At 66.5% G+C, this 112,766-nt stretch carries 106 protein-coding genes, 4 pseudogenes and 1 riboswitch (2 of these 111 cut by a window edge); of the genes and pseudogenes, 61 read left to right on the top strand and 49 right to left on the bottom strand.

What is annotated here, in order from left to right; genetic code table 11:
• A protein-coding gene (locus QI450_RS14880) for a DEAD/DEAH box helicase (protein WP_226775280.1) crosses the window boundary here: on the bottom strand, positions 1 to 934 show its beginning. The gene continues 2,555 nt to the left of window position 1, outside the view; 934 of the gene's 3,489 nt are visible here — the first part of the coding sequence; it begins with the start codon at positions 932 to 934; its stop codon lies off the left edge, out of view.
• Between the two features lie 250 nt (positions 935 to 1,184).
• Between QI450_RS14880 and QI450_RS14875 the strand changes: the two genes are divergently transcribed.
• Positions 1,185 to 2,048 (top strand): hypothetical protein, encoded by an 864-nt coding sequence (locus QI450_RS14875; protein ID WP_226775500.1) that lies wholly within the window; start codon positions 1,185 to 1,187, stop codon positions 2,046 to 2,048.
• A gap of 47 nt (positions 2,049 to 2,095) precedes the next feature.
• On the opposite strand, the gene QI450_RS14870 is transcribed toward QI450_RS14875, so the two are convergent.
• Positions 2,096 to 2,629 carry a hypothetical protein gene (locus tag QI450_RS14870; RefSeq protein ID WP_226775281.1) on the bottom strand — a complete coding sequence of 178 codons (534 nt, stop codon included), beginning with the start codon at positions 2,627 to 2,629 and terminating at the stop codon, positions 2,096 to 2,098.
• 186 nt (positions 2,630 to 2,815) lie between these two features.
• Between QI450_RS14870 and QI450_RS14865 the strand changes: the two genes are divergently transcribed.
• Together QI450_RS14865 and QI450_RS14860 are read left to right on the top strand one after the other, a co-directional pair.
• On the top strand, positions 2,816 to 3,316 hold the full coding sequence (locus tag QI450_RS14865) for a sigma-70 family RNA polymerase sigma factor (protein ID WP_226775282.1): 501 nt from the start codon (positions 2,816 to 2,818) through the stop codon (positions 3,314 to 3,316).
• Entirely contained in the window at positions 3,313 to 3,996 is a 684-nt protein-coding gene (locus tag QI450_RS14860; RefSeq protein ID WP_226775283.1) for a zf-HC2 domain-containing protein, read from the top strand. The genes QI450_RS14865 and QI450_RS14860 overlap by 4 nt, the downstream gene beginning before the upstream one ends.
• A gap of 25 nt (positions 3,997 to 4,021) precedes the next feature.
• Here the strand turns inward: QI450_RS14860 and QI450_RS14855 are convergent, their stop codons facing one another.
• Both QI450_RS14855 and trmB read right to left on the bottom strand, forming a co-directional pair.
• Positions 4,022 to 4,810 (bottom strand): DUF1206 domain-containing protein, encoded by a 789-nt coding sequence (locus QI450_RS14855; RefSeq protein WP_226775284.1) that lies wholly within the window; start codon positions 4,808 to 4,810, stop codon positions 4,022 to 4,024.
• A 140-nt stretch (positions 4,811 to 4,950) separates the two neighbouring features.
• Positions 4,951 to 5,874, bottom strand: coding sequence for a tRNA (guanosine(46)-N7)-methyltransferase TrmB (gene trmB, locus QI450_RS14850; RefSeq protein WP_282358913.1), 924 nt, complete (start codon positions 5,872 to 5,874; stop codon positions 4,951 to 4,953).
• Positions 5,875 to 5,968: 94 nt separating this feature from the next.
• Here trmB and QI450_RS14845 point away from each other — a divergent pair, with 94 nt between their 5' ends.
• The gene (locus tag QI450_RS14845) at positions 5,969 to 7,276 is read left to right on the top strand and encodes an MFS transporter (RefSeq protein ID WP_226775501.1); all 1,308 of its coding nucleotides are present in this window, start codon (positions 5,969 to 5,971) and stop codon (positions 7,274 to 7,276) included.
• 103 nt (positions 7,277 to 7,379) lie between these two features.
• Here QI450_RS14845 and QI450_RS14840 read toward each other — a convergent pair whose 3' ends face one another.
• Both QI450_RS14840 and QI450_RS14835 read right to left on the bottom strand, forming a co-directional pair.
• Positions 7,380 to 8,669, bottom strand: a complete 1,290-nt coding sequence (locus tag QI450_RS14840) for an MFS transporter (protein ID WP_226775286.1) — start codon at positions 8,667 to 8,669, stop codon at positions 7,380 to 7,382.
• A gap of 22 nt (positions 8,670 to 8,691) precedes the next feature.
• The gene (locus QI450_RS14835) at positions 8,692 to 9,951 is read right to left on the bottom strand and encodes a M20 family metallopeptidase (protein WP_226775287.1); all 1,260 of its coding nucleotides are present in this window, start codon (positions 9,949 to 9,951) and stop codon (positions 8,692 to 8,694) included.
• Positions 9,952 to 10,101: 150 nt separating this feature from the next.
• On the opposite strand from QI450_RS14835, the gene QI450_RS14830 reads away from it, so the two are divergent.
• Both QI450_RS14830 and QI450_RS14825 read left to right on the top strand, forming a co-directional pair.
• The gene (locus QI450_RS14830) at positions 10,102 to 11,133 is read left to right on the top strand and encodes an Lrp/AsnC family transcriptional regulator (protein WP_226775288.1); all 1,032 of its coding nucleotides are present in this window, start codon (positions 10,102 to 10,104) and stop codon (positions 11,131 to 11,133) included.
• Positions 11,134 to 11,308: 175 nt separating this feature from the next.
• Positions 11,309 to 11,827, top strand: a pseudogene (locus QI450_RS14825) (hypothetical protein); the annotation flags it as partial.
• Between the two features lie 28 nt (positions 11,828 to 11,855).
• Here the strand turns inward: QI450_RS14825 and QI450_RS14820 are convergent.
• Together QI450_RS14820 and QI450_RS14815 are read right to left on the bottom strand one after the other, a co-directional pair.
• The gene (locus QI450_RS14820) at positions 11,856 to 12,515 is read right to left on the bottom strand and encodes a response regulator transcription factor (protein ID WP_226775289.1); all 660 of its coding nucleotides are present in this window, start codon (positions 12,513 to 12,515) and stop codon (positions 11,856 to 11,858) included.
• Complete coding sequence (locus QI450_RS14815) at positions 12,512 to 13,849, bottom strand: sensor histidine kinase (protein ID WP_226775290.1); 1,338 nt, start codon at positions 13,847 to 13,849, stop codon at positions 12,512 to 12,514. Before QI450_RS14815 ends, QI450_RS14820 begins: the two co-directional genes overlap by 4 nt.
• Positions 13,850 to 14,025: 176 nt before the next feature.
• Between QI450_RS14815 and QI450_RS14810 the strand changes: the two genes are divergently transcribed.
• From QI450_RS14810 to QI450_RS14760, 11 genes are all read left to right on the top strand, one after another.
• Positions 14,026 to 15,159, top strand: a complete 1,134-nt coding sequence (locus tag QI450_RS14810; protein ID WP_226775291.1) for an ABC transporter permease — start codon at positions 14,026 to 14,028, stop codon at positions 15,157 to 15,159.
• A gap of 73 nt (positions 15,160 to 15,232) precedes the next feature.
• Complete coding sequence (locus QI450_RS14805; RefSeq protein ID WP_226775292.1) at positions 15,233 to 15,955, top strand: ABC transporter ATP-binding protein; 723 nt, start codon at positions 15,233 to 15,235, stop codon at positions 15,953 to 15,955.
• Positions 15,955 to 16,089: a hypothetical protein gene (locus tag QI450_RS14800; RefSeq protein WP_256446903.1), complete on the top strand. Its 135-nt coding sequence runs from the start codon at positions 15,955 to 15,957 to the stop codon at positions 16,087 to 16,089. The genes QI450_RS14805 and QI450_RS14800 overlap by 1 nt, the downstream gene beginning before the upstream one ends.
• Positions 16,090 to 16,227: 138 nt before the next feature.
• Entirely contained in the window at positions 16,228 to 17,688 is a 1,461-nt protein-coding gene (locus QI450_RS14795; protein ID WP_282468041.1) for an MFS transporter, read from the top strand.
• 152 nt (positions 17,689 to 17,840) lie between these two features.
• Positions 17,841 to 18,509 carry a response regulator transcription factor gene (locus QI450_RS14790; protein ID WP_226775295.1) on the top strand — a complete coding sequence of 223 codons (669 nt, stop codon included), beginning with the start codon at positions 17,841 to 17,843 and terminating at the stop codon, positions 18,507 to 18,509.
• Positions 18,506 to 19,723 (top strand): HAMP domain-containing sensor histidine kinase, encoded by a 1,218-nt coding sequence (locus QI450_RS14785; protein WP_226775296.1) that lies wholly within the window; start codon positions 18,506 to 18,508, stop codon positions 19,721 to 19,723. Before QI450_RS14790 ends, QI450_RS14785 begins: the two co-directional genes overlap by 4 nt.
• Before the next feature lie 130 nt (positions 19,724 to 19,853).
• Positions 19,854 to 20,135, top strand: coding sequence for a hypothetical protein (locus tag QI450_RS14780; protein WP_226775297.1), 282 nt, complete (start codon positions 19,854 to 19,856; stop codon positions 20,133 to 20,135).
• Position 20,136: 1 nt separating this feature from the next.
• Positions 20,137 to 21,093 (top strand): FAD:protein FMN transferase, encoded by a 957-nt coding sequence (locus tag QI450_RS14775; protein WP_226775298.1) that lies wholly within the window; start codon positions 20,137 to 20,139, stop codon positions 21,091 to 21,093.
• Positions 21,086 to 21,643, top strand: a complete 558-nt coding sequence (locus tag QI450_RS14770; protein ID WP_226775299.1) for a ferric reductase-like transmembrane domain-containing protein — start codon at positions 21,086 to 21,088, stop codon at positions 21,641 to 21,643. The genes QI450_RS14775 and QI450_RS14770 overlap by 8 nt, the downstream gene beginning before the upstream one ends.
• Positions 21,640 to 22,893, top strand: coding sequence for an NADH-ubiquinone oxidoreductase-F iron-sulfur binding region domain-containing protein (locus tag QI450_RS14765; RefSeq protein ID WP_226775300.1), 1,254 nt, complete (start codon positions 21,640 to 21,642; stop codon positions 22,891 to 22,893). Before QI450_RS14770 ends, QI450_RS14765 begins: the two co-directional genes overlap by 4 nt.
• Complete coding sequence (locus QI450_RS14760; protein ID WP_226775301.1) at positions 22,890 to 23,132, top strand: ferredoxin; 243 nt, start codon at positions 22,890 to 22,892, stop codon at positions 23,130 to 23,132. The genes QI450_RS14765 and QI450_RS14760 overlap by 4 nt, the downstream gene beginning before the upstream one ends.
• A gap of 29 nt (positions 23,133 to 23,161) precedes the next feature.
• On the opposite strand, the gene QI450_RS14755 is transcribed toward QI450_RS14760, so the two are convergent.
• Positions 23,162 to 23,827 (bottom strand): class I SAM-dependent methyltransferase, encoded by a 666-nt coding sequence (locus QI450_RS14755; RefSeq protein ID WP_226775302.1) that lies wholly within the window; start codon positions 23,825 to 23,827, stop codon positions 23,162 to 23,164.
• Between the two features lie 183 nt (positions 23,828 to 24,010).
• Here QI450_RS14755 and QI450_RS14750 point away from each other — a divergent pair, with 183 nt between their 5' ends.
• Both QI450_RS14750 and QI450_RS14745 read left to right on the top strand, forming a co-directional pair.
• Positions 24,011 to 24,334 (top strand): hypothetical protein, encoded by a 324-nt coding sequence (locus tag QI450_RS14750; protein ID WP_226775303.1) that lies wholly within the window; start codon positions 24,011 to 24,013, stop codon positions 24,332 to 24,334.
• Between the two features lie 289 nt (positions 24,335 to 24,623).
• Positions 24,624 to 26,519, top strand: coding sequence for a DEAD/DEAH box helicase (locus tag QI450_RS14745; RefSeq protein WP_226775304.1), 1,896 nt, complete (start codon positions 24,624 to 24,626; stop codon positions 26,517 to 26,519).
• 114 nt (positions 26,520 to 26,633) lie between these two features.
• Here QI450_RS14745 and QI450_RS14740 read toward each other — a convergent pair whose 3' ends face one another.
• From QI450_RS14740 to QI450_RS14720, 5 genes are all read right to left on the bottom strand, one after another.
• On the bottom strand, positions 26,634 to 27,284 hold the full coding sequence (locus tag QI450_RS14740; RefSeq protein ID WP_226775305.1) for an MBL fold metallo-hydrolase: 651 nt from the start codon (positions 27,282 to 27,284) through the stop codon (positions 26,634 to 26,636).
• Positions 27,285 to 27,304: 20 nt separating this feature from the next.
• Entirely contained in the window at positions 27,305 to 28,315 is a 1,011-nt protein-coding gene (locus QI450_RS14735; protein ID WP_282468040.1) for an aldo/keto reductase, read from the bottom strand.
• Positions 28,316 to 28,470: 155 nt separating this feature from the next.
• Positions 28,471 to 28,878, bottom strand: coding sequence for a multidrug efflux SMR transporter (locus QI450_RS14730; RefSeq protein WP_226775308.1), 408 nt, complete (start codon positions 28,876 to 28,878; stop codon positions 28,471 to 28,473).
• Positions 28,879 to 28,880: 2 nt separating this feature from the next.
• Positions 28,881 to 29,204, bottom strand: coding sequence for an SMR family transporter (locus QI450_RS14725; protein ID WP_226775309.1), 324 nt, complete (start codon positions 29,202 to 29,204; stop codon positions 28,881 to 28,883).
• 9 nt (positions 29,205 to 29,213) lie between these two features.
• A riboswitch (guanidine-III (ykkC-III) riboswitch) is annotated at positions 29,214 to 29,282 on the bottom strand.
• Positions 29,283 to 29,345: 63 nt separating this feature from the next.
• Entirely contained in the window at positions 29,346 to 29,954 is a 609-nt protein-coding gene (locus QI450_RS14720; RefSeq protein WP_226775310.1) for a HutD family protein, read from the bottom strand.
• A gap of 86 nt (positions 29,955 to 30,040) precedes the next feature.
• On the opposite strand from QI450_RS14720, the gene QI450_RS14715 reads away from it, so the two are divergent.
• From QI450_RS14715 to QI450_RS14690, 6 genes and pseudogenes are all read left to right on the top strand, one after another.
• On the top strand, positions 30,041 to 30,637 hold the full coding sequence (locus QI450_RS14715; RefSeq protein WP_226775311.1) for a phosphoribosylanthranilate isomerase: 597 nt from the start codon (positions 30,041 to 30,043) through the stop codon (positions 30,635 to 30,637).
• A 46-nt stretch (positions 30,638 to 30,683) separates the two neighbouring features.
• Positions 30,684 to 30,932, top strand: a pseudogene (locus QI450_RS14710) (LLM class flavin-dependent oxidoreductase); the annotation flags it as partial.
• A 333-nt stretch (positions 30,933 to 31,265) separates the two neighbouring features.
• Positions 31,266 to 32,195 carry a hypothetical protein gene (locus QI450_RS14705; RefSeq protein WP_226775312.1) on the top strand — a complete coding sequence of 310 codons (930 nt, stop codon included), beginning with the start codon at positions 31,266 to 31,268 and terminating at the stop codon, positions 32,193 to 32,195.
• A gap of 341 nt (positions 32,196 to 32,536) precedes the next feature.
• Positions 32,537 to 33,172 carry a hypothetical protein gene (locus tag QI450_RS14700; protein ID WP_226775313.1) on the top strand — a complete coding sequence of 212 codons (636 nt, stop codon included), beginning with the start codon at positions 32,537 to 32,539 and terminating at the stop codon, positions 33,170 to 33,172.
• A 349-nt stretch (positions 33,173 to 33,521) separates the two neighbouring features.
• Complete coding sequence (locus QI450_RS14695; RefSeq protein ID WP_226775314.1) at positions 33,522 to 33,971, top strand: hypothetical protein; 450 nt, start codon at positions 33,522 to 33,524, stop codon at positions 33,969 to 33,971.
• Between the two features lie 76 nt (positions 33,972 to 34,047).
• Positions 34,048 to 34,629 carry a hypothetical protein gene (locus QI450_RS14690; protein ID WP_226775315.1) on the top strand — a complete coding sequence of 194 codons (582 nt, stop codon included), beginning with the start codon at positions 34,048 to 34,050 and terminating at the stop codon, positions 34,627 to 34,629.
• A 368-nt stretch (positions 34,630 to 34,997) separates the two neighbouring features.
• Here the strand turns inward: QI450_RS14690 and QI450_RS14685 are convergent, their stop codons facing one another.
• Positions 34,998 to 35,261: a hypothetical protein gene (locus QI450_RS14685; protein ID WP_226775316.1), complete on the bottom strand. Its 264-nt coding sequence runs from the start codon at positions 35,259 to 35,261 to the stop codon at positions 34,998 to 35,000.
• Complete coding sequence (locus QI450_RS14680; protein ID WP_226775317.1) at positions 35,258 to 35,431, bottom strand: hypothetical protein; 174 nt, start codon at positions 35,429 to 35,431, stop codon at positions 35,258 to 35,260. Before QI450_RS14680 ends, QI450_RS14685 begins: the two co-directional genes overlap by 4 nt.
• Positions 35,432 to 36,045: 614 nt before the next feature.
• On the opposite strand from QI450_RS14680, the gene QI450_RS14675 reads away from it, so the two are divergent.
• On the top strand, positions 36,046 to 36,351 hold the full coding sequence (locus QI450_RS14675) for a hypothetical protein (RefSeq protein ID WP_282468039.1): 306 nt from the start codon (positions 36,046 to 36,048) through the stop codon (positions 36,349 to 36,351).
• A gap of 58 nt (positions 36,352 to 36,409) precedes the next feature.
• Here the strand turns inward: QI450_RS14675 and QI450_RS14670 are convergent, their stop codons facing one another.
• Positions 36,410 to 36,757, bottom strand: coding sequence for a hypothetical protein (locus tag QI450_RS14670; RefSeq protein WP_226775319.1), 348 nt, complete (start codon positions 36,755 to 36,757; stop codon positions 36,410 to 36,412).
• A 170-nt stretch (positions 36,758 to 36,927) separates the two neighbouring features.
• Here QI450_RS14670 and QI450_RS14665 point away from each other — a divergent pair.
• Together QI450_RS14665 and QI450_RS14660 are read left to right on the top strand one after the other, a co-directional pair.
• Positions 36,928 to 37,110 (top strand): annotated as a pseudogene (locus tag QI450_RS14665) (LLM class flavin-dependent oxidoreductase); the annotation flags it as partial.
• A 114-nt stretch (positions 37,111 to 37,224) separates the two neighbouring features.
• Complete coding sequence (locus QI450_RS14660) at positions 37,225 to 37,770, top strand: YceI family protein (RefSeq protein WP_226775320.1); 546 nt, start codon at positions 37,225 to 37,227, stop codon at positions 37,768 to 37,770.
• A 19-nt stretch (positions 37,771 to 37,789) separates the two neighbouring features.
• Here the strand turns inward: QI450_RS14660 and QI450_RS14655 are convergent, their stop codons facing one another.
• Entirely contained in the window at positions 37,790 to 38,185 is a 396-nt protein-coding gene (locus QI450_RS14655) for a hypothetical protein (RefSeq protein WP_226775321.1), read from the bottom strand.
• 179 nt (positions 38,186 to 38,364) lie between these two features.
• On the opposite strand from QI450_RS14655, the gene QI450_RS14650 reads away from it, so the two are divergent.
• Together QI450_RS14650 and QI450_RS14645 are read left to right on the top strand one after the other, a co-directional pair.
• Positions 38,365 to 38,778 (top strand): YccF domain-containing protein, encoded by a 414-nt coding sequence (locus QI450_RS14650; protein WP_226775322.1) that lies wholly within the window; start codon positions 38,365 to 38,367, stop codon positions 38,776 to 38,778.
• A gap of 25 nt (positions 38,779 to 38,803) precedes the next feature.
• Positions 38,804 to 39,316, top strand: coding sequence for an SRPBCC domain-containing protein (locus QI450_RS14645; protein ID WP_226775323.1), 513 nt, complete (start codon positions 38,804 to 38,806; stop codon positions 39,314 to 39,316).
• A gap of 44 nt (positions 39,317 to 39,360) precedes the next feature.
• Here the strand turns inward: QI450_RS14645 and QI450_RS14640 are convergent, their stop codons facing one another.
• The 3 genes from QI450_RS14640 to QI450_RS14630 form a co-directional block, all read right to left on the bottom strand.
• Positions 39,361 to 40,233: a DUF4031 domain-containing protein gene (locus QI450_RS14640; protein ID WP_226775324.1), complete on the bottom strand. Its 873-nt coding sequence runs from the start codon at positions 40,231 to 40,233 to the stop codon at positions 39,361 to 39,363.
• A gap of 25 nt (positions 40,234 to 40,258) precedes the next feature.
• Positions 40,259 to 41,452, bottom strand: a complete 1,194-nt coding sequence (locus QI450_RS14635; RefSeq protein WP_226775325.1) for an AI-2E family transporter — start codon at positions 41,450 to 41,452, stop codon at positions 40,259 to 40,261.
• Positions 41,453 to 41,541: 89 nt separating this feature from the next.
• Entirely contained in the window at positions 41,542 to 42,876 is a 1,335-nt protein-coding gene (locus QI450_RS14630; protein ID WP_226775326.1) for an FAD-binding oxidoreductase, read from the bottom strand.
• 173 nt (positions 42,877 to 43,049) lie between these two features.
• On the opposite strand from QI450_RS14630, the gene QI450_RS14625 reads away from it, so the two are divergent.
• From QI450_RS14625 to QI450_RS14610, 4 genes are all read left to right on the top strand, one after another.
• On the top strand, positions 43,050 to 43,460 hold the full coding sequence (locus QI450_RS14625) for a TOBE domain-containing protein (RefSeq protein WP_226775327.1): 411 nt from the start codon (positions 43,050 to 43,052) through the stop codon (positions 43,458 to 43,460).
• Positions 43,457 to 44,278, top strand: a complete 822-nt coding sequence (gene modA / locus QI450_RS14620; RefSeq protein ID WP_226775328.1) for a molybdate ABC transporter substrate-binding protein — start codon at positions 43,457 to 43,459, stop codon at positions 44,276 to 44,278. Before QI450_RS14625 ends, modA begins: the two co-directional genes overlap by 4 nt.
• A gap of 80 nt (positions 44,279 to 44,358) precedes the next feature.
• Positions 44,359 to 45,147, top strand: coding sequence for an ABC transporter permease (locus QI450_RS14615; protein ID WP_226775329.1), 789 nt, complete (start codon positions 44,359 to 44,361; stop codon positions 45,145 to 45,147).
• Positions 45,144 to 46,232 (top strand): ATP-binding cassette domain-containing protein, encoded by a 1,089-nt coding sequence (locus tag QI450_RS14610; protein WP_226775330.1) that lies wholly within the window; start codon positions 45,144 to 45,146, stop codon positions 46,230 to 46,232. Before QI450_RS14615 ends, QI450_RS14610 begins: the two co-directional genes overlap by 4 nt.
• 54 nt (positions 46,233 to 46,286) lie before the next feature.
• Here the strand turns inward: QI450_RS14610 and QI450_RS14605 are convergent, their stop codons facing one another.
• Positions 46,287 to 46,778 (bottom strand): carboxymuconolactone decarboxylase family protein, encoded by a 492-nt coding sequence (locus QI450_RS14605; protein ID WP_226775331.1) that lies wholly within the window; start codon positions 46,776 to 46,778, stop codon positions 46,287 to 46,289.
• Positions 46,779 to 47,297: 519 nt separating this feature from the next.
• Here QI450_RS14605 and betT point away from each other — a divergent pair.
• The 3 genes from betT to QI450_RS14590 are packed head-to-tail and all read left to right on the top strand — an operon-like array spanning position 47,298 to position 52,522.
• Entirely contained in the window at positions 47,298 to 49,457 is a 2,160-nt protein-coding gene (gene betT, locus QI450_RS14600; RefSeq protein ID WP_226775332.1) for a choline BCCT transporter BetT, read from the top strand.
• Complete coding sequence (locus QI450_RS14595; RefSeq protein WP_226775333.1) at positions 49,454 to 50,941, top strand: aldehyde dehydrogenase family protein; 1,488 nt, start codon at positions 49,454 to 49,456, stop codon at positions 50,939 to 50,941. The genes betT and QI450_RS14595 overlap by 4 nt, the downstream gene beginning before the upstream one ends.
• A gap of 3 nt (positions 50,942 to 50,944) precedes the next feature.
• The gene (locus QI450_RS14590; RefSeq protein ID WP_226775334.1) at positions 50,945 to 52,522 is read left to right on the top strand and encodes a GMC oxidoreductase; all 1,578 of its coding nucleotides are present in this window, start codon (positions 50,945 to 50,947) and stop codon (positions 52,520 to 52,522) included.
• Here QI450_RS14590 and QI450_RS14585 read toward each other — a convergent pair.
• Positions 52,519 to 52,650, bottom strand: coding sequence for a hypothetical protein (locus QI450_RS14585; protein WP_256446904.1), 132 nt, complete (start codon positions 52,648 to 52,650; stop codon positions 52,519 to 52,521). The two genes, QI450_RS14590 and QI450_RS14585, sit on opposite strands and share 4 nt — an antisense overlap.
• A 429-nt stretch (positions 52,651 to 53,079) precedes the next feature.
• On the opposite strand from QI450_RS14585, the gene clpB reads away from it, so the two are divergent.
• Entirely contained in the window at positions 53,080 to 55,749 is a 2,670-nt protein-coding gene (gene clpB, locus QI450_RS14580; RefSeq protein WP_226775335.1) for an ATP-dependent chaperone ClpB, read from the top strand.
• Positions 55,750 to 55,853: 104 nt separating this feature from the next.
• On the opposite strand, the gene QI450_RS14575 is transcribed toward clpB, so the two are convergent.
• Positions 55,854 to 56,723: a septum formation family protein gene (locus QI450_RS14575; RefSeq protein WP_226775336.1), complete on the bottom strand. Its 870-nt coding sequence runs from the start codon at positions 56,721 to 56,723 to the stop codon at positions 55,854 to 55,856.
• A gap of 291 nt (positions 56,724 to 57,014) precedes the next feature.
• Between QI450_RS14575 and QI450_RS14570 the strand changes: the two genes are divergently transcribed.
• Together QI450_RS14570 and QI450_RS14565 are read left to right on the top strand one after the other, a co-directional pair.
• Positions 57,015 to 57,248, top strand: coding sequence for a DUF3073 domain-containing protein (locus tag QI450_RS14570; RefSeq protein WP_226775337.1), 234 nt, complete (start codon positions 57,015 to 57,017; stop codon positions 57,246 to 57,248).
• A 126-nt stretch (positions 57,249 to 57,374) separates the two neighbouring features.
• Positions 57,375 to 58,157, top strand: coding sequence for a VOC family protein (locus QI450_RS14565; RefSeq protein WP_226775338.1), 783 nt, complete (start codon positions 57,375 to 57,377; stop codon positions 58,155 to 58,157).
• Between the two features lie 59 nt (positions 58,158 to 58,216).
• Here the strand turns inward: QI450_RS14565 and purM are convergent, their stop codons facing one another.
• From purM to QI450_RS14530, 7 genes are all read right to left on the bottom strand, one after another.
• Entirely contained in the window at positions 58,217 to 59,389 is a 1,173-nt protein-coding gene (gene purM / locus QI450_RS14560) for a phosphoribosylformylglycinamidine cyclo-ligase (protein WP_226775339.1), read from the bottom strand.
• Complete coding sequence (purF, locus tag QI450_RS14555) at positions 59,386 to 61,080, bottom strand: amidophosphoribosyltransferase (protein ID WP_226775340.1); 1,695 nt, start codon at positions 61,078 to 61,080, stop codon at positions 59,386 to 59,388. Before purF ends, purM begins: the two co-directional genes overlap by 4 nt.
• Positions 61,081 to 61,145: 65 nt before the next feature.
• The gene (locus tag QI450_RS14550) at positions 61,146 to 61,478 is read right to left on the bottom strand and encodes a hypothetical protein (protein ID WP_226775341.1); all 333 of its coding nucleotides are present in this window, start codon (positions 61,476 to 61,478) and stop codon (positions 61,146 to 61,148) included.
• Positions 61,479 to 61,553: 75 nt separating this feature from the next.
• Positions 61,554 to 61,988: a DUF6855 family protein gene (locus QI450_RS14545; protein ID WP_226775342.1), complete on the bottom strand. Its 435-nt coding sequence runs from the start codon at positions 61,986 to 61,988 to the stop codon at positions 61,554 to 61,556.
• Between the two features lie 80 nt (positions 61,989 to 62,068).
• A complete protein-coding gene (bcp, locus tag QI450_RS14540) occupies positions 62,069 to 62,548 on the bottom strand; it encodes a thioredoxin-dependent thiol peroxidase (protein WP_226775343.1) in 480 nt (159 codons plus the stop codon).
• A gap of 176 nt (positions 62,549 to 62,724) precedes the next feature.
• Positions 62,725 to 62,886: a glycine zipper domain-containing protein gene (locus QI450_RS14535; RefSeq protein ID WP_226775344.1), complete on the bottom strand. Its 162-nt coding sequence runs from the start codon at positions 62,884 to 62,886 to the stop codon at positions 62,725 to 62,727.
• 31 nt (positions 62,887 to 62,917) lie between these two features.
• A complete protein-coding gene (locus tag QI450_RS14530; protein ID WP_226775345.1) occupies positions 62,918 to 63,823 on the bottom strand; it encodes a helix-turn-helix transcriptional regulator in 906 nt (301 codons plus the stop codon).
• Positions 63,824 to 63,976: 153 nt separating this feature from the next.
• Here QI450_RS14530 and QI450_RS14525 point away from each other — a divergent pair, with 153 nt between their 5' ends.
• Positions 63,977 to 64,822 (top strand): aldo/keto reductase, encoded by an 846-nt coding sequence (locus tag QI450_RS14525; protein ID WP_226775346.1) that lies wholly within the window; start codon positions 63,977 to 63,979, stop codon positions 64,820 to 64,822.
• Between the two features lie 148 nt (positions 64,823 to 64,970).
• Here QI450_RS14525 and QI450_RS14520 read toward each other — a convergent pair whose 3' ends face one another.
• Together QI450_RS14520 and QI450_RS14515 are read right to left on the bottom strand one after the other, a co-directional pair.
• Complete coding sequence (locus tag QI450_RS14520; RefSeq protein ID WP_282358844.1) at positions 64,971 to 66,344, bottom strand: aspartate aminotransferase family protein; 1,374 nt, start codon at positions 66,342 to 66,344, stop codon at positions 64,971 to 64,973.
• Between the two features lie 28 nt (positions 66,345 to 66,372).
• The gene (locus QI450_RS14515; protein ID WP_226775348.1) at positions 66,373 to 67,860 is read right to left on the bottom strand and encodes a CoA-acylating methylmalonate-semialdehyde dehydrogenase; all 1,488 of its coding nucleotides are present in this window, start codon (positions 67,858 to 67,860) and stop codon (positions 66,373 to 66,375) included.
• Between the two features lie 182 nt (positions 67,861 to 68,042).
• Between QI450_RS14515 and QI450_RS14510 the strand changes: the two genes are divergently transcribed.
• The 5 genes from QI450_RS14510 (at position 68,043) to QI450_RS14490 (ending at position 74,432) form a co-directional block, all read left to right on the top strand.
• Positions 68,043 to 68,960 carry a LysR family transcriptional regulator gene (locus QI450_RS14510; protein ID WP_226775349.1) on the top strand — a complete coding sequence of 306 codons (918 nt, stop codon included), beginning with the start codon at positions 68,043 to 68,045 and terminating at the stop codon, positions 68,958 to 68,960.
• 362 nt (positions 68,961 to 69,322) lie between these two features.
• Positions 69,323 to 70,672 (top strand): MFS transporter, encoded by a 1,350-nt coding sequence (locus QI450_RS14505; protein ID WP_226775350.1) that lies wholly within the window; start codon positions 69,323 to 69,325, stop codon positions 70,670 to 70,672.
• A gap of 48 nt (positions 70,673 to 70,720) precedes the next feature.
• Positions 70,721 to 71,986, top strand: a complete 1,266-nt coding sequence (locus QI450_RS14500) for a M20 family metallo-hydrolase (protein ID WP_226775351.1) — start codon at positions 70,721 to 70,723, stop codon at positions 71,984 to 71,986.
• On the top strand, positions 71,983 to 73,449 hold the full coding sequence (locus QI450_RS14495; RefSeq protein WP_226775352.1) for an amidase: 1,467 nt from the start codon (positions 71,983 to 71,985) through the stop codon (positions 73,447 to 73,449). Before QI450_RS14500 ends, QI450_RS14495 begins: the two co-directional genes overlap by 4 nt.
• Entirely contained in the window at positions 73,449 to 74,432 is a 984-nt protein-coding gene (locus QI450_RS14490) for an aldo/keto reductase (RefSeq protein WP_226775353.1), read from the top strand. The genes QI450_RS14495 and QI450_RS14490 overlap by 1 nt, the downstream gene beginning before the upstream one ends.
• Positions 74,433 to 74,436: 4 nt before the next feature.
• On the opposite strand, the gene QI450_RS14485 is transcribed toward QI450_RS14490, so the two are convergent.
• Complete coding sequence (locus QI450_RS14485) at positions 74,437 to 74,970, bottom strand: DUF488 domain-containing protein (protein WP_226775354.1); 534 nt, start codon at positions 74,968 to 74,970, stop codon at positions 74,437 to 74,439.
• Positions 74,971 to 75,065: 95 nt separating this feature from the next.
• Here QI450_RS14485 and QI450_RS14480 point away from each other — a divergent pair, with 95 nt between their 5' ends.
• Positions 75,066 to 75,713 (top strand): uracil-DNA glycosylase, encoded by a 648-nt coding sequence (locus QI450_RS14480; RefSeq protein WP_226775355.1) that lies wholly within the window; start codon positions 75,066 to 75,068, stop codon positions 75,711 to 75,713.
• A gap of 10 nt (positions 75,714 to 75,723) precedes the next feature.
• Here QI450_RS14480 and QI450_RS14475 read toward each other — a convergent pair whose 3' ends face one another.
• From QI450_RS14475 to QI450_RS14450, 6 genes are all read right to left on the bottom strand, one after another.
• On the bottom strand, positions 75,724 to 76,455 hold the full coding sequence (locus tag QI450_RS14475; protein WP_226775356.1) for an aspartate/glutamate racemase family protein: 732 nt from the start codon (positions 76,453 to 76,455) through the stop codon (positions 75,724 to 75,726).
• Between the two features lie 10 nt (positions 76,456 to 76,465).
• Positions 76,466 to 77,905 carry an amidohydrolase family protein gene (locus tag QI450_RS14470; RefSeq protein WP_282358834.1) on the bottom strand — a complete coding sequence of 480 codons (1,440 nt, stop codon included), beginning with the start codon at positions 77,903 to 77,905 and terminating at the stop codon, positions 76,466 to 76,468.
• A 36-nt stretch (positions 77,906 to 77,941) separates the two neighbouring features.
• Positions 77,942 to 78,766: an aspartate/glutamate racemase family protein gene (locus QI450_RS14465; protein WP_226775358.1), complete on the bottom strand. Its 825-nt coding sequence runs from the start codon at positions 78,764 to 78,766 to the stop codon at positions 77,942 to 77,944.
• Entirely contained in the window at positions 78,763 to 79,446 is a 684-nt protein-coding gene (locus tag QI450_RS14460) for a GntR family transcriptional regulator (RefSeq protein WP_226775359.1), read from the bottom strand. The genes QI450_RS14465 and QI450_RS14460 overlap by 4 nt, the downstream gene beginning before the upstream one ends.
• 68 nt (positions 79,447 to 79,514) lie before the next feature.
• Positions 79,515 to 80,855 carry an MFS transporter gene (locus tag QI450_RS14455; RefSeq protein ID WP_226775360.1) on the bottom strand — a complete coding sequence of 447 codons (1,341 nt, stop codon included), beginning with the start codon at positions 80,853 to 80,855 and terminating at the stop codon, positions 79,515 to 79,517.
• A 423-nt stretch (positions 80,856 to 81,278) separates the two neighbouring features.
• Positions 81,279 to 82,115 (bottom strand): alpha/beta hydrolase, encoded by an 837-nt coding sequence (locus QI450_RS14450; protein WP_226775361.1) that lies wholly within the window; start codon positions 82,113 to 82,115, stop codon positions 81,279 to 81,281.
• A 176-nt stretch (positions 82,116 to 82,291) separates the two neighbouring features.
• Here QI450_RS14450 and QI450_RS14445 point away from each other — a divergent pair, with 176 nt between their 5' ends.
• A complete protein-coding gene (locus QI450_RS14445) occupies positions 82,292 to 82,459 on the top strand; it encodes a hypothetical protein (RefSeq protein ID WP_226775362.1) in 168 nt (55 codons plus the stop codon).
• A 72-nt stretch (positions 82,460 to 82,531) separates the two neighbouring features.
• Here QI450_RS14445 and QI450_RS14440 read toward each other — a convergent pair whose 3' ends face one another.
• Positions 82,532 to 83,434, bottom strand: coding sequence for a serine hydrolase (locus QI450_RS14440; RefSeq protein ID WP_226775363.1), 903 nt, complete (start codon positions 83,432 to 83,434; stop codon positions 82,532 to 82,534).
• Between the two features lie 192 nt (positions 83,435 to 83,626).
• Between QI450_RS14440 and QI450_RS14435 the strand changes: the two genes are divergently transcribed.
• The 4 genes from QI450_RS14435 to QI450_RS14420 all read left to right on the top strand — a co-directional run bounded on the left by QI450_RS14435 (position 83,627) and on the right by QI450_RS14420 (position 92,997).
• On the top strand, positions 83,627 to 84,547 hold the full coding sequence (locus tag QI450_RS14435; RefSeq protein ID WP_226775364.1) for a 2-hydroxyacid dehydrogenase: 921 nt from the start codon (positions 83,627 to 83,629) through the stop codon (positions 84,545 to 84,547).
• A 293-nt stretch (positions 84,548 to 84,840) separates the two neighbouring features.
• Complete coding sequence (locus QI450_RS14430) at positions 84,841 to 85,188, top strand: hypothetical protein (RefSeq protein ID WP_282468038.1); 348 nt, start codon at positions 84,841 to 84,843, stop codon at positions 85,186 to 85,188.
• Positions 85,189 to 85,571: 383 nt separating this feature from the next.
• The gene (locus QI450_RS14425) at positions 85,572 to 91,187 is read left to right on the top strand and encodes an Ig-like domain-containing protein (RefSeq protein WP_282468037.1); all 5,616 of its coding nucleotides are present in this window, start codon (positions 85,572 to 85,574) and stop codon (positions 91,185 to 91,187) included.
• A 100-nt stretch (positions 91,188 to 91,287) separates the two neighbouring features.
• Positions 91,288 to 92,997: a CopD family protein gene (locus QI450_RS14420; RefSeq protein WP_226775368.1), complete on the top strand. Its 1,710-nt coding sequence runs from the start codon at positions 91,288 to 91,290 to the stop codon at positions 92,995 to 92,997.
• Positions 92,998 to 93,262: 265 nt separating this feature from the next.
• Here the strand turns inward: QI450_RS14420 and QI450_RS14415 are convergent, their stop codons facing one another.
• Entirely contained in the window at positions 93,263 to 93,700 is a 438-nt protein-coding gene (locus QI450_RS14415; RefSeq protein ID WP_226775369.1) for a VOC family protein, read from the bottom strand.
• Positions 93,701 to 93,844: 144 nt separating this feature from the next.
• Between QI450_RS14415 and QI450_RS14410 the strand changes: the two genes are divergently transcribed.
• The 3 genes from QI450_RS14410 (at position 93,845) to QI450_RS14400 (ending at position 98,710) form a co-directional block, all read left to right on the top strand.
• Complete coding sequence (locus QI450_RS14410; protein WP_226775370.1) at positions 93,845 to 94,831, top strand: DUF808 domain-containing protein; 987 nt, start codon at positions 93,845 to 93,847, stop codon at positions 94,829 to 94,831.
• A gap of 103 nt (positions 94,832 to 94,934) precedes the next feature.
• On the top strand, positions 94,935 to 96,674 hold the full coding sequence (locus QI450_RS14405) for an ABC transporter ATP-binding protein (RefSeq protein WP_226775371.1): 1,740 nt from the start codon (positions 94,935 to 94,937) through the stop codon (positions 96,672 to 96,674).
• A complete protein-coding gene (locus tag QI450_RS14400) occupies positions 96,671 to 98,710 on the top strand; it encodes an ABC transporter ATP-binding protein (protein ID WP_282468036.1) in 2,040 nt (679 codons plus the stop codon). Before QI450_RS14405 ends, QI450_RS14400 begins: the two co-directional genes overlap by 4 nt.
• A 30-nt stretch (positions 98,711 to 98,740) precedes the next feature.
• Here the strand turns inward: QI450_RS14400 and QI450_RS14395 are convergent, their stop codons facing one another.
• From QI450_RS14395 to QI450_RS14380, 4 genes are all read right to left on the bottom strand, one after another.
• Complete coding sequence (locus tag QI450_RS14395) at positions 98,741 to 99,115, bottom strand: hypothetical protein (RefSeq protein WP_226775372.1); 375 nt, start codon at positions 99,113 to 99,115, stop codon at positions 98,741 to 98,743.
• Between the two features lie 10 nt (positions 99,116 to 99,125).
• Entirely contained in the window at positions 99,126 to 99,710 is a 585-nt protein-coding gene (locus QI450_RS14390) for a hypothetical protein (protein WP_226775373.1), read from the bottom strand.
• Between the two features lie 358 nt (positions 99,711 to 100,068).
• Positions 100,069 to 100,788 (bottom strand): SCO1664 family protein, encoded by a 720-nt coding sequence (locus QI450_RS14385; protein ID WP_226775374.1) that lies wholly within the window; start codon positions 100,786 to 100,788, stop codon positions 100,069 to 100,071.
• The gene (locus QI450_RS14380) at positions 100,785 to 101,450 is read right to left on the bottom strand and encodes a histidine phosphatase family protein (protein ID WP_226775375.1); all 666 of its coding nucleotides are present in this window, start codon (positions 101,448 to 101,450) and stop codon (positions 100,785 to 100,787) included. Before QI450_RS14380 ends, QI450_RS14385 begins: the two co-directional genes overlap by 4 nt.
• A 109-nt stretch (positions 101,451 to 101,559) precedes the next feature.
• Here QI450_RS14380 and QI450_RS14375 point away from each other — a divergent pair, with 109 nt between their 5' ends.
• From QI450_RS14375 to QI450_RS14360, 4 genes and pseudogenes are all read left to right on the top strand, one after another.
• Positions 101,560 to 102,948, top strand: a complete 1,389-nt coding sequence (locus QI450_RS14375) for a sigma 54-interacting transcriptional regulator (protein ID WP_226775376.1) — start codon at positions 101,560 to 101,562, stop codon at positions 102,946 to 102,948.
• A 30-nt stretch (positions 102,949 to 102,978) separates the two neighbouring features.
• Positions 102,979 to 104,982, top strand: coding sequence for a VWA domain-containing protein (locus QI450_RS14370; RefSeq protein ID WP_226775377.1), 2,004 nt, complete (start codon positions 102,979 to 102,981; stop codon positions 104,980 to 104,982).
• A 124-nt stretch (positions 104,983 to 105,106) separates the two neighbouring features.
• Positions 105,107 to 105,766 (top strand): dihydrofolate reductase family protein, encoded by a 660-nt coding sequence (locus tag QI450_RS14365; RefSeq protein WP_226775378.1) that lies wholly within the window; start codon positions 105,107 to 105,109, stop codon positions 105,764 to 105,766.
• A gap of 122 nt (positions 105,767 to 105,888) precedes the next feature.
• Positions 105,889 to 107,262, top strand: a pseudogene (locus QI450_RS14360) (DUF222 domain-containing protein); the annotation flags it as partial.
• Positions 107,263 to 107,276: 14 nt separating this feature from the next.
• On the opposite strand, the gene QI450_RS14355 reads toward QI450_RS14360, so the two are convergent.
• From QI450_RS14355 to QI450_RS14345, 3 genes are read right to left on the bottom strand one after another with little or no spacing between them, the layout of a single operon-like run.
• Positions 107,277 to 109,064, bottom strand: a complete 1,788-nt coding sequence (locus QI450_RS14355; RefSeq protein WP_282468035.1) for a cytochrome b/b6 domain-containing protein — start codon at positions 109,062 to 109,064, stop codon at positions 107,277 to 107,279.
• Positions 109,061 to 110,044, bottom strand: coding sequence for an electron transfer flavoprotein subunit alpha/FixB family protein (locus tag QI450_RS14350; protein WP_226775380.1), 984 nt, complete (start codon positions 110,042 to 110,044; stop codon positions 109,061 to 109,063). The genes QI450_RS14355 and QI450_RS14350 overlap by 4 nt, the downstream gene beginning before the upstream one ends.
• Positions 110,045 to 110,055: 11 nt before the next feature.
• A complete protein-coding gene (locus tag QI450_RS14345; RefSeq protein WP_226775381.1) occupies positions 110,056 to 110,832 on the bottom strand; it encodes an electron transfer flavoprotein subunit beta/FixA family protein in 777 nt (258 codons plus the stop codon).
• A gap of 272 nt (positions 110,833 to 111,104) precedes the next feature.
• Here QI450_RS14345 and QI450_RS14340 point away from each other — a divergent pair, with 272 nt between their 5' ends.
• Both QI450_RS14340 and argE read left to right on the top strand, forming a co-directional pair.
• Entirely contained in the window at positions 111,105 to 111,719 is a 615-nt protein-coding gene (locus tag QI450_RS14340; RefSeq protein WP_226775382.1) for an XRE family transcriptional regulator, read from the top strand.
• A gap of 190 nt (positions 111,720 to 111,909) precedes the next feature.
• Positions 111,910 to 112,766 carry the 5' portion of an acetylornithine deacetylase gene (gene argE / locus QI450_RS14335; protein WP_226775383.1) on the top strand. 388 nt of this gene lie beyond the right edge of the window, so 857 of the gene's 1,245 nt are visible here — the first part of the coding sequence; it begins with the start codon at positions 111,910 to 111,912; its stop codon lies off the right edge, out of view.

Here is a 112,766-nt window from a genome sequence, read left to right as displayed (position 1 = left end):
CCGGTGCCGGCGCCGCGGGTCCGCCGCCGCCGCCGCCGTCGGCCTCGGCCGGGACCGGCCCAGGGCCGAACCGGGTCAGGTTGAGCCCGACGGCGGCGGGCTGCTCCACGAGCCGCACCGGCTCCTGGCCGCGGCTGTGCACCAGCGCGACACCGATCTTCCGGGCCCGGGTGAGCAGGCTCCACAGGTTCTTGCCGGCGTAGGTGTTCAGGCCCAGCCACAGCCCGGTTCCACCATGCTGGCGGTTGGCCTGGGCGGTGTGGGCGGCAAGGAACTCCTGCATCCACTCCACGTGGGCCTCGTTGCATTCGCGCCGGTAGCTCAAGTAGCTCAGGGTGTTCCAGGAGACGTCGCCGCGGATCCACTTCCCCTTCGCGCCCATGATCACGGGGCGGGCTTTGAGCTGGCGCACGCTGCGCAGCGGATCCCGGCGTCCGGTGTAGGAGAAGTGCGGGGCCGGTTCCTCGATCTCGAACTGGAGCGCGAGCGGAATTCCGTTGGTGGACTGGGTGATTCCCGGCTGCGAGATCAGCGGGCTCAGCGCCTGTTCCCAGTCCGGGACCTCGAGCACTGGTGCCTGCCGGGACAGCCGGCTGCCGTCGACGGGGGTCAACAGCTGGACCCGGATCGCCGGGTTGTCCTCGGCCGTGAACAGCAGCGCGGCCACATGCTTGCAGTCCTTACGGACCGGGCAGCTGCACACACCCACGGTGCAGCTCCAGCCGCCCGCCTTCCGGACCAGTTTCGCCGTCGTCGAATAGGGCACATCGGATCCGCCGCGGACCTTGCCGAGCATCAGGCCGGTGGCGGCATCGAAGGAAATACCGGAAACACGGCTCCCCATGGCGTAGGCAAGCCCGGCCGCAAGGGAGCGGTCGTTGATCGCGGGGGTCTGTATTGCCAGGGCCGCACTCTCGTCCGGATGGGATGGCATGTGCGTACTACTTTCAGCAGTTGGTCATCTGATCCATCTTAGCGAGCCTGGCAGGACTCCCCGGACTGCGGCGTCCGGCCAGGTGGATAACCGGCCGGACGCGCACTCGGTTCGGGACACCCAAACTTCGCCGGACGTTCAGCTTCGGCTCAACCGCGCTGCCGGTGGTGCCGCGTACCGTAAAGGGGAACGGAGCGCCACCCGCCTTCAGCAGTGAGGATTTCCCATGAGCAACGGCTTTTCCACCACCATGCCCGCCACCGGTTACGCGACGGTCCTGCCGAAGGCGATCATCAGCGGCAGCGACGCGGACGTCGTTGACGCGAACGTCGAGGTGGTCAACGCCATGTACGCGGAGTTGCTCGATGTCGAGGAAATTGCACCGAACGCACTGCGCAGCTACTACGTCGACTTCTATCTGACGCAGTCGCTGGGCGGCGGGTTCGCCCAGTACGTGTTTACCGCGCCCGAACGCACGGACATTGACGACTACGTCCGGGCCGGGCTGGAAGCCATGGGGGCCGCCGCGCACCTGGACCTCTTTAACCGCACCGCAGCGGCCTTTGACTCCCTCACCGAGGAGGAAAGCGATGCCTACCTTGACGGGGATGCGGATCTGGACGGCGGCACGGACGGTGTTGTACCGGACGGTGTTGTACCGGACGCCGTCCGGGTCCTGGAAGAGCTCGACGGCGACTTCGAAACCCTGCTGGAGACCGAAGACATCATCGCGCTCAACGCCGCCTGGCTTCGCGGCCAGACAGACCTTCTGCTTCTGGCGGATGAAGAACTGGACCAGCACATCGCCGAGCGCGTGTCCCGGGTCCCGAACCTGGCGGAGCGCCAGGCCGAGGCCGCCGAGGACGAACTGCTGGATGCGCCGGAATTCGAGGTAATCATCCGCGAGCTCTGCAAGGTGGCCGGGCATACCCTGCTGAAGATCACCATGGGCGACCCCAATTACGACCACGACGGCCAGACCACCCTGGCATGGCATTTCACCACCGACCAGGGTGAATTCCTGATGCTCGACGATGACCAGGAAGCGGTTATGATCCACCCCGAGACGAAGGAAATTCTGGCTGCCGTTGAGTTCGAAGCCACAGACGACTAAGCCGGAAAGTCCGGCGCCGCGGCCGGCAGTTAACTGCTGTCCGGCAGTTATTGCCCCGCCGTGCCGGTGATCATGTCACCGGAAGGCGCCACGAGGTACCAGACGCTGCCCACCCCCTGCCCCCGGATGTCCCCGGCGGCCAGATCCTTGGCGTAGTAATACACCGGCATCCCGTTGATGGTCAGTTGTTTTTTGCCCTCCGGGGTGGCGATGGTCCCCACGGTGCCGGCAACGCCGTCAACCGCGGGGGCGTCAGCGGTTGCCAGGACCGGCGGCCACGCGGCAATGCAGCCGCCCGTGCAGGTGCTGGTCCCAGAGTCTTTGGCGTCCTTGGTGTAGTAGTAGACGCTGCGGCCCTTGCCGTCAACGACTATCCTGCCCGCGGTGGAATCCGTGACCTTGAGGTCCGGGGTGGACTCCGCCGGTGCTGGGGCGGAAACCGGTACCGGGCTCGCTGCGGAGCCGCCGGACGGCGTAGTGGCGGCCGAGGGCGACGTGGGCGTGGCAGTGCTGCCGGCGCAGCCCGAGAGTAGTGCTGCCAGGGCAAAAGCGGACAGGCCAACGCTGTAGTGCTTTTTCATCTGCTGCTCCTTGACTCAAACCGGCCAACTTGCCAGGCCGGAGCTACCCGTTACGACGGCGCCGGGGGCAGAATGGTTCACAGTAATCCCTGGGCTGCTGCCCGGAACCGGGATGAGTGAACCGTTCCAGGGATCCGCGCGTCCTAGGGTACAAGCGCAGAACCCTACGAGTCCTGGAGGCCCGTCATGCCGCTGGACGAAGAGGTGGTGGCGGCGATTTACCGCGACCACGGGCCGGCCCTCAGGCGCTTTGTCCTCAGCGCCTGCCGGGACCCGCAGGTGGCGGAGGATGTGGTGCAGGAGACCGTGCTGCGGGTCTGGCAGCAGTCTCCGCACATCACGGGAAGCCTGCGCAGCTATTTGTTCCGGACGGCCCGGAACATCATGATCGACAACTACCGCAAGGCCCAGCGCCGTCCCCGCGAGACAACTGACCGCGATCTGGCTGACCTGGCCGGCGGGGAGGAGCGTGTTGACGACCTCCTCAACCGGGTATTGATGGAGGAGGCCCTGATGCGGCTGAGCAACGAGCACCGGGACGTACTCGTGGCCCTCCATTACCGCCGCTTCACCGTCCAGGAGGCATCGAAGAGTTTGAATATCCCGAGCGGAACAGTCAAGTCCCGGGCCTTCTACGCCGTCCGGGCCCTCCGGACGATCCTGGATGAGATGGGGGTGCAGCGGTGAGCGGCTCCGAAATGCACCAGCTGCTCGGGGCCTACCTGCTCGGCGGCCTGGCGCCCGCGGAGGCCCTAACCTTCGAACAGCACCTGGGCGGCTGTGCGGAGTGCCGGCAGGAACTTGACGACTTGGCCAGCCTTCCGGCACTGCTGGACGCGCTTCCGGTGCCCGACGCCGTCGCCCTCGGCGCCGCGGCCACGGCGGGGCGGGAACCGGAGCAGCCGGCTCCCGCCCCGGCCGGCGTACCGCGACGGATGCTCGACGAACTGTCCAGCCGGCGCCGGCAGGCACGACGCCGCTGGACCGCGGCGCTCGCGGCGGCGGCAGCGGCCTGCCTCGCCCTGGGAATCCTCGCTGCGCCGCTGATTAACCCGCCGCCCAAACCGGACGCCAGCTACTCGGTGCAGGCCAGCGACGGACCGCAGATCACCGTAGGGATGGTCAAAAAGACGTGGGGCACCGAGCTTTCCGTCGACGGCCGCAGCCTGCCGCTGGAGGGCACCTTCTCGCTTTGGGTGAAGGACAGCGCCGGCACCGAGGACCGAGCCTGCGCGTGGACGGCCACGCCCAGCGGCAGGGTCCGGATCACCGGTGCCACGCCCGTGCAGCTGGCCAACATCGCCAGCATTGAAATGCGCAACGGGCAGCAACAAACGGTGGCCTTCATAGCCGTGCCGCAGGGATGAGCGGGTGGTCCGGGCGCTTCCGGCCTTACATCTTCGCCAGTTTGGCCCGCACCATCATGAAGATGCCATAACAGATCAGGCCAGCGCCGACGGCGGCCAGCATGTACACACCGAACGGCTGGTCGCGGAGGGCCTTTAGGCCGCCGTCGAGTCCGGTTGACTCCTCTGGGTGGGCCTTCACGGTGGCAATGGTTACCAGCAGGCCCACCAGCAGCAAGGCGATGCCTTTCGCTGCGTAGCCGACGACGCCGAGGATGGTCACCGCCGTCCTTGCCTGCCGCGGGGCCGGGAGGCGGAGGTGCTTGAGGAAGGACTGCCGGAAGCCGCGGATGGCATAGACAATTCCGGCGACTCCGATCCCTGCGCCGACGGCGATCAGCAGCAGATAGCCTCCGGGGGCTTGGATAACGGTCACCGTGAGATCGCTCGTGGACGTGCTGTGGTCCTTGCCTGCGCCGCTGGCGAAGGACAACAGCGTGACGGCGAGTCCGGCGTAGACAACGGCCTGGAGGGCTGCTTTGAGCTTCTTCCCCACCTTTTTCTTCGCCTGCAGGTGCTCAAAGTCGAAGATGGCATCACTGGTTTGCCAGATTGCCAGGGCCACGCAGGCGGCGAAGGAGCTCCACAGCAGCAACGGGCCGGCCGGCTGGCTGCCGAGCTGTTCGACGGCTCCGCTGACGTCAGCCTCGCCCTCACCACCCATGGCGAGCCGGATCGAAACGACGCCGATGAGGAGGTGCAGGATGCCGCTCACGGCAAAACCGGCACGGGCCACCAGTTCCAGCGCACGGGAGTTGGTGATGTTCTCCGCCACGTCCGCGGCGTCCTTGAGTTCTCTCTTGATGGCGGGCCCCTCAACTTGCTTGGTGGTTCTGCCGGACGTGGGTTCGGACCGGTTCGTGCATCTCCCGTTATCGTGCCACGCGGAGGCGGCCGGGAACAGCGGTGTCTGTTCTAGCGGCGCCGGTAGCTGAGGTCGAAGATGAGCCGGCCCGCTTCATGGGCCTTGTTCTCGAAACTCGTCAGGATCCGGCCCTCGAAGCGCGGGGCCCAGCCGCCTGCGTCGTCGGTGCCCTCGTTGGGGCCGGTGTGCTCGGTGCTGACAGGTGCCCGGCCCTCCTTGACCGGCGCCCCGCCCACAAGGGCTTCGACACCGGACTGCCATACCTGCGTGAGCGGGCTCTGCGCCCCGCTGCGCTCGCCGTCGTGCAGGTTCTCAAAGTCGGGGGAGTCAGCCAGGACCTCGCGGACGTGCACGGCGTAGTTGGACCAGTCCGTCGCAATCCGCCAGAGGCCGCCGGGTTTGAGGGACCGTGCTGCCAGCTGAGCGAAGGCCGGCTGGATGAGGCGGCGCTTGTGGTGCCGGGACTTGTGCCAGGGGTCCGGGAAGAAGACCCACAGCTCCGTCACGGAACCGGCCGGCAGCATGGTGGCCAGTACCTCGGGGGCATTAGCCTCCACCACTCGGACATTGCGCAGGCCGCGGCTGTTGATCTTGACCAGCGTGTTGGCCAGGCCCGGGGTGTAGACCTCAACGGCGAGGAAGTCCGTGTCCGGGTTCTCCTCGGCGGCATGGCAGACGGCGTCGCCCAGGCCGGAGCCGATCTCCACGATCAGCGGGGCTGTGCGGCCAAATTCGGTTTCGGCGTCGAAGACGTAGTCCGGGTGCACGGAGGTGTTGGCGATGTGCCGGGGGACATCGATCGCCCACCGGTCGGAATGTTCCTCCCAGGCCGCCTGCCGGCGGCCCTGCAGGCGGGTGCCGCGGCGCACAAAACTGACCGGGCGCCCGCCATACGTGCCGAAGGAGGCTTGGCTGCCGGGGGTTATTGGGCGCGATGGCTGCGGCACTTCGGGGGATTCTGGGGATTCACTCATCCCTTCCAGAATAGTGGAGTTCCGGCGCCCGGCCGGGCTGACGGTCTTGCCGGACCGGGTGTTCCTGACGCCGTTCGTTGGCGGGCCTGCCAGAATGGGGTCCGTGACCGTCCCGAAAAGCTCCCAGGATTCCGCCGCCGGCGGCGACGATGCCGCCGACCGCCGGGCCCTGCTCGTGGACGCCGAAATCGATGACGTTCCCGCGGCGGAGCCCACCCGGGTCGGCAGCCGCCGCACCCTGGCCTATCTGGGCGTGTGCCTGGTCCTGATCGGGCTGAACCTCCGGACCGTCTTCTCCAGCTTCTCCGCGGTGCTTCCCGAGGTGACGGCCGACGCCGGACTGCCGGGCTGGGCCGTCGTCGTCCTTACCACCGTGCCTGTGACGCTGCTGGGCGTGTTCGCGCCGCTCGCTCCGGTCCTGGCCCGCCGCTTCGGGGCCGAGCGGGTGTTGCTCGGCGCCATGGCGGTGCTCACTGCCGGGCTGCTGCTGCGGCCGCTGGAGGCCGGGGGCACCGGGCACCTGCCTGCCTTGCTGGCCGGAACGGCGGCCTGCGGTGCCGCGATCTCGCTGTGCAATGTGCTGCTGCCCGGCTTGGTAAAACGTGACTTCCCGCACCGGCTCGGCCTGATGGGCGGGCTCTACACCACCGCGATCTGCGCCTCCGCTGCCCTTGGCGCAGGGTTCACCTACCCGGTCTTCAGCGCGACGGGCGAATGGACCGCGGCGCTGCGGTTCTGGGCGCTGCCCGCCGGCGTTGTTCTTCTGCTGTTTCTGCCGCTGGCCATCAGGCAGCGTCACGGCCGGCACCAGAGCGCGCACGGCGGCGTGAATGTGTGGCGCTCGGCGGTGGCATGGCAGGTGACCCTCTTTATGGTCCTCCAAGCCATGATGTCCTTCAGCGTTTTCGCCTGGCTGGCCCCTATCCTGCGCGAACGAGGGGTGGACGGCGGCACGGCCGGGGTGATCGTCTCCGTGTCGATCGTGTTGCAGATGCTGGGGTCCCTGTTCGCCCCGGCGCTCGCCACCAGGTTCCGGGACCAGCGCGCGATCAACACCGTCGTGGCGCTGATGACCGGTTGCGGCTTCGCGCTGAGCATTTTCGGCCCGCTTGAACTGATCTGGCTGTGGACCGGGCTGTTGGGCCTGGGCCAGGGCAGCCTGACCGCCGTCGCGCTGACCATGATCATGGTCCGCACCCGGGACGGGCACACCGCAGCGCACCTGTCCGGCATGATGCAGGGTGTGGGCTACGGGGTGGGTTCCACCGGCACCCTGATGGTCGGCCAACTGCACCAGGCCACGGGGTCCTTCGCTGCCGCCGGTGTGCTCTTCCTCGCCGTCGGCTCGCTGGCCGCGGTATTCGGCTACCGTGCCGGGCGGGACCGCTTCATCGGCGGCTGACCTAACCCCTGCCCTCCCCGCACCACACGATGCCCTATCAGTTATGGCTGTTCTGAGCCTTCAGAACAGCCATAACTGATAGAGCAACCGGCGCCGCACCGGGTCAGGCGGTGAGGTCCTTGCCCTTGGTTTCCGGGATGGTGAAGACGAAGGCGGCGGAGATGGCCAGCAGCACCAGGGCGTAGATGTTGAACAGCTGCGGCATCTGCAAGCTCGTGCCCAGCCACTGCTGAAGGTACGGCGCGGTGCCGCCGAACAGGGCCACACAGATCGAGTACGGGACGCCGACGCCGACCGTGCGGATGCTGGTGGGGAACAGCTCCGCGTAGACGGCGGGGACGATTGCCGCGCTCGCGGCGATGAAGATCAGCATCACCGACATGCTTACGGCCAGCTGCCAGGCCGAATCCTTGAGGAGGGCGGTCATCGGAAAGTGCATGATGCCTGCGCCGATCGCGCCGGCCCACAGCACCTTTTTCCGGCCGATCCGGTCCGAGAGCTTGCCCCAGAACGGCAGCGCGGCGATGAAGACGATGTTGCCGATCACGCCGGCCCAGAGCGCTTCGCCGCGGTCGATCTTCAGCGCCGTGGTGGCGTAGCTGGGGGCGACGACACCCCAGATGTAGTAGATCACGGTCAGGCCGACCGTCAGGCCGATGACCTGCAGCGCCTGCTTGCGGTGCCGGACGATCTGCGGCCAGATCGGCGCGCGCTTCTCCGCCAGGGCTTCACCGGCGAAGACGTCCGTCTCGGGCAGCCGGGACCGCATGATCAGCGCGTACAGGCCCATGGCCGCGCCGACCAGGAACGGAATCCGCCAGCCCCAGGCGTTCATCACTTCCGTGCTCATGACCATGTTCAGCACGGCGCCGAGCAGCGTACCGAGCAGAATCCCGACTGTGCCGGAGGTGTAAATCAGGGTGGCCCAGAAGCCGCGGTGTTCCTTCGGCGCCATCTCCGACAGGTAGGTCTGCGACGATGGCAGCTCGCCGCCGTGCGCCAGGCCCTGCACGAGGCGCGCGACCAGGAGCATAAAGGACGCCCACGCGCCGACGGTGGCGAAGGTCGGCGCGACGGCGATCATCAAGCTGCCCACCGAGGCGAGGCCGACTGCGAGGGTCATGGACGCCTTGCGGCCGATCCGGTCACCGATCCAGCCGAACAGGAATCCGCCGAAAGGGCGCGCCACGAAGCCGACGGCGAAAATCGCCAGCGTGGACAGCACGGCCGAGGCGGGATCGGCCTTGCTGAAGAGCTGGCTGGCGATGAACGGCGTGAACGTGGCGTAGATGGCCCAGTCGTACCATTCGACGGCGTTGCCGATGCCGGTGCCGATGATCGTTTTGCGGGTGGAGGTCCGGGGTGCCGTGGGCACGGACGTGGTGGCGGTCATGGTTTCTCCCTCGGGGGTGGGGTTAGGAAAGGGTGGAGGCGGCGGCGGTGTCGCCCGCGCCGGGAAGGCCGGCTGCTGCCAGCGCGGCGAGCCGGCTAACGGCGAGTTCCGCGTAGAGCGCGGCCCCGTCGGCCAGCACGCCGTCGTCGAACGTGGCGTACGGGGAGTGGTTGAACGCGGCGGTGGCGTGGTCGGCGTCGCGGGGAACGGCGCTCAGCCCGATGAACGTGCCGGGGACCTCGGCGAGGACCCTCGAGAAGTCCTCGGAGCCGCTCAGCGGGGTGGCCCAGCGGGCGAGCCTGGAATCGCCGAACAAGCCCTCAATGACGGTCTCCGCGGTGCGGGTCTCGTCCTCGTCGGTGATGGTGAGCGGGTACTCCTGCTGGTAGTCGACGTCCACGTCGAGCCCGTGCGCCGCCGCGATGCCCTTGAGCAGGCGCGGCACGGCCTCCATCATCTTCTGCCGGGATTCCTCGGAGAAGGTCCGGATGGTGGCCTCGATGCGGGCGGTTTCCGGGATGATGTTGCGCTTGGTGCCGGCCTGCAGCACGCCCACCGACAGGACCACGGGATCGAACATGTTGAACTGGCGGGTGACCATGACCTGGAGGGCAGTGACCATTTCGGCGGCCGCGGTGACCGGGTCCTTGGCCGAGTGCGGGGCCGAGCCGTGGCCGCCGGCCCCGAGCACGGTGACCGTCAGGCCGTCCGAGGAGCTGAGCATCACGCCGGGCTTGGTGCAGAACGTGCCGTACCGTTCCAGGGCGGAAAAGACGTGCATGCCGTAGGCCGCGTCCACCCGTCGGCCCGCGGCGTCAAGGACGCCTTCCCGGATCATGTGGCTGGCGCCGTCGAAGCCTTCCTCGCCGGGCTGGAACATCAGCACGACGTCGCCGGCCAGCCGGTGCCGGCGTTCGGCCAAGAGGGTCGCGGCGCCGGTGAGCATGGCGGTGTGCAGGTCGTGGCCGCAGGCGTGCATGGCGCCGTCGATCCTGGAGGTGAAGTCCACGCCGGTTTTTTCCTGCACCGGCAGGCCGTCCATGTCCGCGCGAAGGAGCACGGCCGGGCGGGTGTCCGCGCCGGGAGCCTGTCCGCGCAGGACCGCGGTGACGGACGTCGTGTCCCGGCCGAGCGTGATCTCATAGCCGAGCCCGTCGAGGGCCTGGAGCACCTTCTCCTGGGTGCGGGGCAGCGTCAGCCCGATTTCCGGCTCCCGGTGCAGCTCGTGGCGGAAGCGGGCAAGATCCGCCTGCATTTCGCGGGCGTCTGCGGTGATCGGCACGTGGTCTCCTTTAGGTTCGGTTCGGCCGGGTTCGGCCCGGCGGGGTCTTGGGTCTATTCTGGAGTGACCTGCCTCACAGGGCCATAAAGGCCTGAAAAAATGCAAAATGCACTGCCTATCGCAGGTTTCGTGCATCGCCGGAGGGAAATCATGGAACTCAGCGAGGATGACCTTGCGCTGATCAACGTCCTGCAGATAGCGCCGCGCCTGAGCTGGGCGGATGCGGCGGACGTGCTGGGGGTCCACGCCACCACCCTCGCCGCCCGCTGGGAACGGCTGCGGACCGCCGGCGTCTCCTGGATCACGGCCCACCTGATCGGCGACCCCCACCAGATGTGCCTGGCGTTCGTCGCAGTGGATTGCGAAATGCACCGGCGCCGGGAAGTCACCGCCGAACTCGCCGGGATGCCGGAGATCATCACGGTGGAGGAGGCCGCCAGCAACCGGGACCTCATGCTGACCGTGATCACCTCCTCGCTGGATGACTTCAGCACCAAGGTGGTTTCGCGCTTGAAGGAGATCGACGGTCTGATCAAGTACCAGACCGCACTGTGCACCAGGCTGCACGCCAGCGGCGGCACCTGGCGGCTGAATGTTCTGAGCCGGGCCCAGCAGGCCGCTGTTAAGGCGATGGCCGGCCCGGATGCCCCCGGTGTCGTCCGGGCCGCCGCCAGGGACGATTTGCCGGCCAGCCACCTGGCGCTGCTGCCTTACCTGGCCAAGGACGGGCGGGCGACGGCGGCGGACATTGCCCGAGGGCTGGGCAGGCACCCCGCCACCGTGCAGCGACAGCTGAACCGGGTGCTCGCCAGCGGGATCCTGTCGTTCCGCTGCGAGGTCGCCCAGCGCTTCTCGGCGTTCCCTGTGACCTGCCAGTGGTTCGTCAATGTCCCGGCCGGGCGGCATGAGGAAGCGGCCGCTGAGTTGAAGACGATGCGGAACGTGCGGCTCAGCGCGTCCACCACTGGTCCGACCAACTTTGTGATCATTATGTGGCTGCAGTCCCTGGCGGACGTTATGAGCATCGAGTTGGTCCTGCAGCAAAAAGTGCCCGGGATCGTGCTCGTCGAAAGCGTGGTCATGCTGCGCACCGTGAAGCGCGTGGGCTGGATGCTGAACCCGGATTCCCGGGCGAGCGGCGCCGTCGTCGTTCCTGCCGAGGGGATCGGCGCGGCCGGCTGAACCGGCGGGGTCCCGCCCGCGCGGCGCGGCGCCAGGCTGCGGGCCGTGGCAGGTTGCTGCCCGCGGCGGGCTCCCGCCGGAGACGCCGTTCGCATAAGCTTCATCCCTGAGCCCCGCTGCCAGCCCGCCATCCCGCGAGGAGCGCGCTCCGGAAATGGCCGGAATTTTCCACCGCCGCTACGGCCTGATGGGCGGGCTCTAGACCACCGCGATCTGCGCCTCCGCTGCGCTTGGCGCAGGGTTCACCTACCCGGTCTTCAGCGCGACCGGGAATGGACCGCGGCGCTGCGGTTCTGGGCGCTGCCCGCCGGCGTTGTTCTTCTGCTGTTTGTGCCGCTGGCCATCAGGCAGCCCCACGGCACCCACCACGCTTCGCGCGGCGGCGTCAATGTGTGGCGCTCGGCGGTGGCATGGCAGGTGACCCTCTTTATGGTCCTCCAAGCCATGATGTCCTTCAGCGTTTTCGCTTGGCTGGCCCCGATCCTGCGCGAACGACGGGCACACCGCCGCGCACCTGTCCGGCATGATGCAGGGTGTGGGCTACGGGGTGGGTTCCACCGGCACCCTGATGGTCGGCCAACTGCACCAGGCCACGGGGTCCTTCGCGGCGGCGGGTGTGCTTTTCCTCGCGGTTGGTTCGCTGGCCGCGGTATTCGGCTACCGTGCCGGGCGGGACCGCTTCATCGGCGGCTGACGGACCCGGAAAGAGCGCCGAGGGGGTCCTATCCTTGCTGGCCGGGGGCCCGGATGATTCGGCGCCGGGTTGCTGCCGCGATGGCTGCGGTGCGGTTGTCCACACCCAGTTTGCCGTAGATGTGCACCAGGTGCGTCTTTACGGTTGCCTCCGAGATGAAGCTCTGTTTCGCGATAGCGCGGTTGCTGAGCCCGGTCGCCAGCAATTCCAGCAGTTGGACCTCCCGCTGCGTGAGGACAGCTGTGGGATTGCTGATCCGGTTCATCAGCAGGGCCGCTATTTTGGGAGCCAGGGCAGTCTGTCCGGCGGCGGCAGCCAGCACGGCCTGCCGGATCTGTTCTGGCGGTGCATCCTTGAGCATGTAGCCGCTGGCCCCCGCCTCGACGGCGGCCAGGATGTCCGCATCCGTGTCGTACGTGGTCAGGATCAGGACCGGCGGGGCGGCCTCCAGCAGCTTGATCTGCGAGGTCGCTGTGACTCCGTCCATGCCTGCGCCCATTTGCAGGTCCATCAGCACAACATCCACGCGGTCGCCCAGGGTTTTCAACCGTTTGAGTTCCTTGAGCGCTGCGTCGCCGTCGGCTGCTTCGGCTGCCACCGAGATGCCCTCGAATTCGGTGAGCATGGCCCGCAGCCCCGCCCTGACAACGGGGTGGTCATCGACCAGCAGGATGCGGATCTCGTTCATTGTTGTTCCCTCTCCGGGGCGTCGTCCAGTGGCAGCCGGATGGCCACCACCGTACCCTCCCCGGGGGCTGATTCGATCTCGAGCGAGCCGTTGAGCGCCGTGACCCTTTCCTGAAGTGACCGGATTCCGAAACCGCTTCCATCCGTCCGTTCGTTCATCCGGGCAGCCAACCCGGCGGGGTCGAAGCCGATGCCGTCGTCGTAGATGTCCATGGTGACTTCACTGCCCAGAAACGCGACGGTCACAACTGCGTTGCCCGCTTTCGCGTGGTCCCTGACGTTGGCGAGGCTGGCCTGGGCTGCCCGGAGCAGGGTCACCCGGTACGGCTGCGGCAGCTCCGCGGGGGTCCCGTCGAGCTCGAACCGGCACCGCAGCCCAACGCCCCCGGCCGCGGAGCTGGTCTCCGTGGTGTCGCAGAGCCTGCGAAGGGTTTCCACAAGGGAGGTTTCCTGCAGATGAGGGGACGATAGTCCGCGGACGAAGTTCCGGGCTTCGGCGAGGTTCTCCGAGGCTGTCTGCTGCACCAGCGCGAAACGTGCCGCCGCGGTGGCCGTGTCCCCGGCGGCGAGCGACTTTTCGGCCGCGCGGGCCACCAGCACAATGCTGGAGAGCCCCTGGGCAAGGGTGTCGTGGATTTCCCGGGCCAGCCGCTCGCGTTCGGCCAGGACACCGGCGTCGTGCTGGGTTGCTGCCAGCTCCGCACGGGTCCGGCGGAGTTCATCGGCTGCACGGCGCTGGTTCTCGGCTTCGCGGTACAGGGCACGGTAGGCCAGCCCGGTCACGACCGAAAACGCCGCGCCAAACAGCGGACCAAGGACCACGGCGAGCTGCGGGGCGGGAAGTCCGCTGGCCCCCCACTGGGCCGCAATCACCGCGATCGTCATCAGCGCGATCATCGGCAGCGCCACCGGTCGCGGCAACAGGTGCAAATGCAGGAAGAAGAGCGGGAAAGCCAGCCATGCGAAGTCGGAACTTCCGGCCAGCAGGAGGGCCCACAAAGCGGTGACGATTCCCAGCCACAGGACACCGTAGCGGCGCGGATCGCGCTCTGTGCTGCCGGCGGCGAAGCGCTTTTCCATCATGGTGCCGGTGAGGTAAACCCCGGCCAGAACAAGCGCTGTCCCGGCCAAGGCATACCGCCCGGGGTCCCTCTCATTGGACACCAGGAGCCTCAGGACAGCCACTCCGAGCAGGGCGGCGAAGCCGACGTGCAGGGTGACCCTCAGTACGCGCAGGATCGCAACGGAGGGCGCAGCGTCCAGTCCGCGAAGCGGGTCGCCGGGTCGGCTAAGACCGGTCCCGTTCCGGGCGTGGAGTGGTTCCGTGGCAGGCATTGGATCAGCTTATGCCTGCCCGGCCCGGGCCGGATCAATCAAATGGTTGACCCGGGGCTCAACCATTCTTCGACCGCGGCTCAATCAACTGCACGATGGCGCCGCCGCCTGCCCGCGGGAGAGTGGATCTAGGAGCTTTTCCGGCCACCGCCTCACCCACTGAAAGAAGAACAAACGTGTTTCTTGCCATCCGCGATATCCGCTTCGCCAAGGGCAGGTTTGCCCTGATGGGCGGCGTCGTTGCCCTGATCACCCTGCTGCTCGTTATGCTCTCGGGACTCACAGCCGGGCTGGGCGACCAGTCGACGTCGGCCATTGACAAACTCGGCGCCACCAACGGCGGGGGAGTCGACGCCAAGGCAGTGGACAGCATCGTCTTTGGCGCCCCGGGCACCAACGAGCCCAAGGCCTCCTTCACCGAAAGCGAAGTCACCGCCGCCCAGCTCGACAGCTGGAGAAACCGGGCCGGCGTCCGGAACGCGGAGGCAGTGGGCATCAGCCAGACCCGGTTCCAGGCCGTGGCCGCGGATACCGGGGCGGGTACCGGCACCACCAACGTCGCAGTCTTCGGTGTCTCGCCGGACGCCCGGCTGGCGCCGTCCCGGGTCACCGCGGACACCGTGGTGATCGGCAAAACCGTCGCCAAAGCCCTTTCCATGACAATCGGGGACAGGGCCAGCGTCGGGGGAATCGAACTGACCGTCAGTGCAGTGGTCGAGGACCAGTGGTACTCGCACACCAGCGTCGTCTGGACAGCGCTTCCCGCCTGGTCGAAGCTGGCCCACCTGAGCGACCCGGAGCAGCTCGGAACCGTCGCCGCCGTCACCTACAACGACGGCGCCTCCGTTGACGAGGCAGCCGCGAACGCAGCAGCCCGCACCGTAAGTGCGACACGCACCGGATCCTTCCAGGCACTGGGGTCCTACAAGAGCGAGAACGGCTCCCTGCTTCTGATGCAGGCGTTCCTCTACGGCATCTCCGCCCTGGTCATCGTGGCCTTCCTGACCGTATGGACCGTCCAGCGGACCCGCGACATCGCCGTGCTGAAGGCGATGGGCGGATCAAGTGCCTACATCCTGCGTGACGCCATCACCCAGGCCGCTGTCGTGCTGCTGGCCGGGGCCGGACTCGGCGGCGGGATCGGCATCCTCGGCGGCTTCTTCGCCGCCCAGGCAGCCCCCTTCCTGGTCAACCCCGCAACAACACTCCTGCCCATCCTTGGAATCATCGCCCTCGGCCTTGCCGGAGCGGCGCTGGCGGTCCGCCGCGTCACCAAGGTCGACGCCCTCATCGCCCTCGGCGGGAACTAAAACCTCCCCGGACGCCTGGCCGCGTCCGCAGCGCAGATCCCGGCCCGTGCACATTTTGAAAGGAAACAACACCATGTCCTCTACCTCCAGCTCCCGCACCTCCGAGCGCGGTCCCCTCCACCTCGTCAACGTCAGCCTCGAATACCCGGACGGGGACGGAACCATCAAGGCCCTTGACGCTGTGAACCTCACCGTACAGGCGGGTCAGATGGTCTCCCTCGTCGGTCCGTCAGGTTCCGGCAAATCCAGTCTCCTCGCCGCCGCCGCCACCCTCGTCCGCCCCACCCGTGGCCTCGTGATCATCGACGGAACTGACGCCACCGGGCTCGGCGACAAGGACCTCACCGCGCTGCGTCGGGAGAAGATCGGCATCATCTTCCAGCAACCGAACCTGCTCGCGTCCCTGACGGCCGCCGAACAACTCATCATCGGCGATCACCTGCGCGGAAAGTCCGTCAAAGCCGCCCGTGCGAAAGCCGCGGAACTGCTCGACGTCGTCGGACTCTCCTCGAGTGCGGACAAACGGCCGCACCAGCTCTCCGGCGGCCAGCGCCAGCGGGTCAACATCGCCCGCGCCCTGATGGGCGATCCCAAGGTCCTGCTCGTGGACGAACCCACCGCGGCCCTGGACCACGAACGCAGCGGCTCGATCGTCCGGCTCCTGCGCCGTGTCACCGACGACTTTATGGTCGCCACCGTTATGGTCACCCACGACACCGAATTCGTCCCGCTGACCGACTCGGTCGCCACCATGCGCGACGGCAAGCTCACCGCCCCCGTGCTGACCACCGTCTGATGCCCAGCACCCCGGATGTGACTTTAAACCTGGAAGCGCCGGACGCCGGCTTCACTAAATGGCTGCATTCGCCGTCCGCGGCCGTGACCGCCGCGCTGGCGCTGCGGCAGCGTGAGCCGGGAATCCCGCGCTAGGGCGCGAAGGGCCTGCTGTGGCATGCTTCCCTTAACCTTCTGGCGTTATTCGTTGAAAGCTCCAGCAAACCCCCGGACCGGCACTACCTCAGTTTTGGTTGATGTTTTAGAGCTGCGTCCCTGACCACCGATCAGGCCATGCCCGCACTCCGACCCGCCCGCGTTTCGAGCCTAAATTCAGCAGGCATCTTCGACCGCGACTATTTACTCGTGACCCTGGGTGCCTGCGCCTTGGTGTTCCTGGCCGCTTTCGAATCGCTGGCGGTGACCACGATCATGCCGGTGGTCAGCCGTGAGCTGGATGGGGCTGCCCTCTACGCCCTGGCGTTTGCCGGGCCGTTCGCCACGGGCGTTATTGGCATGGTGGCCGCTGGCAACTGGTCTGACAGGCACGGCCCGGTGGGGCCGCTGTACGCGTCCGTGGCCATGTTTGCGGTTGGGCTGCTGGCCGCCGGAACGGCCGGGAGTATGCCGGCCCTCGTGGCAGGCCGCCTGGTCCAAGGCCTCGGCGGCGGCGCAATTACGGTGGCGCTGTATGTCGTGATCGCCCGGGTTTATCCGCGGGCACTGCACCCGAAGATTTTCGCCGCTTTTTCCGCGGCCTGGGTGATTCCTTCGCTGGTGGGCCCCTTCGCCGCCGGCCTCGTGGCGCAGCTGGCCAGTTGGCACTGGGTCTTCCTGGGCGTAGTGGGGCTTGTGGTTCCGGCCCTGCTCATGATTGTGCCGGCACTGCGCGGACTGCACGGCACGCCCGACGCCGACATCCCGGAAGGCGCACCGCCGGTGGACATGTCCACTGGCGGTGCGCGGAAGGCCTGGGGCTATGGCCGGCTTGCGTGGGCTACCCTCGCGGCGCTCGCCGTCCTCGGCTTGAACCTCTCCGTCCGGCTTCCGGTGGCCGGCGGAGTCGTGGCCGTTGCCGCCGTGGCCGTGGCCCTGATCGCCGTCCGCCCGCTGGTGCCGCAGGGCACTTTGACCGCCCAACGCGGCCTCCCCAGCGTCATCCTCACCCGCGGCTTAGCGGCTGCTTCGTTTTTCGGCGCCGAGGTTTACCTGCCCTACCTGCTGGTGGAGCGATACTCCTTCACACCCACTTTCGCCGGGCTCACCCTGACCGGCGGCGCCGTCGCCTGGGCCGCCGGCTCCGCAGTCCAGGGCCGGCTCGGGGAGCGCCTGGATCACCGCCGAGCAGTCCGAATCGGCGCGGCGTTGGTGCTTGCCGCAATCGCCCTGGTGCTGGTGACCACGGTCCTCGGCTGGCCAGCCGTCGTCGCGATCGCCGCGTGGGTACTCGCCGGAGGCGGCATGGGGCTGATGTACGCCCGCCTCAGCGTGATGACCCTGGGCCTGTCCAGCAAGCAGAACGAGGGCTTCAACAGCTCCGCGATGTCCATTTCCGACTCGCTCGGCGGTGCCCTGTCCCTCGCCACCACGGGAATTGTCTTTTCCGCGTTCACCACGGCGGGCGCGCTGGCGGCCTCCTTTGCCGGCGTCTTCGCGCTTACAGCGGTGATCGCCGCCGCCGTCGTCGTGGTCGCCCCGCGGGTGGCCGCGCCGCAGGCATCGGCGAGGCCCGGCCGGGGGAGGTCGAAGGGTTAGGGCCCGGCGTCCGCCCTTATGTTGCCCGGTTGCCGCGAGCTGGGTGGCCGGGCCAGCCCCGCACGGCACCGCCGCAGGGCACCCCCGCGGGCCAGCCGCGCACGGCACCCCCGCACGGCTCCGGCGCTGGCGCCGGACCTATACTTCAGACCATGACGGTTGGGCCGAGGGTGCTGCTGGTGGAAGACGATTCAAGCCTGGCCGCAATGCTCAGCGAGCTGCTTGCGGGCGAGGGCTACACCGTGGTGCTGGCCCAGGACGGGCAACGCGCCCTGCATGAGGGTCTCAGCCAGGAGTTCGACGTGCTGCTGATGGATCGGGGGCTCCCGGCCATCGAAGGACTGGACGTTCTTGAGCGGCTTCGGGACCGCGGCGTGGATGCCCCTGCACTTATCCTCTCTGCGCTGAGCAATCCTGCGGACCGCGTGGAAGGCCTTGACCGGGGCGCGGAGGATTACCTGGGCAAACCCTTCGACGTCGACGAGCTCCTTGCCCGGCTGCGGTCCCTGCTGCGCCGCCATCCGACGCGGGCCGGCGCCGTCCGGGTCCCGGGCGGCATGCTGGACGTTGACGGCCGCACGGTCACCTCAGCCACCGGAACGGTCATTGTCCTGTCCGAGCGGGAAAGTGAGCTGCTGGCCCAGCTGGCCCGCAGCCCCCGCCAGATCTTCACCCGGGAAGGCCTTGTCAGCGCGGTATTCCCGGATGCCGACGACGACGGCGTCGTGGACACCTACGTGCACTACCTGCGGAAGAAACTGGGCCGGTCCTCGGTGCTGACAGTCCGCGGAGTCGGCTACCGGCTCGGAGAAATCCGTTGAGGTCCCGTGCCAGCACTGACTCGAAGGGCGCGGTGGTGCGGCTCGCCGTTCAGTTCGCTGCGCTTATCGTGGTTCTGCTCGCGCTTATGGGTGGACTTATGCTCTCCGTCGTGGCCGCCGGCGCCGATGAAGCAGACAACCGGAAACTGGTGGGGGCCACCCTGATTGACTCAACCCGGGATGCCCCGCTGGACGTCTTCCTGGCCATCTCCAGCAACGGCCAGCTGAGTGTTTCACGCAACATGCCGGCAGGACTGCCGGACGTCGCTGCCATCTCCCGCGTGAGTGTGGCCGGCGGGAGCGAACGGGGGAAAGTCCAGGTAGCGGGCCGGACCTATGCCGTTTTAACCGCTTTCCACGACGGCAGGGTGGTCCAGGCCGCCGTCGACCAGCGAGAACGGCAGGAGGAGTCGGACCGGCTGATCCTCGCACTGGTGGTTGCCGGAGCGGCCGCCGCGGTCCTCGCCGCAGCCGCTTCCGTATGGATGGCAAGGCGTGCCATGCTTCCGCTGGTGGAGAGTGTGGCACTGCAGCGCCGGTTCATCGCCGACGCCAGCCACGAACTGCGGACTCCGTTGACGTTGCTTAGCACCAGGGCGCAGCTGCTGCGCCGGCGGCTGATGGGCTCCGGTGCGGCTCCGGCACCGCAGGAGATCGCGAAAGGCGTCGAAGGCATCGTCAATGACTCAAAGCTGCTGACAGGGATCCTGGACGACTTGCTGATGGCGGCCGACCCCCGGGGAGCGGCAGACTTCACACCGGTCAACCTTTGTGTCGTCGGGGGCGGCGCCGCAGCCCTTGCCGGCGGGCAGGCAGAGTCACAGTCCCTCCGGCTGGAAACAGAGTTCCCGCAGGAGCCCGTCGTCGTCCGCGGGTCCGCGGTGTCGCTGGGCCGGGTCTTCACCGCGCTCATTTCCAATGCACTGGACCACGCCAGGACCGCAGTCCGCATCAGCGTCAGTACCCGCGGCAGGGACGCAGTGCTTCGGGTCACCGACGACGGAGCCGGCTTTGCCGCCGGGACAGAGGCGCGCGCCTTTGAACGGTTCGCCTCCGCCCGCCCCGAGGCTCCCGCCACCGGGAAGCCGCGCCATTACGGGCTTGGGCTGGCGCTTGTGGCCGAGATTGTCTCGCTGCACCACGGAACCGTGCGCGTAGAGCCGCATCCACCGGAGGGCGGGGCCTCTATTGTGGTCACCCTGCCGCTTGCCTGAGCGCTTCGCCGGCCGCTGACAAGCCGGGAAGACTCAAATCCGGGGGACAGCATTGTCTAAGAAAACACAAAGAATCCGGGAGGACTATTGAGGTAGCGGCATTCTCACCGCGGAATTCTAGGAGCAGGCCATGGACACTCGAAGCAGCGGCAAACGACTGGCCGCCGGCATCACCGTCACCGTCGCGGCGGGCAGCCTTGTGACCGCGGGGATCGCATCGGCTGTCGTCTACGCCGCCACCCCAAGCACGAAGACGGCAGCCACCACCAGCACCGGGTCCACCGGTTCGTCGTCCACCGGGAGCGGCAGTTCGAATAGCAGTAGTGGGCGCCAGATCAAAAGCTACTCCGGAATAACACCCGTGCAGCCGGGCAGCGGCGGAGCCGTCCACGGCAAATCGTCGGGATCCTGAAATGACTGCCAGCGCATCATGGACCGTCTGGGGCCTGGAAGCCGGCGTCACCGTAACCGAACCGGGCGCGCTCACAGCGGCCGCTGGCATTGTCCGGCGGACCCTCGCCGATATTGACGTTGCTTGCAGCCGGTTCAGGCACGATTCGGAACTGGCCAGGCTGGGTCCGCAACTTGCCGCGGGCGCCCAGGTCAGCCCGCTGCTGGCGCTGCTCGTCGAACGCGCCCTCGACGCCGCCCTCTGGACCGAGGGCGACGTTGATCCCACCTTGGGCAGGGACTTGGAAGCCCTGGGCTACGACCGGGACATCGTGAGCGTCAGGCTGTTCCCCCGCGGCGGGCGCGGGACGGCTTCGGGCCCTGCGGGGCATCCCGTTGCCAGGGCGCGCGCAGGATGGACCCGCATTAGCATCGACGGGCGGACTCTGAAAGTCCCTGGCGACATCCGCCTGGACCTTGGCGCCACCGCCAAGGCCATCGCCGCGGATCGGGCGGCCGATCAGGTCTACTCCGAGTTGGGCTGCGGTGTGTTGGCCTGCTTTGGCGGGGACCTGGCCACTGCCGGTCCGGCACCGGACGGCGGGTGGCAGGTGCTCGTCCAGGATGTCAATGACGATCCGGCCCAGCAGTTGAGCCTCGGTGCGGGATCCGCGATGGCCACCTCCAGCACCCAGAAACGACGGTGGCAGCACGCGGGTGCGCAGGTCCACCACATCCTGGATCCGCGCTTCGGCCTCCCCGCCGAAACTGTGTGGCGCTCCGTCACAGTCGCGGCCCCGACGTGCCTGGAGGCCAACGCGTTCAGTACCGCCGGCGTCGTCCGGGGTTTTCGTGCCGTGGACTGGTTCCGGGACCGGGGCATTGCCGGCCGTTTTGTTGACCAGCAAGGACGGATCATCACCACCGGTGGGTGGCCCAGCGAGCAGCCGACGGCGTTGGGAGGCCACCACCGTGGATGAGGCCATGTGGGCTTTTGGGCGGGTGAGCGGCTTTATCTCCCTGGCTTTGTTCACAGCAACGGTATTGCTGGGCATCCTGACCCGTTCGGGCAGGCCGCTGCTGATCCTGCCGCGGTTCTCCGTCACCCTCCTGCACCGCAACTTCGCCGTCCTCGCCTCGGTATTCCTTGGCCTGCACGTGGGGTCGCTGCTGCTGGATTCCTTCGCCAAGCTCAACGTGGTCGATGTGGTTGTCCCGTTCCTCAGTGGCTATCGGCCGTTTTGGCAGGGGCTGGGAACGGTTGCCCTGGACCTCGTGCTTGCCATTGTCATTACGGGGCTGCTCCGCCATCGCATCGGGCAACGAACCTTCAAGGCCGTCCATTTGCTTAGCTACGCAGTCTGGCCCATCGCGCTGGCCCACGCTATCGGCAACGGCACCGACGGGACCGGCGCGTGGTTCCTGATTCTGGCCACAGCGTCGGTGGCGGCTGTCGGCGGCGCCGTAATCTGGCGGCTTTCCGCCGTCTTCCTCGAAACGTCCAAAGCCCGTCAAGGAGGCCTGCCATGACCCCGCCCAACACCTCGCTTGCCGAAGCTCTCCGGCCCCAGGCGCCGGTGGGGACCTACCGGCTCTTCGCCGCCGGGGCGCACGCTGGACTGCAGGACCATCTCGAGGCCTTTGGGCCACTGGATATTGAAGCGATCGGACCGGACTTTATCCGTGTGCTGGAAGCCTCCGGGCTGACCGGGCGGGGCGGTGCTTCGTTCGCCTCCTGGCGCAAGATGGCGGTGACTGCGGAATCCCGCTCGGCCGGAATCCTGCCGGCGCGTCCGGTGGTGATTGCCAACGGAGCCGAGGGCGAACCCCTCAGTTTCAAGGACCGGACGCTGCTGGCCAATGCCCCGCACCTGGTGATTGACGGCTTGCTGGTGGCCAACCGCGCAGTGGCAGGCTCGCAGATGTACCTCTACGCAGCGTCAGGGAGCCTCGATGAGGCGGCACCTGCGATTGCCGAGCGGCCGGCAGCACGCCGGATCCGGTTGGTTCAGGCACCGGAGGCTTTCATCGCCGGGGAAGCCAGCGCCGCGGTCAATGCCATTGCCACCGGTGCCGCCCGTCCGCTGGACAAGCGGCGCCGGCTGGCCGAATCCGGGCTCAAAGGCCGCCCCACCCTGGTTCTGAATGTCGAGACGCTGGCCCACATCGGTCTCATCGCCCGCTATGGTGCCGATTGGTTCCGCAGCGCAGGGTCACCGGCGGACCCCGGCACCCGCCTCGTCACGGTCTCCGGACCGGGGCCGGCACAAGTGCAGGAGGTTGCCGGAAACGCTGCCCTCGGCGTGATCCTTCGCGACGCCGGAATTGACGCCCGTTCCCTCTCCGCCGTGTTGGTCGGCGGATATCACGGCCGTTGGGTCAGGCCGCTGGACTACCGGATATCGCCCGCCGGCCCGGACGGGCAGACGGTGCGCCCCGGGGCCGGCGTGATCCATGCGCTGCCCGCGGACCAGTGCGGGCTGGCGGCCACGGCACGGATCCTTAGCTATTTGGCGGGGGAATCCGCCCAACAATGCGGACCGTGTATGTTTGGCCTTCCCGCCATGGCCGGCGTCCTGAACCGGATTGCCTCCGGTGAACCCAACCCGCGGCTGACCGGGGAGCTGAACCGGCTCGGCAAACTCGTCTCCGGCCGAGGTGCCTGCCATCATCCCGACGGCACCGTCCAACTGGTCAGCAGCGCATTGGACATCTTTGCCGACGATGTCAAGGCCCATCTCACCGGCCGTTGCCTGCGGCAGGGCGGACGTGCGGCATGAGCGACTCGCTGCATATCGATTGGACCAAATGCGACGGCCGCGGGCTGTGCACCGAGCTGCTGCCGGCGTTGCTGGCCCGCGACGATTGGGGCTACCCGGTGCCGCGGCGGAGCCGGTCCGGCAACCGCACCGACGTCCCTGTCAGCGCGGGAAGCCTGGAAGCCGCGCGGGACGCCGTCCAGCTGTGTCCCAAGCTGGCCTTGTCGCTCGTGCACGAGCGAAACAACAAGCGGGCTTAGACCCTGAACCGCCGTGTACGTCCGCCTGCCTAACGGGCTGCCAGCCGGGTGGCGCGCAGTACGGCGTCGGTCAGCGCGGCTGCCTCGCCGTCAGGCCCGGTGGCACTGCGATGGCGGGTGTCGACGACGTCGAGCTGCCATTCCGGCGCCGCAATCCCCAACTCGCGGGCCAGGTCTTCGGCGGTATAGAACCGTTCCGGTGAGTGGTCGTGGTGTTGGCTCCACGGCGGCAACCCGTCCGGGTGGTGGCCAACAATAAGCAGCGTCCCTCCGGTACGCACTGCTGCGGCCGCCAGCTGCAGCGCCTGCTGCCAGGGCATCACGGTGGAATGCAGGAACTGGGCCGTCACCAGATCAAAGAGCTCGGTGGGCACCCAGGTGCTGAGGTCCTGCCGGAGCCAGGTGATGCTCCCGCTTTGGCCGCGTTCCCGCGCATGGGCACCGGCCCGTTCCAAGGCGACAGCGGAGACGTCGACGCCGGACACTTCCCAGCCGCGGCTGGCGAGCCAAATGGCGTCCGCGCCCTCGCCGCAGCCCAGGTCCAGAGCCGTTCCGGGCGGAAGGGCAGCGGCTTCGGCGATGAGTTGCGGGTTCGGCTGCCCGCTCCAGATCCTGTCCCTGCTGCGGTACCGCTCGTCCCACATCTGGGCGGCGCCGCTGTTGTCGGTGTGCTCGGGATGATTGTGCTCTGCCATTGCTGTCCTCGCCGCTCGTGTGTTCCTTCCCACATCATGGCAGGGGAAGGCAGCCGGGGACACCGGTAAAGCGGAGCTGCCGAAATATTGACACACAAAAATCACGGCCCGGAAACGCTCGCGAAACGTCGGCGGGGGACTCTGGAGCCGGACCTAGGAACAAGATCCGGGAGGGAACGGGCAATGACTGCAGGGGGTGCGCGGCAGGTTCATTCGTGCGCGGAGCTGTCGGTGGGGGACCGGATTGAGGCGTGGCACAACGGGAAACTCTTCCATCGGGGTGAGGTAATCCGGACGGTGGCGGCCATGGACTTGTTCTGGATCCTGGACGAGCGGACCGGAGCCCGCAAGCTGATCGACACGGAGGCGCTGCTGGTCCTGCGGGCGGAGGCGGCGAACATTCCGGCCGCCGCGCAGCTACCGGCCCGGCCGCCCTCGCACATCCCGCTGTTCCTGGCCCCGGGGTGCTCAGCTGGGGCAGGAAACGGCTCTGGCCTTGCCGGATGATAGACTAGGTGAACTTGATGTGCAGTGATGCCCACTTTGGTCTTGAATGATCGGTCCGGTTCATCAACCGGTTCCCCTGCCGGATTCCTTTCGGTTTTCGTTCAGGGAGTGGGTTTTTTCATGTGAGAGGCACATCCTGCGTCGATGAACGCGTTCTATTTGGTCCCGGCCGCCGGCTTACCCAGCAGCTGGCCGGTTGATCACCTGACTTTTCTTCGGCGAACCCCTGAGCCAACCGGCGCCGGGGGCCGATATCCGCACGGATACCGCCTGAAAGACTTTGAAACCTATGACTACATTTGCTGCCCTCGGCACGCCCAAAGCGCTGGCCGACACCCTGACCGCCCAGGGGATCGTGGAACCGTTCCCCATCCAGGTCAAGACGCTGCCGGACACCCTGGCCGGACGCGACGTCCTGGGCCGCGGCCGAACCGGCTCCGGAAAAACCATTGCCTTTGCCATCCCGCTTGTAGCACGACTCGCTGAGCGGGAAGCGAAGCACTTCCGCAAGCCCGGCCGCCCGATGGGCCTGGTCCTGGCCCCGACCCGCGAACTGGCCACCCAGCTGAATGCCACGATCGAGCCGATGGCCAAGGCCATGGGACTGAACACCACAGTGATCTACGGCGGTATCTCCCAGGCCCGCCAGGAAAAGGCACTGCGCGCCGGCGTCGACATCGTCATCGCCTGCCCGGGCCGCCTGGAGGACCTGATCCGCCAACGCATCCTGACCCTCGAGGGCGTCGAGATTACCGTCCTCGATGAGGCCGACCACATGGCCGACCTCGGCTTCCTCCCGGTGGTCAAGAAGCTGATGGACATGACCCCCAGCCAGGGCCAGCGCATGCTGTTCTCCGCCACCCTGGACAACGGCGTGGACAAGATCGTCCAGCGGTACCTGTCCAACCCGCTGACCCACGCCGTGGATGAGTCACAGGCCGCGGTCACCACCATGGAGCACCACGTGCTGGTGGTCAACGACCAGACCGTCAAGAAGCAGCTGATTGTTGAGCTTGCCTCGGGTTCCGGCCGCCGGGTGCTCTTCCTGCGCACCAAGCACCACGCCCGCAAGCTTGCCAAGACCCTGACCGACGCCGGTATCCCCGCCGTCGACCTGCACGGCAACCTCTCGCAGAATGCCCGTGACCGCAACCTGGCCGAGTTCTCCTCCGGCGAGGTCCGCGTCCTGGTCGCCACCGATGTCGCAGCCCGCGGCGTCCACGTCGACGACGTCGAGCTGGTCATCCACGTGGATCCGCCCACGGAGCACAAGGCTTACCTGCACCGCTCGGGCCGTACCGCCCGCGCCGGTTCCGACGGCACAGTGGTCACGCTGACCCTGCCGGAGCAGCAGTCCGACGTCAAGAAGCTGATGAAGGCTGCCGGCGTCGACGTCAACTTCGAGCGCGTCACCGCCAACTCCCCGTTGGTTGCCGAGCTGGTGGGCGACATGGCCGACAAGATTGATCCGCGCACCCGCGCCGCGCTGCTGGCTGCCAAGTCCAACCAGGGCGGCGGCAGTTCCACCGGTGCCAACGCCGAGCGTAAGCGCGCCCGCCGCACTACCCAGGCGGCACCCACCGCCGGTGGCCGTGGTGGCCGCGGCGGCCGCGGACGCGTTGGAACTGAAGCTCCCCGCACCGATCTTCCCCGGGCCGAGCGCCGCGCCGTGGCCTACGAAGGCCAGGCTGCTGCGCGTAACGCCGCAGATCGTGTGATCGAGCGGAACGAGGACCGGATGGATGCCGAGCGTGCAGAACGCCGCAGCGCCCGGGCCCGCTCCACCTCATACGGCGCGCACCGTAACGATGTTCCCGCTGCAGGTGGCCGCGCTGCGGCCGGCCGCGGTTCGGACGGACGGGCCGCCGAAGGACGCAGCGACGCCCGGGGCGCTTCGGCTCCCCGCAGCGGCGCACCCCGCAGCGGCGCACCCCGCACGGGTGCTGCCGCTGGCGGCCAGCGCGGCGGGCGTCCGGCTACGGGCCAGCGGGCAGCCGCCGGCGCCAAGCCCGCTGGAAGCAAGACCGGAGCGAACTCGGCTGTTTGGTCTTCGAACACCGGTGGCACCTCGGGCGGGTCCTACGCGGGCGGCGGCAACGGCAGGTCCAGCGAAGGCCGTCCGGCACGCAGCGGCGGACCCCGCCGGGCGTCCGCTCCGGCGTCGAACGAACGCCGCAGCCGCTAAGCCCCAGCCGCTCCCTGACCTCGCAAGCCCGGTCAGGGAACCCGGCGGTCGTGGGCCCACGTAACTGCTGTTGAGAAGATTCAAAAGGGCAGTTACGGAGCACTCGATGAAGTCTTACCAGCCGCGGGCGCGCCAGTCCTTTAGGTGCGGGCGTTCCGCACCCAGGGTGGTGGGTTTCCCGTGGCCGGGGTGCACGACGGTCTCATCCGGATACACATCGAACAGGCGTGCGCTGACGTCGTCGATCAGCTGGGCGAACCGGACGGGATCCTTCTGAGTGTTGCCTACCCCGCCGGGGAACAGCGAATCTCCGGAGAAGATGTGCGCCGGACCGTCCGGATCCTGGTAGACCAGCGCGATCGAACCGGGGGTGTGCCCGCGCAGGTGCACCGCTGTCACATCAAAGCCGTCGAAGTTCCCGATGTTCCCGTGATCGAGCGGCACGTCCACCGGAACGGGGAGTGCGGCGGCGTCATCCGTCCCGGCGGCCGTCTTGGCGCCGGTGGCCGCTACCAGGCCCGGGAGCGCTCGGACGTGGTCCCAGTGCTGGTGGGTGGTGGCAATCAGCGCCAGCTTCGGCGTGGCGGAGGTATCCGCGGCGGCGTCGGTGAGTAGGCCCTGGATGGCAGCCAGATCATCGGCCGCATCGATCAGGAGCTGCGCGCCGGAGTCCTTGCTGGTGAGCAGATATACGTTGTTGTCCATCTCGCTGACCGAAATCCGGCGGATGGTGATGTCCCGTAACGAGTGAATAAGCGTGTCCATGGGGTTAGTCTACGGATCGGCTATTCGCGGCCCTCGGACACCCAGCTGGGGTCCGCCGAGCGGGAGCCGACGACGGCGTCCGCGGCGGCGTCGAGTTTCTCGAGGTGGGCTGCGGTGAAGTCGAGCGTCAGCGCGCCGAGGTTTTCGTCGATCCGCGCCGCCCTGCGGGTGCCGGGGATGGGGACCACCGGCAGTCCAAGCTTTCGGCCCTGCGTGAGCAGCCAGGCCAGAGCCACCTGGGCAGGAGTTGCGGGCTGGCCGGCAGCGGCAAGCTCGGCCGCGACAGACTGTACGGCGGCCACCACGCCCTGATTGGCGTCCAGGGCCGTCGCGGCGAACCGGGGAATCTTGCGGCGGAAGTCGTTGGTTCCCAGTTTCGAGCCGTCTACGGTGCCGGTGAGGAATCCCCGGCCCAGCGGGGAATAGGGCACAAAACCCACACCAAGTTCGGCCGCCGTGGGGACAACGTGGCGTTCCACATCGCGGCTCCAGATGGACCACTCGCTCTGGACTGCAGCGATCGGGTGGATACTGACGGCCTCACGAAGTTCCTCGGCCGTCACCTCGGACAGGCCGAGATGCCGCACTTTGCCGGCCTGCACCAGCCCCGCCATGGCCTCCACGGTTTCCGCAATCGGAACGCGGAGGTCACGGCGGTGCATGTAGTACAGGTCGATGGTGTCGGTGCCGAGGCGCTGGAGGCTGTGGTCCACGGACTGCCGAACGTAAGCTGCGTCGCCGCGGATATCGGAGTAGCCGGCTGCCGGGTTCCCTACGAGTCCGAATTTGGTGGCCAGTTGCACCTCATGGCGGCGTTCCCTGAGGAGCCTGCTGATCAGTTCCTCGTTGCTGCCTGCACCGTAGATGTCCGCCGTGTCGATGAAGCTGACGCCGGCATCCACTGCATGGTGCAGAGTGGCCAGGGCCTCGGCGGGGTCCACGTCGCCGTAGACCGGAGTCAGGGCCATGCCGCCAAACCCGAGGAGGCTGACCACCAGTCCGTCGCCGAGTTGGACTGTCGCTGCATTCATCTTTGGACTCCTTTTCGCTGCCGGAATTGCCGTCCCAGCCAAGAACCGCACTCGAGGCAAGAGTATTCCGGGCGGCGGCGCCAGAGTCTCCCCACCCTTTGAACGCTGTGTGGCCGGTCCGACGGCGCGTCGCCGGGACACGCCGTCGTTCTGGCTCAAACGCGGGGAGATCCGGCAGCGGATTGCGGCTGCTGTGGCGCCGGCAGCAGCTTCAGTCCGGCCGCGCAGCCCACAATCCCTGCGATAAACAGCAGTTTCAGCGGGCTCGCAGGCTCGACGCCGGTGGCCATCGCCCAGCCGACCGTCAGCGCCGCGCCGATCCCCACCCAGACGGCATAGGCCGTACCGAGCGGGATGCTTTTCACCGCCAGCCCCAACCCCACCATGCTCAGGGTCGCGCTCAACGCGAACACGAGGGTGGGCAGCGGACGGGTGAAGCCGTCGGACTGCCCCAGGGCTGTGGCCCAAACGGCCTCCAGCACAGCAGAGGCCAGCAGGATGAGCCAGGACAGGGTGGATGTGGGCGCCTTGGCCGGCAGTTTCGGCGTACGTTTCGCGGCCATTGTCACACCACCAGCTTCAGGCCGGCGACGCAGGCGACGATTCCGCCGAGCAACAGGATCCGTCCCCGGGTCGCTGGCTCAACTTTGGTGATCATCGCGTAGGCGGAGGTCAGCACCACACCGACCCCCACCCAGACTGCGTAAGCAGTGCCGGTCGGGATGGACTGCATGGCGACCGCGAGGCCGCCGGTACTGGCCAAGACGGAGATGAGGAAGACCACGGCCGGCGCAATCCGGCGGCGGCCGGAGGCCTGCGTTGTCCGGTGCAGGGCCGCAGCCCAGACGGCTTCCAGGGATCCGGACAGTACGAGTATTAACCACGCCATAACAGCTCCTGTGGCCAGTCTTGTCGCGTGCCGGGTACTGATCCGTCGTCCGGAGGCCGCAAAGAAGTCGGCCTTGGTTCCAGCCTAGCAATGCCCCCGCGGTGCGGCGAACGTACGCTCTTCCGACGGGGTTCGGGATGGCTAGTCGGTGACGGCGTCGATGGAGACCACGGCCAGGAAGCCGCGGCCCAGGATCTCGGGGGACGCGGTGTCCGAACCCACGACGGCGTCATAGCGGTCCAGCGCCTGCGGCTCGGTGACTTGCTCGGCGTCGGCTGGGCCACCGGGCGCGACGGCCGCCTGGCCTTGGAGCAGGATGCCCAGCTGGCCCTCGAACACCGGGTGTGCCCGTTTTTTGGAGAGTTCGATGATGGAGGTGAAGCCCTTGAAGGCTCCCCGGCGGGTGATGACGTTCAGGTCGCGGATGTCGCCCGTTGGCAGTGCCCCGGCCGCGGCGGCGTCGCCGGAGAACCGGAAGGGGCGGTATTTCTCCAGCGGGTGTTCGGCGCCGTCGACGGTCAGGAGCAACAGCTCCCCCTCGATTACGGTCAGAACGCGGTCCATGCCGGTGAACGCCGAGAACTCGCCCGCCTTGGCTACCTCGGCGATGCTGACCCGCCAGTCCCAGCCGGCACCTGCGGCGTTGTCCTGCGGAACGCCGGACGAAGGACGGCGCGCCACTTCGCGGGTCACCCCGCCGCCGTTGGGCCAGGGGTGGGCTTTCAACTCGGCATAACGGATGATCTCCATCCCTTCACCTTAGCGAGGCTCCGCCGCCCGTGCGGTCTTGGTAACGTCAGAGGCAGAAAACTCAGGCACACTGCAGAAGGAGCCGAATGTTCGTCAAGGTATGCGGGCTCAGCACCCCGGAGTCGGTGAGGACCGCGGTGCAAGCCGGCGCGGACGCCGTCGGTTTTGTCCTGACCCGCAGCCCCAGGGAAGTGACACCGGCGCAGGCGCGGGAACTCCTGGCCCACGTCCCGGCCGGGCTCCCCGCCGTCGGTGTTTTCCGGCACGAAACCGTGGCGGACGCCGTCGCCGCAGCCCAGGCAGCCGGGCTGGACTGGGTCCAGCTCCACGGCGACCGCACCCCGGCAGACGTGCGCACCGTGCACGACGCCGGACTCAAGTTGATCCGGGCCGTCACCATGTCCGCCGCGGCGGAGGCGTTCGCGGACTGGGGCGAGGACCTGCTCCTGATCGACGCCGCCGTCCCCGGCTCCGGCGAGGCTTGGGACTACGCCTCGGTCCGCGCCAAGGGGCTGGCCGGGCGCAACTGGCTCCTGGCCGGCGGGCTGGATCCCGCCAACGTCGCCGGCGCGGCCTCGCAGGCAGATGCCTGGGGGGTGGACGTCTCCTCCGGCGTCGAATCTTCCCGCGGGGCGAAGGACCTGGCCAAAATCCGGGACTTCGTGACGGCGGCGAAGCCCTGACCGCTGCCGCAGGAATGCCGCCGGTCCGCACCGTGTTGCCCCTGACATGAAGCGCATCGGATTTTTGTCCTTCGGACACTGGGGCCCCGGCGAGGGCTCCCGCACCCGGACCGCCCGCGACGCCCTGCTGCAGGGCATCGAACTGGCCGTTGCCGCGGAGGAACTGGGCGTGGACGGCGCGTACTTCCGGGTGCACCACTTCGCCCGGCAGCAGGCGTCCCCGTTCCCGCTGCTGGCCGCTGTCGCCGCCCGGACCAGCCGGATCGAAATGGGCACCGGCGTGATTGACATGCGCTAGCACATATACGCCTAGCCTGCGCATTGCAGGATCACGGTCTAGTTAGTGATCATGGGGACCGAACAATGGGACATGCCTCGGTTGATCTTGGGCCTCAGGTATTCTATTGGCAGGCATTGGGGATGGCCACTGGGAATCTCTGCGGGTAATTTTCGGAGGGTGATGAGCGCGGATATTCACAGTCGATTCTTGGACTCTCGTGGTCAGGGGCTCGGTCCGGATTTGTGCTTTATGTGCGGAGCTCACATCCCGGAGGGGTCCGATCAACGAACCGTCGAGCACGTCTTTCCGAAGTGGCTTCTGAGGGAGCTCGATCTCTGGGATGGCTCCGTGACCCAGATCGACGGACGCCGACTGATGTACCGGAGACTGACTGTACCGTGTTGCTTGACCTGCAATGGCATAGATCTCAGCCCTGTTGAGGAACGGGTTAAGGCTGCGTTTAGCGAGGGATTCGACGCCTTCAAGCAGCTTGACCGTCGTGATCTCTTCATATGGTTGGGGAAGATCTATTACGGACTCGTCTACCGTGAGAGCTTTCAACCGAGATACGTGCGCGAGCAGAATGGGGAACGCCTCGTGCCAGAAGAGCACCTTCGGAGCATCGCGTTCCACCACTTCCTCCTCCAGACTGCGGCCGGTCTCGTTAGATGGGAGCCAGAGTTCCCGGGCCCCGCCAGCTTCCACTTCTTCGAATGCCTCGATCACGAGGATCCGCTACGTCGATTCGATTATATGGACGACCTTCTCCTTCCGATCCTCGGTCTCCGCATGGGGACGATAGCCGTGGTGTGCGTTCTCCAGGATTGGGGGCGCTCCGAAGGGGTGCAACAGCCACACCTCATCGCTGCGCGAGGGATGAAGCTCCACCCGACCCAGTTCAGGGAGGCGTACGGACGCCTCAACTACATGACCAAGGCATCTTGGAAGAACAAGATGCATCCCGTCATCCAAGGCAAAGATGTTGTCACCGTTCTAGCGGGTCCACCGGGGGAGTTCGCCGGGAGCTTCATCGTCCATGACTTCGCACGAGTGATGGCTTCTCTCTGGGACGTCCCGGTCGAGACTATCTACAAGGACGGCTACAGCTACTCGACCCTCTATGACATCCAGGCGGACAGGCCCAACGTTGCCTCCGACCACGATGTCATCTTCACAGCTCCACACGGCCGCACGGGCCTCTGGCCCGCAAGCCACGTCGATCTCAACGCGTCAAGTATGCACCGGGCGGTGGACACAGAGCGCGAAGGTCAGGAATAAGATGCGAGGCTGAGCCTCCCCGTCGAGCGAGTTGATCGCGGACCGCGCATGCGAATCCGCCGCGACTTTCCAGTGCGACAACCTCGACTGCTTGACGGCTTCCCCGAAGGCAAGCGGGCACAGCGCCTATGCAGTCCTCAGACACGCGCAGCCCATTTGGGCAGGGGTCCGTCGTTTGCGTCGGGAGAGTGTCAAGCCTGTTATCTCTCAAGACATTGGTGACAGGAGGGTGTTGAGCAAGTGATGCCTTGAGGCATCACAGGCTACAATTGGCAGGATTTCCTAACCAGAATCCGAAGACACAACTTGCACTGACATCTCGTCTAGGAGAATTGCACTTTATGAAGAAGCTCCCACTAGTTCTGGCTCTAATTCTAGTCGTTTCCGGATGTGCATCTTCAGCAGCCTCACCATATCCAGCATCTTCACCATCTTCAGCATCTTCACCTGGTCAAACTCCGGTCGAAGTCGAACAACGAGTGGCTGAACCAGAAGCCAAAGCTGAAGACACAATTTGCAACATCGATGAGAACTTCGGCAAATGCTTTTATGGGCAAACAGCGATATATAAAGACTCCCGACGTAGTGGGGATCAGGTTTTGCTCGAGATCACGGTGCACGAACCTCAAGAATTCACGCCTGGGAAAGACGCACGCTTCGCTACCACGACCCTTGGGGGTAAAAAGGAGAAAGGTACGGACAACCTTTACTTCGATATCTCCATCAAGAATTTGTCCGAAAAGGTCATTTTGGGACGTAGCGACGTCGAGTTAGTCGCCAACAGTGCTAAGGATGGCGACTCTGATGTCCGTACCGTCCAAGATGACAAGGTGAAAGCCTACTGGGATGCAAAACTTCAGCCTGGACAAAGCTCAACTATGAGAACTGGCTGGAATTTCAACGACGCTTCTAAACCTACCTTCAAAGTCCGCATTGATGGACTCGGTGGAAATAGCGTCACTTTTTCACACAAGTAGCAACCAAGACGCTTCATCGAAGGGATTCTACAAATCCATCCACACGGTGCAACAACCCGCATCTCCTCTGGATGATTCAGTCCTATTGGGTTCAGTGGTCGTAGGCCGTCAGGGAGCGTTTTCGGGGTTCGCTGGGTTTCTAGTCATGCCCATGGCGCTTCGGCGCACGATCAGGCGGTAGTCCAAACTTCAGAACACGTAGGCGGGCCGCTACACCTGTCCAGTGAAAACCAATGCAGCAACTCCGACATGCGCTACGAAAACTCCTGACGCCAGTGTGAGCTAGCCCCGTTTACACGCTGGACGTAGGAGAAGGGCCGAGCGCGCGGGCTCCGGTAGGTTGTGAGCCATGACAAAAGAAGAGATCGCGCTATGGGTCCAGGTGGCCGCCGTGGTGGCCGCCGTCGGCGCCTCGATTGTGGCCCTGGTGGTATCGGCGCTGGACCGCAGGAACGCCCGCCGGATCGCCGACGAGGACAGACGCGCCGCACTGAAACAAGCTCACTTGATGTTCGAGCTTGAAACGCTACTGAAGCTGACGAAAAACCTATCTCGCGGAGGGCATTCCGACACTGCCATAAGCCGGGACATGGGCGCCGAAGCGGGCGCCCTAATTGGAGCTCTCGGGCCGGATCGCGTGCCGCGAAGCTGGGAGTCTCTCGTCGACCGGACGCCAGAGGAGATCCAGGCGAAGCTGGAGGACGGGGAAACGGCGGAATGGCTCAAGAAGTCTATTGAGGCGCAGCTGGCACTTACGGAAGTTGCCGAGGAGATCCGTGAAGAAAACCGCCAGCGTTAGCGGAACCTTAGGGCCGGGACTACTCGCACGACATCGGCAAGGCCATGGTGACTGCGCCGGAACGTAGGATGCCTTTATGCGAATGACGCCAAATGGTGAGATGCAGCCCAAGACTACGATCATGACGGGGATGTCGACGACCCTCTCAGACGAGCACCTCATCGAGCTTGGCACCGTGGCGGTTCATGCCTCGCGACTTGAGTTTGCAGCCGCCGAGTTGGCCGCTGAATTGCTTGACCCTAAACCCGAAGTCGGCTTTGCCCTTACGACGTGTATGACGTTTGAGCGTCTATTGGCGCTCGTGCATTCACTTATTGAATTGCGTGTAAATGACCCGCAGTACAGCGCGAGGTTCGAGGGGGTACGTAAGCTGGCCGAGAGTGCCATGCGCGAACGGAACCGTCTGATGCATGGGCACTGGGTAGTCTCTTGGAACCACGCGACCATGAGAATGCAAGACGATCTGGCAACTCGCGCCCGCAGGGGACGGGTCGAAGTAAGGAACAACGTCGTGATATCGGATATCAAGGCAGTAGCCGACGATCTCAACGTTGCTCACATGCAGATAGAGCTCCTGCACGCGAATATTCTTCGACCGCTCGGGCGACTCGTTGAGTTTGAGCCGGGTAAGTTCCGCAGGGCCGAGGACGCCCGCTGATTAACGCAAAAAGGTCCCTCTCTCGGCCCAAGGCATGATGCCTGAGCTGTGGAGAAGGACCGTTTTGTTTGTGGACGCAGAGAGGTGCGTCTAGGAGGCGTCGTCGTGGGCGCGGGCGGCCAGCCGGGCAGTGTGCCTGGCTGCGCGTTTCGTGCAACGGCGGCACAGCCTGGCGGGCGCCGCCCGTCCGCTTCCGGAATTGGTTCTCGGCGCGGGGTTCTACGCATACGCGGCAAGTCTTCGTCGGTTGAGACAAGGGAAACTCTCCTTCAGGGTGTGTAAACGGGGGCGCCGGGACGAGATCCCGGCAAGGGGGGCGAGTGAGAAGGGGGCCAGTCCGCGAGCATCTACTCACGTCTGGCGCGTTCCTACTTCAGCGAGAAGGCATATTCAGCAGAACGCCGAGCCAGGGCTCCAGCGGCGGCCAGGTGCTTCTCCATAGCGGCCGGGCCCTGGGCACGCGCGGCGGCGGCCGACGCGGTGACGTCCGGATCAGTTGCCAGGGCATCGAACGCGGCGCGTACGATCCCGGCCGAGGCGACCGTCGCCGGATTCAGCGGGATAGACGCGAGCTCGTCGAGCGTGTGAACGACCGAACGCCGGGAAGGCGCGGACTTCTGAACGCGCGTCACTTCGAGCCCCACCGGGCGTTAGCGGCTTCGCGGCTACGCTGGCTATTGGTCTTCGCGGCGGACTTGCTCGGCACGCCGCGGCGGCCCAGGATCTGTGCGGCGGCCGTCCTGGCGAGGCGGGCCTCGGTCAGGCCAGGGTTGACCGTCAGTTGCCCGGCGCTACCCTTCACGAGCGGGCCGGACTCGCGCGCGGCGTCCTCCAGGAGATCGGCGGAAGAAATCAGGGCGCAAGCCTGGTCCAGGCTCGCAAAGTCAGCGCCTGAAAGGTCGGGGCGCTCGTCGAGGACGTTCTTGAATGTGTCGCGGGCGCCGTCCGTCCAGTGCTCGGGTAGGGCTGGGAGGCGGTCTGGGAGTCAGCCAAAATTGGCGTCCTTTCGGGGTAAAGGCGGAAATGGGGGGCTGGGGAAAACCAGCGGGCTACCGGCACGCACAGGGAGAAGCTAAGCCAAATCGGGCTGGGAAGGAGGGGGGAGGGAGGAGTGCCCCCCAGGGTGACAGCTGGGTACACGGCGCGCCTGAACTGGCCGGGAGAAGAATCTGGCCAAACTGCTTAGGTGGAGATAAAGGATTGGGTGCCGTTGGGCGCCCTAGTATTGTCGATCGTGTCACTTGGGTGGCAAGGAATTACGGCCTTTCGTGGCAGGCGTCGTTTGGTGGTGACGGCCAAAATCGTCACGAGGTGGACAGCTCCGCTCCTCGACACGCCCGCAAGGCAAGAATTCGTAGTTCTTGTTACCACCCGCAGTCTGGGAGGGAAGAACGGAGTCGAAGGTTTCGACTTCGAGTGGGAACCCAAACCGGAAAACTGGGGCATGAGCCCCCTGACATGCTCGTGTTGGAGCCGGGCACTTTGCCGGATCCCCTGGCGATCGCTGACGTCTTCAATGCGAACAAGGTGCTGGAGGACGGCGAAGTGAGCCACAAAATGTTTAGATTAAGCGCCGGAAACAGGCCGGACGCGGTCGACCGCCCCTACGACGTGACTGCGGTGGTTCGCCAGAGCAACGGCAAGATATGGAAGTCCGAGCCCGTCAGAATCTTTCCGCCGGAGTGGTTCGACCGGACAGATGCAGCAGCGGCTGCCGAATGAGGTCAAAGATTGCCGTGGCCGTCACAGCGCGGCGAGGGTCATCTAAGAGGGGCGGCGGTCATGCGGCGCTCGCTATCCTCGTCAGGGTCGCCGACGTATACACGCCGGAAGCCAGGCCACACCGCACAACGGGAGTGCCATTTACAAGCCACACCTCGGCGTCGATCTCGACGCGGTCGGTCGCCTTCAGGTTAGGAGATCCAGGGACGATCAGGAGGCCCTCGCCCTCGATCAAGCGGCGGGCCCCGTCGTCTTCGGTCGAGGAGACGGGCTGGACCTTGGCGCCGCGAAGGAGGACGCGCTCCGGCGTCGCCCAGGACTCGACGGGGTCGCCGTCAGAGTCCAGGCGGATGCCAGCGCGGAGGCGGTAGAGGGCGGGCGCGCCTGGGTTGGATGCGAGGAGCACTAGGCGCCCTCTCCGTACCAGGCGGCGGTCGTGTCGGTGGAGCATGCCGATGGCGTCCGCACGGAGCCGACGAAGCCGCCAGTCCGGCCGGTCGCGGCGCGGTGGATCTGGGCAACTTCGCGAGCGGTCAGGTAGACGCCTGAAGTATCCGTCAGCCCGACGGAGTGCTCTTCGTTGGCGCGCCCGACGCCATTGCCGGGGAACTCGCCGCCGATGCCGCCGTCCAGGCCGCGGACACCCTGTTGCTCACCGTCCCCAACCAGCTTGGCGTGGACTTCAACGCCAAGCTGCTGGGCACCGTCGTCCGGCACATCGCACCGGCGATCGGCTGGGCCCCGCAGCCGGCGTCGTAGCCGGCCGGGTTCCGAGAGGCTAGCCGCGCCGCGTTGGCGTGGCTAGCATGGCTCCTTGGGGGAGTACCCCGATGATCCGGCGGGCCCGGCCCGCCACCCGCGAAGGAGACCGTTGTGACACTGCCCGAAGGATTGAGCCAAGGCGTCTGGACACTGGACATGTCCCACAGCGAAGTCGGCTTCAGTGTCCGCCACGCCGGCATCAGCAAGGTCCGGGGCCGCTTCAATGAGGCGACGGCGGAGGCCCGTGTCGGTGAGTCCCTGCCGGACTCCAGCCTGCATGCCAGCATCAAGACCGCCAGCTTTGATTCCGGTGACGCAAACCGCGACGCGCACGTCCGCGGAGCCGATTTCTTCGACGTCGAAAAGTATCCGGAGATGACGTTCCGCGCCCAGGGCATCAGGGGCGACGGCGAGGATTACGTGCTGACCGGTGACCTCACCATCCGGGACGTTACCCGGCCGGTGGATTTGGAAGTCGAGTTCACCGGAGTTGCCGTGGACCCATTCGGCGCCACCCGTGCCGGGTTCAGCGCGGAAGCGGACATCAGCCGCAAGGAATTCGGCCTAACCTGGAACGCCGCGCTCGAAACCGGCGGCCTGCTGGTCAGTGACAAGGTCAAGATCAATGTCGAAGCCGCAATGGTCAAGCAGGCCTAGCCGGCCGGTTCCGCAGGATTCAGAAGAGCAGCAGCACAAAGCCGCCGACCGTGGACAGGATCCCCACCCCGGTGAGGATCCAGCCGAGGGTCCAGGCCGCATTGTCGTGCTTTGGCGGGGTCAGCCCCCAGCGCGAGGGGTGGCACACGTCGTAGAACAGCTCGACGTCGGTGCCCACCACCAGGCCGCCCGACTCGGCCGCCGGCAGCAGGGACCGGTGGCCGGCGTCGTAGTGGTCCGTCCAGCTGTAGCCGGTGAATCCGCCCGCGCTGATAACTGTCCCGGTGGTCCCGGTCCACTGGCACCGGCGCCGGCGACGAATCCAGCCCCACACCAGAAGCGGCAGGCCCAGGACGAAACCCACCCACGTCATGACTTCGAGAATGGGACCAAGAAGGTCTCCGATGGTTGTCATCTGCGTCTCCCGGGCGCGATCAGGGCAAGCTTCAGGAGTGCAGGCATGGTCCCAGTATTATGCCCTTCCGTGCGTTCGCAAAGCGCCGGGCGCCGTGCCGGGGCGGCCCGGGGGATTTCAGGAATTTCTCAGGGTGAACCCCTAGGCCGGAATGGGCTCCGGCGGGGGAGAATGGAGCCATGAAGACACTGCTGAACATCATCTGGCTGCTCTTCGGCGGCCTCTGGCTTTCGCTTGGCTACTTCGCGGCCGGTATCGTCTGCTGCCTGCTGATAGTGACCATCCCGTGGGGGCTGGCGTCGTTCCGGATCGCGAACTATGCGCTGTGGCCCTTCGGACGAACCGTGGTGGACCGCCCCGGTGGAACGGGCGTGTTTTCGCTGCTGGGGAATGTCATCTGGCTCTTCGTCGCCGGTATCTGGATTGCCATTGGCCACGTGGTCACCGCCATTGCAATGGCCGCCACCATCGTGGGCATCCCGCTTGCCATCGCCAACCTCAAGCTGATTCCGGTCTCGCTGATGCCGCTTGGCAAACAGGTCGTCCCAAGTGACAGGCCCTTTGCGACGGGCTACAGCAAGGCCTACCGCTAGTCCCTTTCAGAGCAGGAGTCCCGAGATGTCCGAGCACGTCAGCGCAGGTCCGGCCAGGTCCGGGCAGGGAACCGCCCCGGCTGCAGCAGAGGACCTGATGCTGGTGGTCACCCGCGAATTCCAGACGCCCATTGCCCGGGTGTGGTCCGCCTTGACGGACCCGGACCAAGCTGCGGAATGGTGGGGGCCGCGGGGATTCCACACTCCACGGGACAGCATCGATGCGGATCTGGAAATCGGCGGCCTCTACCGGGCCTGCATGATCCAGGACAGCACCGGCGAGCAACACTGGTGGAGCGGCGTCCACACAGACATCGAACCGCCCCATCTCTTCGTCTTCACCCATGCCTGGGACCGTGCGGACGGAACCCGAGGCTTCGAGACCGAGGTGACGTTCCAGCTGGAGGAGATCGACGGCGGCACCAGGATGACGTTCTTCCAGGGACCTTTCGACAGTATCGACAACAGAGACGCTCAAGGCGTCGGCTGGCGTCAGTCCTTCGACCGACTCGCCGGACACCTCCGCCGCGGCACCTGAACGCATCCGGACGCCGCGGCTGGGGCCTGGCCAGCGGGTTTTTGCTAGGGCTGTGTCTCGCCCTTGAGGTTTCGCCGTGCAGGCTCCAGCCACAGTTCCCTGCCGCGTCGGGTGTGGAACAGCGGGTCCAGCTGCAGGAGGTGGCGGACGACGCCGGCGCGTCCGGCGGCGAAGTCGTCGTCGCCGATGTGCGCAAAGTCCTCCCGGACGGCGGCCAGATACCGGGCATAGGCTGCCGGGGTTCCGCCCAGCACCGAGAGGTCGGCGTCGCTGAGCAGTGCTGCATCGTCATCGCCGGGCTCCGGCCGGTGGTCCGCAGTCATCCTTACCAGCCGGCCAACTTCCTCCACCTCAGCCGGACGAAGGCCGGCATGGGCCAGACGGTCCTCGGCGAGCCGGGCCGACTCCTCCTCGTCCTGGCCGGCGACCCCCCGGTAAATCGCGTCGTGGAACCAGGCGGCGAGCAACACGGTCCGGGGCGGCTCCGCAGGCCCGGTGAGGAGGTCCAACGCCTCAAGGACCGCCAGGAGGTGCGTGCGGCCGTGATACTTCCGGTGCTCCTCGCCCCAGCGATCCAGCAGGTCCAGGAACAGGGCGTCGTGGCCGGGGAGGGTCCCGTTCCACCGGGTCAGCAGGGGCAGCTTGAGTGAGCCGCTGCGCCGCCGGGCCGGGATCCGCAGCCCGCTGGCGATCAGCCTCCGGACCAGGATCCGCCCCTCCACCGGGATGGCTCCGGCCGCCACTAGGGAGCTGTAGCGGGCCTCGGCGACGTCGTAGTGGTCACCGTCGAACGCCCTCTCCGGAATGCCCGCGGCCGCAGCAAAGTCGTGCAGTTCCGCCAGCGAGGCGTCCGAGACCAGATGCGAGAAGTGCGTTCCGTGTGCAGGCCAGAGCGGCGGATCGAGGTAGATGGCCATGACGGAAGTCTAATCCGGCCGCCGGTCAGTCCTGTGGGACATCGGCGGCGGCAGCGTCCGACCCGTCGTTCTGCCGGCCCCGCCCACGCCTAGGCTTGGACCGCACGCCGTCGCCCCTTTCGTTCAGTCGGGTTTCGTGTTCGGCCGCTGCAATGGCCTCGGGGGTAATGTCGTCTCCGGAATTCCAGGCCTTGATCGCGGCCCAGGCCACAGCCACCAAGGGGACGGCAAGGATCGCGCCGATGATGCCGGCGAGGATGGTGCCGGCCGTTAGGGCCAGCAGAATCACCAGGGCATGGACGCTGAGGGCCTGGCCCATCACCACGGGCTGCAGGAAGTTCCCCTCCAGCTGGTTGACTGCGATCACAACGATGATAACGATCAGGGCCGCGACCGGGCCGTTGGCAACCAGCGCGACAAGGGCCGCGAGCGTGCCGGCAAGGGTAGCGCCGATCAGCGGGATAAAGGCGCCAATGAAGGTCAGTGCGGCCAGCGGCAGCGCGAGCGGAACGCCCATTATTACCAGAGCCAGGCCAATAAAAAAGGCGTCGACCAGGGCCACTATGGATGTTCCGCGCACGTAGCCGCCGAGCACGTTCAGGCTGCGCTCCCCGGCACGGCGTGCCTTCACCAGGTTCGGGCCCTTGAACGCCCGCAGCACAAAGGCCCAGATGCTCTGGCCGTCTTTGAGGAAAAAGAACAGGATGACAGCCATCAGGAGGGCCCCGGTGATGACGTTGCCGGCCGCACTGAGCCCGGAAATGGCGCCCGCGCCCACGGTGCTGCTGGTGGCGAAATCGACGACGGCGTCCCGCGCCTGCTGGATCTGCTGGTCATCAACCGGGATCGGACCCGTACGAATAAATGCGTGAACCCGGTCGAAGCCCTCCGTGGCCTTGCTGGCCAGTTGGTCGGCCTGGCTGACGACGGCGACCACGATGCCCGTGATGACAGCGCCGAACGCGATCAGGAGTGCCAGGAACGAGACTGTGGTGGCGGCGGTGCTGGGCCAGCCCCGGCGGCGCAGCCAGTGGACGAAGGGTGCGATCGCGGCGGCGAGGATCAGGGCCAGCAGCGCGGGAATCACCACGAGGCGCACCTGGATCAGGGCATAGACCACCACCACTGACAGGACCAGCAGCAGGAGGACCTGTGCGGTCCTGATGCTGGCGCGGCCCAGGCTGTCGCTCCAGGGGGTTGTCTGTTCCGGACTGCCCATGCTGTTTTTCTCTCCCACTCTCGGATGGTCATCTTACTTACCAACCGTCTCACAGCCGGAGGGTGCAGGCCGGGGGACCGGCCGGGCAATCAGGTAGCGGCGGGCCGGATGTTCTGGTTGCCGCGAAACGTGTTCTCCGGATCGAACTCCAGTTTCACCTGGGCCAGCCGGTTGTAGTTCTCCTCGCCGAAGGCTGCCCGGACCCGGTCCTGGCCTTCGTCGCCGACGAAGTTCAGCCAGACGCCGCCCGTGGCATAGGGGGAGATGTCCTGGCGGAACTTCTTCACCCAGGCCTTGGCCACCTGGCCGCCTTCCGGTGTTTCCTCCAGCCCGAACGGGTGCGAGACCCACCTGGCGTTGCGGTTCTGCAGCGGTGTCTGGGCAGCCGCCGGCCCCGCCACCGCCCCGCCCCAGCTGGCAACCAGAAGTTGGGAGTGGGGGCCGGGCAGGTTCTGCGCTGACTCCACGAGCACGTCCAGGGCGGTGTCCGGCAACTCGTTGTGGTAATCGGCGCTCCAGTAGTTGTACAGGTTTGGCGGGTCGTCGATCATGCACTGGAAATCGGCATAGTTCATTTCGCTGACCAGATCCACTGCCGGGCCCAACTCCCGGAACGGCGCAGCGTGTTCAGCACCGTCAGTGGGGTCTCCCGCATAAAGATAGGCGATCCCTACTCCTTGTTTCCCCACCATCCCGGCTGGAACGAACGGTTCCGGCGGTGCCGTCAGGAACACCAGGGCAGTGCCCACGGCGTCGGGGGCGGCAAGGCAAAGTTCGCGGTAGGCGCGGCTGATCTCGGTCGAGGCATCGCCGGGCCAGAGCATCAGGCCCGCCTGAACCCCAGGACCAAGGTGGTGCAGGCGGAACGTGAACTCGGTGGCGATGCCGAAATTGCCTCCGCCGCCGTGGAGGGCCCAGAACAGCTCGGGGTTCTCCTGGGCGCTGGCGGTCACCCGCTCTGCGGAGGCTGTCACGAGCTTGACGGAAAGCAGGTTGTCGCAGGCGAAGCCGTAGGAGCGCTCGAGCCACCCCGAACCGCCGCCCAGTGTGAATCCCGCGACGCCGGTGGTGGAAGCCCGCCCGCCGGTGCAGGCGAGGCCGTGTTCCTGCGTGGCCCGGTCGAACTCTCCCCACGTCACGCCGGCTCCCACCGTCACCGTCTTGTTGTCCGGGTCCACCGAGATTGACCTCATCGGCCGGACGTCGACTACCAAACCGTCGTCATTGGTTGACATACCGGCAACGGAATGCCCGCCAGCGCGGACGGCAACGGCCAGGCTGTTGTCCTTGGCGTACTGCAAAGCCTCGGCCACCTCGCCCGGGTCCGCACATTGGGCGATGACGGCCGGGCGCCGATCGATCATCGCGTTGAAAAGTTTGCGTGTTTCGTCGTAGTCCGGGTTCTCCGGCCTGACCCATTTCATGGCGCTGCTCCTTGGACGACCGAGGCTCCACCCCTCGCAAAGATTTTAGGCCCAACAACAGCGCCCAAGCTATGGGGCCCGGCTTCGAAGAACCTGCCGGGCGTCAGTCTGGGTTTTCGATTTTGCGCCCAAATACCAACTGAAGATCCGCAAGCGCGGGCTAGAGTAGCCCTATGCCTAATATTCGCGTTTCCGAGGCGGCCCGGCTGCTGGGTGTTAGTGATGACACCATCCGGCGCTGGACCGAAAACGGAAGCCTGACCCCGCACAAGGACGACGCCGGGCGCCACGCCGTGGACGGGCTGGAACTCGCGCGGCTCGCCCGGGAGCAGGCCCAGCTTCCCGATGACCCGGCCAGAGCGGGCAGCTCGGCCCGCAACCGCTTCGTTGGCCTCGTCACAGCAATCACCGCCGACACCGTTATGGCCCAGGTGGAACTGCAGTGCGGGCCGTTCCGCGTGGTGTCGCTGATGAGCAGCGAAGCTGTGCACGAACTGGGGCTGGAACTTGGCTCTGTCGCCACTGCCGTTGTTAAGGCCACCACGGTGATCCTGGAGACGCCGCGCGGTAAGGGCGCCGTATGAGGCGGGGTCCGACTCCGGGCCTGGCGGCACGGCGGACTGTTGTCCTGCGGTATGCCGTCGCGCTGATCACGGCCGGGGTGCTGGCGGCCGGCCTTTCGGGCTGCGCCGCTGCCGGGTCAGGGTCCGGCGGGGACGCGAACAGGACCCTGACCGTCTTCGCCGCGGCATCCCTGAAGCCAACGTTTACCTCACTTGCTGCCGACTTCGAGGCCAGCCATCCCGGCACCGCCGTCAGGCTCAGCTTCGCCGGTTCGTCCGACCTCGCCACCCAGATCAGCCAGGGTGCGCCAGCGGATGTTTTCGCCTCCGCGGACACCGCTAACATGGCCAAACTTGCCGACGCATCGCTTCTGGCCGGGGCTTCCCGGAACTTCGCCAGCAACATCCTCACCATCGCCGTGCCGCCGTCGAATCCGGCGGCCGTCGATTCCTTGGAGGATCTCGCCCGGCCCGGCGTGAAGCTGGTCATCTGCGCCGCCCAGGTTCCGTGCGGCGCCGCCGCGAAGACGGTTGAAAGGGTCGCCGGCGTGGCGCTGCGGCCGGTCAGCGAGGAATCGTCCGTCACCGATGTGCTGGGCAAGGTCAGCTCGGGCCAGGCTGACGCCGGGCTGGTGTACGTTACCGACGTCAGGGCGGCGGGGGGCAAGGTGCAGGGCATCGATTTTGCCGCCGCCCGGGAAGCGGTCAATACCTATCCGGTAGCTACCGTTGCTGCGAGTCGGAACCAGGAACTGGCGGCCGAATTCATTGCCTTTGTGACCGGCGTCGAAGGCCAGAAGGTCCTCGCCGACGCCGGCTTCGGGGCCCCGCAGCCGTGATGGCCCGCCCCACCAGCCCTGCCGGTGCCCGCCCTGCAGGCCGGGGAAGCGCAGTGCGGCAGCCGTCCGGCTTCAGCGGGATGCCCGCATGGATTTTTGCCGCCGCGGCGGCGGGTGCCCTGTTGGTCCTCTTGCCCCTCGCGGCCATGGCTGCCCGGGTTAACTGGGCTCAGTTCATCCCCTTGGTTACCTCCGAGGCATCGCTGACGGCGCTGGGGTTAAGCCTGCGGACCGCAGCCGCGAGCACTGCCCTGTGCATTGTCTTCGGTGTCCCGCTGGCGCTGGTCCTGGCGCGGGGCGATTTTCCCGGCCAGCGCCTCCTCCGCGCCTTTGTGCTGCTGCCCTTGGTGCTACCGCCGGTGGTAGGCGGGATTGCGCTGCTCTACACCTTCGGCCGCCAGGGTCTTTTGGGAAGGAGCCTGGAGCTCGCCGGGATCCAGATCGCCTTTTCCACTGCGGCCGTGATTCTGGCCCAGACGTTTGTGGCGCTGCCCTTCCTGGTAGTCAGCCTGGAAGGTGCACTGCGCAGCGCCGGAACCAGGTACGAGGCGGTCGCTGCCACCCTGGGCGCCAGCCCCGGTACCGTCCTGCGCCGCGTCACCATGCCGCTGGTGCTGCCCGGACTTGCCTCCGGAGCGGTGCTGTCCTTCGCCCGAAGTCTGGGCGAGTTCGGTGCCACCCTGACGTTCGCCGGCAGCCTGCAGGGCGTCACCCGCACCCTGCCGCTGGAAATCTACCTGCAGCGGGAAACCGACGCCGACGCCGCCGTTGCCCTGTCCATGGTCCTCGTTGCGGTGGCCGTGATCGTCGTCGGGCTCTCATACCGGCGTCCCCGCGCCGTCCAGACTCCGGCGGGGACTGCACGGTGACCTTCCGGCTTGAGGCAACGGTGGCTGCCCGGGATTTCAAGGTCTCGCTCAGCGTTGGGGCAGGGGAAACTGTGGCGATTCTCGGTCCCAACGGCGCCGGTAAATCCACGCTGCTGGCCGTGATCGCCGGCCTGCTCCGCCCCGATACTGGCAGCGCCTCCCTCGGCGGGCAGCAACTTTTTGACCTCGACGCCAAGGCCTCGGTCTGGACGGCACCGCACCGCCGGGGGACCGCCCTGCTGGCGCAGGACGCCCTGCTGTTTCCGCACTTGAGTGCCCTGGACAACGTCGCTTTCGGCCCCCGCAGTGCAGGCGCTTCGCCGGGGCAGGCCAGAAGAACGGCGCGGCACTGGCTGCAGGAAGTGGGGGCCGCCGAGCTCGCCGACCGTCGCCCCGGGCAGCTCTCTGGCGGGCAGGCCCAACGGGTCGCCGTGGCCAGGGCGCTGGCGGCCGGGCCGGAGCTGCTGTTAATGGACGAACCGATGGCGGCCCTGGATATTCACGCCGCACCACTGCTGCGGCGGCTCCTCAAGCGTGTGCTGGCCGGGCGCCGGGCCATCATCGTCACCCACGACGTCCTGGACGCCCTGATCCTCGCGGACCGCGTGATCGTCCTGGAGGATGGCAGGGTCAGCGAGGACGGGCCCACCCGCGCGGTGCTCCAGCGTCCGCGCAGCAGCTTCGCGGCCGGCCTCAGCGGGCTGAACCTGCTCGCCGGCACGATCACGGCGGCGGGCCTGCGGACGCCCGAGGGGCTGGAAATCGCAGGCCAACATGATGACGCCGAAGACGGCGGGACTGACGACGCCGGCCGTGTCGGCGGCCGCGGCGCCGGCAGCGCCGGGGTGGCTGCATTCGCCCCGTCGGCAGTTTCGGTCTTTCCGGAGCTACCGCACGGCAGCCCGCGAAACGCGTTTCCGGTGGTGGTCACTGAACTCGAACCGCACGGGGACCAGATCCGGGTCCGTGCCGGCGGGCTCGCCGCGGACATCACCCCGGCGGCCTCGGCGGACCTGGGCCTGGTCCCGGGGGCCGCGGCCTACTTTGTGATCAAGGCCGCCGCCGTCGCGATTTACCCGGTCTAACCGCGGCCGGGCCGGACGCGCTCGGGCCGGCCGCGGCGGCTTAGCCACCGCACGTTAGTCGGATGCGGGCCTCACCGGGTGGCCGCTGACGATGGAGACGCGGTTGAAGGCATTCATCGTGATCGCGAGCCAGCTGACGGCGGCGAATTCATCGTCGGACAGGTGTTTCCGGGCCGCTGCGCCGGCCTGCTCACGGGTCCCGGCGTCGGAAATGTTCGTAATGGTTTCGGCGAGGGCCAGGGCGGCGCGTTCTTTGTCGTTGAAGATCCCGGTATCGCGCCACGCCGGAAGGACGGCGATGCGTTGCGAGGATTCGCCATTGGCCAAGGCATCCCGGACGTGCAGGTCGAGGCAAAAAGCGCAGCCATTGATCTGTGAGACGCGGACGTTGAGCAACTCAATGAGCCCGCGCTCCAGTCCAGCCGCGTCGGCCGACTCCTTGGCCTTGAGCCCGAGTCCGTTGAGCGCGCGCCAGGCGGCCGGATCGGCCTTGTCCAGGAACAGCCGGCGGTGGGTGTCGTGCGGGCCTTGCGCGTTCTCATCCATGGTTCACAGGATACCGACGGCGGACGGCGAAGCACGAAGCGTGACAGATTTGTCATATTCGTGACAGAATCGTTGATGGAGTGAAGTGCGGCGCCGCGGCCGGTTCCTTGGGGGAGCCGGCCGCGTCCGCAGCAGCCCCGCCGTCGTCATCTGCACGATTGGCCGCCACCGCAACGGCCACCGCGACAGCGGACGCACAGCGCGACGGTGGCGCCCCCTGGCTCACGTTCACCGGTCTCGTCCGCCGCCCCGCCCGGGAGCCGCTGCCCGGCCGCCTTGCCCGCGGGGAGCTCAGAATTCGCCGATGGGATAGTGTGCTATGAGACAGTGACCGGGCTCACTTGTTTGGGGGAGAGTGTTGGTGACTTGATAGCGTCGAAAGCCGCGCACAACTCGAAAAGACACCCAGCCGGACGCACGCCGTCCGGGTCTCGCACGCCAGCAAGGCCCCGCCGGTACCAGTAACAGCTGCGGAATCTGCGTCCGCACCGCAGCGTGAAAACTGAAATGGGCCCCCCAATGAGCCAGCCAGCACCGCCGAGTACGGACTTGTCCGGGACTCCTGAAAATCCTCCGCCCGGCGCCGCCAGCGCCACCCCTCCGGAACGCCGGACCCGGGTCAACAAAACAGTATTTTTTGGTTCCGCCATTGGCGTTCTTGCCATTGCACTCTGGGCCATCCTTGCCAAGGACAACGCCGAAGCCGTGATCGGCTCGTTGGTCGGGTGGGTATCGACCAATATGGGGTGGTACTACTTCCTGATCGTCACCGCCGCTGTGGTGTTTGTTGTGATCATCGCAATGTCCAAGGTGGGCAAAACCAAGTTGGGGCCTGATCATTCCAAGCCCCAGTTCGGAATGTTTACCTGGGCCGCGATGCTCTTTGCCGCCGGGATCGGTATCGACCTGATGTTTTTCTCGGTCTCCGAGCCGGTCAGCCAGTACCTTGCACCGCCAACGGGTGAAGGCAGTACCGCTGATGCCGCCCGACAGGCCCTGGTCTGGACCTTGTTCCACTACGGCATCACCGGCTGGGCCCTCTACGCACTAATGGGTTTGGCGCTGGGCTACTTTGCCTACCGGCACAACCTCCCGCTGAGCATCCGGTCAGCCCTGTACCCGATCTTCGGAAAGAAGATCGAGGGTCCCATCGGCCATGCAGTGGACATCGCAGCGCTGTTGGGTACGATCTTCGGCATCGCGACCTCGCTGGGGATCGGCGTGGTCCAGCTCAACTACGGCCTCACCTTTATGTTCGGTGTCCCGGAAAACCTCGGCGTCCAGATCGGCCTGATAGCCCTGTCCGTGGTGATGGCGACGGTATCCGTGGTTTCCGGTGTGGAGAAGGGCATCCGACGGATGTCAGAGCTGAACGTGATCCTCGCCGTCGGCCTGATGCTCTTTGTGCTGGTCACCGGCAAAACGAGTTTCCTGATGGACGGCATCGTGCAGAACATCGGCGACGTGATCAGCCGTTTCCCGGGCATGACCCTGGATACCTTCGCCTACGACCGCCCCACGGACTGGCTGAACGCCTGGACCTTGTTCTTCTGGGCCTGGTGGATCGCCTGGGCGCCGTTTGTGGGACTCTTCCTCGCCCGGATCTCGCGCGGGCGCACGATCCGCCAGTTCGTGGTGGGCACCATGACCGTGCCGTTCCTGTTTATTCTGCTGTGGATCTCCATCTTCGGAAACTCCAGCCTGGACCTCATCATGGGCGGTAATGCCGCGTTCGGCGAGATCGCGATGAACAACCCGGAACGGGGCTTCTACAGCCTGCTCGCCGAATTCCCGGCAGTGCCTATCAGCGCGGCGGTGGCCACCTTCACCGGGCTGCTCTTCTATGTGACTTCCGCGGACTCCGGCGCACTGGTGATGTCCAACTTCACCTCACACCTCAAGGACGCCGACTCCGACGGTCCCAAGTGGATGCGCGTCTTCTGGGCAGTTGTCACCGGCCTGCTGACCCTGGCCATGCTGATGGTCGGAGGTGTGACCACGTTGCAGAACGCCACCATCATTATGGGACTGCCACTGTCGCTGCTGCTGGTGTTCATTATGCTGGGGCTGTTCAAGGCCCTGCGTGTGGAAGCATCCCTGACGGACAGTTTCCGGGCCAGCCTGCCCGGCATGATTGCCGGCCGGGCCGGCGTCGAACACCGCGACGGTCTGAACTGGCGCCAGCGGCTGACCCGGGCCATGAGCTACCCGGGACGACGGCAGGCCAACCGCTTCGTGGAGACAGTGGCCCTCCCGGCCCTGCGCGAAGTCAGTGCCGAGCTTGTCTCCCAGGGTGCCGGAGCCGAGGTCTCCGTGACGGAGGTCGACACGATCAGGATCAACAGTGTGGACCTGGCGGTTGCTATGGGCGACGAGCGGGCCTTCAAGTACCAGGTCTACCCGGTGCAGTACGAGACGCCGTCCTACGCCACCCGCAGCACCGGCTCCGGCGACCACTACTACCGGATGGAAGTCTTTGCCCTGGAAGGCAGCCACGGGTACGACCTGATGGGTTACACCAAGGAGCAAGTCATCACCGATGTGCTGGACCACTACGAGCAACATCTGCAGTTCCTCCATTCAAACCGTGCCGAGCCCGGCAATACGGTCCTGATCGAGGAACACGCAGCAAAAGATAATTGGGAAGCCGATTTCGAACCCCAGGAGGAAAACAAATGAGCGCGGAAACGCTATTCATCGACGGTACGTGGACGGCAGCAGCCGACGGGGACACCCGGGAGATCCGATGCCCGGCGGACGGCGAAGTCGTCGGCGTTGTGTCCGAAGCTGCTGCTGCGGACGCGGTCCGGGCGATCGCGTCCGCGCGGAAGTCGTTCGACGGCGGCGAATGGGCCGGTACCTCGGCGCTGGAGCGCGGGTCGTTCCTGCTCCGGGTCGCCGCCCGGCTGCGTGAGCGGAAGGCAGAATTTGCCCGCGCCGAAACACTGGACACCGGCAAACGCCTGGTGGAAAGTGAAATCGACATCGACGACATCGCCAACTGCTTCGAATACTTCGGCAAGCTCTCCGGGCAGGACTCCGGCCGGGTAGTCGACGCCGGCACCAGCTCGGTGATCAGCCGGATCGAGTACGAGCCGGTGGGTGTGTGCGCCTTGATCGCTCCGTGGAACTACCCGCTCCTGCAGGCAGCGTGGAAGATTGCGCCAGCGCTCGCCGCCGGTTGCAGCTTCATCCTCAAGCCGAGCGAACTAACGCCGCACACCGCCATCCTGATGGTGGACGTCCTGGACGAGCTGGGACTCCCAAACGGTGTCGCGAACCTGGTCCTTGGAGCGGGCGGCGTCGTCGGACCGGTCCTGACCGGAAGCCCGGATGTGGACATGGTCTCCTTTACCGGCGGTTTGGAAACAGGCAAGACCATTGCTGCTTCGGCGGCCGCGACGGTAAAAAAGGTAGCGCTCGAACTCGGCGGCAAGAACCCGAACATTATTTTTGCCGACGCCGATTTCGACGCAGCGCTGGACAACGCCCTGAACGCCGCTTTTGTGCATTCTGGCCAGGTCTGCTCCGCCGGTGCCCGCCTGATCGTTGAAGAATCGATCGCGGAGCGCTTTGTGGATGAACTCGTTCGCCGCGCCGGCCAGATCCGCCTCGGCGGACCCTTCGACCCCGAGGCTGAAACCGGGGCGCTGATCTCCGCTGCCCACCGGGACAAAGTCACCGCCTACGTGGACAAGGGCATCGCCGAAGGCGCACGGCTGCGGTGCGGCGGAAAGTGGGGCGAGGGCGACCTTGCCAAGGGTTTCTACTACCTGCCCACAATCCTGGACCAGGTCACCAGCGGGATGTCGGTGCTGCGCGATGAGGCTTTTGGCCCGGTCGTCACCGTGGAGACGTTCAGCAGCGAAGCCGAGGCCATCAGGCTTGGCAACGACACCGACTACGGACTCGCCGGCGCGGTCTGGTCCCAGGATGCCGGAAAGAGCCAGCGGGTGGCACGCAAGCTGAGGCATGGCACCATCTGGATCAACGACTTCCACCCCTACCTGCCGCAGGCGGAGTGGGGCGGCTTCGGCCAGTCCGGCGTGGGCCGCGAGCTTGGCCCCACCGGCCTGGCGGAGTACCAGGAAGCCAAACACGTCTATCACAACACCGATCCGCAGGTCACCGGCTGGTTCGCTGACCACAACGGGGGGAAGTAGCACATGACGGATCTGAACAACACCGAATTCGACTACCTTGTGATCGGCGGCGGCTCCGCCGGGGCCGCCGTGGCATCGCGCCTCAGCGAGGACCCCGCGGTGCAGGTTGCCCTCGTGGAGGCCGGGCCGGATGACCGCGGCAACGACGTCATCCTCCGGCTGGACCGTTGGATGGAACTGCTGGAATCCGGCTACGACTGGGACTACCCCATCGAGGAGCAGGAAAACGGCAACTCCTTTATGCGCCACGCCCGCGCCAAGGTGATGGGCGGCTGTTCCAGCCACAACTCCTGCATCGCGTTCTGGGCGCCCCGGGAGGACATTGACGAATGGGAGCAGAAGTTCGGCGCCGCCGGCTGGAACGCCGAGATGGCGTACCGGCTCTACAAAAAGCTCGAAACCAACGAGGATGCCGGAGCTGAAGGTCAGCACCACGGCGACAGCGGCCCGGTGCACCTGATGAACGTCCCGCCCTCGGACCCCAGCGGCAGGGCATTGCTGGCGGCCTGCGAAAAGTCCGGCCTTCCTCAGGTGCGGTTCAACTCCGGCGAAACAGTCATCAACGGGGCGAACTTCTTCCAGATCAACCGGCAAGCCGACGGCACCCGCGCATCATCGTCGGTGTCCTATATCCACCCGATCATGGAACGTAACAACTTCACGCTGCTGACCGACCTCCGGGCCCGCAAACTGAACTTCGACGCCGATAACCGGTGCACCGGCGTCGACGTGGTGGATAACAGTTTCGGCAAGACCCAAACGCTGACGGCGCGCGCGGAAGTGATCCTCTCCGCCGGGGCGATTGACTCCCCGAAGCTCCTGATGCTCTCCGGGATCGGGCCGGCCGCGCAGTTGGCAGAATTCGGCATCGACGTCCGCGTGGATTCCCCCGGCGTCGGCGAGCATCTGCAGGACCACCCGGAAGGTGTCATCCAGTGGGAAGCCAAGCAGCCTATGCCGGAGACGTCCACCCAGTGGTGGGAGATCGGGATCTTCGCCGCCACGGAAGACGGGCTGGACCGCCCGGACCTGATGTTCCACTACGGCTCCGTACCGTTCGACATGCACACCCTGCGCCAGGGATTCCCGACGACGGAAAACGGCTTTTGCCTGACCCCTAACGTCACCCATGCACGGTCCCGCGGCACCGTTAAGCTGCGCAGCAGCGACTACCGGGACAAGCCGAGGGTGGATCCGCGCTACTTCACCGACCCGCACGACATGCGGGTGATGGTAGCCGGAATCCGCAAGGCCCGCGAGATTGTGGCGCGCCCGGAAATGGCGGAGTGGGCCGGCCGCGAGCTCTACCCTGGCGAAGCGATCCAGAGCGACGCGGAGATCACCGACTACATCCGCAAGACACACAACACCGTCTACCACCCGGCGGGCACGGTCCGGATGGGTGCCGTGGACGATGTCCTCTCGCCGCTGGATCCGGAGCTTCGGGTCAAAGGCGTCACCGGCCTGCGGGTGGCCGATGCCTCGGTGATGCCGGAACTGACCACGGTGAACCCCAACATCACCACCATGATGATCGGGGAGCGTTGCGCCGAGCTGGTCACGGAAGCGCGGCTCGCCTAGGTCCCGCTGCGGGGGCGCCCTGTTCGCGCTGCCGGACCACGACGCCGGTCCGGCGGCGGCGCGAACAGGGCCGCGGCAAGCGCCGCGCCCGCGCGCATCATCGAGGTGGGGTCCCCGTTGGGGGACATGTCCACTCCTCTGGCCAGCCTGTGGTCATGTTGCATTATGTCCATGGGTGCGGCGGTAGGTGGGACATGTCCACTCCCGCGTGCCCATTCCGTGGGACATGTCCACACTTGGGTTGCGGACTGAACTTTACTCCGCGACCTGGGTCAGGCCCGTACCCGTGCGCCAGTGGACATGCCCGATCTCCGCGTCCGATCCCGGGGGGGGCATGTCCAGCCCTGGGCCCGGAGAGGGGGCATATTGGGAACATGTCCATTGGTGCGGCGCTGGAGAGGGCATGTCCCAGGGGGTGGGGTGCGCCGCTCCGGGGGGACTCTGGCCCTAGACAGCGGTTTCGCCGTCGGCAAACATGGAGCCAAAAGGACTGCGCACAAAGTTGAGCGGAGTAGACTCAACTTTAATATCAGCATTTTTCCCGGAAGGAGCTCTCTTTGGACGCGAAATTCACCACCAAGAGCCAGGAGGCTCTTGCGGCAGCCGCCATGAACGCCTCGACGGCGGGCAATCCCCAGCTCGAACCCGCCCACCTGCTGAAGGCGCTGATGGACCAGCGCGAGGGCGTCGCTGTTGCACTCCTGCGCGCAACGGGCACCGACCCGGATTCGGTCAGTGTCCAGGCCAGCTCCGCCATCAAAGCGCTTCCGTCCACCTCCGGCGGTTCGGTGCAGCAGCCGCAGTTGTCCCGCACCGCGCTGCAGGCAATCAAGAACGCCCAGAACGAGGCCGAGCGGCTGGGCGACTCCTTTGTCTCCACCGAACACCTTCTGCTGGGGCTCGCCTCCGGAAGTGACGCCGTCGGCAAGCTGATGCGCGACGCCGGCGCCTCGCACGAAGCCCTGCTCGCCGCCCTGCCGGGTGTCCGCGGCGACCGGAAGGTGGACAGTGCCGACCCCGAAAACACCTTCCAGGCGCTGGAGAAGTACGGCACCGACCTTACGGCGATTGCCCGCTCCGGCAAGCTGGACCCTGTCATTGGCCGCGACGCAGAGATCCGGCGCATCATCCAGGTGCTGAGCCGCCGGACCAAAAACAACCCGGTCATCATCGGCGAGCCCGGCGTCGGCAAGACCGCCGTCGTCGAAGGTCTCGCCCAGCGGATCGTCGCCGGCGACGTCCCCGAAAGCCTGCGCGGCAAGACCCTGATCGCCTTAGACCTCGCCTCCATGGTGGCCGGCGCCAAGTACCGCGGCGAATTTGAAGAACGGCTCAAAGCAGTCCTGGAGGAGATCAAGGGATCCGACGGCCAGATCGTCACGTTCATTGACGAGATCCACACCGTGGTGGGCGCCGGCGCCTCCGGGGATAGCTCCATGGACGCCGGGAACATGCTCAAGCCCATGCTCGCGCGGGGTGAGCTCCGGCTGATCGGCGCGACCACGCTGGACGAGTACCGCGAAAACATCGAAAAGGACCCCGCGCTGGAACGCCGCTTCCAGCAGGTCTTCGTCGGGGAGCCTAGTGTGGAAGACACCATCGGCATCCTGCGCGGACTCAAGGAACGCTACGAGGCCCACCACAAGGTCGCCATCGCCGACTCCGCCCTCGTCGCCGCTGCCACGCTCTCCAACCGCTACATCTCCGGGCGGCAGCTGCCGGACAAGGCGATCGACCTCGTGGACGAGGCCGCGTCCCGGCTGCGGATGGAAATCGATTCCGCCCCGGAGGAGATCGACCAGCTGCGACGGTCCGTGGACCGCCTGACCATGGAGGAGTTGGCCCTGGCCAAGGAGACTGATCCCGCGTCCGTGGAGCGGCTTGCCGCCATCCGGGCGGACATGGCTGACAAAAAGGAAACGCTCGCCGGGCTCAACGCCCGCTGGGAGGCGGAGAAGGCGGGCCTGAATCGGGTCGGCGATCTTAAGGCCCGGATTGACGAACTGCGCTCCGCGGCCGAAAAGTACCAGCGCGAAGGCGACCTCGAAGCCGCTTCCCGGATCCTTTATGGTGAACTTCCCGCCCTGGAGCGCGAACTCAACGAAGCCGCCGAAGCCGAGTCGGCCCGGGTGGCCGGCGGTGGTGCCAAGCATGACCTTATGGTTGCCGAAGAGGTGACCGCCGATGACATCGCCGAGGTCATCTCCGCCTGGACGGGCATCCCGGCCGGACGTATGTTGCAGGGCGAGAGCCAGAAGCTGCTGGACATGGAGCACGTCCTGGGCGAGCGGCTGATTGGCCAGGCCAAGGCCGTCACCGCGGTCTCCGACGCCGTCCGCCGCGCCCGCGCGGGGATCAGCGACCCCAACAGGCCCACCGGTTCCTTCCTGTTCCTGGGCCCCACCGGCGTCGGCAAGACCGAGCTGGCAAAAGCCCTGGCCGACTTCCTCTTCGACGACGAACGCGCCATGGTGCGGATCGACATGTCCGAATACTCGGAGAAGCATTCCGTCGCGCGCCTCGTCGGAGCGCCTCCCGGCTACGTCGGCTACGAGGAAGGCGGCCAGCTGACCGAGGCCGTCCGCCGCCGGCCCTACTCCGTGCTCCTGCTCGATGAGGTGGAGAAGGCCCACCCGGAAGTGTTCGACATCCTGCTGCAGGTGCTCGACGACGGCCGCCTCACCGACGGCCAGGGGCGCACCGTGGACTTCCGCAACGTGATCCTGGTCCTGACCTCCAACCTGGGCAGCCAGTTCCTGGTGGACCCCACCCTGGACGCGAACGCCAAGCGCGAGGCCGTGATGGCCACCGTGCACGCCTCCTTCAAGCCCGAGTTCCTGAACCGGCTCGACGAGGTGGTGCTGTTCGATCCGCTCAGCGTCGAGGAGCTGTCCCGGATCGTGGAACTGCAGGTCAAGGAACTCGGCGAACGGCTCAAGGGCCGCCGTCTCAACCTGGAAGTGACCGAAGGCGCCAGGGCCTGGCTCGCCGTGACCGGCTTCGACCCGGCCTATGGTGCCCGCCCCCTTCGCCGCCTGGTTCAGCGCGAAATCGGCGACCGGCTCGCCAAAGCCATCCTGGCCGGCGAGATCACGGACGGTGACACCGTCCTGGTGGATACCGCTCCGGACCTGACCCAGCTCACCACGGGCGGTGCCGAAGCGTCGGACCGGCCCGACGGCGGAGCCGCCACCGGCCACGGTCTCTCCGTCCGCCGGAAAGAATAGCGCCCCGCCGCGTCTAGCGCGGCCTTAAGCACCAACTGCCAGCCGGACCTTTCTCCGGCTGGCAGTTTGTGTGAGGGCCAAAACTCCGGCGGACCGGGGTGCCGCTAGGGAATCAGCGATTCCATGATGGTGTTCCCGGACTCTACGGCCACGTAGCAGTCCACCCGACGGTCGCCTTTGTCCCAGCTCGTGGAGCTCGGGTACGCGAGCCTGTAGCCGAGCAGATAGTCGGACTCCTTCGGCGTCAGCGATGCGGTTTTGCAGGTGTCCAGGGCCTTTTGCTTGAGCGCGTCCCGTCCCGGGTAGGAGTCCGCGTCAGCGTAGTGCGCGACGGCGACCAGCTGGGCGGAGTGGCCGGAGCTGCACTCGACGACCGTCGACGTCTGAGCTTCCGGGTCGAAATCCTTGAAGCAGTCTCCAAGCTGGAAATCCAACGGGCCGACACCCTCCAGCGGGAGCGGCCCACGGCTTGCCGGCGCCGACGGGGCGCTGGCGGCGGGAGAGGCATCCGCAGCGGGCTGCTGGGTGTCGCCGCCCAACGACGTCAGCCACCAGATCAGCGCGCCCGCAAGGACGACTGCGGCCGCGGCTGCGCCGATCCTGGCCGGACGCTGCCGGCGAACCCACCCGCCAAGCCGCCTGGCGTTCCTCGCGGCGGCCTTCCCTGCCCCTGCGAAGGTTGCGCCGGCTGTTCCCGCGGCTTCCCCGGCCCCTCGAGGCGCGCCCGCGCCGGCTTCCCCGGCGCCCGCGCCGGCTTCCCCGGCACCCGCGCCGGCTTCCCCGGCGTCGGGCCGGTTGACCGGCGGAACGGACGGGCGGACGGGGGGCGGGAGCTGCGCCGCTGGCGGCACGACCGGTGTGCCGGAGGTAGGCGGCGACGAGGGCCTCGGGGGGACCGGCCGCTCGCCGGATCCACCGGCCGGGCGAACCCCGGGTGTGCCGGCGTCCCCGGGCCTTTCGTTCTCTTCGGTCACTGAGAATTCACCACTTTCGTGCGTTTTTGCCGGGGCCGGACGTCCGGCGGAGGGGACCGTTTCCGGGAGCCCACAACGGAACTCTATCTAAGATGTTGGCCCGGCTGCATGCCGCCGGGTGACCGATAGGGGTGGCGGCGCACGCCACACTGTCCACGGCTGTTGCCGCGGGGAGCAGTTACCGCTGAAAGCATGTAATCTAGGTGTACGACAAATTGACCAAACATTCCGGGGCCTCACTAACGCCAATGGTGACCACCTCCGGTCCGAGTACAAAAAGGGGGTCACGCCATGGGGCGCGGCCGTCAAAAGGCAAAAGCTACCAAGCAGGCTCGGGACATCAAGTACTACTCCCCGAACACTGACTACACGGCTCTTCAGCGTGAGCTCAAGAGCTCTGAGGTTCGTGCACCGAGTCGATTCTCGGCTGAGCCAGTGGAGCCGGACTATTCGGCCTACGTGGATAAGTACGCGGACGATGTGGAAGAGGACGACGACGAGGTAGATTCCCGTCGGATAGGTTAGTCGAAACTTCCTTCCGGCATGTTCCTCCGATTGCGGATTGCCGACCACACGATTTCAGGCCCGCCGGCCGCCCCCAGTACGGGAGCGACCGGCGGGTTTTCTGCACTCTGTTCCGGAAGGAAAATTATGACCACCCATACGGAGTACACCGACGGCGAGATCTGCCGGACGGACCTGCAGAGCAGCGACGTTGAGTCCGCCAAGGCGTTCTACGCCGCGGTCTTCGGCTGGCACTACAACGATCTGCCCGCCCCGGACGGGCGCAGCTGCGCCCAGGCCTTCCTGGGCGATGACCTGGTGGCAGTGATCGCGCCGCAGAATCCGCAGCAGCGGAGCGCCGGGGTGCCGGGGCAGTGGAACGTGCACTTTGCGTCTTCCGACGCCGGTGACCTCGCTGCCGGTCTGGTCCACGCCGGCGGAAGCCTTGAGTTTGGGCCGGAGCCGGTGGGCGGCACCGGAGTGTTGGTCCTTTTCGCCCCGCCCGGAGGCGGCACCACCGGTGCCTGGCAAGCCGGAAGCCACATCGGCGCTGCCCTCAGCGGGGAGCCCGGTTCCCTGGCCTGGGCCGAACTGCTGACGCCCGAGCCGCAGACCGCCGTCGGGTTCTTCCAACAGCTGTTTGGGCACGACGTGACGGAGTATCCGCAGGACGACGGCGGCAGATACACCACACTGATGGTCAACGGCGCGGAAGTGGCCGGGGTTGCCGGGGTCCCGGCGGACGCCGTGGGTACGCTCAAGCCGGGGTGGCAGGTGTACTTCGGCGTGTCCAGCGTCGCGGAAGCCGTTGCGGCGGCCGTCGCGGCCGGCGGCACGGTCCTGATCGAACCGGACGAGGTCGAGGAAGCCGGCACCATCGCCACCCTCGCGGATCCGCAGGGCGGCGTTTTCAGCGTCCTGGAGGTTTAAAAAGCACGGGTGCTCCCGTACCGCCGGTTACCCGGCGGTGCGGGAGCACCCGGAGCGGCTTATGCGTAAGCGTTGACCAGCCGGACGGCGCCGCCGTCGACGCCCTTGGCGCCCTGTACGTAGTCCGGGCCGGTTTTGATGACCGAGTCCGAGTTTTCCTCGACGGTGCCCATCACCCAGGACGGCAGGCCTCGTTCGTTGAGGCGGTTCACTGCGGCGTCGGCCGCCTCCGGTGAGACGATCGCCACCATTCCCACACCAAGGTTCAGCGTACGCTCCAGGTCGGCCAGCGGGACGTTGCCCAGTTCGGCGACCAGCCGGAAGATGGCCGGGAGCTGCCAGGTGGAGCGGTCCACTGTGGCCAGCAGCCCCTGCGGCAGCACGCGGGCCAGATTGGCTGCAAGGCCGCCGCCGGTGACATGGCTGAAGCCGTGCACGGCTGCGCCGGCGGCCGAGCCGTTCACCGGGAAGGTGCGGGCCAGGTCCAGGCAGTCGGCGGCGTAGACGCGGGTCGGTTCAAGAAGTTCCTCGCCCAGGGTACGGCTGAATTCGGAGACATGGCGGTCCAGCGCCCAGCCGGCGTGGTTGATGACGCGCCGCACCAGGGAGTAGCCGTTCGAGTGCAGCCCGGAGGAGGCCATGCCGATCACGACGTCGCCGGCGCGGACGCGGTCCGGGCCCAGGAGGTCGGCGGCTTCAACAACACCTGTGGCGGCACCGGCGACGTCGTACTCGTGCTCCCCCAGCAGCCCGGGGTGCTCTGCGGTTTCGCCGCCCACCAGGGCGGTGCCGGCTACGGAGCAGGCGGCGGCGATGCCGCGCACGATGTCCGCGATGCGTTCCGGGACAACCTTGCCGCAGGCGATGTAGTCGGTCATGTAAAGCGGCTCGGCACCCACCACCACGATGTCATCGACCACCATGCCGACGAGGTCGAAGCCGATGGTGTCGTGGATGTCCATGGCCTGCGCGATCGCAACCTTGGTGCCGACGCCGTCGGTGGAGGTCGCCAGCAGCGGGCGCTTGTAGCTGAGCAGCTTCGAGACGTCGTACAGGCCGGCGAAGCCGCCGACGCCGCCAACCACCGAGGAGTTATGGGTCGCCTTGATGGCGCCCTTCATAAGTTCGACGGCGCGGTCGCCCGCTTCGACGTCGACGCCGGCGGAGGCGTAGGTGATGCCGACAGCATTTTGGGCGGCGTTCATCTCAGCGGCCGGGGAGGCGGAAGTCATACGGGCTCTTTCTTGTCGGCAGCAATGGAACGATCAATGCGATCGGCATCGGTGAGCAGTTCTTCGAATTCGGCGTCGGGGCCCGGATCGCAGCCGGTGGCCCCCGGTTTCCCGGCCGGATCCTCGTCCGGGGAAAATCCGGACCCGGCGTCGGTGGCAACCGCGGTGGGGCCGGTGGTGGCAGGCGCCGGGCCGGCAGGGGCGCCGGCGGCCGGAAGTCCCCCCAGGTCGGTGCGTTCGAGCAGGTTCTTGCCCAGCTTGTCTGCCCCCGGAAGTTCAATCGGGTACTTGCCAGTGAAGCAAGCGGTGCACAGGCGTTCGCGGGGCTGGCGGGTGGCGTCAATCATGCCGTCTTCGGAGATGTAGGCGAGCGAGTCGGCGCCGATGGCCTGGCAGATCTCCTCGATGGTGGCGCCGTTGGCGATCAACTCAGCCCGGGATGCGAAGTCGATGCCGTAGAAGCACGGCCACTGCACCGGAGGGGAGGAGATCTTGACGTGGACGGACGCGGCACCGGCTTCGCGGAGCATCCGGACGATGGCGCGTTGGGTGTTGCCGCGGACGATCGAGTCATCCACCACCACCACACGCTTGCCGCGGATCACGGATTCCAGGGCGTTGAGTTTGAGCCGGATGCCGAGCTGGCGGAGGGTCTGTGAGGGTTGGATGAAGGTCCGGCCCACGTAGGCGTTCTTGACGAAGCCGTGTGCGAAGGGGATGCCGGATTCCTCGGCGTAGCCCACGGCAGCGGGGGTGCCGGACTCCGGCACCGGAATGACGATGTCCGCTTCCTGGGTGTTTTCGCGGGCCAGCTGACGGCCCATTTCCACGCGGGACTCATACACGGAACGGCCTGCAATTGAGGCGTCCGGCCGGGCGAGGTAGACGTACTCGAAAACGCAGCCGGCCGGCGTCGCCTCGGCGAAGCGCTCGGAGCGGACACCGGCTTCGTCAATAGCGATGAACTCGCCGGGCTCGATTTCGCGGATGAAACTGGCGCCGACGGTGGCGAGGGCCGACTGCTCGGAAGCGACCACCCAGCCGCGCTCCAGCCGGCCGAGGACCAGCGGGCGGATTCCATAGGTGTCGCGGGCCGCGTAGAGCGTGCCTTCATCCATAAAGACAAAGCAGAAACCGCCCTTGATCCTGGGCAGAAGCTCCATGGCGGTCTGTTCGAGCGACTTACCCTCTTCGCCCTCCAACAAGGCAGTGACGAGGGCCGTGTCGGAGGTGTTCCCCTGTTTCATTTCACCGGTGAGCTGGCCGGCGTTGCGGTCCGCGATCATGGCTTTGAGCTCGGCGGTGTTGGTCAGGTTGCCGTTGTGGGCCAGAGCCACGGTGCCGGTCGCGGTCGCGCCCAAGGTGGGCTGCGCGTTGGCCCAGTGGCTCGCGCCGGTCGTGGAATAGCGGCAGTGGCCGACGGCCAGGTGCCCGGTCAGGGTGTTGAGGGTGGTCTCGTCGAAGACCTGGGACACAAGCCCCATGTCCTTATAGACGCTGATCCGGTTGCCGTCACTGGTGGCTATGCCAGCCGACTCCTGACCGCGGTGCTGTAGCGCATACAGCCCGTAATAGGTGAGTTTTGCAACCTCTTCACCGGGCGCCCAGACCCCGAAGACGCCACATGCGTCTTGGGGGCCCTTTTCGCCAGAGAGAAGGTCATGAGAAAGTTTTCCATCGCCGCGTGCCACCGGTCGATTATCTCACGTTGTGCGCGAGGACGTTTGCGGGGTCCGGATTATGACCTGCGGCCCGTTCAGGGCCCCTGCGGATCCCCGGCGTCCGGAACGGATTCGACGACGGCGCGCTCGGCCCGGCGGACGCTGAGGCGGTCCAGGATGAGGGCCGCGACGCCGCCGGCAATAATGCCGCCCGCGCCGCAGAGAATCATAAAGAAACCAAACACCGCACTGGCGTCGTAGCTTTCATCCCCCGGGAGTCCGTAGGCGAGGAAGGCGGCCACGCCGAAGCCCAGAAGTCCGCCCAGGACCAGGAATGGCACATACTTGGGCGCCCGGCGGACAGTAACGCTGCGGCGCTCGGGGACGTGCTGTTCGCCTGCGGTGCCGGATTCTTCGGGGGTAGACATGCCGTTAAGCCTACTGCCCCGGCAGCCACTGCTACCGCCGATCCGGCTGCGCTGCCGAAACGCGGACGGGCCCGCCTAGGCTGGAATAGCCGGTCCCGAGGCGTCGGCGATGATGGCTCGGACGGAGTTATTACGCTTGTTATGTGTGAGCTCCACCAAGCCCAACGCTTCCAGCAAGGGCGGCAAGTACATGCCAAACCGGCCGCGGTATCCCTTCCGCAGCCCGTACCAGCCGCCCACCGGATTGTCCGGGCGCCGCCCCCAGGCCTCGACAGTTCCATCGGCTGCCGCTTTGTTCTCATCGGCGGCACCCAATGGCACCCAATCGACTTTCTCCATCAGCCACAGCGGTAGGTCTTCGAGGGCCCGGAGGTGATACTTCAGTGTGGTGGAGCCGACCTGGCAGACGAGCGCAGGGGGATCAGATTCCTCGTCGCGGTACATCGTGTACTCGGAGGTCCCCGGGGCTGTCTTGAGGACCCACGGATCCAGCTTGGTTCCAGTTGCCACTTGGTGTCCGCCTTCGGTTGGGCCGCTGTCCGGCGCTGTTTGGACTGAGCCTACCCAGTGCGCCCGGCCAACGCGAGAGCTTAGAGGCCCAGCTCGTCCCTCAGCGCAGCGACGTGGCCCTGCGCTTTGACCTGGTACTGCGCCAGCTTGACCTTGCCCTCGGGGTCCAGGACCACCGTGGAGCGGACGATCCCGTCGGTGACTTCGCCGCCGACCAGCTTCTCGCCCCAAGCGCCGTAGGCCAGCGCCACGGCGTGGTCTTCGTCGGCCAGCAGCGGGAAGGTCAGCGCGAAGTCGCCGGTGAAGTGCGCCAGCGCCTCGGGCGCGTCGGGGGAGATGCCGAGCACCTCATAGCCGGAACCCTGCAGGGACGCCAGGTTGTCACGGAAGTCGCAGGCCTCGGTGGTGCAGCCCGGCGTGGCGGCCTGCGGGTAGAAGTACACAATGACGTTCTTGCCGCGGTAGTCGGCCAGTGAGACGTGCTGTCCCGCTGCGTCCGGAAGGGTGAAGTCCGGGGCAGGGGTTCCGGGCTGGAGTTTGACAGTCAGCTGGGGGCTCATAAAGGGTCCTTCGGGTCTGCGGAGGTCTGCGGGTCCGTCTGTTGGCACTGCAGTCTTTCCCCCCACAACCACCGCGCTAGGTAGGGTATTCCGACTTTGCCAGTTGGCCAAGCGGACGGGCAGCGCGGAACCACCGGTTTCAAGCCATCGGGCTTTTTCGCCGCGGAGGCCTCCAGCTACCTCTTGGTGGGGTCCTTTCGGGCAGCAAGGCCCACCAGCGCCCCGACGGCAACGCCGATCAACAGCCCGGTAAAGGGCTTGTCGGCGGTGGCAACTCCGATGGCAAAGCCAAGGGCCGCGCCGAGGAGCATGCCGATCCACAGGGATTCGTATTTCACAGCTTCAGGCTAGCAAGCGTCAGCAAGCGGGTCAGCCGGTGTTGGCGGCGCCGGATGCATCCCGGGTTTCCTGTGATCGCGGACTTTCCTCTGTTGCTGCTGACCCGGCGCCAAAGCTGCCGAGCAGCGCGAGCGAATCGGCGGAGGGCGATCCTGGTTTTGCTGAATAGAGCCGAAGCACCTGATCCGGGTCGTCGCGCAGGGAGAGGTCTTCGAAATTCAGTTCCAGGTCCCCGACGACGGGGTGGTGGAGCCGGACACTTCCCGCGGAGCCCCTGGCCACCCGGTGCCCGGCCCACCACTGGCGGAATTGCTCGCTGTGGACCGCGAGTTCGCCGACGAGCTGGTTGGCCTGGGCATCGTTGGGATGCCGGCCGACGTCCACACGCAGGGACCCGGCGGCCTCGGATGCGACCGCGGGCCAGTCCCGGAAAAGCTCGCGCGCGAGCGGATCAAGGATGATCCACCGGGTCAGGTTCCGCTCCGCCGCCGGCAGGGCAGGGAAATCGGCGAGCAACAGGAAAGCCAGGGGGTTTCCGGCCAACACGTCGGTGCGGCGGCCCAGCACCAGGGCTGGAACATTGCCGACGGCGTCCAGGAGTTGGCGCAGCGCGGGCCGCACACCCTGGGCCGAAGCCGGCGGACGCTGGGTATCCGCGCAGTTCTCGAGGAGGTCGATCATGTGCGCCTGCTCGCTCGGGTCCAGGCGCAGCGCCCGGGCCACGGAATCCAGCACGGCGCGGGACGGGTGGATGTTGCGGCCCTGCTCCAGCCGGGTGTAGTAGTCGGTGCTAACGTCAGCCAGCCGCGCGATCTCCTCGCGCCGCAGGCCGGGGACCCGCCTGCCGGCAGAGCCCGAGGCGAGCCCCGCGTTCTCCGGCGTCAGCCGTGACCGCATGGCTTTCAGGAATTTTCCAAACTCGGCGCTCTGACCCATGCGCTCCATTCTGCCGTGCCCGGCGCTTGGCTTTCTACGCCGAAGGTAGGACTCCCAGTCCTAGGAATCGCAGGGAGTGGAAAATCCGCTGACTTCACTTCGCTGCCTGCGTAGCATCGTGTGCAGGCCCATCCCCTAACGGAAGAAGTGATGATGACCCACGCACACGAAACCACCATTCCCACCGTGACGTTCAACAACGGCCTGCGCATCCCGCAGCTGGGCTTCGGCGTGTTCCAGGTTCCGCCCGCGGAAACCCAGCGCATTGTCGAGGATGCCCTGGCGGCCGGCTACCGACACATTGACACCGCCGCAGCGTACCGGAACGAGGCCGGCGTGGGTGCGGCGATCGCCGCGTCCGGTATTCCGCGCGAGGAAATCTTCATCACCACCAAGCTCCGTAACGGTGAGCAGGCCCAGGCCCGGGAAGCGTTTGAGAACAGCTGCAAGGCGCTCGCGGTGGACTATGTGGACCTCTACCTGATCCACTGGCCGGTGCCGTCCCAGGGGATGTTCACCGAGGCGTGGAAGGCGCTGGAGGAAATCCACGCCAGCGGCCGGAGCCGTGCCATCGGGGTCTCCAACTTCCTGGCCGACCACCTGGACACCCTCCTGTCGGCGTCGGACGTTGTCCCGGCCGTGAACCAGATCGAAATCCACCCCACCTTCCAGCAGCAGGAGCTGGCCGCCAAGAGCCGGGCGCTGGGCATTGCCGTGGAGGCGTACAGCCCGCTGGGTCAGGGCGCTGACCTGAATGCCGCCGCGGTGAAGTCCCTGGCCCACACGTACGGTGCCACCCCGGCCCAGATCGTGCTGTCCTGGCACCTCAGCCAGGGCACTATCGTCATCCCGAAATCGGCCGACTCAACCCGCATGCGGGAAAACCTCGGTGCCGTGGCCCTCCAACTCGACCCTGCCGAGCTGGCGGAAATCACGGCGCTGGAGTCCGGCGCCCGGGCCGGCGCAGATCCTGCCGTGGCAGCATTCAGCCAGATGTAGCCAGCCTGCGCTCGGGAAGGGAACACCGTCCGGACCTCGGATGGCCTGAACCGTCTGCGACAACGCCACGGCCCAGCGGTCGATGTTCGTCCGCGGGGCCGTGGCGTCCTTGCGTGGATCGTCAGTTCGTGGTGAAGTCCGCCCTTCGTCAGGCCGCGAAGCCGTCCGCGATGTCCAGGACCTCGTCCAGGATGGCGAGTCCGGCCGCTGTGTCTTCGATGCTGGTGTTGCAGGGCGGGACGACGTGGATGCGGTTGAAGTTCGCGAACGGCAGGAGGCCGCGGGACTTGCAGGCGGCCACCAGCTGGTTCATTTCCGGGCTGGAGCCGCCATAGGCAGCCATCGGCTCGCGCGTCGCACGGTTCTTGACCAGCTCGATGGCCCAGAAGACCCCGGTTCCACGGACTTCGCCCACCGAGCGGTGGTTTTCCGCGAAGCCGGCGAGTGCCGGCCCAATCACGGTTTCCCCGAGCAGCGCTGCATGCTGCACAATCCCTTCGTCCTCCATGGCGTTGAGGGTGGCCACGGCGGCCGCGGTGGCCAGCGGATGTCCGGAGTAGGTCAGGCCGCCGGGGTAGACGCGCTTGCCGAAGGTGGCCGCGATTTCGGGGCTGATCGCCACCCCGCCCAGCGGAACGTAGCCGGAGTTCACTCCCTTGGCGAAGGTCAGCAGGTCCGGGACGACGTCGAAGTGCTCGATGGCGAACCACTTGCCGGTCCGGCCGAAACCTGACATCACCTCGTCACAGATCAGGACGATGCCGTATCGGTTGCAGAGGTCCCGGACCCCCTGGAGGTAGCCGGGCGGAGGCAGGTAAATGCCGGCCGTTCCCGGAATGGATTCGAGAATCAGCGCCGCGATGGTGGACGGGCCCTCAAAACTGACCAGTTGCTCCAAATGCTCCAGGGCCCGCTGGCTTTCCTCTTCCTGGGTGGTGGAGTGGAACGCGGTGCGGTACAGGTACGGCGGGAAGAAATGGATGGTTCCGGTGCTGGCGTTGTCGCTGTCCCAGCGGCGCGGGTCTCCGGTGAGGTTCACGGCGAGCTGCGTGCCGCCATGGTACGAGCGGTAGGCGGAGAGCACCTTGTGGCGGCCGGTGTGGAGCCGGGCCATCCGGACGGCATGCTCATTGGCATCCGCGCCGCCGTTGGTGAAGAAGATCTTGTTCAGCTCCCCGGGGGTCCGCTCAGTGATCAGGCGGGCCGCCTCGGAACGGGCGTCGTTGACGTAGCTTGGCGCGATGGTGCACAGCTTCGCGGCCTGGGCAGCGATCGCGGCTACGACGGCGGGGTGCTGGTGACCGATGTTGGTGTTGACCAGCTGGGAGGAGAAGTCCAGATATTTGTTGCCCTCACCGTCCCAGACGTGGGATCCCGCAGCTGCCGTGATAACCATGGGGTCCAGGAGGTCCTGGGCGGACCAGGAGTGGAAAACGTGCTTGCGGTCCAGCTCGTACGCCCGACGGGCGGTCTCGGCGGTGTCCTTGATGTCCAGGATGCTGCTGTCAATTGTGGAAGTCATATCAAATGCCTTTCTGGTGTGATGCCGGTCAGGCGTTCTGCGGGAAGCCAAGATTGATCCCGCCGTGGCTGGGGTCAAGCCAGCGGGACGTGACAGCCTTGCCCCTGGTATAGAAACCGACGCCCTCGGTGCCGTGGGCGTGGGTGTCACCGAAGAGCGAGTTTTTCCAGCCGCCGAAGGAGTAGTAGGCCATGGGGACCGGAACCGGAACGTTGATGCCGACCATACCGACCTCCACCTCGTTTTCGAAGCGGCGGGCAGCGCCGCCGTCGTTGGTGAAGATGGCGGTGCCGTTGCCGTAGGGGTTGGTGTTGATCAGTTCGAGCGCCTGCTCGTAGCTGTCGACCCGGACCACCGACAGTACAGGGCCGAAGATTTCGTCCTGGTAGATGGACATGTCCGGCGTGACGTTGTCGAACAAGGTGGGGCCGACGAAAAAGCCGTCACCTTCCGAATCGGGGGCCACCTGGCGTCCGTCAACCACCACTGTGGCGCCGGCGGCCTCGCCGGCGTCAATGTAACCGGCCACCTTGTCCCGGTGGACGGCCGTGACAAGCGGGCCCATGTCGCAGCCCCGCATGCCGTCTCCGGTGCGGAGCGGCCGGGTACGCTCGGCAATTTTCGCCACCAGCTCATCGGCGATGCCGCCCACGGCGAGGAGCGCGGAGATGGCCATGCAGCGTTCGCCGGCCGAACCGAAGCCGGCGTTCACTGCTGCGTCGGCCGCGAGGTCGAGGTCGGCGTCGGGCAGGACAATCATGTGGTTCTTGGCGCCGCCGAGGGCCTGCACACGCTTCCCGTTGGCGGTTGCCGTCTGGTAGACGTACTTGGCGATCGGCGTGGATCCGACGAAGGAAACGGCCTTGATATCGGGGTGGCCGAGCAAGGCGTCTACTGCCACCTTGTCGCCGTGCAGGACATTAAAGACACCGTCCGGCAGCCCGGCTTCCTTCCAGAGTTCGGCCATCCAGTTGATCGCCGTGGGGTCCTTTTCGCTGGGCTTGATAACGACGGTGTTGCCGGCCGCGATCGCAAGGGGGAAGAACCACATCGGCACCATGGCCGGGAAATTGAAGGGGCTGATGATGGCGACCGGCCCCAGCGCCTGCCGGATCGAGTGGACATCCACATTGGTTGACGCATTCTCCGTGTAGCTGCCCTTGAGCAGGTGCGGGATGCCGCAGGCGAACTCGACGACTTCCTGCCCGCGGGTCACCTCACCGAGGGCGTCATCCAAAACCTTGCCGTGCTCCGAGGTGATGATGGCGGCGAGTTCGCCTTTGCGTGAGTTGAGCAGTTCGCGGAAGGCGAAGAGGACCTGTGTGCGGCGGGCCAAGGAGGTGTCCCGCCACGCAGGGAACGCGGCCCGGGCCGCCGCGACAGCGGAGTTGCCCTCGTCCGCACTCGCCAGTGACACCAGGCCGGTGACCTTGCCCGTCGCCGGGTTGGTAACCGGGGCCGTGCGCGCCCCGGCCGGGACGTAGCGGCCGTTGATCCAGTGCTCGATGATGTTCAAGGTGTCTCCTCATGCGGGGTGGTCAGTTGTTTGCCTTCAGTGTGTCCGGCGCGGCGGCGCAGCAAAAGTGCGGGCGCGTAAAGAGAATCGCTGCGCGTTTTGCACATTGTAAATATTTCCGCTGTCCGCGCCATCGGGCCCGCGCGGCAATGGTGCTGCGGGCGGGAATGCGACCATTGAGGATGACGAAGCCCTTTACCCTCACCCAGCTTCGGTACTTCGCGGTGGTGGCCGAGCTCGAAAATATGACCAACGCGGCCGAGCGGCTGCTGGTCACCCAGTCCACACTCTCTACGGCGATGGCCCAGCTTGAAGCCAGCCTGGCTACCCAGTTGTTCGTCCGGCTCCGGACCCGCGGCCTGCGGCTGACGCCGTCCGGCAGGCAACTGGCCCAGGACATCAAGGTGTTGCTGGAACACGCCGATTCCCTGTACGAGTCGGCCCGGGGGCTCGCGACGAGCCTGGTGGGGGAGCTCAAAGTCGGTGTCTTTTCGCCGCTGGCGCCGTTCAGGCTCCCGGCAATTCTTCAGACCTTCGAAGGCCAGCACCCGGGAGTGGAGGTCTCCTTCCTCGAAGCCGATCTTGCGAGTCTGCAGTCCGCCCTGCTTGAGGGCTTGTGCGATGTTGCACTTATGTACGGTCTTGGCCTGGGCCGCGGATTCACGCACACCGTCCTGGAGCGCGTGCCGCCCCATGTGCTCGTCCACGCGGAGCATCCCGCAGCCAACCGCCCCGAGCGCAGCATCGCGCTGAAGGACCTTGAAGGCGAACCTTCGGTAGTGCTGGATCTGCCGCACAGCCGGGAATACTACGAGCAGCTCTATGCCATCGCCGGTGTAACCCCGAATGTCCGGCACCGATTTGCCGGCTATGAAACGGTGCGGTCATTTGTGGCCAAGGGCCACGGGTACGCCATGCTCAACCAGCGGCTCCACAGCGACTTGACGTACTCCGGGGGGCGTGTTGTGGCGCTCACCCTAACGGATGATTTCCCGCCGATCGAAGTTATGCTGGTCCGCCCCGACGGCGTCACCCCCACCCGCAGGGCCCTGGCTTTTGAGCAGACATGTATCCGCCTCTACGGTGCCGCCCGGAACTAGCCGCCCGAAACCAGCCGCGACCATGCCGGCCAGCCGTTTTGGCATTGGCAAAATCGATCGATCGATCAAAAACAATCAATTGGACAGATGTGAAGCGGATCACACAGAGTTGCTGCAGTGCGGCGGCGTTGGCGACTTACCGGTGAAAAAATCCCCGCAGCGACGGCCTAGGCCGAATCCCTCAGCTCGAAAGCCATTCTGATCAAAGGAGATTCCATGGTTCCGATTCACAGCCCGCGTGTCCGAAACATGTCCAGGCCGAGTCAGGCAGGCAACACCGCGGCAACAACCGCAGAATTCAATTTCCGCGGCCGTAACCTGGCACAGGTCATCGGAAACACGGCGCCCCTAGCGTGGCTGTCATGACAAGCAACGACATCAAAGACCAGCCGCAGTCCGCCCGAACCGCAACGGAACAGGGCTCCGCCCCTGCCGTGCCCCGCATTACCAAGATGCAGCGCCGGGTGCTGGCTGGCGGCAGCATCGGCCAGTTCATCGAGTTCTACGACTTCACCTTGTACGGCCTCACCGCCGTCATCTTCTCGCAGGTGTTCTTTCCTGGAAGCAATCCCGTCACGGCCATGCTGGCCACCTTCGCGACCTTTGGCGTGGCATTTGTGGTCCGCCCCATCGGCGGGTTGTTCTTCGGGGCCCTCGGCGACCGGATCGGCCGACGTCACGTCCTGACCATCACGCTTATTGCCATCGGCGGGGCAACCGCCCTGATGGGGCTGCTTCCCACCTATGCCCAGATCGGCGCATGGGCACCGGTCCTGCTGGTCCTCTGCCGCCTTATCCAGGGCTTCTCCGCCGGCGGTGAATCTGTGGGTGCGCCGTCGTTTGTCTTCGAACACGCACCGGTCAACAGCCGCGGGTTCTGGCTCAACATCACCATCGCCGCCACTGCGCTGCCCTCAGTCTTTGCCGGCACGATGATCCTGATCCTCAGCCAGTCCCTGTCGAACGAGGATTTCACGGCCTGGGGCTGGCGCCTGCCGTTCCTGCTGGCTTTGCCGCTGGCGCTTTTCGGCGCCTGGATCCGCAGCCGGACGGTGGAGAGCGAAGCGTTCAACGAGGCCAAGGCGGCCCGGACCAAGGAATTCAGCCCGGTCCGCGAATCCTTCCGCGAGAATAAGCTCCGGATGGTGCAGGTCATCTTTGTGATGGGGCTGACGGCCATGGGGTTCTACTTCCTCTCCGCCTACTTCGTCTCCTATGTCCAGACCACCGGACACCTGAGCCGCGAGCAGTCGCTGATGGCCAACGCTGCAGCCCTCGCCCTCTACGCTGTCCTGCTTCCGATCGGCGGCCGCCTCGGGGACCGTTTCGGCCGCAAACCGATGCTGATTGCAGGTTCGGCAGCTTTGGCGCTGCTCTCGGTTCCGAGCTTCATGCTGGTCACCAGCGGCAGCTTGCCCCTGGCCCTGCTGGGCCAGGCACTCTTCGTCGTCGCGCTCTGCATTTACGGCGGCGGCTGCTACACCTTCTTCGTCGAGATCTTCACGACCCGGACGCGTTTCACCTCGGCGGCGATCAGCTACAACGGCGCCTACGCCCTTTTCGGCGGCACAGCGCCGTTCATCGGCACGGCCCTGGTCGGCAGCACAGGTGTTCCCCACGCACCCGGCTTCTACATGGCCGCCGCGGCCGTCGTTGTGCTCCTGCTCGTGCTGTTCACCAAGGTGCCCGAGACGCGCGGGCGCGTCGGCTAAGCCCGCCGCCGCCGGTTCCTCGACACCCCACCACACAAAGGACTTCCCATGAACTCAGCAGCTTTCCTCCAAGACTTCCATTTCGTGGCCACCATCGGCGCCACGCCCAATAGCGGCGTCGACCGGCAGGCGGCCACCGCCGAGGATGCGCAGACCCGCAACTGGTTCGCCAACTGGGTCAACGACGCCGGCTGGGAACTTCGGGTCGACGGGATCGGCAACATGTTCGCCCTGCTCGAGTGGACGCCGGGAGCACCGTATGTGCTCATTGGCTCGCACCTGGACAGCCAGCCGCTCGGCGGACGGTTCGATGGTGCCTACGGCGTCATCGCCGCACTGCACGCGGCACGGCGGATCGGGGCCGACGTCGCTGCGGGCGGGCCGGCGCCGCGGTTCAACCTGGCGGTGGTGAACTGGTTCAACGAGGAGGGCGGGCGTTTCGCCCCGAGCATTATGGGCAGCTCAGTCTTCGCCGGGTTGCTGCCGCTGGAGCGGATGCTGGACGTCAGGGACCTGCACGGCACCAGCGTCCGCGAGGCGCTGGAGGGCATTGGGTATCTCGGTACGTCCGAGGGACCCGAGGTGGCCGGCTACGCGGAGATCCACATCGAGCAGGGCCGGATCCTGGAGCGGGAGGGGATCAATATCGGCTTGGTTGAGAGCAGCTGGTACACCCAGAAACTGGACATCGAAGTGCTGGGCGAACAGTCCCACACCGGAGCGACGGCCATGGCTGACCGGCACGACGCCCTGGTGGCCGCGTCCAAAATCATCCTGATGGTCCACGACGTCACCGAGGACTTCGCGGACCAGGCCCTTGTCTCTTCCGTTGGGCAGCTGACGCTGGAACCGAACTCGCCCATTGTGGTGGCGCGAAGGGTGCATCTTGTGGCAGACCTCCGATCAGGCGATCCGGACATCGTCGCGGCTGCCCGGGCCAAGCTCATCGCTGACATCGACCTGCTGGCCCGCACACACGACATCAAGGTCAACGTCAAGGATTTCGACGTGCGCCCGATCCGCCGGTTCCCCGAGGCCGGGCTGGAACTTGCGGACAAAGTCGCCGCTGACCTGGGCCTGTCCTCCCGCCGTATCCGGACCATGGCGGGCCACGACTCGGTGGCCATGAACACCGTGGCGCCCGCCGTGATGCTCTTCGTTCCCAGCGTCGACGGCGTCTCGCACTGCGAACGCGAGTTCACGTCCGACGCCGACATGGTCACCGGAGTGGACATGCTCACCGGAGTCGCCCGCCAGCTCATCGACGGTGCCCTCGCGGAAGCTGCCGATGTGCCGGCGTCGGGCGTGGCATGACCGAGCTGCACTACCTTGACGCTACGACGGCACTGCGGCTCTTCCGGGCCCGGGAACTCTCACCGGTGGAATTGCTGGAAGCGGTAGCGGCAAGGACCCAAGCCGTGAATGGGGGCATCAATGCCCTGACGGAAACCCTGTTTGAGGAAGCGCTCCCGGCCGCCCGGCAGGCGGCCGCCAGCTATGCACGCGGACGGGACCTGACACCGCTGCTCGGATTGCCGGTCGCCGCTAAGGAGAAGCACGGGCTCAAGGGACGCACCCTCTCGCAGGGGCTCGTCGCCCGCAAAGGGGACCGTGCAAAGGCAGACCATCCAGTCATCGATCGAATCCGGCGGGCCGGGGGAATCATTCATGCGCGCACCACAACCCCGGAATACAGCTGCGCCACGGTCACCCACAGCCCCTTGTGGGGTGTGACCCGCAATCCCTGGAATCCGCAATATTCCCCCGGCGGCTCCTCGGGAGGCTCCGGGGCGGCGCTCGCCGCGGGGCTGGCACCGCTCGCCACAGCCTCGGACATCGCCGGCTCCACCCGGCTACCGGCCTCGTTTACGGGCACCGTCGGCTACAAAGCGCCGTACGGACGGATCCCGGGCCTGCCGCCGCTCTCCGCGGACCATTACCGGGGTGACGGCCCGATGGCGCGGACCGTCGCGGACACGGCGCTGCTGGCGAACGTGATGGCCGGCCGGCATGCCGCTGACCATACGTCCCTGGGCGGCGGCCTGGCGCTGGCTCTGCCGCCGACAGGTGCCGATTCGGTGGCCGGCCTGCGGATTGCACTGTGCGTCCGGCTGGGTAACTACCCGGTTGCTGCTGATGTGGAGGCCAACACACGCGCCGTGGCATCCGCGTTGGCCGCAGCGGGCGCCGTGGTGGAGGAGATCGAACTGCCCTGGACCGTGGAGCACATCAGCCGGACGATATTTACGCACTTCGGCTACCTGCTGGGCCCGGCCATGGAAGATGACACTGCCGATGCGCCGGAGCTGCTGGCCGCCTACACCCGGCGCTTTATGGCCGACGCACAACAAGCGGCCGGGGAAAATCGTTTCATCGACGGGGTCCGGGCGGAGACCCGAATCCAGGCCGAGCTTGCCGCGGCGATGGCGGGCTTTGATGCCCTGATCTGCCCCGCCTCGGCCGTCGCGGCGCTGGACGCCGACGGTATGTATCTTGACGGGATCGACGCCGGCGGCGTCCGGCTTGGGCACTACTGGCAAGCCCATATGACGGCGCCGTTTAATATAGCCAACCGGTGCCCGGTGCTTGCCGTGCCCAGCGGCATGGCCGAGTGCGGCATTCCCACGGGGGTCCAGATCGTGGGCCATCCGTTCGATGACGCGACGGTCTTCGCCGTGGGTGCCGCCGTCGAAACAGTGCGCCCGTGGGCGGACCGGCGTCCGGACCTGGTGGCGTCCGCCGGTCCTCCCCGCGGCAGGGTGGCTATAGTCGGATGATGGAAAAGCGAATCTTGGGTAAGACCGGACGGAACGTCTCCATCGTTGGACTGGGGACCTGGCAGCTGGGCGCGGACTGGGGAAACGTGGATTCCGCGCAGGCGCAGGCCGTGCTGGGCGCATCCGCGGAGGCCGGCGTTACGTTCTTCGACACCGCCGACGTCTATGGCGACGGCCGCAGCGAGCAGGCCATCGGTGCGTTCCTGCGGACCAACCCGGGCCTGGATATCACCGTGGCCACCAAAATGGGGCGGCGGCTGGAGCAACTGCCGGAGAACTACAACCTGGCGAACTTCCGCGAGTGGACGGACCGGTCCCGCCGGAATCTGGGCCTGGAGCAGTTGGACCTGGTTCAGCTGCATTGCCCGCCCTCCGCGGTGTACAGCAACGCCGAAGTCTACGACGCGCTGGACACACTTGTGGACGAGGGCGCCATCCGGAATTACGGCGTCAGCGTGGAGCGGACGGACGAAGCCCTCGAAGCCCTTCGCCACGACGGAACGGCGACGGTGCAGATCATCCTCAACGCCTTCCGGCTCAAACCCCTGGATGAGGTGCTGCCCGCGGCGGTAGCGGCCGGCGTTGGCATCATCGCCCGTGTGCCGCTCGCCTCCGGGCTGCTCTCCGGAAAATACACCGCGGACACGTCCTTCGCGGCGGACGACCACCGGAACTACAACCGCACCGGTTCGGCCTTCGACGTAGGGGAAACCTTTTCCGGTGTGGACTTCGGGCAGGGCCTGGCCGCGGTGGCGGCGTTCGAAGAACTGGTGCCCGACGGCGTCAGCACCGCCCAGGCGGCCATCGCCTGGATCACGGCCCAGAACGGCGTCAGCACCGTGATCCCCGGGGCGCGGAACCCGGACCAGGCCCGGTCCAGTGCCGCAGCGGCGGGTGTCGGCGGCATCGACGCGACGTTCGACGCCGGCGTCCACGAAGTCTATGACCGCTACTTCCGCGCATCGATCCACCCGCGCTGGTAGGCGGTTACTCTGCCGGGTACCAGAGCCGGAGGCCGTCAACGCGGGCGAAAGAAGTCAATGCGTGAGGTTTGGTGGACTTTTCCGTCATGATGTCCAGCACTTCGACATTCCGGAGCAGGAGGGCGTCGCCGATCAGGGAACGGTGGCAGCGCCACGGGACGGCTTCGGCGCACATAATCGCCGCATCGTTGGTCCGCCCGCGTTCCATCAGCTTCCCGACGGCGGCGGCGAATTCTTCGGTCTGCATGTAGTCCGCGTATCCCCGGAACGACGCGTTCCGCCAGGCGCCATTGGGGCTTCCTTTGCTGGTGTGCCGCAGACCGCCGAGGGATGCCATTCGCCGGTAGGTGATCCCGCAGGCACGCACACTCGCCGCAAGCACGTCCGCAGCAAACTGCGGATTGTGCCGGGACCTCGGGACGGTGCGCACATCGATCAGTTTCTTGACGCCGTGGGCTTTGAGGATGCTGATGAATTCGTCGATGGGATGAGTGGAATGCCCCACCGTAAAGATGGTCATGTCCGTCATGTCCGTCATGTCCCCATGATAGGGCGCCACAAGGGCCGGTGCCAGCGGCCCGGCGCCTGGATAGTCTAAGTAACCAACGAACTGCCAAGGGAGCGGGCACCACCATGGCACCATCCGCCATTGAGGACTTTGTTGCCAGGCTGGCGTCGGTGGAAACGGGTCCGGACTGCGCCAACTTCTTCGATCACAGCCTCCCCGCGAATGCGCTGCGCCGGCAGAATCTGGCGATTTACCTGCGGGAAATGCTGGACCGGTCCCCGAAAGTGCTGCTGGTAGGGGAAGCCCCGGGCTTTCGGGGCATGAAGCTCACCGGAGTCCCGTTCACCAGCCGCACCACCCTCCAGAATCCTCACGGGTTTGGCCTGTTCGGGCCGGGAAGCGGATACGTGCTGCCGCCGGATGCTGACGGCGTTGCGGCAGAGCCCACAGCAACGGTGATGTGGGAGGTCCTTGCCGAGCTGGACTTCCTGCCGTTGCTCTGGAGTGCGTGTCCGTGGCATACCCACGTGCCCGGCCGGCCGCTGTCCAACCGCACTCCAACAGCCGCCGAAACAGCACTCGGATCTCCGTTCTGGCGGGCGCTGGCCGACACCTTCGCGATCGAAACAGTGGTGGCCGTGGGCAACGTGGCGCACCGCAGCCTGCTGCGGAGCGGCCTGGATGTGACGAAAATCAGGCATCCCGCGCATGGCGGCCGGTCCGGTTTTAAGCGCGGCCTGCAGGAGCTGCTCGGTTCCGGCATCCCGGCGTAAGTGCGCCGGCTCAGGCCGAGGCGAGCAGCCTGCCCCAGCGCCGATCCAGCAGCGGTGCGCCGGCCAGCTTGAGGCAATGCCACAGCGTGACGGCCACCGAGTCCAGGACGGGAACGCCCGTCTCTGCCTCGATTTCTGCGGTGATGTTGGCGCCATAGAGGTTGGTGCAGAGGTAGATGATGGCATCGGGCCCGGCTGCCGCCAGCTCCAGCGAGCCCGGACGCATCTCTTCATCCGCCACGCGGGCGAACGATTCATTGTCGCTTAGGCCCAGGTACCGATGGTCGAGGGTTTTGATGCCGTCCCGTTGATAGGACGCCACGATCTGCTCGTTGACGTCCGCGGTGTACGGGGTGAAGAGTCCGATGCGTTCCGTGCCGAACGAGCTGAACGCCGCCATGTACGCCAGGGTGGAGGTGGTGGCCGGGATGCCCGTGGCGTCCGTGATGTCCGCCGCGAGCCGGCGGTCGTAGTCGACGCCCAGCCAGGAACCGGAAGTACCGTTCCAGGCGATGACGTCCACATCGGCGGTGGCAAGGAGTTCAGCGGCCGAGCGCATGACGGCGGCATCGAACTGTTTGTCCGAGGATTTGTCCAGGGCAATCCGGGTGACGGGGATCCGGGCGACGTGGATGGTGACGTCCTCACGGTCACCCAGGATCCGGTAGCTCTGCGGTTCGAGGCAGGTGTTGGATGACGGCACAATCATGCCGATGCGGGTGGCGCGGGTTGCGGAAGGCATTGCGGGGCTCCTAGCGGGTGGACTGGGCGGCGGGAACACGGACGGATGCAGTGGTGGCCTGATGCTCGCGGAAACCGTTGCGGGCCACGAAGTTCCCGACCGGGCCGGGGTCATGGAACCCGCCGCCGTCGAGCACCACACGTCCGGCGGAGACGACGACGGCGGGCCAGCCTGTGAGCGTCCGGCCCTCGAAGGGCGAGAAGTCGGTGCCCATGTGGAGGGCGCCGCCGTCGACAACGCGTTCCTCCGCCGGATCGAAGATGACCAGGTCGGCGTCGAACCCGGGCGCGATGCTTCCCTTGCCCGGGAGGGCGTTGATGCGGGCCGGCCCGGCGGAGAAGACTTCCACGAAGTCCTCCACCCGTGCTCCGCGGGAGGCCTCCAGCAGGGCGGTGAAGGTGACGGGCATCCGGGTTTCGACGCCCGGGAGTCCGTGCGGCATTTCGCGGATGTCGTCCGTGCGCTCCCGCTTTTGCGTGAGGTCGTAGCAGGAGTGGTCGGAGGCGACGGTATGGATGGCGCCGTCGGCAAGCCGATCCCGGAGTGCGGCGACTGTCTGCGGACTGCGCATGGGCGGGCAGCAGGCGTACCATTCGGGCATCACCGAGCCGTAGACGCTGTCGTCGAGGGTGAGGTAGTGCGGGCAGGTCTCGGAGTACGCCTCCTGGCCGCGTTCGCGGGCTTCGGTGACCAGGTCCACGGCGCCGGGGGTTGACTGGTGCACAAAGTAGACGGGGGCTCCGGTGTATTCGGCCATGGCCAGGGTTTCCTTGACCGAAACCTCCTCGGCCAGTTCGGGGCGGGTGCGGTGCAGGTATTCGATGCCGATCCGGCCGTCGTCCGCGTGCTGCTGCGTACAGTCCGCGATGATGGGGTCGTGCTCGGCGTGGATGTAGGTGAGCCCGTCCAGTCGCACCATCTCGCGCATGACCTTCAGGATCGTGTCCCCGTCCGCCATGGTGCTGCCGCGGTTGGTGGTGTACATCTTGACGGACCTGACGCCTTCGGCGGCGAGCTGCTCCAGTTGCCACGGCACAGTTTCGTCCCAGCTGACCACGGAGCCGTGCAGCGCCACGTCGCAGCGGGACTCCCGGGCCAGTTCCTTCTTGTGCAGCACGGCCGCGAGCGGGGTCTCCCGGGCATCGCGGGGGATGCCGAAGTCGATGATTGTGGTGGTGCCGCCCCACAAGGCGGCCGTCGACGTGGTCCGGTAGTCATCGAGGGTGCGGAAACGGCCGGTGATCTGGGCAACGTGGCAGTGTCCGTCGACGCCGCCGGGAATAACGAGCCGGCCGGCGGCATCGATGATGCGAACGCCGGCGGGGATGGGCTCGGCAGCGTCGACAAGCCGGTCGATGCGCCCTTCCCGGACCACAACGTGGGCCTCTTGGCGGCCGAAGCTGTTGACCACTGTGCCGTTGGCGATGACGAGTTCTGGGGTGTCTGACATCGGTGTCCTCCTGGGGAGAAGTAGCTGGTTGGCCGGTTAGGTGATGACCGGTTGCCGGATGGCGCGGTTCGCGGCGGTTTCGCCGCGGGCGGCGTTCTGCGCGGTGGTGAGGGCCGCCTCCAGGTTCTCCGAGAGGCCACGGCGGGCCTTGGCCGGGGGAGCGGCGAAGGCACCGGCGCGGTGCGGGCCGGAATCAAGTCCGACAACGGCTTCGGCCAGGCGGATGCCCGCCGAGATGCCGTCCACAACGGGCACCCCGATCTGCCCTCGGAGTTCGCGGGCCAGCCCGGCGAGCGGCGCTCCGGCGAGGATGACGACGTCGGCCCCGTCCTCGGCGACGGCCTGGTGGCTGAGTGCCAGCAAGGCTGCCTTGAAGTCCTGCTGGACCGAGGCGATGCCGTGGAGCGCTTCGTTGAGGGAGCGGATCGATGCGAGCCGGCCGCCGAGGCCGAAGCGTTCCACGCAGTCCCGGTACCAGGGCTGGATCCGGTCCGAGATGGCGATGATGGAGAAGCGGTGTCCCTGCAGGGCGGCGGCGCAAAGGGCGGCCTCGGTGATGCCAAGGACGGGGATGCCGGTGAGTTCCTTCAGTGCCGGCATCCCGGGGTCCCCGAAGGCGGCCACCACCACGGCGTCGACGCTGGTATCGGATCCCGGCCCGTCACGGGTGTATTCCGCGACGATTTCGGCCACTGCTCCCGCCGCGATCAGTGACTCAAAACGGGTTTCGATGTATTCCACGCCGTATCCGGCGGTCCGGACCACAAGTTCGGTGCCGGGGGCGGCGGAGCGTAGGGCTTCCGCCTCGATCAGCGCCGTAACGTCGTCGCTGATGTTGGGGTTGATAACAAGAAGTTTCATGGGTTCTTCCGATGAAGGGCGGGTTCTGTCCGGCTGAAATCCTCCGGAAACTGTTCACGGTATTTGCCGATGTGCGACGCCGATTGGGCGGCTGCCCGTTCCGGGTCGCCGCTGGCGATGGCGGCATAGAGGGCACGGTGTTCTTCGATGAGCTCCGGCAGGTCGCTGACGTGACGGAAGAGCCAGTGCATCCTGCCCTGGAGCGGTTCCAGGGCGGACCTGAGGAAGCCGTTGTCCGCGATCCGGGTGAGGGCATCGTGGAATTCGCTGTTGGCGCGGTGGGCTTCCATAATGTCGCCCCTGGCCAGGCAGCGGTCTGCCTCGTCCAGCAGGCCCTTGAGGCCGCCGAGGTCCTCCGCGGTAGCGCGGGCCGCGGCCAGGCGGCAGGCCAACACCTCAAGGGACTGCCTGACGTCGAACAGATCCTCGACGTCTTTGGGGCTCAGGGTGCTGACCTCGGCCCCGCGGGCGCCCCGGTCGCTGATGAGCCCTTCCTGGCGCAGCATGCGGAGCGCTTCGCGGACGGGGAGGCGGGAGACGTTGAATTCAGCGGCGAGGTCGCGTTCCACCAGCCTGGTGCCGGGAACGTAATGCCCTTCGAAGATCCTGGTGCGGAGGGTGTCCCGGACGGACTCCCGAAGGGGGCGTTCCTTGTCCTGGGTCTGTTCTGCGCTGTGCATGTTTCTCCACTTTCGGTTCTTTTCCGGCATAGCGTTCCCGGCTTCAGGAACAGGTGCGTGTGGCCAGCTTAGACAGGTAGCCGCTTGTTGTAGTTCAGGGTCAGCACGGAGACGCCCATGATGATCGCGGATCCGACGAAGTACAGCAGCGCCCAGGTGTAGGAGCCGGTGGCGCCCACGATCAGGCCGACCGCGATGGGGGTCACGAAGCCGGAGATGTTGCCGCTGAAGTTCATCGCGCCGCCGAGGACGCCGGCGTTGGTCCGGCCGCCCAGGATGGAGGGGATGCTCCAGAACAGGCCCACCCAGCGGAGGAAGAACATCACCACGGACAGGAGCACAACGGCGGTGGTGGGATCGGCCACGACGGTGACGCCAATCAGGCCGCCGATCACAACCACGCTGGAGGTGCCCAGGAGTGTGCGCATCACGCGGTTGGCGGAGGCGCCGGTGGACTGCCACTTGTCGGCGATCGCGCCGCCCAGGATTTCCCCGACGAAGCCGGCACCGAAGATTACGAAGGTGGACCAGCCGATGGTCTTCAGGTCAAAGCCCTTGTCCTGGGCCAGGTAGAGCGGGCCCCAGGTCAGGAGTCCGTAGAAGACGCCGTTGAAGCCCAGCCAGCCGAAGCACATGGCCCAGAAGGAACGGAACTTCAGGTAGGGCAGGAGTGCGCGCTTGCCCTTGCTTCCGTCGAGCTCGGCCGCGGCGTCCTCGGCAGCGTGGGATGCTTCGATGTATTCAGCCTCGGCAGCATTGACCCCGCGGTGCTGGCGGGGGTTGTCCCGGACGTACCACCAGACGGCAAGGCCCATCAGTACGGTGGCGGCGCCGGCCATGATGAAGGCGATGCGCCAGCTGCCGGTGGATGCGATTAGGCCGGCAATCAGGATGCCGCCCAGGCCGGCGCCAAGGGGCGCGCCGGCGTCGAGGATCGTGGCGCCGCGTCCGCGCTCTGATTTGTGCATCCAGATGGCGTTGAGCTTGCCGCCGGCCGGCATAACGCCGGCTTCCGTGACGCCGATGCCCAGCCGGGCAATGAACATGCTGATGAAGCCGCCGGCCAGCCCGGACGCTGCCGTGGCCGCGCCCCAGCCAACACAGGACGCCGTCATGACCTTGCGGGGACCGAATTTGTCGATCAGGAGGCCTACCGGGACCTGCATCAGCGCGTAGGTCCAGAAGAAGGCGGAGAGCAGGAGGCCCACAAGTTCGGGGGCGAGGTTGAATTCTTTCTGGATGATCGGCAGGGCCACCGAGATGGAGCCCCGGTCGATGTAGTTGACGGCGACCAGGACCAGCAGGAGCAGGAACATTTTCCAGCGGACGTTGGTGCGACGTTGCACGCCGTCCTTGCCGGTCTTGTCGTCGGGGAGGGGTACTGCGGTTTCAGTATTTTGAACAGACACAACTTCTCCTTTGCAGAGAGGAAGATTGCAGGCGGGGAAAAAGACGTGGGTGTTCGCGGGGCAGGAGGCCGGTTGGTGGGGCACCCTGGGTCCAATCCGGACGCGCCGGGCAAGTAACTGACTGCGGCTCGGGATCCGTAACGCGATCTTTTGGGATCCCATTTTGGGATCCCAAAATTCAGAGTAGAAGTGACCTCCGCCACTGTCAAGGGATTTTCCTGCGTTGTGGCCCAGTTGGGCCAAATTACCGATTGTGACTGCCGTGGGGATCGCCTCACTGCGCGGTTGGGCCGGGCGCGGAGGCGTTGAGGGGCCGGGCGATGGGCGCGCAGAAGGGCCCGCGGCGGCGCCGCGGACCCTTCTTGTGTTGCGTCGGGAGCTGTAGTGCCCGGCTGCCTCGGTATCCCGGCGAATCGGGCGGGCTTACTTTGCCAGGAACCCCAGCAGCAGCTCGTTAACCTCTGCGGCGTGCGTCCACAGCATGCCGTGCGGGGCGCCCTCGATCTCCACGTACTCGGCGCTGGGCAGCGCCTTGGCGAAGCGGCGGCCGGTGGCGTCGATTGGCAGGATGTTGTCCGCGGTGCCGTGCACAATCAGGGTGGGGACGTCGATTTTCGGGATGTCGCCCCGGAAGTCCGTGAGCCAGGAGGGCTGGGCGGCCACGGAGGCCGTGGGGCCGCCGGAGGATGCCAGGTTCCAGCCGGCGCGCATGACTTCCTCGCTCAGCCGCGGGGTGCCCAGGAAGGTGCCGCTGTTGTAGAAGTTCTTGAAGAACTCGGTGAAAAAGGCGTAGCGGTCTGTGGTCACGGCCTCCAGCAGGCCGTCGAATACGGACTGCGGGACGCCGTCGGGGTTGTCGTCGGCCTGCAGCAGGTACGGCTCCAGGGAGCCGAGGAACACGGCTTTGGCCACCCGGGCCGAGCCGTAGGTGCCGAGGTACCGGCCCACCTCGCCGGTGCCCATCGAGAAGCCCACCAGCACGGCGTCGTTCAGGTCCAGCGTGGTGAGCAGGGCGTCGAGGTCGGCGGCGAAGGTGTCGTAGTCATAGCCGTCGGTGGGCTTGCTGGACTGTCCAAAGCCGCGGCGGTCGTAGGTGATCACCCGGTGGCCTGCGCCCAGCAGTGCCGTGGTCTGCTTCTCCCAGGAGGATCCGTCCAGTGGATAGCCGTGGATCAGGACTACCGGCTGGCCGCTTCCGTGGTCTTCGTAGTAGAGCTCAATGTCGGTGCTGTTCTCGGTTCCAACCTTGATGTAAGCCATATCAGCGGTCCTCTCGGTACGGTTCGGAAGTCAGTTTGTGCGGGAGCGGCACGGTTCAGCTGCCACTGTAGGGAACCAACGCCGTCCGGCCGGCGAGTGTTCCCAGGGCCGCATTTGGTGCTGCTATACCCCTGGGGGTATAGTGGTCGGGACGGACCTACCCAAAGGAGAACCAGATGTGCCGACAGGTTGCATGCAAGAAGTGCGGTAAGACCACCTGGGCGGGCTGCGGCCAGCACGTTGACCAGGTCATGCGGGGCGTCAAGGGCGCCGACCGCTGCAAGGGTCACGAGGGTGAAGTCAGCACCAAGACCGGTTTCTTCGCCAAGCTCTTCGGCCGCTAAACCGATTCTCCGCCGAAACGAAAGTGCCCCTGCCGCGCCCGCTGCAGCAGGGGCTTTTTCCGTTAACCGGCCTTAGTCCAGCAGCGCCCTCGCCACCACGTCGGTCAGTTCGTGGATCACGGCCAACCGTTCCTCGCTCTCGAGGTCCTCGCCCCAGGTGTAAATCGTGAGCGCGTAGGACCGCTCGCCGGCGGTCAGGAGCGCTGCATCGTGGACGTAGCCCTCCACTTCGCCGTACTTGTGCTGCACAGTGATCTCCGGGCCGACGGCGGCGGGAATGAGCCGTTCGTTGTTGGTCTCCTGCATGTAGCCCAGCAGCTCCCGGGTGTGCTCCGCATTGAGCAGCTGCCCGGTGGACAGTTGCTGGAGCAACCCCGCCATCTCGGCAGGTGTCAGCAGGTTCAGTTCCGGGTCGTAGCTGATCCCGATCGATGCGGCGTACGCGATCAGCTTAGGGTAGCCAATGTCCTGCATCAGCAGCAGCCAGGAGTCGTCGCTGCTCGTGTTGACCATCGCCTGGAGCTGGAACGAGGCGTCATAGCTGCCCAGCGGCGCGTTCAGTGACTTCTCGCCGGTTTCCACCAGATGGTAGTAGGCAGCCGCCGTGATGATCTTTGCCGTGCTCGCTGCCATAAATTCGGCCCCGTCGCCGTAGCTGCGCGGCTCCCCTCCGCTGCTGTCCACCACTGCGACGCCGATCCGGTAGCGGGAGTTCTCGGCCAGGATCCGCGGGATCTCGGCGTTAAGGTCGACGGCGGCCCGCGGAGCCTGCGCCGCCGGAGCCGCACCGGGCTGCCCGGGCCACTGGTCCTTCAGGCTGGACAGGAAGCCCGACGCCGGAACGGGACCGGTGCGCACAACGGCCAGGATTCCCACGCCGAGCAGCACCAGGACCGTCGCGGCCCAGACCAGGAGCAGCTTGCTCCGGGCGCTGAGGGTTTTGGCGGCCGGGCGGGAGGGTCCCGAGGTGTTCATGGTGCAGGACCTTCCGGGTCAACAAGATGGGGGATTCCTTGAAATGTATGCCGGGAGGCGGGGCAAGTCCAAGCCCCGCGCGGGGCGGCGCCAAGCTGAGGGGAAACTCCCAGCTCTGACTTTGTCGGGCGTGCCACCGCGGTCGGCGCAGCCTGCGCCGTCGGCCCGTGCGGCCCCGCTAGGCTGGCAGTTATGCCGAGGAAAATTACTGTCAGCCTGCCGGATGCGACCCTGCGCCAGTACCTCAGGCCGCACCCCGACGTCGACGTCGTCGAGTGGGACCTGTCCGGGGAACCTCCCCGGCCGCGGATCGACATTGTGGTGCCGCCCTACATGGGCGGTCCGGGCGTCCTGCGCAGCCTGGCGGCAGTGGAAACCGGGCTCGTGCAGGGCCAGTCGATTGGATATGACGGTGTTGCGGAGGCGCTGCCGCCGGGCCGGGTGTTTGCCAATGCCGCCGGCGTCCACGAAACCTCCACCGCGGAGCTGGCCCTTGCCCTGGTCCTGGCCAGCCAGCGCGAGTTCCCGCGGCAACTGCAGAACCAGCAGGAGGGCCGCTGGGAGACCCGCTCCACGGCCAGCCTCGCGGACCGCAAGGTGCTGCTGGTCGGCTACGGCGGCGTTGGCAAGGCGATCGAGGACCGGCTCCTGCCCTTTGAAACCACCGTCACCCGCGTGGCCAGCACGGAACGGGCCGAGCCGCGGGGCCACGTCCACGGCATCACCGAACTGCCCGCCCTGCTGCCGGAGCACGACATTGTGATCGTGGGGGTCCCGCTCAACCACGCCACGCATCACCTCATCGACGATGCCTTCCTCGCGGCCATGCCCGACGGCGCCTTGCTGGTCAACGTGGCCCGCGGACCCGTCGCGGATACCGAAGCCCTGATTCGGCATACCGCCACTGGCCGGATCCGGGCGGCCTTGGACGTCACTGATCCGGAGCCGCTGCCGCAGGACCACCCGCTGTGGCGGACGCCAGGCGTGATCATCAGTCCGCATGTGGGCGGGGATACCTCGGCGATGCTCCCGCGGATGGGCCGGCTGCTCCAGCGGCAGATCGACCTGATGCTGGCGGGCGAGCCGCCGGCGAACGTGGTGCTGGGCGGCTAGACCAGCTGCGGACCGGCCCGTTCCTTCGTTATCCCCGTAAGCAAACCGTTCCCTCATTGGTATCGGGTGCCGGGCAACAATTCGGGTACGAGTGTTTGGCCAGAGTATCCGCTCGGTGCTAACCCACTAATAATGAGGAAATGACGGCCCCGTGTAGACACCCAGTTTTCGATCCCGGCGGACGATCTTCGGTGGTCTTTGCGGTCAGTGCCATCCTGGCAGCTGGCGCTGCCTCCGGATGTGCTTCCTCGCCAGGGAACGAAGAACCTGCTTGTTTCCCGCCCGCCTTTGCAGTGAACCCGTCCAGCGCGAAAGCCGGGGACAAGGTGACGGTCAGGGCACCAGACGCTGACTGCAATCCCCGCTACGGCCAGAACGCCAGCATCCAAGTGACTGTCACCGATGCGACGAGCGTCGCGGTCATCAACACCACTGCCCCGATGAATGACGCGGGTGGCTTCATTTACAGCTTTGAGGTCCCAGCTCAAATGGCCGCCGGCGAGGCGGCTGTCACTGCCATCCCCTTCAACATCGACTGGTGTGATGACACTGGCAAGAACAACAGGGCCGACGGCGCAGCTGCCACTTTGCAACGGGCGTCGTGTGTTACGCCAATGAAACCACTGAGCATCACCCGTTAGGGCCGGCCGGCATCTGCCCACCCCGCGAGATCGTCACTTCCCAGCCTTCCGAGCCAAACCTTCCGTGCGGCGGGGCAGCTATTCGAGGCCGGCAGGAATGAGGGCTAAACGACCCTGAGCAGCCTGCGGTCCAAGCGTTGGGGGCGGTGGCGAACCGGGCCGCCGTGGTCCGTTGCAGGTATGGAAAGACGGCAGCCCTGAACGCTCCGGGTGGCGTTCCCCCAATGATGCAACCCGGGGCGGGTATGCAGCCCAAGATCCTGCGTAGGGGCGGTGGAAAGACGGGTAGCGGGTACGCGAGCCCCAGGCGTGGCACCATCGTATGCTCTGGTTCGGCGGGGGTATCCAGTCAGAAAGCGCTCCGATTGTTAGGGGAACCAACCATGCAACCATCTGCCCGCCCACCCTTCCACCGGGCCCCGAGGCGCCGCTTGGCCAGGACGGCCATTATCGTGGCGCTCGCGCTGCTGATCAGCAGCTTCGGCCCCTTGGGGGGGATGCACAACCTCTTCCGGCCCGATGTGGCCGAGGCCGCGGTTCCCTCGAGCGCCACAGACATGACGAAGGTGCCCCACTACTTTGGCCCCTACCCCAACTGGGCGAACAGTCCTCAAACGTTGGCGGACGCGATGGTGAAGATCAGCGTCGGGACCCCGACGCCGGTCCTGTACGGCAACCCGCTGGTCGAGCGCAAGTACGCAACCGACTACGCGAAGCCGACGGGTGAGTTGGGTCCGGTGCTGGTGGTGCTCGACCATACGAAGCTGCCTGGCGGCACACTCAACGACTTTCAGAGCTGGAACCAGGGCACCGCCGGAGCGAGCCCGACCACCTCGGCGGGCAACACCTTCTACGCGCTGGTGCTCCGGCCCACCGGCACCGCGGGGGAGTACACCGTCGTCTACGCCAGCAATGAGCTGAAGGTGCCCACCCCGACGGTGAGCACCGGTGAGGTCGAGACCTATTCCGTGCCAGCGGTGACGGTGCAGAAGGACGACGTGATCGGCTTCTACGGCCAAGGCATTCCGATCGACACCGGAGTCCCCGCCAATGGCGACACCTTAAGCACACCGGCGAGCGGTGACCCGACGCTGGCCACCAACGTCGCCCCGGCCAAGGACAGCACGGTCAAGCTCGGTGCCTCGAACTACCCGGACTTCTCCCACGACCGCACGTACTCCTTTGGGGCCGACGTCACGCCGAGCATCACCGACCCGGGCACGGGTGCGGAAGCGACGGCCGCGGTCGACCCGAAGACGGGCGCCATCTCCGGTGTCACCGTGACCAGCCCGGGCGCTGGCTACGTGGTCCCGCCCACTGTGGAGATCACGACCGCCGGCGTCACCCCGACCACGGTGGCCAAGGCCACCGCCAAGATCGCCACCGGCGTCATCACCAGCATCGACGTCAACGAGACCGGCTACGGGTTCACCGCGCCATCCGTGACCTTGGCGGGCGGGAATCCCACTGCGGGCTCCGAGGCGCATGCGCTGGCCAGCGGTACAGTCGACAACCTGAAGCTGACCGACGGCGGCAAGGGCTATCAGACCCAGCCGCTGGTGAACATCTCCAAGCCTGACCTCGCAGACGGCGAGCAGGCCACCGGCAGCGCAACGATGGACGCCAACGGCGTGGTCACCGGCGTCGGGATTGCGAACGCGGGCAGCGGGTACACCTCCGCCCCTACCGTGACCGTCAGCGACGCCAGCAAGACCGTTCCCGACCAGGAAGCCAAGGTTGAGGCCACCATCGGCGTTACCCGCATCGACGTCACCGACGGCGGCGCGGGCTACGGTTCAGCACCGACCGTGACGATCGCCGACACCGTAGGCACTCCAGACAAGGGCGCCAGCGCCACCGCCAAGGTGGCGGTCAAGGGCTCGGTTACCGACATTGTGGTCACCACCCCCGGAGCGGGATACCTCACCCCGGGGATCAAGAAGTTCGTCGACACCCTTCCGGGGCAGGGAGAGGCGAACGCCAACGACCTGGGCCAGTACATCCCGGTCGCGGTGCCGGACACCACTACCTACCCCGGCACCGACTACTACGAGATCGCGGTCGTGCAGTACCGGATGAAGTTCCACCGCGACCTGCCGGCCACTTTGCTCCGCGGGTACGTTCAGCTCTCGACCAGCGTCGTCCCGGGCAAAAAGGTCGCCCTCGGCAACGCCAACCTCGACCCCGCCATTCCCGACAGTCCCATCAGCTTTAGCGGAGTGGATAAGCCGCACTACCTCGGCCCCACGATCATCGCCACGAAGAACAAGCCCGTCCGGGTACTTTTCCGCAACCTGCTGCCCACCGGCGTGGATGGTGACCTGTTCCTTCCGGTCGACACCTCTGTGATGGGTGCGGGTGCCGGTCCCAGCATGATGACGCTGGACCCCACCACCAAGATCCCGGTGGACATGGCGAAGGATGAGAAGAGCGTCCTCGACGGCGTGCGCAACCCGATGTGCGGCGAGACGCCGAAGCCGACTACTTGCTACTCGGAGAACCGTGCCACATTGCACCTGCACGGCGGTATCACCCCGTGGATCAGCGACGGCACGCCGCACCAGTGGGTCACCCCGACCGGTGAGAACACCGCGTACCCGAAGGGCGTGAGCGTCAGCAATGTGCCGGACATGCCGGATCCCGGCCCCGGCGCGGAGACCTTCTTCTACACCAACCAGCAGAGCGCGCGGATGATGTTCTACCACGACCACTCGTGGGGCATCACGCGGCTCAACGTGTACGCCGGCGAGGAAGCCGGCTACATGATCACCGACGACACCGAGCAGAAGCTGATGGCTCCCGGTGGGGCCCTCGACGGTCTCGGCATGGGGACCTCGCTCACCATCCAGGACAAAACCTTTGTGCCGAGCGCGAAGCGGATGGCCCAGCTTGACCCGACCTGGGACCCGAAGAAGTGGGGCGGTGAGGGCAACCTCTGGCAGCCGCACGTTTACATGCCCGCGCAGAACCCCAGCGACCCCAGCGGGATGAGTGCGTTCGGCCGCTGGTTCTACGGCCCATGGTTCTGGCCGCCGGCCAAGGACGCCAAGTACCCGCCGATGGCCAACCCCTACTACGACCCTGCCTGCGACCCTAACGTGGCTGACTTCTGCGAGCCGGCCCTGATCCCGTCGACACCCAACAACTCGGTCGGCATGGAGGCCTTCCACGACACGCCGGTTGTGAACGGCACCGCCTACCCAACGACGACCATGGACCCGAAGACATACCGGTTCCGGATCCTCAATGGCTCGGATGACCGGTTCTGGAACCTTTCCTGGTACGTCGCCGATCCCGCCACCGGCACCGAGGTCGCGCTGAAGTCCAGCGAGGTCTCGATGGCGCAGACCGACCCCGTCGTCACACCGACGCCGGACACCACAAAGAGCCCCAAGGGCCCTGACTGGATCCAGATCGGCAACGAGGGCGGCTTCCTGCCGACCCCGGCGGTGGTCCCGGCCCACGAGACGACGTGGATCACCGACCCGACCCGGTTCGACGTCGGCAACGTCGACCAGCACTCGCTGCTGCTCGCGCCGGCCGAACGGGCCGACGTGATCGTCGACTTCTCGGCTTACAAGGGGAAGACGCTGATCCTCTACAACGACGCACCGGCGGCGTTCCCGGGCCGGATCCCCGGCTACGACTACTACACCGGAGGACCGGACATGTCCCCGGCCGGCGCTCCGTCGACCCTGCCCGGTTACGGACCCGACACCCGTTCGGTTATGCAGGTCAAGATTTCGAACGCCGCACCCGCGCTCGCCTTCGACCGGCCGAACACCACGGCCGACCAGATGGGCAAGCTGATGGCGGCTTTCGATCACCACACCGACGCGGCCGGCAACCCCGCCGGGGTCTTCGAGTCCAGCCAGAACCCGATCGTGGTCGGCCAGGCAGCCTACAACCAGGCCTACGGGAAGAGCTTCGCCAACAGCGGCTACTGCAACGCGGCCGCCAACCCGGCAGCCAAGTGCGACGGCTTCGCCAGGATCGCCGAGCAAGGAGGAGACACGTTCAAGTTCGACACCCTGTTGGGCCCGCAGCTCAGCATCCCCATTGAGGGCAAGAGCGTCCACGACGAGATGAACTCGGCTAACTTTGACGAGTGGGGCCGGATGAGCGGCAACATCGGGTTGGAGGCGCCCGGAGCAACACCGTTGTTGCAAAACGTGATTCTCTACCCGTTCGTCAACCCCGTCACGGAGAAGCTGGACGGCACCAAGGGCACGAACAGCCTCAACGTGACCCCGATTTCCACCAACGCCGACGGCACGCAGATCTGGAAGATCACCCACAACGGCGTGGACACCCACCCGCTGCACTTCCACCTCAACGACGTGCAGGTGTTGAACAGGGTCACCTGGGACAACATCATCATCCCGCCCGAACCGACAGAACTCGGCTGGAAGGACACCGTGCGTGTCAGCCCACTGGAGGACACGATTGTGGCGGTCCGTCCCATCGTGCCGAAACTCCCGTTCGCCATTCCTGACAGCAACCGGCCACTCAACCCGATGATGCCGCTAGGCGCCAAAGGCTCGACGACCGGCCCGAACGGGTCCGAAGCCGGGTTCAACAACACCGACACAAACGGTAACCCGATAGCCCCGATCAGCAACGACATGACCAACTTCGGCTGGGAGTACGTGTGGCACTGCCACATCCTCAGCCACGAGGAGATGGACATGATGCGGCCTATCTCGGTCAGCACGCCTCGCACGCTCCCCGACGCGTCGGTGGTCAGCTTCACTCGACCCACCAATGACGTGCTGCTGAGCTGGACTGACGGGACCCCGGTGTCGATCACCGATCCCACAACCTGGGGCAACGCCAAGAACGAGATCGGCTACAGGATCGAACGTGCGCCACTGACCAACGGCACGGTCGGCGCCTTCGCACAGGTCGGCACCACACTGGCGAACGTCTCCACCTACACCGACAAGACCGCCGGGACCGGGCAGTACGCCTACCGGGTAACGGCGTGGAACGCGGCGGGGAACACGGTGTCCGCACCGCTGCTTACCGCTTCCACCACGCCGACGGTGACCACTAAGAGCCCCGCATCCGGGGCGACCGGGGTGGCGACCAACATCCGGCCGACCGTCACGTTCAACGAAGCAGTCACGGGCGTCAGCAACACCTCGTTCGCGTTGAAGCAGGGCAACACGGCCGTTCCGGCTTCGGTGACCTACAACGCGACGACGTTGACGGCCACCCTCGTCCCTACGGCTGCACTGGCCGCTGACAAGCCCTACACCCTCTCGGTGACCACGGCCATCAAGAGCGTTTCGGGCGGATCGGTAGCGGCGACGAGTTGGGGCTTCATCACCGGACCCGGCCCGACAGTCACCACCACCAACCCCGCCGCCGGGGCCACCGGCGTCGGTCTGGGCACGATCTTCGCGCGGACACCGTTGAGTGCAACGTTCAGCGAGGCCGTGACCGGCCTGCCCGCCACCGCCGCCAGTACGCCCAACTTCACCCTGAAGCTGGGGACGGCGACCATCGCCTCGAAGGTGACCTACAACGCGATCACCCGGGTCGCCACGTTGACGCCGGACGCTCCGTTGGCCAGTGACCGCACCTACACGCTGTCCCTGAGCAACGCAGTCAAGGACGTGGCCGGCAACCCGCTCACCGCCAAAACGTGGACCTTCATCACCGGTCCCGCCCCGGTCGTCACGGCTCGGACCCCGGCGGTCAACGCCACGAGGGTCAGCCGGACGGCGAACATCACCGCCACATTTAGCGAGGCGGTCACCGGTCTGCCAAACACGGCCACGGCGAACGGGAACTTCACTATCAAGCGGACGTCGAACGGCGCCGCCTTCACCGCAACGGTCAGCTACTCCAGCCTCACAAGGGTGGCAACGCTGAATCCGACCGGCACGCTGCTGGCCAACACCCAGTACACCGTCACCCTCAGCAGCGGGATCAAGGACACCGCTGGCAACCTGCTAACGCCCGTCACCTGGAACTTCACAACGGGCAACTAGCATTTTAGCAACGCTCACCGCCGCCCGGCCCCCCAGGCCGGGCGGCGGTGAGCGTTGCTAGCCCCGCATCGGCACTGCTACCCAGAACGAGGAGACGATCATGTCGAGAGGAACGCCCCATCGGACCCGGGAGCGGGAATCCCGAGCCCGGGGACCCCTGGTCCGGCGGCTCCTCGGGATGTTGTTCGCAGCGCTCACCCTGGTGCTGGCGGTGCCCGCGGCCCCGGCATGGGCGCACGCCGAGCTTGTATCCACGACGCCGGACGAAGGCGCCGTGCTGGCCGTTGCGCAGAGATCGGTAGAACTCGCCTTCGACGAGCCGGTCTTCCTGGTCCCCGACGGCTTTCAGCTTTACGACGGCAGCGGGGGTCATCGCCCTGTGCCTGTCGAGGCGCTGGACGCGACGGTCCGGGTTACCCTGCCACCGGATCTCGCCGAGGGCAGCTACGTGCTTGGCTGGCGGGTGGTTTCCGACGACTCGCACCCTGAATCCGGGGTGCTGTCGTTCGCAGTGGGCAGGGCCAGCGCAGCGGTCCCGACCATCGTCGAAAGTGACACCCGGCCGGTGGACGTCCTGTACGGGGCACTCGGCGCTTTCGGATATCTGGGCTTGTTCTGTCTCGTGGGTTTCACGGTTTTCGACTTGTTTGTTGCCCGCACCACCGCAGCGGGTCGTCGGCTACCCTGGGTGGCCGCACTCGTCGCTGTTGGCGCCTACGTCGTGCTGGTGCCACTCACCGTGGTGCGGGAGCGGGGGTTGGGTCTCGGCGCGCTAATGGATCCGGCTCTCGTCCTCACCGGATGGTTCGGGGCTGCCGCGCTGACCCTGGTCCTTGCCGCCTCCGGGGTGGCACTGATGCTGCTGCGGCCACTGCTGCCGCGCCGGGAGGGCTTCTGGGTCGGGACGGTGGGAGCCGGAGCGGCGCTGGTCTCGGTGCTGCCTGTCGGCCACACCCGGACCTTCGGACCCAGCTGGCTGGTGATGGGCGCCGACCTGGTCCACGCCGGGACGGCAGCTGTTTGGCTGGGTGGCCTCGCGGCCCTGGTCATCCACCTCGCCCGCGCCCGACGCCGGAAGGGCGACGCTGCCGAGGCGGCCGTGGTCCTGGGCAGGTTCTCCACGCTGGCCGGTGGCATCGTTGTCCTGCTGGGCGTCACCGGCGCCGTCCTGGCCGTGGTGATGGTCGGTTCGGTGGCGGCCCTCGTTGGCAGTTCGTATGGTCTGCTTCTGCTGGCCAAACTTGGCATGGTCGTCATCATTGGCGCACTTGCGGCGTGGAACCGATTCGGGCTCGTCCCTCGCCTGAAGCGCGAGGGAATCACGGGGAGCGCCTGGCCCCGGCTGGCGCTGGCCATCCGCGTGGAAGCGGTGGGGGTGGTGCTGGTCGTTGGACTTACCTCGGCCCTGACGCTGCAGAACCCCCGCGCCACCGATAACCCCGCTGAACTGGTTGCGGCGGCAGCCGAGGCATCCACTTCAGTCGGCACCCCGGTGCTTGCCGAGCTCGGCACCGGCCACCTGACCGGACGGTTCAGCCCGGGCACGGCAGGGACAAATGTCATCACCTTCGACCTCACCGACGCCGGGGGCGCTCCCATCGTGCCCCTCGGCATGCCGCAGGTCAGTGTGGCTGAGCCGAACCTGAGTCTCGGACCGCTGGCCGCCGAGGTCCAGCCCGGAGAAACGCCGGGCAGCTACCGGGCCGCGGTCGTGTTGCCGGTGGCGGGTCAATGGAAGATCACCGCCGCCGTCCGGGTCAACGAGCTGGAGCAGCCCGCGGCCGTCGCCGATGTGGTCGTGGTGCGCTGAGGCAGGCCGGTCCCAACTTGGCGTGCGACGCCGCCCCGGACGTCCCCCGGGGTGAGGACGCAAAACTCGTTGCCGCCGGGGCCCTCGCTGGAAACACCCCAGCCGAGCGCCGCCGCCCAAAACCGGCCGACTTCGACGGTGGCACCCCGGCTACGCGCGCTTTCCAGTCCGTGTGTTTCCTCCGGTGGCTGCCGGGTCTCCGGTCCCCGCGGTGTCCACCACGCGAGCTACACCGGGCCGGCGACCGGGCGCACCGGCCAGGCGCTCAGTTTTTCTTCAATTCCTCGGCGAGCATCACGAGGATGCCGCTGGGCCCGCGGACGTACGTGAGCTTGTAGATGTCTTTGTAGGTCGCCACGCCGCGAAGCGGATAGCAGCCGTGCCTTGCGGCTATTTCCAGGGCCTCGTCGATGTCAGCAACTGAGAACGCGACCCGGTGCATGCCAATCTCGTTGGGACGCGTGGGCGCCGTCTCGATCGCATCGGGGTGGATGTACTCAAAGAGTTCGAGGCGGCCGTGACCGTCCGGCGTTTCGAGCATGGCAATGTTGGCGTGATTGCCGTCAAGCCCGACGGCGGTGTCGGTCCAATCGCCGCTGACGGTGTCCCGGCCAACGACCGCGAGACCGAGGTCGGTGAAGAAAGCGATCGCTGCCTCCAAGTCGCGGACGGCGATGCCGACGTTCTCAAGTCTGATGTTCATGCCCTTCACGCTACCGAGCCGGCCCGGTCCAGATCCAGCGTCGACGGGCTACACGCCACCATATAATTCGAGGATGCCAATCACGCGCCTTGACCGAAGCAACTTCGTCCAGCCGTACGCCCTCCAGCAGTCCGGAAGCGAGCTGTGAGCGGCGGTCTCGTCGCCCTTCTGGACGACATCGCAGCCCTGGCCAAGATTGCGGCCGCCTCGGTGGACGACGTCGCAGCCGGAGCGGCCAAGGCGGGGGCCAAGGCAGCGGGCGTGGTCATTGACGACGCCGCCGTCACCCCGCAGTACGTGTCCGGGGCGGACCCGTCCCGCGAACTGCCGATGATCAAGCGGATCTTCTGGGGCTCGCTGCGAAACAAACTTTTGATCATCCTGCCGGCGCTGCTGCTCATCAGCGCCTTCATCCCTGGGGTCATTCCGTTCATCCTTATGCTGGGCGGCACCTACCTCTGCTATGAGGGTGCCGAGAAGGTCTGGCATAAGCTCCGCGGCCACCACGAGGCCGATGAAGAGACGCCGGCGGTCGACCGGGGCCCGGAGGCGGAGGCCAAGGTCACCAAGGGCGCGATCACTACGGACTTTATCCTCTCCTGCGAGATCATGGTCATCGCGATGAACGAGGTGTCCGCCGAGTCCCTGTGGACCCGGGCGGTCATCCTGGTGATTGTGGCGCTCGCGATCACGGTGGGCGTGTACGGAGCCGTCGCGCTCATCGTCAAGATGGACGACATCGGCCTGCACCTGACCACCAAGGAGTCGGCGGGCTCCCAGCGCTTCGGCGAGCTGCTCGTCAAGGGCATGCCCGCCGTCCTGAACACGATCACCGTTATCGGGACGGTCGCCATGCTGTGGGTCGGCGGCCACATCATGCTCCAGGGGGCCTACGACCTTGGCTGGCACCTGCCGTATGACCTGGTCCACGTCCTGGAAGCTCCCTTCGCCGGGATCCCGGTGGTGGGCGGCTTCCTGGCCTGGCTTGTGAACACCCTGTGCTCGGCCGTCCTTGGTCTCGCTTGGGGCCTCGTCGTCATGGCTGTCCTGCATCCGCTGCTCAAAGTGCTGCCGTTCGGCAAGAAGGAGGGCGGGCACAAAGAGGGCGACGTCCGCGCCGCGGTCGACTGAGATCCAACCCGGATCAGCCCTCAGAGGAACCCCGTCCGTTCCAAGCATCCGGACGTAAACTGAGCCTCGAATCACTTTGTGTGACACGTGGCTTGGAGTTCGGATGCTCTGGAAACTGCTCGTTGAATACTTACAGCCGCAACGGCGGCTGCTGCTCGCCGTCGTCGTCTTCCAGTTGGCGCAATCCATCGCGTCGCTGTACCTGCCCACGCTGAACGCGGACATCATCGACCAGGGTGTGGCGAAGGGGGACACCGACTACATCCTGCGCACCGGCGCCGTGATGCTGCTGGTGACCCTGCTGCAGATCGTGTGCGCCATCGCCGCCGTGTACTTCGGGGCGAAGGCGGCGATGGCGCTGGGCCGGGACGTGCGCGGGGCGATCTTCAGTAAGGTAGCGGCCTTCTCCGAACAGGAGGTCACCCACTTCGGCGCGCCGAGCCTGATCACCCGCTCCACCAACGATGTCCAGCAGGTCCAGCAGCTGGTGCTGATGTCCGCCACCCTGATGGTCACCGCGCCCATGCTCAGCATCGGCGGGGTGATCATGGCGATGCGGCAGGACCTGCAGCTGTCCTGGCTGATCGCGGTCAGCGTGCCGGTGCTGCTGGTCGCCGTGGGGCTCATCATCATCCGGATGGTGCCGCTTTTCCGGCTGATGCAGACCCGGATCGACACCGTAAACCGGGTGCTCCGCGAACAGCTCACCGGCATCCGGGTGGTGCGGGCCTTCGTCCGCGAGGACGTGGAGAGCGCCCGCTTCGGCCGGGCCAACGCGGACGTCACAGACACCGGACTGCGCGCCGGCCGCCTGATGGCGCTCGCGTTCCCCACCGTGATGCTGGTGCTGAATGTCTCCTCAGTGGCCGTGATCTGGTTCGGCGCGTTCCGGATCCAGGACGGCTCCATGCAGGTGGGCACCATGATCGCGTTCCTGAGCTACCTGATGCAGATCCTGATGTCCGTTATGATGGCGACGTTTATGGCGATCATGATCCCGCGCGCCGCGGTCTCGGCCGACCGGATCGGGAAGGTGCTCGGGACCGAGTCCAGCGTCCGCCCGCCGGAGCATCCGGTCGACTTTTCCGGGCGCACCGGCCGCGGTGAGCTTCAGATGCGCGACGTCGGTTTCGCCTACCCGGGTGCCGAACGGCCGGTCCTGTCCGGGATCAGCTTCACCGCCCGCGCGGGGCAGACGACGGCGATCATCGGTGCCACCGGTTCCGGCAAGACCACCCTGGTGAACCTGATGCCGCGGCTCTTCGACGCCACCTCCGGTTCGGTCCGGATCGACGGCGTGGACTTGCGCCAGCTGCACCCGGACCTGCTCTGGGGGCACATCGGCCTGGTCCCGCAGAAGCCCTACCTGTTTTCCGGGACCGTCCGCAGCAACCTGCTTTACGGCAAACCCGACGCCACGGAGGATGAAATGTGGCAAGCGCTGTCCATTGCGCAGGCGGAGGACTTTGTCCGCGAGATGGACGGCGGGCTGGATGCGGCCATCTCCCAAGGCGGCACCAACGTCTCCGGCGGGCAACGGCAGCGGATCGCGATCGCCCGGGCGCTGGTGAAACGGCCCGAGCTTTACATCTTTGACGACTCCTTTTCCTCGCTGGACACCGCCACCGATGCCCGGCTGCGGCGGGCGCTCAAGGAGCACACCGCCGGCGCCACCCTGGTGATCATCGCCCAGCGGGTCTCCAGCATTGTGGACGCGGACCAGATCCTCGTCGTCGACGACGGCAGGATCGTCGCGGACGGCACGCACGAGGAGCTGCTGGAGACCTCGGAGACGTACCAGGAGATTGTGAACTCCCAGCTCGCAGCGGAGGAGGCAGCATGAGCGGCACCAACAGCACCGGCCCGCGGACCGCAGCTGACGGACGGGTGCCCGGCGGGGGAACCGGGAAACCCGGCGGACCTGCCGCCGTCGAGCGCATTCCCCGTCCGCGCGGCGGCCCCGGCCACGGCGGACCCTTTGCCGGGATGAACGTGCCCGCGGAGAAGGCGATGAACTTCGGCCCGTCCGCGAAGCGGCTGCTCGGCCAGCTGCACCCGGAGCGGCTGTGGTTGACCCTGGTCCTGGGACTCGCGGTGGTGAGCGTGGCGTTCTCGGTGATCGGCCCGCGGCTCCTCGGTGAGGGCACCAACCTGATCTTCGCCGGCGTCGTGTCCAAGCAGCTGCCCGCAGGGGTGAGCCAGGCCCAACTGATCGCCCAGCTGCGCGCCGCGGGGGAGAACCAAAAAGCGGACATGCTCAGCGCCATGACGCTGACGCCCGGGGTTGGGATCGACTTCACCGCGCTGTCCTCAGTGCTGTTGTGGGCGCTGGTGCTCTACGTGCTGGCCTCGGCGTTCAGCTGGGTGCAGGCGTACGTGCTCAACGGGATTGTGCAGCGCACCGTGTTCCGGCTGCGCGAGCGGATCGAAGCCAAGATCAACCGGCTGCCGCTGCGCTACTTCGACTCGGTGCAGCGTGGCGAGCTGCTCAGCCGCGTTACCAATGATGTGGACAACATCTCCCAAAGCCTGCAGCAGTCCATCAGCCAGGCCGTCACCTCGCTGCTGACCGTGCTGGGCGTGCTGATCATGATGTTCATCCTCTCGCCCACGCTGGCGCTGATCGCACTGGTGACAATTCCGCTGACGCTGGTGACGACAGCGCTGATCGCCAAGCGCTCGCAGAAACTGTTCGTGGCGCAGTGGAAGCACACCGGTGAGTTGAACGGCCAGATCGAGGAGACCTACACCGGGCACGCGCTGGTGAAGGTCTTCGGCCGGCAGCGCGAGGTGGAGGAGACGTTCCGGCAGAAGAACGCGGAGCTGTACCAGGCGAGCTTCGGCGCGCAGTTCATTTCCGGGCTGATCATGCCGGCCATGACGTTCATCGGGAACCTGGTCTACGTGGGGATCGCCGTGGTGGGTGGGCTGCAGGTGGCTTCCGGAGCCATGCAGCTCGGAGACGTGCAGGCGTTCATCCAGTACTCCCGGCAGTTCACCCAGCCGCTGGCCCAGCTGGGGTCCATGGCGAACCTGCTGCAATCCGGTGTGGCCAGCGCCGAGCGGGTGTTCGAGCTGCTGGACACCGAGGAGCAGTCGGCTGATCCTGTTCCCGGGGCCGCGCCGGAGTCCAAGCGCGGGCGGCTGGTGTTCGAGGACGTGTCCTTTGCGTACACGCCGGACAAGCCGCTGATCGCGGACCTGAATCTGGTGGCCGAGCCGGGGCAGACTGTGGCCATTGTGGGCCCCACCGGAGCCGGGAAGACCACGCTGGTGAACCTGATGATGCGCTTCTACGAGCTCGACGCCGGGCGGATCACACTGGACGGCGTGGACGTCACCGCGATGACCCGCAACGAGTTGCGCTCACGGATGGGCATGGTGCTGCAGGACACCTGGCTGTTCGGCGGGACCATCCGGGACAACATCGCCTACGGCCGGCCTTCCGCTTCCGAGACGGAGATCATGGAAGCGGCGAAGGCCACTTACGTGGACCGGTTCGTCAGGTCCTTGCCGGAGGGCTACGACACCGTGCTCGACGACGAGGGCGCCAACGTCTCGGCGGGGGAGAAGCAGCTGCTCACCATTGCCCGGGCGTTCCTGGCCCGGCCCTCGGTGCTGATCCTGGACGAGGCAACATCGTCGGTGGATACGCGGACCGAGGTCCTGGTGCAGAAGGCGATGAGCGCGCTGCGGTCGGACCGGACCTCGTTCGTCATCGCCCACCGCCTCTCCACCATCCGCGACGCCGACCTCATCCTGGTGATGGAGGCCGGCCAGATCGTCGAGCAGGGGAACCACGCTTCATTGTTGGAAACCGGCGGGGCATACGCCGCGCTGTACGCGGCGCAGTTCGCGGCGCCTGTGGCGGAGGTCTAGCGGGGACCCGGCCGGACCGGTGTTCAGACCTTAGACTGCAGCGGACTCGTCGTAGCGCCCATGACGGCGCAGCCACATGTAAAGGCCAACTGAGGCGCCGACGGCCAGCAGCGGGACGGCCCAAACTGCGGAATCAGTGCCGCGCAGCAGGACGGCAACGGCAACGACGGTGGCCGCCGTGACGCCGACGCCCGGTGAGGCAGTTGAGATGTGCCGCAAAACGTCTTTCCTGAACTGTCCATGCAGAGCCGTGAGGCCGACGATGGCGACCACGAGTGCGATTGCCGCTCCGAGTAGAATCAACCCCTCGGCAAGGCCAATGACAACGACTCCAGCAGCGAAAAAGAAGCTTAGGAGTAGCCAGTAAGCGTCTTTAGTTTGACCATTTCGGATTTTTTGGTTCATTAGTTCGATCCTAGCAACCGCGGTTGAAGTCGAGGGCTGTTCCGCCCAAGCCCATGGCCAGGGCACAAGCGAGAGCGGCTCCAGGGCCGAAGAATCCCATTGCGCCGCAGAACGCTGCTTCCGTTGCATACCAGGCCCAGAACGCAGCCCACGCTGATGGACATGAAGGAAGGGCCGTCGTCTCGCCCTGATTTTTTGCTGGGGCCGTGAAGCCGTATGTCGGATCGATCTCGACGCTGGTGGCCAGGGTGCCGTCGGACATTGAAGTCACCCTGATATCGAGGGCGCCCTTGTTGGTCATGTCAACAAAACTGCGCAACGCCTCGGTCGGCATGGAGGCCGCGAAGAACGCCTTCTGCTGGTCGACGTCGACGTTATCGAACCGCTCGAGATACGTGTCGATTGCCGGCGCGTCATCCAGGATGTTCATCCGCTCTTGGAAGTCGGTGGGGTCAGCCGCAATATGCTCGCGGAGGTTATCCATTGCGATTGCCTGTTGTCCTGCCGAGGGCTCGCCCGCTTCTGCGAACGATGCCGCTGATGCCGCTGTTGGCGTCGAGAGCCCTACCAAAGCGCAGCAGAGCATAGCGATCATTAGACGGAACTTCCTTCTCATGTTTCCCCCAATTTTTGATGTCACAAGTAAGACTCAAGCAAATATGCCAGTGAATAGACTAAGGATAATATTGTGACAATTCTTGTCAAGAAAGCCTACATGCCGAGCTTGATGCAGTGCGATCGATTAAACAGATTGTCACGGGGAGAGTGCGGCTGTGGTCGCACCGGAGATCCTGCCACATGCGGGTCAGGATCTATTCGGGCCACCTCTTGGGCTGACATGCGGTTCCATGCGTCGATTTCAAACCCCGCAAAGCTGCCGATGTCGCGGCGCTTCCTTGGCTCGCCGTCCAGAGCCCAAATCTGGAAAGAGCTCGCACTGTCATTGACAGGTCTTACACCAGCGGCCACGGGTACCGCGACCCGGTGCGATCCACGGGCAGCACCCCCGCGACCAGCATGCGCTGAACGCGCCGTTTCAGGGCTGTGACCTCGTCGTCGTCGAGCAGCTCGGCCAGCTCGGGAGGCGCGGCCTCGGCGAGCGGAGCGAGGTCCGCCAGCAGGGCATCGGGAATCGGGTCGCCCGCGAAGTCCCAGATCACGGTGCGCAGTTTGAACGCTGCCGAAAAACACAGCCCGTGGTCGATGCCCCAGATCCGCCCGTCGTCGCCGCGCAGCACATGCCCACTCTTGCGGTCGGTGTTGTTGGCGACGTAATCGAACAGCGCCATCCGGGCCATGTCGGGGTGCGTGGAAGGGTCCTCGGATGCCAGCGTGAAATAGTGCTCGCGGAAGTCGCAGTCGATGAACCACTGCAGCGAGCCCACCCCCAGCGGCGCGTCCTCGCGGATCACCGTAGGCGGCACCATGCCCCAACCCAGCGCCTCGCTGAGCAGATACGCCGCACGTTCGCGCCGGTGCAGCCCTGGCTCAAAGTCGGACAGCGGACGTTCCCCGGCCACCGGCTTGTACACCGCCTGTGCGCTGTCCTCCCCGTGGCTGAGCTGGACCAGGAACGTTTCGTTGCTGCTGCGCAGAATTTGGCCCACCAGCTCCACACCGCCCTCGGTGAGCAGCGTCAGCTCCCGCCCGGCCCCCGCAGATTCGTGCGTCACCGCGGCCTCAGCTTGCTTAGCGGCTCCGAATGGGAATTCACCATCGGCACCGAGGACGGCTGGCCATCCACAAACTGCACCGCGGACACCGAGCCCGGGCTGATCATAATGCGCTGGAACAGATCCAGGGGTGTGCCCAGTGCATGGGCCACCGCCGCCTTGATGGTGTCGGCGTGGGAGAAACAGACGACGACGCCGCCCGGGTGCGCCACACAGAGCGCTGCCAGCGACCCAACAATCCGGTCCTGCATCTCGGTAAAGCTCTCACCGTGGGGGAAGCGGAAGGTGGACGGGTTGTTCTGCACGGTCCGCCACTCCGGCAGGACCGCCAGGTCAGCGATTGCCGCGCCGGTCCAGTCGCCGAAGTCGCACTCTAGCAGCCCGGGCTCGTGCTGCACCTCCAGCCCGGTGCGGGCCGCCGTCGGCTCCGCCGTCTCGCGGGCGCGCTCCAACGGCGAGGAATACAGGGCGCTGACGGACAAGCCGGTGAGCCGTTCAGCCACCCGCTCGGCCTGGGCCCGGCCCCGGTCGGACAGATGCAGTCCCGGCGCCCTGCCCGGCAGCACGGTGCCCGTCGTCGGCGTCTCCCCGTGGCGCACTAGGAGCAGGAGCGTGCCCTGCCGCCGGGGCTCCGCTGAAGGTTCGGAGGTTGCTGAAGTCATCAAGTTCTAAGCGTAGCGGGAGGGGTCCCCGCCCGAGCTTGCGAGGGAAGGGGAAACTGCGGAGCGGTGGGGGGTGCCATGGTCCCGAGGCGAGGTCTACGGTGGAGGGGTGACTGAACGCCCTGAAATCTTCACAGTTGGTGAACTGCGAGTCTCCGGCCACGTCCAGAAGGACCTGCGCCGGGAAATCCGCGACAACCTCCTCGCCGCGCTGTCGGCGGGACGTGATCCGTGGCCCGGCATCTTCGGCTTCGGCCGGACCGTGCTGCCGCAGTTGGAGCGGGCCCTGCTCGCCGGCCATGACATTGTCCTCCTGGGCGAGCGCGGGCAGGGCAAGACCCGCCTGCTGCGCACCCTGGCCGGGCTGCTGGACGAGTGGTCGCCGGTGATCGAGGACTCGGAACTGAACGAACACCCCTTCGAGCCCATCACCGCGCATTCGCGTGCCTTGGCGCTCACGGAGGGGGACAGACTGCGCGTGGCCTGGCGCCACCGCTCGGAACGCTATGTGGAAAAACTCGCGACGCCGGACACCTCCGTCGCGGACCTGATCGGCGACGTCGACCCCATGCGCGTGGCAGAGGGCCGCCGGCTGGGCGACCCGGAAACCATCCACTACGGCCTGATCCCGCGCTCCAACCGCGGGATCGTGGCCATCAATGAACTCCCGGACCTCGCCGAGCGCATCCAGGTCTCCATGCTCAACGTGATGGAGGAACGCGACATACAGATCCGCGGCTACGTGCTGCGGCTGCCCCTGGACGTCCTGGTGGTGGCCTCCGCCAACCCGGAGGACTACACCAACCGCGGCCGGATCATCACGCCCTTAAAGGACCGCTTCGGCGCCGAAATCCGCACGCACTACCCGATCGAGCTCGACGACGAAGTGTCCGTCATCGTTCAGGAGGGCCACCTGGTGGCCAACGTACCGGCCGTCATCCTGGAAATCCTGGCCCGCTACACCCGGGCCCTGCGCCAGTCCCCGGCCATTAACCAGACCTCCGGTGTGTCCGCACGGTTCGCCATTGCCGGCGCCGAAACGGTAGCCGCCGCAGCCCTGCGCCGGGCCAGCGTCCGCGGCGAGGACGAAGCCGTCGCCCGAATCATCGACCTGGACGCCGCCGTGGAAGTCCTGACCGGAAAAATCGAGTTCGAATCCGGCGAGGAGGGCCGCGAACAGGACATCCTCGACCACCTCCTGCGCACCGCCACCATGGAGGCCGTGCGGGAGCACTTCCACGGCCTGGATCTGGGACCGCTGGTCACCGCGTTGGACGGGCACGCCACGGTGACCACCGGCGAGCTGGTCACCGCGAAGGAATTCCTGGCCAACCTCCCCTCCCTCAACGGCTCCGGCCTCTACGAGGAGATCGGCGAACGCTTGGGCGCGGACAACGACGGCCAGCGCGCCGCCGCCGTCGAACTGGCACTCGAAGGGCTCTACCTCAGCCGCCGGATTTCCAAGGAGTCCGACGACGAGGCCACCATTTACGGCTAGGTAGTTCCAAGGCAGAGGACAGGAAGCGCCATGAGCCTTCACAACCGGTCCAGGTACGGCCGCTACGCCGGCGGACCCGACCCGCTGGCGCCCCCGGTGGACCTGGCGGAGGCGCTGGATGCCGTCGCCGACGACGTGATGGCCGGCTACTCGCCCCGGCGCGCGCTGCAGGAGTTCCTCCGGCGCGGCGGCCGGAACCAGCAGGGCCTGGACGATCTTGCCGGCCGCATCCAGCAGCGCCGCAAGGACCTGCTGGGCAAGCACAACCTGGATGGCACCCTCAACGAGGTCAAAAAGTTGCTGGACGCCGCCGTCCTGGAGGAGCGCAAACAGCTGGCCCGCGACGCGATGATGGACAACGCCGACCGCGCGTTCCGCGAAATGCAGCTGCAGAACCTGCCCAAGTCCACGGCAGCCGCCGTCCAGGAGCTGTCCTCCTACGACTGGCAGTCCAGCACCGCCAAGGAAACGTACGAACGGATCAAGGACCTGCTGGGCCGCGAAGTCCTGGACCAGCGGTTCGCCGGCATGAAGCAGGCGTTGGAAAGCGCCACCGAGGAGGACAGGGCCGCCATCAGCGAGATGCTGCGCGACCTCAACGAGCTCCTGGACAAGCACCGCCGCGGCGTGGACACCGAGCAGGACTTCCAGGACTTCATGGCCCGCCACGGCCAGCACTTCCCGGAGAACCCGCAGTCGGTTCAGGAGCTGGTGGACGCGCTGGCCAAGCGGGCAGCCGCCGCCCAGCGGATGATGCAGTCCATGTCCCCGGAACAGCGCGAAGAGCTGATGCGGCTCTCCGCCCAAGCATTCGGCTCACCGGAGCTGATGGCACAGCTGGGCCAACTGGACCAGACCCTCCAGGCCCTGCGCCCCGGCGAGGACTGGAATGGCTCCGAACAATTCGAGGGCCAGGAAGGGATGGGCCTGGGCGATGGCACCGGCGCGCTCCAGGACCTTGCCGAACTGGACGACCTCGCCGAGCAGCTTTCCCAGGATTATGACAGTGCGCATATGGATGACCTGGACCTGGGCGCCCTGGCTCGACAGCTCGGCGACGACGCAGCGGTCACCGCCCGCACGCTCGCCGCGATTGAAAAGGCCATGCACGACGGCGGCTACCTCAAGCGTGACGAGGACGGGAAACTGCAGCTCTCACCCCAGGCCATGCGCCGGCTGGGCAGGTCGCTGCTGCGCGACGCCGCCAAGCAACTCTCCGGCCGGCAGGGCAGCCGGGAAACCCGGGAGTCCGGGGCAGCGGGGGAGCCCACCGGCTCCAGCCGGCCGTGGGAGTTCGGCGACGCCGCACCCTGGGACGTCACCCGGACCATCACCAACGCGATCCGCCGGACCGTCGCCGACGGCGGCGATACCAGCCACGGCCTCCGGCTGGCGGTGGACGACATTGAGGTGACGGAGACCGAAGCGCGCACGCAGGCCGCCGTCGTCCTGCTGGTCGACGTTTCCTATTCCATGGCCGCCGAGGGACGCTGGGTGCCGATGAAACGCACCGCGCTGGCCCTGCACCACCTGGTCTCCACCAAGTTCCGCGGCGACCGGCTGCAGCTGATCACGTTCGGCCGCTACGCGCAGTCGATGGACATTGGCGAGCTCACCTCCCTGCCGGCCGTGCGCGAGCAAGGCACCAACCTGCACCACGGCCTGCTGTTGGCCGGCCGTTTCTTCCGCCGGCACCCGTCCATGCAGCCGGTCCTGCTGGTGGTGACCGACGGCGAACCCACCGCCCACCTGCTGCCCGACGGCGAATCGGTCTTCTCCTGGCCGCCGCACCCGCAGACCATCCGCCGCACGGTCGAGGAACTGGACAAGGTGGGCCGAGCCGGTGCGCAGTCCACGTTCTTCCGGCTTGGCGATGACCCGGGCCTGGAACGCTTCGTCCAGCAGATGGCCCGCCGCATCGATGCGCGTGTGGTGGCGCCGGAAACCGACGATCTGGGAGCGGCAGTAGTGGGTGAATACCTCCGCGCACACTTCCGTGGCCGCCCCTACGGCGACTCCGATTGGGCAAGTTAGGCGGCCGGCCCGCGCGAGTTCAGTTTTTGCTCGACGGCGGTACGGTTCTTTCAGCGTTGGTCTGGAGTCGGTGGGATCGATGACCATACAGTGACTGCGAACCACAACCACTCCAGGAGATGACATGTCCCTCGTCCGCGTGCATAACTTCTCGATCTCCCTCGACGGCTTCGGCACCGGCGAGGGCCAGCAACTCGACGCCCCGTTCGGTCACGCAGGCACACGGCTAGTGGAGTGGGCGTTCGAAACGCGCACCTTCCGCGAAATGGGTATCCACGGGGAGTCGCCGGGATCCCGCAGGGTCGACGAGGCATTCGCCAGCCAGTGGGGGCCCGGGGTTGGCGTGGAGATCATGGGACGGAACAAGTTCGGCCCGCAGCGCGGTCCCTGGGAGGACGCGGAATGGAAGGGCTGGTGGGGCGAAAGCCCGGTCTTCCACACTCCTGTTGTTGTGCTGACACACCATCCTCGGCCGGTACTCGAGATGGAAGGCGGAACAACCTTCCATTTCGTGGACGCCGACCCCGTCTCCGCGCTCCAGCAGGCTCGGGCCCTGGCCGGCGACCTCGATGTTCGGATCGGTGGCGGTGTCAGTACGGTTCGGCAGTTCCTCGAGGCCGATCTGATTGACCACATGCACATTGTCCTGGTGCCGATCGTCCTTGGTCGGGGCCAACGGCTCTGGGACGGACTCGAAGGACTCGAAGAACGTTTTGACATCGAAGCGACTCCGTCCCCCCTCGGTGTCCTCCATCTGGTCTTCACTCGACGTACGGCCCGGTAGGCCGACGTCGGAACGGGCCCCGCGGGCTCCCGGCCGCTCACCTGTCAGGACAGCTTCGCGATCGGGGCGAGCACGATCGGGCCGGCGGCTAAATTGTCAGTGCCTCCTGAGATGCTGTGGGTATGGAAGGCGAAGCAGTGCTGGAGACGGTGGCGGCCATGGCGGCAGCCGTTGCCGCTCTTTCAGTTCACGTCTGTGGGGGTGTTTGCGCCGGCCGCGGGACCGTAACCGAAAGCGCGACCGCAGGCACGATTGTGGGTGCGCCGGGTGCTGACCCGATTCGGGATCAGGCGGATGCGTGTCTGGATGGTCTTGCTGAAGTGGGCCGTATGGAAGCCCGGTTGGCCGCGCTGAAGGTACATTTCGCCGCCGGCTACGCCGCCGCGGGGGTGGCCATGACGGCGCCGGCCGTGTCCCCGCAGCAACGCATCGCCCGGCAGATGGCGGTGACGGCTGAAGTTGCCTGCGTGCTGACAGTGAGTGAGAGGTCGGCCGCGGCACTCCTGGCGGAGTCCGCCACGCTTACAACCGGGTTGCCGCTGACGCTGTCGGCGCTGCTGTCGGGGAACATTTCGTGGCAGCACGCACGGGTGATGTGTGATGAGACGTCCGGGCTGGAGCCCGCCGCGGCCGCCGCCCTGGAGGCTCATTTCCTGGACCCGGAGGCTCCCTTTGCAGCGCGCGGCTGCCCGGCGGGAGAGCTGGTGCCAGGCAGGTTTCGGGCCAAGGCGCGTAGTTGGCGTGAACGGCACCATCCAGTGAACATGCAGGTGCGCCACCGCAGAAGCATGCAGGACCGGCGGCTGGAATATGCCCCGGACCGGGACGGCATGGCGTGGCTCTCAGCCTACCTGCCGGCGGACGCTGCGGCGGGGGTCTGGGCACGTGCCACGGAGGCGGCGCGTGCCCTGCAGGGTCCGTCCGAATCCCGGACCTTATCCCAGTTGCGGGTCGACGTCGCCGCCACGTGGCTGCTGGCTGGAGTGGCGGATGGAACCCCATCACCCGCGGCTCAGGTCCTGGTCACCGTTCCGGTGTTGACGCTGATTGGCGCAGGGGAGGAACCGGCCCTCTTGGATGGGTACGGTCCCATTCCGGGGAGTATGGCCCGCCGGTTGGTCGGCGATGGTGCCGGATCGTTCCTGCGGGTGCTGACCGATCCTGCCAGCGGAGCGCCGCTGGAAATCGGACGCACCAGCTACCGGGTTCCGAAGGCGATGCGCCAATGGCTCCGGCTCCGGGATGGCCGGTGTCCTTTTCCCGGCTGCAGCAACCATTCCCTGGACAACGAGGCGGACCATCTCTTGGCGTGGTCGGAGGGAGGCGGCACCGGCGTCGCAAACCTTGGCCAGCCCTGCCGAAAGCACCACCGCCTCAAACACCTCACGCCCTGGCGGCCTGATGGTGCGACCAGGGACCAGCCGCCGCGCTGGATCTCGCCCTCGGGACGCTCCTACCCCAGCGAACAACAGGACTGGGAACCGGCTCCCTGGCCAGCCGCGGGTCGATACTAGCGGCTGCTCACCTTGCCGAACAGCCTCGCCAACGGCGCGAGCACGATCGGGCGGGCGGCGTACCACCCGGCGGCGGTGACGGCGATGGCGGCGGCGAAGAGCCAGAAGCCTGCCCAGTTCACCGCGTCGGTGCCGCCGAACATGTGGTTGAGGTTGCGCAGCGCACCGGTAGCGAACACCAGGAACACATGGACGAGTATAAACGCCACGAAAAACAGCATCGTCGGGAAATGGACCGCGCGCGCAAGCTCGATCGGGTAGGCCCTGTTCAACGTCTTTGTGTTCTTCGGCCAGAATTCGCTCATGCGTACGCCAGTGATCGCCGCGAGCGGGGCCGCGACGAAGACGACAATGAAGTACATCAGCTGCTGCAGGCTGTTGTAGTTCACCCAGCCATTCTCGACGGGCCAGTCGAGTGTTATGTACTGCAGGAGCGCGGAGAGCGCGTTCGGGAACACCTCCCAGCTGGTCGGGAGGATCCGCATCCAGTGGCCGGAGGCAAACAGCAGCACCACAAAGATGAGTCCGTTGACCAGCCACAAAATGTCGAGCGACTGGTGCAGCCATAGGTTGATGCTAATTTTTTTGCCACCGCGTTTCGGCGTCCAGAACGCCGGCGGTTTCTGCTGGGTGCGCACCTGGTAACCGGAGCGGATGATGAGCGCGATCAGGAAGATATTCAGGAAGTGTGACCACTGCGCCCACCACGGAAAGCCAGGCTCCGCCGTCTCGGGCAGGCTGTATTCGCCCGGGTATCGGTCGAGGAACGCCGGCACACCGGGCAGCGTGGTCACACCGCGCGCGGCGAGCACCAAAATGCCGGCAGCGGCCACCGCGCCGGCTGCGAGGATTACCACCAGCTTTATCCACTGACCCAGGGTCCGGGCACCGTAGAGCCGCGCCTCGGCTTTTGGCCGGACGGGCTTTTGCGCGGCAACGGACGGTGCTGTCGCCGCCGCTGTCGCTGTCGCTGTCGGTACGGGTCCCGACGACGACGCCGACGCCGGTGCTGATGCCGGGACGGCGGGTACGCTCGCGACGGTGGTCGCCGGGACCACGGGGGCCTCTTGTGCGCTCGCCGCCGCCACCGGCGGTTCGGCCTCGGCTACGGCGTGCTCCACGCTGGTTGCCCGCGCAGGAGCCTGGACAATGTGCCCGGGAGCTGCCTGAACTGTAGGTGCAACGGCGGCCGAGGGAGCAAGTCCAGCCAGCGGCCACGGCTCCCCGCCGGGGACACGGGGAAGCCCACGACGCAGCGGGGTCGCTGCCGCCGTCGTCGTCGTGGCCGGTGCGGTCGCCAAGGTAGCTGCGGGTAGCGTCGCCGCCGGGATTGCTTGCGCAGGGGTCGCTGCCGCCGTCGCAGGTGCCACCAGCGCAGCCGGCTCAGCAGAATCAGAGTCCAGCGCTGGCGCTGCAGCTTCGCCCGCGGCGGGCGCCCCGGACATAGCCGACGCCGGCACCGGCACCGAGCCCAGGGCCGCGGGCGGCCAAGGCTCGCCGCCGGGCACCCGGGGCAGACCGCGGCGAAGCTGCCGCGTCCCGGCGTCGGCGTTCACTGCCGGATCCGGAGCGGCCGGAACCGGAGCTGCCGGCTCCGGAGCGGCCGGAACCGGAGCTGGCGATACCGCAGCCGGCTCCGTTGGATGGGCATCGGCGGGAGCGGTGGCCCCCTCCGCTCGTTCCATTTCGATGCGTGCGGGTGCCTGGCCTGCTGCGGGCCAGGGGTCACCACCCGGCACGCGCGGCAGGCCCCGCCGCAGCGGCCGGGACTGGGTTGCCGTCACTTCTTCCGAGCCTCAAGGGCGCTGATCAGCTGGGGTACAACCTTAAAAATATCGCCCACCACACCAAAGTCGGCGATCTCGAAGATGGGTGCGTCTGCATCCTTGTTGATGGCGACGATCGTCTTAGCGGTCTGCATGCCGGCCCGGTGCTGGATCGCGCCGGAAATGCCAAGCGCGATATATAGCTGCGATGACACGGAAACCCCGGTCTGGCCCACCTGGTGCGATTGCGGGATGAAGCCTGCATCCACCGCGGCGCGCGACGCGCCAATGGCAGCGCCGAGTGTGTCGGCGAGCTGTCCGACGAGGGCGAACTGTTCCTCGGACCCGAGGCCGCGGCCGCCCGCAACAACCTTCGCGGCCCCGCGCAGCTCCGGCCGCGAGGTGGCCGCCACAACCTCTTCGAAGGAATCGATCCGCGCGGCCGGCTTCCCGGAGGGCGCCACTGCCAGGGTCTCCGCCGCTTCCGGCTGAGCCGTGGCGCGGGCCTCGATGGAGCCCTGGCGAACCGTGATCACCGGCGGCCCAAACGTGGACGTTGAGGTCACATTGTAGGCGCCGCCATAGACGGAATGGTGAGCCACGACGCCCTCCTCATCACGTGAGACGCCGATCGCATCGACGGAAACCGCCGCACGCGAACGCGCCGCGAACCGGCCGGCGAGATCGCGCCCGTTCAGTGAGTGCGAAATCAGGATCGCGTCCGGTTGCACCTGCTCCACAGCGGCCGCCAACGCGTCAACGCCCGGAACGCCGAGCGCGGAAGCATCAGGGGTCTCGGCGATCAGGATGCGTGCGGCGCCGAAGGCCGCAGCCTCCGCGGCGGCTGCGCTCCCGGCCCCGGGTGCGGCAAGAACCAGGGCAACGGGCGTGCCAGCTGCGGCGGCAGCGCCGAAGAGTCCGGCTGCAGCCTTCTCAAGTTCACCGGAAGCCCGGGTTTCCACAACGACGAGGATTGCGTCACGAGGGAATTCAGTCATGTCGTTACTCCTTACGCCAGTCGGTTTTCGATCAGGAAGTCAGCGAGCTTTTCGCCGGCATCACCCTCGTCGATGATTTTGACGCCGGCCGCGCGCGGGGGCTTCTCGGCGACGGTCAGCATAATCGAACGCGCCGCGTCCGGGCTGTCGGCGGTGATCCTGAGGTCTGCGAGGGTGAGCGTCTCGAAGGGCTTCTTCTTCGCGGCCATGATTCCTTTGAAATTGGGGAAGCGTGCCCCGGGAAGCGCCTCGGTAATGGAAATCACCGCGGGCAGGGTCGCTGATACCTGCTGCACGCCGGATTCAACGGCCCTGGAGCCGGACACCTCTCCGTCGCGGATCTGTACGGAGCTGAGCCCGGTGGCGTGGGGCACGTCCAGCAATTCCGCAAGCATCGCGGGAATCATGCCCCCGGATCCATCGGTGGAGACGTTCCCGGTGATCACCAGGTCAAACTCGATGCGGCGGAGCGCTGCGGCGAGGGTTTCGGCGGTCAGGCCAAGATCAGCACCCCGGAGCGCCTCGTCCGAGACATGGGTGGCGCTCCCCGCGCCCATCGCAAGCCCCTTGCGTATGGTTGCCGTCGCATTCCCGGGAGCGAGGGAGAGGACTGCGACGTTGGTGCCCGCGTTCGCGTCGGCGTACGCCAGCGCCAGCTCCAGCGCCCGCTCACCGATCTCATCGATGACCGCCTCGCTGGCTTCCCTGTCGGCGAGGCCTGTTTCATGGTTCAGTTTTCGGTCCCCGTACGTGTCGGGAACCTCCTTGACGAGGACGACAATCTTCATTGATGGCTCTTCCTGTGGCGGGCACGTCCCTAGCGGAAACATGTCGTATCTCCACTGAGTCTACGAAAGTGGCGCGCTGCTTGGTTGACTGGGCGCGTGTCGCGAATATGGAGGACCCACTTTTGCCGCGCCTTTTGCCGCGCCTTCTGGCCGCTGCCCTCGACGGCGAACCCGCCACCATCCGCCACCGTCCCGTTGCTGCTGCGTGTCCTCGGCTGGCGCGCCCACTTCATTATCTTGACGATATCTTCACTATGGCGGACGATCGTGGGATGGAGAATCACGGCGTCGGCCCCGGGGCAGGACTGGAATATCCCCCGGTAGAGGATCAGGCCGAGCGCGCGATGACCGCCGTCGGCGCTTTGGTCCTGCAGCTACGGCGGGAGGCTGGGTACAGCATCGGCAGCCTTGCGGCGGCGGCCAGCCTCAGCCCCGGCCTGCTGAGCCAGATCGAGCGTGGCCAGGGAAACCCGTCGCTGACCACGCTGATCAAACTCTCCCAGGCCCTGAAAGTACCGGTGGGACGCTTCTTTGACAGCAAAGACCAAGGCGGGGCGCTGGTGCGGCGCGAGGACCGGCGGCGGCTCGAAGTTGCCGAGGACAACCTCATCTACGAACTCCTGACACCGCACATGAGCGGCCAGTTGGGGATGCTGCGGGCCCAGATCGCCCCGGGCTGGGACAACGAGGATGCTCCTTTCAAACACGCCGGCGAAGAATGCGTGACGATGGTGCAGGGCCGGCTCCACGTCTGCGTCAACGGCGTGGGGTATGACCTGGAGGAAGGCGATTCGTTGACCTACGATTCCGCGCTGCCGCACTGGTACCGCAACTCCACCTCGGAAGACGCGGCGCTGATCGGCGCCATGACGCCGCCCTCCTTCTAACGGACCACGGCCGACGGCGGACCTGCGGGAGATGCGCTGCGTTCAATTTAATGAACAAATCGTGTTCAAAGTGTTGACATGAGTGGTGAGTCGGTCAAATACTGGGGAAGAGAGCGGAATAGGCCCGCAGGCACAACCAGCTGCTGCCGCCCACCGCACCCAGCCGTCAAACACTGCGAGGAACCAGCCCATGACGTCCGCCACCACACCGGCAACAGCAGTACCCAGCACCGACGATCCAACTGCCGCCGCCCCCAGCGCCGCGGGTCTGGCCTGGGCGGCGAAGCTGGTCTCCTTCGACACCACCAGCCGCAATTCCAACCTTGCCTTGATCCACTGCATAGCGGACGAGCTCACCGCCCACGGGATCACCCCGGTCATCGTTCCCAGCCCCGACGGCACCAAAGCCAACCTCTTCGCCACGATCCCGGCCCGGGACGGCGCCGTCACCGGCGGTGTTATGCTCGCCGGCCACACCGACGTCGTACCCGTGGACGGCCAGGACTGGCACAGCGATCCTTTCACCCCCGAGATACGCGAGGACCGGCTCTACGGCCGCGGCACCACCGACATGAAGGCCTTCAGCGGCGCCATCCTGGGTTTGCTTCCCGAGTTCCTGTCCCGCGAACTGTCCGAACCGCTGCACTTCGCCTGGACCTACGACGAAGAGGTCGGCTGCCACGGCGCAGTCATCCTGCTGACCGAGCTCGCTGCACGCGGGATCCATCCCCGGATTGCCTTCGTCGGCGAGCCGACCAGCATGCGTCCCGTCTCGGCGCACAAGAGCAGCCAGCTCTTCCGCGTCAGCGTCAGGGGCATCGCCGCCCATTCCTCCATGACCCCCACCGGTGTCAACGCCATCGAATACGCGGCCAGGTCCATTGCCTTTATCAGGTCGCTCGCGGACGAACACCGGCTGTCCGGCCCGTTTGATGACACCTTTGTGGTCCCCTACACCACCGCCAACGTGGGCCTGGTCAGCGGCGGTGCGGCAGTGAACACCGTTGCTGAACACTGCGACTTCGACTTTGAGTTCCGGACCATTCC

Origin of the sequence: Arthrobacter sp. EM1 (assembly GCF_029964055.1) — a bacterium.
GTDB lineage: Bacteria > Actinomycetota > Actinomycetes > Actinomycetales > Micrococcaceae > Arthrobacter.
The sequence above is the reverse complement of the archived record's forward strand: the minus strand, read 5'-3'. Positions and strand labels throughout refer to the sequence as shown.

Excerpts from the sequence above, each read along its gene's own strand:
- QI450_RS14875 (WP_226775500.1), top strand. The coding sequence starts at position 1,185 with ATGCCCGCCACCGGTTACGCGACGGTCCTGCCGAAGGCGATCATCAGC.
- QI450_RS14870 (WP_226775281.1), bottom strand. The coding sequence starts at position 2,629 with ATGAAAAAGCACTACAGCGTTGGCCTGTCCGCTTTTGCCCTGGCAGCA.
- QI450_RS14865 (WP_226775282.1), top strand. The coding sequence starts at position 2,816 with ATGCCGCTGGACGAAGAGGTGGTGGCGGCGATTTACCGCGACCACGGG.
- trmB (WP_282358913.1), bottom strand. The coding sequence starts at position 5,874 with ATGAGTGAATCCCCAGAATCCCCCGAAGTGCCGCAGCCATCGCGCCCA.
- QI450_RS14845 (WP_226775501.1), top strand. The coding sequence starts at position 5,969 with ATGGGGTCCGTGACCGTCCCGAAAAGCTCCCAGGATTCCGCCGCCGGC.
- QI450_RS14840 (WP_226775286.1), bottom strand. The coding sequence starts at position 8,669 with ATGACCGCCACCACGTCCGTGCCCACGGCACCCCGGACCTCCACCCGC.
- QI450_RS14830 (WP_226775288.1), top strand. The coding sequence starts at position 10,102 with ATGGAACTCAGCGAGGATGACCTTGCGCTGATCAACGTCCTGCAGATA.
- QI450_RS14820 (WP_226775289.1), bottom strand. The coding sequence starts at position 12,515 with ATGAACGAGATCCGCATCCTGCTGGTCGATGACCACCCCGTTGTCAGG.
- QI450_RS14815 (WP_226775290.1), bottom strand. The coding sequence starts at position 13,849 with ATGCCTGCCACGGAACCACTCCACGCCCGGAACGGGACCGGTCTTAGC.
- QI450_RS14805 (WP_226775292.1), top strand. The coding sequence starts at position 15,233 with ATGTCCTCTACCTCCAGCTCCCGCACCTCCGAGCGCGGTCCCCTCCAC.
- QI450_RS14800 (WP_256446903.1), top strand. The coding sequence starts at position 15,955 with ATGCCCAGCACCCCGGATGTGACTTTAAACCTGGAAGCGCCGGACGCC.
- QI450_RS14795 (WP_282468041.1), top strand. The coding sequence starts at position 16,228 with ATGCCCGCACTCCGACCCGCCCGCGTTTCGAGCCTAAATTCAGCAGGC.
- QI450_RS14790 (WP_226775295.1), top strand. The coding sequence starts at position 17,841 with ATGACGGTTGGGCCGAGGGTGCTGCTGGTGGAAGACGATTCAAGCCTG.
- QI450_RS14780 (WP_226775297.1), top strand. The coding sequence starts at position 19,854 with ATGGACACTCGAAGCAGCGGCAAACGACTGGCCGCCGGCATCACCGTC.
- QI450_RS14775 (WP_226775298.1), top strand. The coding sequence starts at position 20,137 with ATGACTGCCAGCGCATCATGGACCGTCTGGGGCCTGGAAGCCGGCGTC.
- QI450_RS14765 (WP_226775300.1), top strand. The coding sequence starts at position 21,640 with ATGACCCCGCCCAACACCTCGCTTGCCGAAGCTCTCCGGCCCCAGGCG.
- QI450_RS14760 (WP_226775301.1), top strand. The coding sequence starts at position 22,890 with ATGAGCGACTCGCTGCATATCGATTGGACCAAATGCGACGGCCGCGGG.
- QI450_RS14755 (WP_226775302.1), bottom strand. The coding sequence starts at position 23,827 with ATGGCAGAGCACAATCATCCCGAGCACACCGACAACAGCGGCGCCGCC.
- QI450_RS14750 (WP_226775303.1), top strand. The coding sequence starts at position 24,011 with ATGACTGCAGGGGGTGCGCGGCAGGTTCATTCGTGCGCGGAGCTGTCG.
- QI450_RS14745 (WP_226775304.1), top strand. The coding sequence starts at position 24,624 with ATGACTACATTTGCTGCCCTCGGCACGCCCAAAGCGCTGGCCGACACC.
- QI450_RS14740 (WP_226775305.1), bottom strand. The coding sequence starts at position 27,284 with ATGGACACGCTTATTCACTCGTTACGGGACATCACCATCCGCCGGATT.
- QI450_RS14735 (WP_282468040.1), bottom strand. The coding sequence starts at position 28,315 with ATGAATGCAGCGACAGTCCAACTCGGCGACGGACTGGTGGTCAGCCTC.
- QI450_RS14730 (WP_226775308.1), bottom strand. The coding sequence starts at position 28,878 with ATGGCCGCGAAACGTACGCCGAAACTGCCGGCCAAGGCGCCCACATCC.
- QI450_RS14725 (WP_226775309.1), bottom strand. The coding sequence starts at position 29,204 with ATGGCGTGGTTAATACTCGTACTGTCCGGATCCCTGGAAGCCGTCTGG.
- QI450_RS14720 (WP_226775310.1), bottom strand. The coding sequence starts at position 29,954 with ATGGAGATCATCCGTTATGCCGAGTTGAAAGCCCACCCCTGGCCCAAC.
- QI450_RS14715 (WP_226775311.1), top strand. The coding sequence starts at position 30,041 with ATGTTCGTCAAGGTATGCGGGCTCAGCACCCCGGAGTCGGTGAGGACC.
- QI450_RS14700 (WP_226775313.1), top strand. The coding sequence starts at position 32,537 with ATGAAGAAGCTCCCACTAGTTCTGGCTCTAATTCTAGTCGTTTCCGGA.
- QI450_RS14695 (WP_226775314.1), top strand. The coding sequence starts at position 33,522 with ATGACAAAAGAAGAGATCGCGCTATGGGTCCAGGTGGCCGCCGTGGTG.
- QI450_RS14690 (WP_226775315.1), top strand. The coding sequence starts at position 34,048 with ATGCGAATGACGCCAAATGGTGAGATGCAGCCCAAGACTACGATCATG.
- QI450_RS14655 (WP_226775321.1), bottom strand. The coding sequence starts at position 38,185 with ATGACAACCATCGGAGACCTTCTTGGTCCCATTCTCGAAGTCATGACG.
- QI450_RS14650 (WP_226775322.1), top strand. The coding sequence starts at position 38,365 with ATGAAGACACTGCTGAACATCATCTGGCTGCTCTTCGGCGGCCTCTGG.
- QI450_RS14645 (WP_226775323.1), top strand. The coding sequence starts at position 38,804 with ATGTCCGAGCACGTCAGCGCAGGTCCGGCCAGGTCCGGGCAGGGAACC.
- QI450_RS14640 (WP_226775324.1), bottom strand. The coding sequence starts at position 40,233 with ATGGCCATCTACCTCGATCCGCCGCTCTGGCCTGCACACGGAACGCAC.
- QI450_RS14635 (WP_226775325.1), bottom strand. The coding sequence starts at position 41,452 with ATGGGCAGTCCGGAACAGACAACCCCCTGGAGCGACAGCCTGGGCCGC.
- QI450_RS14630 (WP_226775326.1), bottom strand. The coding sequence starts at position 42,876 with ATGAAATGGGTCAGGCCGGAGAACCCGGACTACGACGAAACACGCAAA.
- QI450_RS14625 (WP_226775327.1), top strand. The coding sequence starts at position 43,050 with ATGCCTAATATTCGCGTTTCCGAGGCGGCCCGGCTGCTGGGTGTTAGT.
- modA (WP_226775328.1), top strand. The coding sequence starts at position 43,457 with ATGAGGCGGGGTCCGACTCCGGGCCTGGCGGCACGGCGGACTGTTGTC.
- QI450_RS14615 (WP_226775329.1), top strand. The coding sequence starts at position 44,359 with ATGCCCGCATGGATTTTTGCCGCCGCGGCGGCGGGTGCCCTGTTGGTC.
- QI450_RS14605 (WP_226775331.1), bottom strand. The coding sequence starts at position 46,778 with ATGGATGAGAACGCGCAAGGCCCGCACGACACCCACCGCCGGCTGTTC.
- betT (WP_226775332.1), top strand. The coding sequence starts at position 47,298 with ATGAGCCAGCCAGCACCGCCGAGTACGGACTTGTCCGGGACTCCTGAA.
- QI450_RS14595 (WP_226775333.1), top strand. The coding sequence starts at position 49,454 with ATGAGCGCGGAAACGCTATTCATCGACGGTACGTGGACGGCAGCAGCC.
- QI450_RS14590 (WP_226775334.1), top strand. The coding sequence starts at position 50,945 with ATGACGGATCTGAACAACACCGAATTCGACTACCTTGTGATCGGCGGC.
- QI450_RS14585 (WP_256446904.1), bottom strand. The coding sequence starts at position 52,650 with ATGTCCCCCAACGGGGACCCCACCTCGATGATGCGCGCGGGCGCGGCG.
- QI450_RS14570 (WP_226775337.1), top strand. The coding sequence starts at position 57,015 with ATGGGGCGCGGCCGTCAAAAGGCAAAAGCTACCAAGCAGGCTCGGGAC.
- QI450_RS14565 (WP_226775338.1), top strand. The coding sequence starts at position 57,375 with ATGACCACCCATACGGAGTACACCGACGGCGAGATCTGCCGGACGGAC.
- purM (WP_226775339.1), bottom strand. The coding sequence starts at position 59,389 with ATGACTTCCGCCTCCCCGGCCGCTGAGATGAACGCCGCCCAAAATGCT.
- QI450_RS14550 (WP_226775341.1), bottom strand. The coding sequence starts at position 61,478 with ATGTCTACCCCCGAAGAATCCGGCACCGCAGGCGAACAGCACGTCCCC.
- bcp (WP_226775343.1), bottom strand. The coding sequence starts at position 62,548 with ATGAGCCCCCAGCTGACTGTCAAACTCCAGCCCGGAACCCCTGCCCCG.
- QI450_RS14530 (WP_226775345.1), bottom strand. The coding sequence starts at position 63,823 with ATGGGTCAGAGCGCCGAGTTTGGAAAATTCCTGAAAGCCATGCGGTCA.
- QI450_RS14525 (WP_226775346.1), top strand. The coding sequence starts at position 63,977 with ATGACCCACGCACACGAAACCACCATTCCCACCGTGACGTTCAACAAC.
- QI450_RS14520 (WP_282358844.1), bottom strand. The coding sequence starts at position 66,344 with ATGACTTCCACAATTGACAGCAGCATCCTGGACATCAAGGACACCGCC.
- QI450_RS14510 (WP_226775349.1), top strand. The coding sequence starts at position 68,043 with ATGACGAAGCCCTTTACCCTCACCCAGCTTCGGTACTTCGCGGTGGTG.
- QI450_RS14505 (WP_226775350.1), top strand. The coding sequence starts at position 69,323 with ATGACAAGCAACGACATCAAAGACCAGCCGCAGTCCGCCCGAACCGCA.
- QI450_RS14500 (WP_226775351.1), top strand. The coding sequence starts at position 70,721 with ATGAACTCAGCAGCTTTCCTCCAAGACTTCCATTTCGTGGCCACCATC.
- QI450_RS14495 (WP_226775352.1), top strand. The coding sequence starts at position 71,983 with ATGACCGAGCTGCACTACCTTGACGCTACGACGGCACTGCGGCTCTTC.
- QI450_RS14490 (WP_226775353.1), top strand. The coding sequence starts at position 73,449 with ATGGAAAAGCGAATCTTGGGTAAGACCGGACGGAACGTCTCCATCGTT.
- QI450_RS14485 (WP_226775354.1), bottom strand. The coding sequence starts at position 74,970 with ATGACGGACATGACGGACATGACCATCTTTACGGTGGGGCATTCCACT.
- QI450_RS14480 (WP_226775355.1), top strand. The coding sequence starts at position 75,066 with ATGGCACCATCCGCCATTGAGGACTTTGTTGCCAGGCTGGCGTCGGTG.
- QI450_RS14475 (WP_226775356.1), bottom strand. The coding sequence starts at position 76,455 with ATGCCTTCCGCAACCCGCGCCACCCGCATCGGCATGATTGTGCCGTCA.
- QI450_RS14470 (WP_282358834.1), bottom strand. The coding sequence starts at position 77,905 with ATGTCAGACACCCCAGAACTCGTCATCGCCAACGGCACAGTGGTCAAC.
- QI450_RS14465 (WP_226775358.1), bottom strand. The coding sequence starts at position 78,766 with ATGAAACTTCTTGTTATCAACCCCAACATCAGCGACGACGTTACGGCG.
- QI450_RS14460 (WP_226775359.1), bottom strand. The coding sequence starts at position 79,446 with ATGCACAGCGCAGAACAGACCCAGGACAAGGAACGCCCCCTTCGGGAG.
- QI450_RS14450 (WP_226775361.1), bottom strand. The coding sequence starts at position 82,115 with ATGGCTTACATCAAGGTTGGAACCGAGAACAGCACCGACATTGAGCTC.
- QI450_RS14445 (WP_226775362.1), top strand. The coding sequence starts at position 82,292 with ATGTGCCGACAGGTTGCATGCAAGAAGTGCGGTAAGACCACCTGGGCG.
- QI450_RS14440 (WP_226775363.1), bottom strand. The coding sequence starts at position 83,434 with ATGAACACCTCGGGACCCTCCCGCCCGGCCGCCAAAACCCTCAGCGCC.
- QI450_RS14435 (WP_226775364.1), top strand. The coding sequence starts at position 83,627 with ATGCCGAGGAAAATTACTGTCAGCCTGCCGGATGCGACCCTGCGCCAG.
- QI450_RS14425 (WP_282468037.1), top strand. The coding sequence starts at position 85,572 with ATGCAACCATCTGCCCGCCCACCCTTCCACCGGGCCCCGAGGCGCCGC.
- QI450_RS14420 (WP_226775368.1), top strand. The coding sequence starts at position 91,288 with ATGTCGAGAGGAACGCCCCATCGGACCCGGGAGCGGGAATCCCGAGCC.
- QI450_RS14415 (WP_226775369.1), bottom strand. The coding sequence starts at position 93,700 with ATGAACATCAGACTTGAGAACGTCGGCATCGCCGTCCGCGACTTGGAG.
- QI450_RS14405 (WP_226775371.1), top strand. The coding sequence starts at position 94,935 with ATGCTCTGGAAACTGCTCGTTGAATACTTACAGCCGCAACGGCGGCTG.
- QI450_RS14400 (WP_282468036.1), top strand. The coding sequence starts at position 96,671 with ATGAGCGGCACCAACAGCACCGGCCCGCGGACCGCAGCTGACGGACGG.
- QI450_RS14395 (WP_226775372.1), bottom strand. The coding sequence starts at position 99,115 with ATGAACCAAAAAATCCGAAATGGTCAAACTAAAGACGCTTACTGGCTA.
- QI450_RS14390 (WP_226775373.1), bottom strand. The coding sequence starts at position 99,710 with ATGATCGCTATGCTCTGCTGCGCTTTGGTAGGGCTCTCGACGCCAACA.
- QI450_RS14380 (WP_226775375.1), bottom strand. The coding sequence starts at position 101,450 with ATGACTTCAGCAACCTCCGAACCTTCAGCGGAGCCCCGGCGGCAGGGC.
- QI450_RS14370 (WP_226775377.1), top strand. The coding sequence starts at position 102,979 with ATGAGCCTTCACAACCGGTCCAGGTACGGCCGCTACGCCGGCGGACCC.
- QI450_RS14365 (WP_226775378.1), top strand. The coding sequence starts at position 105,107 with ATGTCCCTCGTCCGCGTGCATAACTTCTCGATCTCCCTCGACGGCTTC.
- QI450_RS14350 (WP_226775380.1), bottom strand. The coding sequence starts at position 110,044 with ATGACTGAATTCCCTCGTGACGCAATCCTCGTCGTTGTGGAAACCCGG.
- QI450_RS14345 (WP_226775381.1), bottom strand. The coding sequence starts at position 110,832 with ATGAAGATTGTCGTCCTCGTCAAGGAGGTTCCCGACACGTACGGGGAC.
- QI450_RS14340 (WP_226775382.1), top strand. The coding sequence starts at position 111,105 with ATGGAGAATCACGGCGTCGGCCCCGGGGCAGGACTGGAATATCCCCCG.